The 115,343-nt window shown below is 60.0% G+C and carries 95 protein-coding genes and 4 tRNA genes (2 of these 99 cut by a window edge); 50 read left to right on the top strand and 49 right to left on the bottom strand.

The annotated features are described in order from the left end of the window. The 4 genes in view from J1G33_RS17880 to J1G33_RS17865 are tightly spaced (each overlapping or abutting the next) and all read left to right on the top strand, a layout consistent with a single transcriptional unit that may run on beyond the window. Nucleotides 1-584, top strand: partial view of a monovalent cation/H+ antiporter subunit D gene (locus J1G33_RS17880; RefSeq protein WP_032880595.1) — the end only. The gene continues 1,099 nt to the left of window position 1, outside the view; the window shows 584 of its 1,683 coding nt (coding positions 1,100-1,683); the start codon falls outside the window, past its left edge; it ends in the stop codon at nucleotides 582-584. Continuing rightward, nucleotides 581-1,069, top strand: coding sequence for a Na+/H+ antiporter subunit E (locus tag J1G33_RS17875; protein WP_078821678.1), 489 nt, complete (start codon nucleotides 581-583; stop codon nucleotides 1,067-1,069). Before J1G33_RS17880 ends, J1G33_RS17875 begins: the two co-directional genes overlap by 4 nt. Further along, the gene (locus J1G33_RS17870) at nucleotides 1,066-1,344 is read left to right on the top strand and encodes a K+/H+ antiporter subunit F (protein ID WP_032880591.1); all 279 of its coding nucleotides are present in this window, start codon (nucleotides 1,066-1,068) and stop codon (nucleotides 1,342-1,344) included. The genes J1G33_RS17875 and J1G33_RS17870 overlap by 4 nt, the downstream gene beginning before the upstream one ends. After that, nucleotides 1,341-1,679: a Na+/H+ antiporter subunit G gene (locus J1G33_RS17865; RefSeq protein WP_122733446.1), complete on the top strand. Its 339-nt coding sequence runs from the start codon at nucleotides 1,341-1,343 to the stop codon at nucleotides 1,677-1,679. Before J1G33_RS17870 ends, J1G33_RS17865 begins: the two co-directional genes overlap by 4 nt. 125 nt (nucleotides 1,680-1,804) lie before the next feature. Here the strand turns inward: J1G33_RS17865 and J1G33_RS17860 are convergent, their stop codons facing one another. Then, nucleotides 1,805-2,263: an HIT family protein gene (locus tag J1G33_RS17860; RefSeq protein WP_032881303.1), complete on the bottom strand. Its 459-nt coding sequence runs from the start codon at nucleotides 2,261-2,263 to the stop codon at nucleotides 1,805-1,807. 141 nt (nucleotides 2,264-2,404) lie between these two features. Here J1G33_RS17860 and J1G33_RS17855 point away from each other — a divergent pair, with 141 nt between their 5' ends. After that, a complete protein-coding gene (locus tag J1G33_RS17855; protein ID WP_032880590.1) occupies nucleotides 2,405-3,100 on the top strand; it encodes a peptidase E in 696 nt (231 codons plus the stop codon). 448 nt (nucleotides 3,101-3,548) lie between these two features. Next, the gene (locus J1G33_RS17850; RefSeq protein ID WP_223018491.1) at nucleotides 3,549-4,910 is read left to right on the top strand and encodes a toxin-antitoxin system YwqK family antitoxin; all 1,362 of its coding nucleotides are present in this window, start codon (nucleotides 3,549-3,551) and stop codon (nucleotides 4,908-4,910) included. 111 nt (nucleotides 4,911-5,021) lie between these two features. Here J1G33_RS17850 and cysS read toward each other — a convergent pair whose 3' ends face one another. Continuing rightward, nucleotides 5,022-6,404, bottom strand: a complete 1,383-nt coding sequence (gene cysS, locus J1G33_RS17845; protein ID WP_032880586.1) for a cysteine--tRNA ligase — start codon at nucleotides 6,402-6,404, stop codon at nucleotides 5,022-5,024. Nucleotides 6,405-6,423: 19 nt separating this feature from the next. Beyond that, nucleotides 6,424-8,124 carry a glutamine--tRNA ligase/YqeY domain fusion protein gene (locus J1G33_RS17840; protein ID WP_005789177.1) on the bottom strand — a complete coding sequence of 567 codons (1,701 nt, stop codon included), beginning with the start codon at nucleotides 8,122-8,124 and terminating at the stop codon, nucleotides 6,424-6,426. Nucleotides 8,125-8,385: 261 nt separating this feature from the next. Between J1G33_RS17840 and J1G33_RS17835 the strand changes: the two genes are divergently transcribed. Both J1G33_RS17835 and lpxH read left to right on the top strand, forming a co-directional pair. Next, a complete protein-coding gene (locus tag J1G33_RS17835; protein WP_005789179.1) occupies nucleotides 8,386-8,889 on the top strand; it encodes a peptidylprolyl isomerase in 504 nt (167 codons plus the stop codon). After that, nucleotides 8,886-9,635: a UDP-2,3-diacylglucosamine diphosphatase gene (lpxH, locus tag J1G33_RS17830; protein WP_223018490.1), complete on the top strand. Its 750-nt coding sequence runs from the start codon at nucleotides 8,886-8,888 to the stop codon at nucleotides 9,633-9,635. Before J1G33_RS17835 ends, lpxH begins: the two co-directional genes overlap by 4 nt. Nucleotides 9,636-9,728: 93 nt before the next feature. Here lpxH and J1G33_RS17825 read toward each other — a convergent pair whose 3' ends face one another. The 7 genes from J1G33_RS17825 to J1G33_RS17795 form a co-directional block, all read right to left on the bottom strand. Further along, the gene (locus tag J1G33_RS17825) at nucleotides 9,729-11,258 is read right to left on the bottom strand and encodes a DHA2 family efflux MFS transporter permease subunit (RefSeq protein ID WP_148853523.1); all 1,530 of its coding nucleotides are present in this window, start codon (nucleotides 11,256-11,258) and stop codon (nucleotides 9,729-9,731) included. Further along, entirely contained in the window at nucleotides 11,258-12,457 is a 1,200-nt protein-coding gene (locus J1G33_RS17820) for an HlyD family efflux transporter periplasmic adaptor subunit (protein WP_078821684.1), read from the bottom strand. Before J1G33_RS17820 ends, J1G33_RS17825 begins: the two co-directional genes overlap by 1 nt. Nucleotides 12,458-12,472: 15 nt before the next feature. Then, a complete protein-coding gene (locus J1G33_RS17815; RefSeq protein WP_223018489.1) occupies nucleotides 12,473-13,924 on the bottom strand; it encodes an efflux transporter outer membrane subunit in 1,452 nt (483 codons plus the stop codon). After that, nucleotides 13,921-14,394 (bottom strand): MarR family transcriptional regulator, encoded by a 474-nt coding sequence (locus J1G33_RS17810; RefSeq protein WP_005789189.1) that lies wholly within the window; start codon nucleotides 14,392-14,394, stop codon nucleotides 13,921-13,923. Before J1G33_RS17810 ends, J1G33_RS17815 begins: the two co-directional genes overlap by 4 nt. A gap of 189 nt (nucleotides 14,395-14,583) precedes the next feature. Beyond that, nucleotides 14,584-18,270 (bottom strand): translocation/assembly module TamB domain-containing protein, encoded by a 3,687-nt coding sequence (locus J1G33_RS17805; protein WP_223018488.1) that lies wholly within the window; start codon nucleotides 18,268-18,270, stop codon nucleotides 14,584-14,586. After that, nucleotides 18,270-19,997, bottom strand: coding sequence for an autotransporter assembly complex family protein (locus J1G33_RS17800; RefSeq protein WP_223018487.1), 1,728 nt, complete (start codon nucleotides 19,995-19,997; stop codon nucleotides 18,270-18,272). The genes J1G33_RS17805 and J1G33_RS17800 overlap by 1 nt, the downstream gene beginning before the upstream one ends. A 64-nt stretch (nucleotides 19,998-20,061) precedes the next feature. Continuing rightward, nucleotides 20,062-20,712 (bottom strand): GNAT family N-acetyltransferase, encoded by a 651-nt coding sequence (locus J1G33_RS17795; RefSeq protein ID WP_005789194.1) that lies wholly within the window; start codon nucleotides 20,710-20,712, stop codon nucleotides 20,062-20,064. 168 nt (nucleotides 20,713-20,880) lie between these two features. Between J1G33_RS17795 and xthA the strand changes: the two genes are divergently transcribed. Further along, the gene (gene xthA / locus J1G33_RS17790; protein WP_032880573.1) at nucleotides 20,881-21,693 is read left to right on the top strand and encodes an exodeoxyribonuclease III; all 813 of its coding nucleotides are present in this window, start codon (nucleotides 20,881-20,883) and stop codon (nucleotides 21,691-21,693) included. Nucleotides 21,694-21,846: 153 nt separating this feature from the next. After that, complete coding sequence (locus J1G33_RS17785; RefSeq protein ID WP_223018486.1) at nucleotides 21,847-23,178, top strand: phosphate ABC transporter substrate-binding/OmpA family protein; 1,332 nt, start codon at nucleotides 21,847-21,849, stop codon at nucleotides 23,176-23,178. A gap of 120 nt (nucleotides 23,179-23,298) precedes the next feature. Here the strand turns inward: J1G33_RS17785 and J1G33_RS17780 are convergent, their stop codons facing one another. Further along, nucleotides 23,299-24,528 carry an acyl-CoA dehydrogenase gene (locus tag J1G33_RS17780; protein ID WP_103734472.1) on the bottom strand — a complete coding sequence of 410 codons (1,230 nt, stop codon included), beginning with the start codon at nucleotides 24,526-24,528 and terminating at the stop codon, nucleotides 23,299-23,301. A 150-nt stretch (nucleotides 24,529-24,678) separates the two neighbouring features. On the opposite strand from J1G33_RS17780, the gene J1G33_RS17775 reads away from it, so the two are divergent. The 3 genes from J1G33_RS17775 (at nucleotide 24,679) to J1G33_RS17765 (ending at nucleotide 27,038) form a co-directional block, all read left to right on the top strand. Continuing rightward, nucleotides 24,679-25,614 (top strand): LysR family transcriptional regulator, encoded by a 936-nt coding sequence (locus tag J1G33_RS17775; protein WP_032880570.1) that lies wholly within the window; start codon nucleotides 24,679-24,681, stop codon nucleotides 25,612-25,614. Nucleotides 25,615-25,729: 115 nt separating this feature from the next. Further along, nucleotides 25,730-26,122 carry a MerR family DNA-binding transcriptional regulator gene (locus J1G33_RS17770; RefSeq protein ID WP_005789203.1) on the top strand — a complete coding sequence of 131 codons (393 nt, stop codon included), beginning with the start codon at nucleotides 25,730-25,732 and terminating at the stop codon, nucleotides 26,120-26,122. A 16-nt stretch (nucleotides 26,123-26,138) separates the two neighbouring features. Further along, complete coding sequence (locus tag J1G33_RS17765) at nucleotides 26,139-27,038, top strand: hydroxymethylglutaryl-CoA lyase (RefSeq protein WP_005789205.1); 900 nt, start codon at nucleotides 26,139-26,141, stop codon at nucleotides 27,036-27,038. A 548-nt stretch (nucleotides 27,039-27,586) separates the two neighbouring features. On the opposite strand, the gene J1G33_RS17760 is transcribed toward J1G33_RS17765, so the two are convergent. Together J1G33_RS17760 and J1G33_RS17755 are read right to left on the bottom strand one after the other, a co-directional pair. Continuing rightward, a complete protein-coding gene (locus J1G33_RS17760; RefSeq protein WP_262416858.1) occupies nucleotides 27,587-32,302 on the bottom strand; it encodes a DUF6543 domain-containing protein in 4,716 nt (1,571 codons plus the stop codon). 99 nt (nucleotides 32,303-32,401) lie between these two features. After that, complete coding sequence (locus J1G33_RS17755) at nucleotides 32,402-34,039, bottom strand: AMP-binding protein (protein ID WP_223018485.1); 1,638 nt, start codon at nucleotides 34,037-34,039, stop codon at nucleotides 32,402-32,404. Nucleotides 34,040-34,190: 151 nt separating this feature from the next. Here J1G33_RS17755 and J1G33_RS17750 point away from each other — a divergent pair, with 151 nt between their 5' ends. The 4 genes from J1G33_RS17750 to J1G33_RS17735 are packed head-to-tail and all read left to right on the top strand — an operon-like array spanning nucleotide 34,191 to nucleotide 39,717. Then, nucleotides 34,191-35,354 (top strand): isovaleryl-CoA dehydrogenase, encoded by a 1,164-nt coding sequence (locus J1G33_RS17750; protein ID WP_223018484.1) that lies wholly within the window; start codon nucleotides 34,191-34,193, stop codon nucleotides 35,352-35,354. Between the two features lie 11 nt (nucleotides 35,355-35,365). Then, nucleotides 35,366-36,973, top strand: coding sequence for a carboxyl transferase domain-containing protein (locus J1G33_RS17745; protein WP_005789214.1), 1,608 nt, complete (start codon nucleotides 35,366-35,368; stop codon nucleotides 36,971-36,973). A 15-nt stretch (nucleotides 36,974-36,988) separates the two neighbouring features. After that, nucleotides 36,989-37,795: a gamma-carboxygeranoyl-CoA hydratase gene (locus J1G33_RS17740; RefSeq protein ID WP_032880565.1), complete on the top strand. Its 807-nt coding sequence runs from the start codon at nucleotides 36,989-36,991 to the stop codon at nucleotides 37,793-37,795. Then, nucleotides 37,792-39,717, top strand: coding sequence for an acetyl/propionyl/methylcrotonyl-CoA carboxylase subunit alpha (locus J1G33_RS17735; protein WP_223018483.1), 1,926 nt, complete (start codon nucleotides 37,792-37,794; stop codon nucleotides 39,715-39,717). Before J1G33_RS17740 ends, J1G33_RS17735 begins: the two co-directional genes overlap by 4 nt. Here J1G33_RS17735 and J1G33_RS17730 read toward each other — a convergent pair. After that, entirely contained in the window at nucleotides 39,714-40,349 is a 636-nt protein-coding gene (locus J1G33_RS17730; RefSeq protein WP_032880563.1) for a S24 family peptidase, read from the bottom strand. The genes J1G33_RS17735 and J1G33_RS17730 overlap by 4 nt on opposite strands. Before the next feature lie 130 nt (nucleotides 40,350-40,479). Here J1G33_RS17730 and J1G33_RS17725 point away from each other — a divergent pair, with 130 nt between their 5' ends. After that, nucleotides 40,480-40,830, top strand: a complete 351-nt coding sequence (locus tag J1G33_RS17725; protein WP_177464476.1) for a DUF3077 domain-containing protein — start codon at nucleotides 40,480-40,482, stop codon at nucleotides 40,828-40,830. A gap of 463 nt (nucleotides 40,831-41,293) precedes the next feature. Beyond that, entirely contained in the window at nucleotides 41,294-42,445 is a 1,152-nt protein-coding gene (locus J1G33_RS17720; RefSeq protein ID WP_005789223.1) for a M14-type cytosolic carboxypeptidase, read from the top strand. Between the two features lie 51 nt (nucleotides 42,446-42,496). On the opposite strand, the gene J1G33_RS17715 is transcribed toward J1G33_RS17720, so the two are convergent. From J1G33_RS17715 to J1G33_RS17695, 5 genes are all read right to left on the bottom strand, one after another. Next, entirely contained in the window at nucleotides 42,497-43,036 is a 540-nt protein-coding gene (locus tag J1G33_RS17715; RefSeq protein WP_078821698.1) for a cytochrome b, read from the bottom strand. Continuing rightward, nucleotides 43,033-44,115 carry a catalase family peroxidase gene (locus J1G33_RS17710; RefSeq protein ID WP_216091731.1) on the bottom strand — a complete coding sequence of 361 codons (1,083 nt, stop codon included), beginning with the start codon at nucleotides 44,113-44,115 and terminating at the stop codon, nucleotides 43,033-43,035. The genes J1G33_RS17715 and J1G33_RS17710 overlap by 4 nt, the downstream gene beginning before the upstream one ends. Nucleotides 44,116-44,233: 118 nt before the next feature. Continuing rightward, entirely contained in the window at nucleotides 44,234-44,998 is a 765-nt protein-coding gene (locus J1G33_RS17705; RefSeq protein ID WP_223018482.1) for an enoyl-CoA hydratase-related protein, read from the bottom strand. 42 nt (nucleotides 44,999-45,040) lie between these two features. Further along, on the bottom strand, nucleotides 45,041-46,327 hold the full coding sequence (locus tag J1G33_RS17700; protein ID WP_223018481.1) for a hypothetical protein: 1,287 nt from the start codon (nucleotides 46,325-46,327) through the stop codon (nucleotides 45,041-45,043). Continuing rightward, nucleotides 46,320-47,927, bottom strand: a complete 1,608-nt coding sequence (locus tag J1G33_RS17695) for an amino acid adenylation domain-containing protein (protein ID WP_223018480.1) — start codon at nucleotides 47,925-47,927, stop codon at nucleotides 46,320-46,322. The genes J1G33_RS17700 and J1G33_RS17695 overlap by 8 nt, the downstream gene beginning before the upstream one ends. Before the next feature lie 197 nt (nucleotides 47,928-48,124). Here J1G33_RS17695 and J1G33_RS17690 point away from each other — a divergent pair, with 197 nt between their 5' ends. Continuing rightward, nucleotides 48,125-48,631, top strand: coding sequence for a sigma-70 family RNA polymerase sigma factor (locus tag J1G33_RS17690; RefSeq protein ID WP_032880556.1), 507 nt, complete (start codon nucleotides 48,125-48,127; stop codon nucleotides 48,629-48,631). Continuing rightward, nucleotides 48,628-49,365, top strand: coding sequence for an anti-sigma factor (locus tag J1G33_RS17685; protein WP_032880555.1), 738 nt, complete (start codon nucleotides 48,628-48,630; stop codon nucleotides 49,363-49,365). Before J1G33_RS17690 ends, J1G33_RS17685 begins: the two co-directional genes overlap by 4 nt. Here J1G33_RS17685 and J1G33_RS17680 read toward each other — a convergent pair. The 7 genes from J1G33_RS17680 to J1G33_RS17650 all read right to left on the bottom strand — a co-directional run bounded on the left by J1G33_RS17680 (nucleotide 49,362) and on the right by J1G33_RS17650 (nucleotide 55,678). Next, nucleotides 49,362-50,318 carry a spore coat U domain-containing protein gene (locus J1G33_RS17680; RefSeq protein ID WP_223018517.1) on the bottom strand — a complete coding sequence of 319 codons (957 nt, stop codon included), beginning with the start codon at nucleotides 50,316-50,318 and terminating at the stop codon, nucleotides 49,362-49,364. The two genes, J1G33_RS17685 and J1G33_RS17680, sit on opposite strands and share 4 nt — an antisense overlap. Before the next feature lie 41 nt (nucleotides 50,319-50,359). Continuing rightward, nucleotides 50,360-52,708: a fimbria/pilus outer membrane usher protein gene (locus J1G33_RS17675; RefSeq protein ID WP_223018516.1), complete on the bottom strand. Its 2,349-nt coding sequence runs from the start codon at nucleotides 52,706-52,708 to the stop codon at nucleotides 50,360-50,362. Nucleotides 52,709-52,780: 72 nt separating this feature from the next. Next, on the bottom strand, nucleotides 52,781-53,569 hold the full coding sequence (locus J1G33_RS17670; RefSeq protein ID WP_032880553.1) for a molecular chaperone: 789 nt from the start codon (nucleotides 53,567-53,569) through the stop codon (nucleotides 52,781-52,783). Nucleotides 53,570-53,595: 26 nt separating this feature from the next. After that, the gene (locus tag J1G33_RS17665; protein WP_032880552.1) at nucleotides 53,596-54,084 is read right to left on the bottom strand and encodes a spore coat U domain-containing protein; all 489 of its coding nucleotides are present in this window, start codon (nucleotides 54,082-54,084) and stop codon (nucleotides 53,596-53,598) included. A gap of 2 nt (nucleotides 54,085-54,086) precedes the next feature. Further along, a complete protein-coding gene (locus tag J1G33_RS17660; RefSeq protein ID WP_032881297.1) occupies nucleotides 54,087-54,629 on the bottom strand; it encodes a spore coat protein U domain-containing protein in 543 nt (180 codons plus the stop codon). An 18-nt stretch (nucleotides 54,630-54,647) separates the two neighbouring features. After that, the gene (locus J1G33_RS17655) at nucleotides 54,648-55,193 is read right to left on the bottom strand and encodes a spore coat U domain-containing protein (protein ID WP_223018479.1); all 546 of its coding nucleotides are present in this window, start codon (nucleotides 55,191-55,193) and stop codon (nucleotides 54,648-54,650) included. Then, nucleotides 55,187-55,678, bottom strand: coding sequence for a spore coat U domain-containing protein (locus tag J1G33_RS17650; RefSeq protein ID WP_223018515.1), 492 nt, complete (start codon nucleotides 55,676-55,678; stop codon nucleotides 55,187-55,189). The genes J1G33_RS17655 and J1G33_RS17650 overlap by 7 nt, the downstream gene beginning before the upstream one ends. Before the next feature lie 190 nt (nucleotides 55,679-55,868). Between J1G33_RS17650 and zapE the strand changes: the two genes are divergently transcribed. Further along, on the top strand, nucleotides 55,869-56,963 hold the full coding sequence (zapE, locus tag J1G33_RS17645) for a cell division protein ZapE (protein ID WP_223018478.1): 1,095 nt from the start codon (nucleotides 55,869-55,871) through the stop codon (nucleotides 56,961-56,963). A gap of 37 nt (nucleotides 56,964-57,000) precedes the next feature. Beyond that, the gene (locus J1G33_RS17640; protein WP_223018477.1) at nucleotides 57,001-58,293 is read left to right on the top strand and encodes a protein kinase; all 1,293 of its coding nucleotides are present in this window, start codon (nucleotides 57,001-57,003) and stop codon (nucleotides 58,291-58,293) included. Nucleotides 58,294-58,347: 54 nt separating this feature from the next. Here J1G33_RS17640 and J1G33_RS17635 read toward each other — a convergent pair whose 3' ends face one another. After that, nucleotides 58,348-59,055, bottom strand: coding sequence for a YebC/PmpR family DNA-binding transcriptional regulator (locus tag J1G33_RS17635; RefSeq protein WP_005789254.1), 708 nt, complete (start codon nucleotides 59,053-59,055; stop codon nucleotides 58,348-58,350). A 109-nt stretch (nucleotides 59,056-59,164) separates the two neighbouring features. After that, a complete protein-coding gene (locus tag J1G33_RS17630) occupies nucleotides 59,165-60,490 on the bottom strand; it encodes an MFS transporter (protein WP_078821707.1) in 1,326 nt (441 codons plus the stop codon). Nucleotides 60,491-60,748: 258 nt separating this feature from the next. Between J1G33_RS17630 and J1G33_RS17625 the strand changes: the two genes are divergently transcribed. Then, the gene (locus J1G33_RS17625; RefSeq protein ID WP_103734459.1) at nucleotides 60,749-61,639 is read left to right on the top strand and encodes a LysR substrate-binding domain-containing protein; all 891 of its coding nucleotides are present in this window, start codon (nucleotides 60,749-60,751) and stop codon (nucleotides 61,637-61,639) included. Here J1G33_RS17625 and J1G33_RS17620 read toward each other — a convergent pair. Further along, on the bottom strand, nucleotides 61,615-62,469 hold the full coding sequence (locus J1G33_RS17620) for a LysR substrate-binding domain-containing protein (RefSeq protein ID WP_223018476.1): 855 nt from the start codon (nucleotides 62,467-62,469) through the stop codon (nucleotides 61,615-61,617). The two genes, J1G33_RS17625 and J1G33_RS17620, sit on opposite strands and share 25 nt — an antisense overlap. A 111-nt stretch (nucleotides 62,470-62,580) precedes the next feature. On the opposite strand from J1G33_RS17620, the gene J1G33_RS17615 reads away from it, so the two are divergent. The 3 genes from J1G33_RS17615 to J1G33_RS17605 all read left to right on the top strand — a co-directional run bounded on the left by J1G33_RS17615 (nucleotide 62,581) and on the right by J1G33_RS17605 (nucleotide 65,220). Next, nucleotides 62,581-63,690 carry a 2-aminoethylphosphonate--pyruvate transaminase gene (locus J1G33_RS17615; protein WP_148853540.1) on the top strand — a complete coding sequence of 370 codons (1,110 nt, stop codon included), beginning with the start codon at nucleotides 62,581-62,583 and terminating at the stop codon, nucleotides 63,688-63,690. 27 nt (nucleotides 63,691-63,717) lie between these two features. Further along, a complete protein-coding gene (gene phnX / locus J1G33_RS17610; protein WP_223018475.1) occupies nucleotides 63,718-64,545 on the top strand; it encodes a phosphonoacetaldehyde hydrolase in 828 nt (275 codons plus the stop codon). A 114-nt stretch (nucleotides 64,546-64,659) separates the two neighbouring features. Continuing rightward, a complete protein-coding gene (locus J1G33_RS17605; protein WP_223018474.1) occupies nucleotides 64,660-65,220 on the top strand; it encodes a cytochrome b in 561 nt (186 codons plus the stop codon). Between the two features lie 3 nt (nucleotides 65,221-65,223). Here J1G33_RS17605 and J1G33_RS17600 read toward each other — a convergent pair whose 3' ends face one another. Further along, entirely contained in the window at nucleotides 65,224-66,111 is an 888-nt protein-coding gene (locus J1G33_RS17600) for a pyridoxal-phosphate dependent enzyme (protein ID WP_032880540.1), read from the bottom strand. A 57-nt stretch (nucleotides 66,112-66,168) separates the two neighbouring features. Beyond that, on the bottom strand, nucleotides 66,169-68,208 hold the full coding sequence (locus tag J1G33_RS17595) for an NADPH-dependent 2,4-dienoyl-CoA reductase (protein WP_032880539.1): 2,040 nt from the start codon (nucleotides 68,206-68,208) through the stop codon (nucleotides 66,169-66,171). Nucleotides 68,209-68,419: 211 nt separating this feature from the next. Between J1G33_RS17595 and J1G33_RS17590 the strand changes: the two genes are divergently transcribed. The 3 genes from J1G33_RS17590 (at nucleotide 68,420) to J1G33_RS17580 (ending at nucleotide 71,920) form a co-directional block, all read left to right on the top strand. After that, nucleotides 68,420-69,550 carry a carbon-nitrogen hydrolase family protein gene (locus J1G33_RS17590; protein WP_032880538.1) on the top strand — a complete coding sequence of 377 codons (1,131 nt, stop codon included), beginning with the start codon at nucleotides 68,420-68,422 and terminating at the stop codon, nucleotides 69,548-69,550. Between the two features lie 3 nt (nucleotides 69,551-69,553). After that, nucleotides 69,554-70,588: an AraC family transcriptional regulator gene (locus tag J1G33_RS17585; RefSeq protein WP_103734452.1), complete on the top strand. Its 1,035-nt coding sequence runs from the start codon at nucleotides 69,554-69,556 to the stop codon at nucleotides 70,586-70,588. 327 nt (nucleotides 70,589-70,915) lie between these two features. Next, entirely contained in the window at nucleotides 70,916-71,920 is a 1,005-nt protein-coding gene (locus tag J1G33_RS17580; RefSeq protein WP_032880535.1) for a hypothetical protein, read from the top strand. Nucleotides 71,921-71,973: 53 nt separating this feature from the next. On the opposite strand, the gene J1G33_RS17575 is transcribed toward J1G33_RS17580, so the two are convergent. Beyond that, nucleotides 71,974-72,444, bottom strand: coding sequence for a MarR family transcriptional regulator (locus J1G33_RS17575; protein ID WP_032880533.1), 471 nt, complete (start codon nucleotides 72,442-72,444; stop codon nucleotides 71,974-71,976). Nucleotides 72,445-72,589: 145 nt separating this feature from the next. Between J1G33_RS17575 and aceE the strand changes: the two genes are divergently transcribed. Next, the gene (gene aceE, locus J1G33_RS17570) at nucleotides 72,590-75,250 is read left to right on the top strand and encodes a pyruvate dehydrogenase (acetyl-transferring), homodimeric type (protein ID WP_223018473.1); all 2,661 of its coding nucleotides are present in this window, start codon (nucleotides 72,590-72,592) and stop codon (nucleotides 75,248-75,250) included. A 1-nt stretch (nucleotide 75,251) separates the two neighbouring features. Here aceE and J1G33_RS17565 read toward each other — a convergent pair whose 3' ends face one another. Together J1G33_RS17565 and J1G33_RS17560 are read right to left on the bottom strand one after the other, a co-directional pair. Further along, complete coding sequence (locus J1G33_RS17565) at nucleotides 75,252-76,076, bottom strand: DUF2242 domain-containing protein (RefSeq protein WP_148853545.1); 825 nt, start codon at nucleotides 76,074-76,076, stop codon at nucleotides 75,252-75,254. A gap of 83 nt (nucleotides 76,077-76,159) precedes the next feature. Then, the gene (locus tag J1G33_RS17560) at nucleotides 76,160-77,065 is read right to left on the bottom strand and encodes a LysR family transcriptional regulator (protein ID WP_223018472.1); all 906 of its coding nucleotides are present in this window, start codon (nucleotides 77,063-77,065) and stop codon (nucleotides 76,160-76,162) included. A 115-nt stretch (nucleotides 77,066-77,180) separates the two neighbouring features. On the opposite strand from J1G33_RS17560, the gene J1G33_RS17555 reads away from it, so the two are divergent. Then, the gene (locus tag J1G33_RS17555; RefSeq protein ID WP_223018471.1) at nucleotides 77,181-78,359 is read left to right on the top strand and encodes an MFS transporter; all 1,179 of its coding nucleotides are present in this window, start codon (nucleotides 77,181-77,183) and stop codon (nucleotides 78,357-78,359) included. Between the two features lie 118 nt (nucleotides 78,360-78,477). Next, the gene (nhaA, locus tag J1G33_RS17550; protein ID WP_223018470.1) at nucleotides 78,478-79,821 is read left to right on the top strand and encodes a Na+/H+ antiporter NhaA; all 1,344 of its coding nucleotides are present in this window, start codon (nucleotides 78,478-78,480) and stop codon (nucleotides 79,819-79,821) included. A gap of 82 nt (nucleotides 79,822-79,903) precedes the next feature. Here nhaA and J1G33_RS17545 read toward each other — a convergent pair whose 3' ends face one another. From J1G33_RS17545 to J1G33_RS17500, 10 genes are all read right to left on the bottom strand, one after another. Beyond that, nucleotides 79,904-81,778 carry a SurA N-terminal domain-containing protein gene (locus tag J1G33_RS17545; RefSeq protein WP_032880522.1) on the bottom strand — a complete coding sequence of 625 codons (1,875 nt, stop codon included), beginning with the start codon at nucleotides 81,776-81,778 and terminating at the stop codon, nucleotides 79,904-79,906. 230 nt (nucleotides 81,779-82,008) lie between these two features. Next, nucleotides 82,009-82,281 carry an HU family DNA-binding protein gene (locus tag J1G33_RS17540; RefSeq protein WP_003174819.1) on the bottom strand — a complete coding sequence of 91 codons (273 nt, stop codon included), beginning with the start codon at nucleotides 82,279-82,281 and terminating at the stop codon, nucleotides 82,009-82,011. 148 nt (nucleotides 82,282-82,429) lie between these two features. Further along, on the bottom strand, nucleotides 82,430-84,826 hold the full coding sequence (gene lon / locus J1G33_RS17535; RefSeq protein ID WP_032880520.1) for an endopeptidase La: 2,397 nt from the start codon (nucleotides 84,824-84,826) through the stop codon (nucleotides 82,430-82,432). A gap of 188 nt (nucleotides 84,827-85,014) precedes the next feature. Then, nucleotides 85,015-86,298, bottom strand: coding sequence for an ATP-dependent Clp protease ATP-binding subunit ClpX (gene clpX, locus J1G33_RS17530; RefSeq protein WP_003238279.1), 1,284 nt, complete (start codon nucleotides 86,296-86,298; stop codon nucleotides 85,015-85,017). Between the two features lie 112 nt (nucleotides 86,299-86,410). Beyond that, entirely contained in the window at nucleotides 86,411-87,046 is a 636-nt protein-coding gene (gene clpP / locus J1G33_RS17525) for an ATP-dependent Clp endopeptidase proteolytic subunit ClpP (RefSeq protein ID WP_223018469.1), read from the bottom strand. A gap of 91 nt (nucleotides 87,047-87,137) precedes the next feature. Then, nucleotides 87,138-88,448, bottom strand: a complete 1,311-nt coding sequence (gene tig / locus J1G33_RS17520; RefSeq protein ID WP_032880518.1) for a trigger factor — start codon at nucleotides 88,446-88,448, stop codon at nucleotides 87,138-87,140. Nucleotides 88,449-88,843: 395 nt separating this feature from the next. Next, nucleotides 88,844-88,919: transfer RNA gene (locus J1G33_RS17515), tRNA-His, on the bottom strand. Between the two features lie 77 nt (nucleotides 88,920-88,996). Next, nucleotides 88,997-89,081, bottom strand: a tRNA-Leu gene (locus J1G33_RS17510). A 56-nt stretch (nucleotides 89,082-89,137) separates the two neighbouring features. After that, nucleotides 89,138-89,213 (bottom strand) — tRNA-His (locus tag J1G33_RS17505). A 32-nt stretch (nucleotides 89,214-89,245) separates the two neighbouring features. Further along, nucleotides 89,246-89,322: transfer RNA gene (locus J1G33_RS17500), tRNA-Arg, on the bottom strand. A gap of 274 nt (nucleotides 89,323-89,596) precedes the next feature. Between J1G33_RS17500 and folD the strand changes: the two genes are divergently transcribed. Both folD and pbpG read left to right on the top strand, forming a co-directional pair. After that, nucleotides 89,597-90,451, top strand: coding sequence for a bifunctional methylenetetrahydrofolate dehydrogenase/methenyltetrahydrofolate cyclohydrolase FolD (gene folD, locus J1G33_RS17495; RefSeq protein ID WP_005789300.1), 855 nt, complete (start codon nucleotides 89,597-89,599; stop codon nucleotides 90,449-90,451). 207 nt (nucleotides 90,452-90,658) lie between these two features. Then, entirely contained in the window at nucleotides 90,659-91,582 is a 924-nt protein-coding gene (gene pbpG / locus J1G33_RS17490) for a D-alanyl-D-alanine endopeptidase (RefSeq protein ID WP_078821725.1), read from the top strand. Nucleotides 91,583-91,708: 126 nt separating this feature from the next. Here the strand turns inward: pbpG and J1G33_RS17485 are convergent, their stop codons facing one another. After that, the gene (locus J1G33_RS17485; RefSeq protein ID WP_032880515.1) at nucleotides 91,709-92,371 is read right to left on the bottom strand and encodes a peptidase C39 family protein; all 663 of its coding nucleotides are present in this window, start codon (nucleotides 92,369-92,371) and stop codon (nucleotides 91,709-91,711) included. Between the two features lie 210 nt (nucleotides 92,372-92,581). Between J1G33_RS17485 and J1G33_RS17480 the strand changes: the two genes are divergently transcribed. Further along, nucleotides 92,582-92,743 (top strand): hypothetical protein, encoded by a 162-nt coding sequence (locus tag J1G33_RS17480; protein ID WP_223018468.1) that lies wholly within the window; start codon nucleotides 92,582-92,584, stop codon nucleotides 92,741-92,743. Here the strand turns inward: J1G33_RS17480 and J1G33_RS17475 are convergent. Further along, the gene (locus J1G33_RS17475) at nucleotides 92,740-93,150 is read right to left on the bottom strand and encodes a hypothetical protein (RefSeq protein WP_005789306.1); all 411 of its coding nucleotides are present in this window, start codon (nucleotides 93,148-93,150) and stop codon (nucleotides 92,740-92,742) included. The genes J1G33_RS17480 and J1G33_RS17475 overlap by 4 nt on opposite strands. A 203-nt stretch (nucleotides 93,151-93,353) precedes the next feature. Here J1G33_RS17475 and J1G33_RS17470 point away from each other — a divergent pair, with 203 nt between their 5' ends. From J1G33_RS17470 to J1G33_RS17460, 3 genes are read left to right on the top strand one after another with little or no spacing between them, the layout of a single operon-like run. Beyond that, complete coding sequence (locus tag J1G33_RS17470) at nucleotides 93,354-96,575, top strand: efflux RND transporter permease subunit (protein WP_223018467.1); 3,222 nt, start codon at nucleotides 93,354-93,356, stop codon at nucleotides 96,573-96,575. Further along, nucleotides 96,565-97,734 (top strand): efflux RND transporter periplasmic adaptor subunit, encoded by a 1,170-nt coding sequence (locus J1G33_RS17465; protein WP_223018466.1) that lies wholly within the window; start codon nucleotides 96,565-96,567, stop codon nucleotides 97,732-97,734. Before J1G33_RS17470 ends, J1G33_RS17465 begins: the two co-directional genes overlap by 11 nt. Beyond that, nucleotides 97,718-99,136 (top strand): efflux transporter outer membrane subunit, encoded by a 1,419-nt coding sequence (locus J1G33_RS17460; RefSeq protein WP_223018465.1) that lies wholly within the window; start codon nucleotides 97,718-97,720, stop codon nucleotides 99,134-99,136. Before J1G33_RS17465 ends, J1G33_RS17460 begins: the two co-directional genes overlap by 17 nt. Before the next feature lie 243 nt (nucleotides 99,137-99,379). Here the strand turns inward: J1G33_RS17460 and J1G33_RS17455 are convergent, their stop codons facing one another. Both J1G33_RS17455 and J1G33_RS17450 read right to left on the bottom strand, forming a co-directional pair. Next, nucleotides 99,380-100,651, bottom strand: a complete 1,272-nt coding sequence (locus tag J1G33_RS17455; RefSeq protein ID WP_223018464.1) for a Zn-dependent hydrolase — start codon at nucleotides 100,649-100,651, stop codon at nucleotides 99,380-99,382. Nucleotides 100,652-100,802: 151 nt separating this feature from the next. Further along, the gene (locus J1G33_RS17450; RefSeq protein WP_005789314.1) at nucleotides 100,803-102,290 is read right to left on the bottom strand and encodes an NCS1 family nucleobase:cation symporter-1; all 1,488 of its coding nucleotides are present in this window, start codon (nucleotides 102,288-102,290) and stop codon (nucleotides 100,803-100,805) included. A gap of 594 nt (nucleotides 102,291-102,884) precedes the next feature. Here J1G33_RS17450 and hydA point away from each other — a divergent pair. The 3 genes from hydA (at nucleotide 102,885) to preA (ending at nucleotide 107,124) form a co-directional block, all read left to right on the top strand. Next, nucleotides 102,885-104,324 carry a dihydropyrimidinase gene (hydA, locus tag J1G33_RS17445; protein ID WP_005789316.1) on the top strand — a complete coding sequence of 480 codons (1,440 nt, stop codon included), beginning with the start codon at nucleotides 102,885-102,887 and terminating at the stop codon, nucleotides 104,322-104,324. A gap of 158 nt (nucleotides 104,325-104,482) precedes the next feature. Continuing rightward, nucleotides 104,483-105,850, top strand: coding sequence for an NAD(P)-dependent oxidoreductase (locus J1G33_RS17440; RefSeq protein ID WP_223018463.1), 1,368 nt, complete (start codon nucleotides 104,483-104,485; stop codon nucleotides 105,848-105,850). After that, entirely contained in the window at nucleotides 105,850-107,124 is a 1,275-nt protein-coding gene (gene preA / locus J1G33_RS17435) for an NAD-dependent dihydropyrimidine dehydrogenase subunit PreA (RefSeq protein ID WP_032880504.1), read from the top strand. The genes J1G33_RS17440 and preA overlap by 1 nt, the downstream gene beginning before the upstream one ends. Nucleotides 107,125-107,727: 603 nt before the next feature. Here preA and J1G33_RS17430 read toward each other — a convergent pair. Then, on the bottom strand, nucleotides 107,728-108,348 hold the full coding sequence (locus J1G33_RS17430; protein ID WP_223018462.1) for a TetR/AcrR family transcriptional regulator: 621 nt from the start codon (nucleotides 108,346-108,348) through the stop codon (nucleotides 107,728-107,730). A gap of 116 nt (nucleotides 108,349-108,464) precedes the next feature. Between J1G33_RS17430 and copC the strand changes: the two genes are divergently transcribed. From copC to J1G33_RS17390, 8 genes are all read left to right on the top strand, one after another. Then, complete coding sequence (copC, locus tag J1G33_RS17425; protein WP_032880503.1) at nucleotides 108,465-108,830, top strand: copper homeostasis periplasmic binding protein CopC; 366 nt, start codon at nucleotides 108,465-108,467, stop codon at nucleotides 108,828-108,830. Nucleotides 108,831-108,833: 3 nt separating this feature from the next. Then, a complete protein-coding gene (copD, locus tag J1G33_RS17420; RefSeq protein ID WP_148853552.1) occupies nucleotides 108,834-109,691 on the top strand; it encodes a copper homeostasis membrane protein CopD in 858 nt (285 codons plus the stop codon). 261 nt (nucleotides 109,692-109,952) lie between these two features. After that, nucleotides 109,953-111,215, top strand: a complete 1,263-nt coding sequence (locus J1G33_RS17415; RefSeq protein ID WP_032880499.1) for an OprD family porin — start codon at nucleotides 109,953-109,955, stop codon at nucleotides 111,213-111,215. Nucleotides 111,216-111,385: 170 nt separating this feature from the next. Beyond that, a complete protein-coding gene (locus J1G33_RS17410) occupies nucleotides 111,386-112,204 on the top strand; it encodes an NAD(P)-dependent oxidoreductase (protein WP_032880497.1) in 819 nt (272 codons plus the stop codon). Nucleotides 112,205-112,234: 30 nt separating this feature from the next. Beyond that, complete coding sequence (locus J1G33_RS17405) at nucleotides 112,235-113,110, top strand: SMP-30/gluconolactonase/LRE family protein (RefSeq protein WP_032880494.1); 876 nt, start codon at nucleotides 112,235-112,237, stop codon at nucleotides 113,108-113,110. Between the two features lie 51 nt (nucleotides 113,111-113,161). After that, a complete protein-coding gene (locus tag J1G33_RS17400) occupies nucleotides 113,162-114,124 on the top strand; it encodes a TRAP transporter substrate-binding protein (RefSeq protein WP_223018461.1) in 963 nt (320 codons plus the stop codon). 63 nt (nucleotides 114,125-114,187) lie between these two features. Further along, a complete protein-coding gene (locus tag J1G33_RS17395; RefSeq protein WP_005789330.1) occupies nucleotides 114,188-114,715 on the top strand; it encodes a TRAP transporter small permease in 528 nt (175 codons plus the stop codon). Nucleotide 114,716: 1 nt separating this feature from the next. Next, nucleotides 114,717-115,343: the 5' portion of a TRAP transporter large permease gene (locus J1G33_RS17390; RefSeq protein WP_104503510.1), read on the top strand. 654 nt of this gene lie beyond the right edge of the window; the window shows 627 of its 1,281 coding nt (coding positions 1-627); the start codon lies at nucleotides 114,717-114,719; the stop codon falls past the right edge of the window.

Genomic DNA, 115,343 nt, shown 5'->3' with positions numbered 1-115,343 from the left:
CGCTTGATGAAGAGATTGATGCGCTGCCCAAGGCCATGGAGTCGCTGCATCCGCGTCCGGGTGTGAACCTGGACGATGAGCAGAAAGCCGTGGTCGGCCAGGTCATCCCCTGGACCATGGCCTTCCTCGGTTTGAGCTTTATCGCCTGCGCGCTGCTGATTATCGGCATGCCGCCATTGTCGGGGTTCATCGGCAAGCTCAGCCTGTTGAGTGCGCTGATCAACCCACTGGGCCTGGGCAACGCCGTGGACGAATCGATCCGTCCTGCAGCCTGGGGCCTGGTGGCGCTGCTGATTCTGTCCGGCCTGGCGTCGCTGATCGCCTTCGCCCGCCTTGGCATCCAGCGCTTCTGGACCCCGGAAGAGCGCCCTTCACCGCTGCTGCGACGCTACGAGTGCGTGCCGATCTTCGTGCTGCTGGGCTTGAGCATCGCCTTGACGTTCAAGGCCGAACCCTTGATGCGCTACACCCTGGCCACCGCCAAGAGCCTGAACAACCCGGAAAGCTATGTGATGGCGGTAATGGCCACGCGGCCCGTGCCGAGCCCTGAAGCCAAGGCCGCTGCGCTGGAGGTGCAACCATGAAGCGCCTGTTTCCTGCACCCTGGTTGTCGCTGGCCCTGTGGGTGTTGTGGCTGCTGCTGAACCTGTCGATCAGCCCCGGCAACCTGCTGCTGGGCGCGCTGCTGGGCTTTCTCGCGCCTTTGCTGATGGCGCCGCTGCGCCCGCAGCCGATCAGCCTGCGTCGCCCTGGCGTGATCCTGCGCCTGTTCCTGTTGGTGGGCCGCGACGTGATCGTCTCCAACCTGCAAGTGGCGTGGGGTGTACTGACCTGCGGCACACGCCCGCCGCGCTCGCGCTTCATCAGGATCCCCCTGGACCTGCACAGCCCCAACGGCCTTGCCGCGCTGTCGATGATTACCACGGTGATCCCCGGCACCATTTGGTCGGAACTGGCGCTGGACCGTAGCATCTTGCTGCTGCACGTATTCGACCTTGACGATGAAGCCCTGTTTATCCAGCACTTCAAAGCCACCTACGAGCGGCCCCTGATGGAGATCTTCGAATGAGCGCCCTGCTCTCCAATGCGATCCTGGCCAGCCTGTTCCTGTTCTCGCTGGCGATGGTGCTGACCCTGATCCGCCTGTTCAAAGGCCCGTCCGCCCAGGACCGAGTCCTGGCGCTGGACTACCTGTACATCCTGGCCATGCTGATGATGCTGGTGCTCGGTATTCGCTATGCCAGTGATACCTACTTTGAAGCGGCGCTGTTGATTGCGCTGTTCGGCTTCGTCGGCTCGTTTGCCCTGGCGAAATTCCTGCTGCGTGGGGAGGTGATTGAATGATGCCGTTATGGGTTGAAGTGATAGTGGGGGTGCTGCTGGTGCTCAGCAGTGTGTTTGCGTTGATTGGCGCGATTGGCTTGCTGCGGATGAAGGAGTTTTTCCAACGCATGCACCCGCCGGCACTCGCCTCGACATTGGGCGCATGGTGCGTGGCATTGGCGTCGATTATCTATTTTTCGGTGCTCAAGTCCGGGCCGGTGTTGCATGGTTGGTTGATTCCGGTTTTGCTCGCGATCACCGTGCCGGTCACCACACTGCTGTTGGCGCGAACCGCCCTATTCCGCAAGCGCATGGCCGGTGACGATGTGCCGGCTGAAGTCAGCAGCCGCCGCTGACCTCTCAGGCAGGCACATAAAAATGTGGGAGCTGGCTTGCCTGCGATGAGGTCGGATCAGTCACTGAAGAGGTTGGCTGGCCCACCGCTATCGCAGGCAAGCCAGCTCCCACAGTTGGATGGGTGCTAGGCGAAGGATCGGATTCTTGCCGCCAATTCCGCCAATTCGGCATCATCCGCCCGCACAAAATCGTGGGAAGAGATATAGCCCTCATAAGCCTCAAAAAACTTATCCACCTGCGAGCTCAACGGCTTGAACGTGCTGTCCCGCCCGGTCCCATGCATGGGAAACAACTTCGCATGCAGGTGGTCCACCCCATACCCTTCCAGAATCATCCCCGTACGCGCCACATCGGGAAATGCGCGGTCGATCTGTTGTGCGGTTTTCTTTGCTGCGACCGCGAGCCCTGCCAACACTTCATCCGACTGCGCAAACGCATAGCTGCCGTAATGCTGCTTTGGAATCACCACGCTGAAGCCCGGTGTGTTAGGGAAGATCGACAGGAACGCCATATGCTGATCATCCTCCCACAGGATATGGGCCGGGGAAGTTTTGCGGACAATGCTGCAGAAAATACAATCCATTTGAATCACCGCCAGTTTCGTCTTGGGTTTGGTCGTGGCAACCATCTAAAGCTAGGATGGAATGAGCGTCAAACCCTACGGGCATTTTGGGAAATGTCCTAAGACCTGGGTATGCCCGCTGTGCTGAGACAGGAGTTCACCATGGATAAAAACATCATTGTCATCGGCGGCGAGTCCAGCGAGGACATGACGCGCATGACCCGCATCGACGAATATATCGTCGCTTCGTCGGGCAAAACCCAGCCCACGGTGCTCTATATCTCCACCGCCAATGGCGATGACCGTCCGAAGATTGCCGACTTCACGCTCAAATACCAAAGCGCCGGCTGCACCGTTGTGCCATTGACGTTTTTCATTCCGCCTTTTCCAGCCCCAGCTCATGTTGCCGCGCTGTTTGAGCAGGCTGACATCATCTATGTGGCCGGCGGCAACACCCGAGCCTTACTGGCAATCTGGCGTGAATTTGACGTGACCGCCCTTTTGAAGCAAGCCCAGGAACACGGCAAAGTGCTTTGCGGCGTCAGTGCCGGCGCCATCTGCTGGTTCGACCACGGGCATTCCGACTCAGGGGGCGTATATGCGCTGGTCGACGGACTGGGTTTTCTCCCTGGCGCGCTGTGCCCGCACTTCAGCTCAGAGGTGGGGAGAGAATCTTCGTTTGTTGAACTGGTTCGACTTAAAAACATACACCCCGCCTACGCGCTGGATGACGGAGTTGCCCTGCATTTCAAGAACGGTGAATACCATGCGACTGTTCATAACTACACGACTGGTAGTGCTTATAAACTCAGCAGCACTTCGGAGCCCATTGCAAGGAAACGCCCTACAGCTCTTTAGGGTTGCCGCTCAGAAAATGGCCGCCTAATCTTTGGCGGTCGCTGCAAATTCAGCGACCGGGTTTCGCAGCTCGGTTAAACTCTAGACGCACGGTGTCCACCTAAAGAAGCAGCCCTAAATTGAACGGTGTTCAAAGGTAGAAGTGATGAGGGATGCCGCTATGTTGGTACAAGTAGACCCCCCCTTTTACCGTCAGCTATTGAACACCCGCAAGCACGAACAACGTAAAGCACCGTGACATATTTTCCAAAGAAACATCCTACGTCCGCGCCAGAAACCCTCTCTTCTTTGTAGTCAACGATTGACCCATAGTCTTCTCTTTGGTGCCCGATACTCCATTGAGCGTTTCTAGCGGGCACACCTTCCACTCAAACGTAAATCGAAGTCACGCACAGCCGCCACCCAAAACTTTACCCTCTCTATACAAGTCAATTAATGGACAATCGGGATGCAATTCGAATATAAGAAATTCTTAGTGACACTAGCACTCATCTCGAATGCAATATACGCTCAAGCCGAACAGACTCACTTATCGACAATCCTAAATATAAAAATGAATGCAACCTATCTCGACATGGATACAGAAACCACGGACTCTTTCGGCGTAAAGCTCATGGGGGCAGTTCGTCTGACGCTTTCGACAGAACACAGTTGTGGCACTTCTAAACTGCATATCACACCGGACTCCATCGGCGTTCCTGTCGAAAATTTCCTAGCAGAAGTTAAGAAAATCAAAAAATACGCTGATGATGGAGCCGCACTATTTATCACACATCACGATTGTGATCGAAAAATACCGATGGCAACCAAATTCGCTACCTGCACGGGTGAAATATGCAGATCACTCACAGATGTGCTAATTGATGGAAAAATGTACCTAGACAAGAATTACCGACCCGTTCCAGCTGCGCGCAGTCTTTTTTTCATAGAGCAACCCCAAACTTATGACCAAAAACTAAAAGCCTGGAAAGTATATATCTACGATAAAAAAACCAAGAAGATTGCGGCCGATGGATTCGTCGACAATGAAGACTATGCTGCGAGCAAATTCATCCATAAATTCCGCACCTTTCATAGCAACGGCATGGTTTCGAGTTCTATTGAAATGAGTGCGCAGGGGCAACGTGAAGGAAAAAGCATTGTTCGCCACAAAAACGGAAAAATTGAAAAATCCATAAATTACAATAACGGAATTATCACTGACGGCGAGTACATAACTTACGACCTGACAGGAAAAATCAAGATCCGTGAGCATTATGTAAATGGAGTGCTAAATGGCCCAAGAGTCAAACTGTACGCTAACGGAAATCCTGAATCCATGGAAAAATACTTAGACGGCAGTCGCTCAGGAATATCAAATTATTACTATGAAGACGGCACACTAAAAAATATACAAGATTATGACCGTGGGCAGTTGGATGGCTGGGACGTCAAATATTTCGCAAACGGCGAGACCGAATCACAAACACTCTATAAAAATCAGCGCATTAGAATAAGCCACGAATGGAACATTGACGGCATAAAAGTCAGTCAATGGGAACAAGGCGAAAATCATAACCGCCAAGGCGACGACATAGAATGGTATGACAACGGACAAAAAAGAAAGCACTCAATCTATAAAGATGGAAAACTTCATGGAAAGATGCAAGGTTGGTCTGAGGATGGAACTCAACTTTATTCTACCGAATACGCACACGGCGAGAGAAACGGACAATCACGGCAGTGGGGCCGAGACGGGACGTTGATAGAAGACTGCCAATACCAAGCAGGAAAAATTTCAGAGCCGTGTTCGGTGAGACCTCCGCTCTGACTATGCAGGTCTTGGACACGAATAGAGGTTTAATTCGAAAAACTTAGCAATATGCAAAAAACGCCCCGAACCAGTCGGGGCGTTTTTTATTCAGCATGCAGCTTTCAACGGTCAATCAGCCAACCGCCACGTCGTCCCACCCTTCCCGTCTTCCAACACCACACCCATCGCGGTCAGTTGGTCACGGATACGGTCGGATTCCGCCCAGTCCTTGTTAGCCCGAGCAGCCAGACGCGCCTGAATCAACGCATCCACCTGCGCCGCATCCACACGCCCTTCAGCGCCGGCCTGCAGGAAGTCATCGGCTTCCATCTGCAACACACCCAGTACGCTGGCCAGTTCTTTGAGGCGCGCCGCCAGGCCCGCTGCCGCGTCGAGATCAGTCTCACGCAAGCGGTTGATCTCACGCACCATCTCGAACAGCACCGCGCAGGCTTCCGGCGTGCCGAAGTCGTCGTTCATGACTTCGGTAAAGCGTGCCACGAACGTTTCGCCACCAGCAGGTGCCACCGCTGGCAAGCCTTTCAACGCGTGGTAGAAACGCTCCAGGGCGCCCTTGGCGTCCTTGAGGTTGTCTTCCGAGTAGTTGATGGCGCTGCGGTAGTGGCTGGACACCAGCAGGTAACGCACTACTTCCGGGTGGTACTTTTCCAGCACGTCGCGGATGGTGAAGAAGTTGTTCAAGGACTTGGACATCTTCTCGCCATTGATGCGGATCATGCCGCAGTGCATCCAGGCGTTGGCGTAGGTCTTGCCAGTGGCGGCTTCGCTCTGGGCGATTTCGTTTTCGTGGTGCGGGAACTCCAGGTCGCTGCCGCCGCCATGAATATCGAAGGTCTCGCCCAGGCAGCAGGTGGACATTACCGAGCATTCGATGTGCCAGCCCGGACGCCCCGGGCCCCACGGCGATTCCCAGCTTGGCTCGCCGGGCTTGGTCCCTTTCCAGAGCACGAAGTCGAGCGGGTCCTGCTTGGCTTCGTCGACTTCGATGCGCGCGCCGATGCGCAGGTCTTCGATCTTCTTGCGCGAGAGCTTGCCGTAGCCCATGAACTTGGCGACGCGGTAGTACACGTCACCATTGCCTGGGGCGTAGGCGTAACCCTTGTCGATCAGGGTCTGGATCATCGCGTGCATGCCAGGGATGTGGTCCGTGGCACGCGGTTCCATGTCCGGCTTGAGGATGTTGAGGCGCGCCTCGTCCTCGTGCATGGCGGCGATCATGCGCTCGGTCAGCGCGTCGAACGACTCGCCGTTTTCGTTGGCGCGGTTGATGATCTTGTCGTCGATGTCAGTGATGTTGCGCACATAGGTCAAGTCATAGCCGCTGAAACGCAACCAGCGGGTCACCAGGTCGAAGGCAACCATGCTGCGGCCGTGGCCGATGTGGCAGTAGTCGTACACGGTCATGCCGCACACGTACATGCGCACCTTGTTGCCATCCAGGGGCTTGAAGACTTCTTTGGTCTTGCTGAGTGTGTTGTAGATCGTTAGCACGACAGTTCCTTAAACAGAATCACTGGCCCCACGAATCTCGCAAGGTCACGGTACGGTTGAATACCGGAGCACCAGGTTTGGAGTCCTTGATATCTGCGCAGAAGTAACCTTCGCGCTCGAACTGGAAACGGTCTTCCGGCTGTGCGTCGCCAAGCGATGGCTCGGCACGACAACCAGTGAGCACTTGCAGGGAGTCAGGGTTGATGTTGTCGAGGAAACTCGCGCTGTCTTCGGCCTTCTCGGGGTTCGGCGAGCGGAACAGACGATCGTACAGGCGCACTTCGCATTCGATGCTGGCAGCGGCTGGCACCCAGTGGACCACACCCTTGACCTTGCGGCCTTCAGGGTTCTTGCCCAGGGTGTCCGGATCGTACGAGCAGCGCAGTTCGACGATGTTGCCATCGGCGTCCTTGATCGCTTCGTCCGCACGGATCACGTAGCTGCCGCGCAGGCGCACTTCGCCGTTCGGCTCCAGGCGCTTGTAGCCCTTGGGCGGCTCTTCCATGAAGTCGTCGCGGTCGATGTAGATTTCGCGGGCGAATGGCAATTTGCGCACGCCCAGCTCTTCCTTCTGCGGATGACGCGGCAGTTCGAGGTTCTCGACCTGGCCTTCCGGGTAGTTGGTGATCACTACCTTCAACGGCCGCAGCACGCACATGGCGCGGGGGGCGTTGGCGTCGAGGTCCTGGCGGATGCTGAATTCCAGCATCCCGAAGTCGACCACACCGTCGGAACGGTTGGTGCCGACCATGTCGCAGAAGTTGCGGATCGACGCCGGGGTGTAGCCACGGCGACGGAAGCCCGACAGCGTGGACATGCGCGGGTCATCCCAGCCATGTACGTGCTTTTCATCCACCAGTTGCTTGAGCTTGCGCTTGCTGGTGATGGTGTAGTTCAGGTTCAGGCGGCTGAATTCGTACTGACGCGGGTGCGCCGGTACCGGCAGGCTGTCCAGGAACCACTCGTACAGTGGGCGATGGCTTTCGAACTCCAGGGTGCAGATGGAGTGGGTGATGCCTTCGATGGCGTCCGACTGACCGTGGGTGAAGTCGTAGTTGGGGTAGATGCACCACTTGTCACCGGTCTGGTGGTGGTGGGCATGGCGGATGCGATACATGATCGGGTCGCGCAGGTTCATGTTCGGCGAGGCCATGTCGATCTTGGCACGCAGCACGCGGGCGCCGTCCGGGAACTCGCCGGCGCGCATACGGTTGAACCAGTCCAGGTTCTCTTCCACCGAACGGTCGCGGAACGGGCTGTTCTTGCCCGGCTCGGTCAGCGTGCCACGGTACTCCTTGGCCTGCTCCGGAGTCAGGTCGTCCACATAGGCCTTGCCGGCCTTGATCAGCTCGACAGCCCAGTCGAACAACTGGTCGAAATACTTGGAGGCATAGCGCACTTCACCGGACCATTCGAAGCCCAGCCACTTGATGTCGCTTTCAATGGCGTCGATGTATTCCTGGTCTTCCTTGGCCGGGTTGGTGTCGTCGAAACGCAGGTGCGTGACGCCACCGAACTCCTGGGCCAGGCCGAAGTTCACACAGATCGACTTGGCGTGACCGATGTGCAGGTAGCCGTTGGGCTCTGGCGGGAAGCGGGTGACGATCTGCGTATGCTTGCCCGAATCCAGGTCCGCCTGGATGATCGGGCGCAGGAAATTGACCGGGACGGCAGGTCCGGCCTTGGCATTCGAGGTAGGGTCGACAGTGGGCTTGCTCATAGGATCCTTGAACAGACAGGTTCGTGGCCGGGTCAGGCCAGATAAAACAAAGGGCTTATCATAGCCGAAGCTGTCAACCACCTGACAGAGCGCGGTCGAAAACTGCTGCTTTAATTGCTGCTTTAATGACAGGCGCGGTAAAAAACCACCTCGAAATTCCTGCAAGGCACGCTAAACTGCGCGTCTTGGCCCAAGCTTCGCCAAACCGGTCGTGGCGCCCAGGCGCCCAAACCCACGAATTCCCTGAAAAGAGTAGTGAACATGACTCAAGTCAAACTGACCACCAACCACGGTGACATCGTCATCGAGCTGAACGCCGACAAGGCGCCGATCACCGTCGCCAACTTCATCGAATACGTGAAAGCCGGCCACTACGAAAACACCGTTTTCCACCGTGTCATCGGCAACTTCATGATCCAGGGCGGCGGTTTCGAGCCTGGCATGAAAGAAAAGAAAGACAAGCGCCCAAGCATCCAGAACGAAGCGGACAACGGCCTTTCCAACGACAAGTACACCGTCGCCATGGCCCGTACCATGGAGCCGCATTCGGCCTCCGCGCAGTTCTTCATCAACGTCGCCGACAACGCCTTCCTCAACCACAGCGGCAAGAACGTGCAGGGTTGGGGCTACGCGGTGTTCGGTAAAGTCACCGAAGGCCAGGACGTTGTCGACAAGATCAAAGGCGTGTCCACCACCTCCAAGGCCGGTCACCAGGACGTTCCAGCCGAAGACGTGATCGTCGAGAAAGCCGAGATCGTTGGGTGATATTACTGATTTCAGATTTGCATCTGGAAGAGGAGCGCCCGGACATTACCCGGGCGTTTCTGGATCTGCTCCACGGCCGCGCCCGTGGCGCCCAGGCGTTGTACATTCTGGGGGACTTCTTCGAAGCCTGGATTGGCGACGATGGCATGACTGCCTTCCAGCGTTCCATCTGTACGGCGTTGCGTGAACTGAGCGACAGCGGCACCCCGATTTTCATCATGCATGGCAACCGCGATTTCCTGATCGGCAAGGCGTTCTGCAAAGCGGCAGGCGCCACCTTGCTCAAGGACCCGAGTGTTGTGCAATTGTATGGCGAGCCTGTGCTGCTGATGCACGGCGACAGCCTCTGCACCCGCGACCTTGGCTATATGAAGCTGCGGCGCATCCTGCGTAACCCGATTGTGTTGTTTATCCTGCGCCATCTGCCCCTGGGCACGCGCCACAAACTGGCACGCAAACTACGTAGCGAAAGCTCTGCCCAAGTGCGCATGAAGGCCAACGATATTGTCGATGTCACGCCCGAAGAAGTGCCGCGGTTGATGCAGCAGTTCGGCGTGCACACCCTGGTCCACGGCCATACGCACCGCCCTGCGATCCATAAGTTGCAGATCGGCGACCAGGCGGCCAAGCGCATTGTGCTGGGGGACTGGGACAAGCAAGGGTGGGCATTGCAGGTGGATGAGCAAGGGTTTCAACTGACGGCGTTTGATTTCGTCAACCCGCAGTTGGCACTGCCTGGCGCCTGACTCTCAAACACCACTGGTCAATGTGAACAGAGATTAAACTGTGGGAGGGGGCAAGCCCCCTCCCACAGTTTGATTGCATTTCAGCCTTGGCTATCAGTGGCCCGAGGCTGCTGGCCCTGCCTTTGCGGTAAATGGCGGCTTGGCCAGCCACACCAGCAACATCAAGCCCATGAACATCCACCCCAGCAACGTGAAGTAATCCACGGTGGACATCATGTACGCCTGGCTGGTGAGAATCTGGTCCAGCTGCGTGTACGCCTTCTGCCCTGCCCCGCCCAACGCCTGCAAGGCATCCCGGGTGGCCGAGTCGTAGGTGGTCATGTTCTCGCTCATGTAGGCATGGTGCTGGTCCGCCCGGCGAATCCAGATCCAGGTGGTCAGCGACGCCGCAAAGCTGCCGCCCAGGGTGCGCAGGAACGTCGCAAGCCCTGCGCCGTCGGCGATCTGGTGCGGTGGCAGGTCGGACATCAGGATGCTCAAGGTCGGCATGAAGAACAGCGCCACGCCGATACCCATGAACAGCTGCACCATGGCGATATGGGTAAAGTCCACTTCGTTGGTGAAACCGGCGCGCATAAAGCAGCTCAGGCCAATCGCCAGGAACGCCAGGCCTGCCAGCAAGCGCAGGTCGAACTTGTGCGCGTACTTGCCTACGAACGGCGACATCAGCACCGGCAGGATACCGATCGGTGCCACCGCCAGCCCGGCCCAAGTGGCGGTATAGCCCATCTGGGTTTGCAGCCACTGCGGCAGGATCAGGTTGATGCCGAAAAAGCCCGCATACCCCAGGATCAACACGATGGTGCCGATACGGAAATTACGGTGTGCGAACAGCCGCAGGTTGACCACCGGGTGCTTGTCGGTCATTTCCCAGATGACGAACACCGCCAGGGCGATCACCGAAATGGCCGCACCAATGATGATGAAATTGGATTCGAACCAGTCCAGGTCATTGCCCTTGTCGAGGATGATCTGCAAGGCGCCGACCCCGACGATCAGGCTCAACAAACCAACGTAATCCATCGGCTGATAGCTGGTAACCACCGGACGCTTCTTCAATTGCGAGCGCACCACCATCACCGCGAAGATACCGATGGGCACGTTGATGAAAAAGATCCACGGCCAGCTGTAGCTGTCAGTGATCCAGCCGCCGAGGATAGGGCCTGCAATCGGTGCCACCACCGTGACCATTGCCAGTAACGCCAGGGCCATCCCGCGCCTGGCGGGTGGGTAGACCGCGATCAACAGCGTCTGCGTCATCGGGTACAACGGCCCGGCGACCAAACCTTGCAGCACCCGAAAGCCGATCAACTCGGGCATCGAGGTGGAAATCCCGCACAGGAACGAGGCCAGCACAAACAGGATGGTCGCCCACAGAAACAGCTTCACCTCGCCAAAGCGCCGGCTCAACCAGCCGGTGAGCGGCAACGCGATGGCGTTACTCACCGCAAACGAGGTGATCACCCAGGTGCCCTGCTCCGAACTCACGCCCAGGTTGCCGGAAATGGTCGGCAACGCCACGTTGGCGATGGTGGTGTCGAGCACCTGCATAAAGGTCGCCAGCGACAGGCCAATAGTGGCCATCAACAGGCTGGGTGGCGTGAACGAGGCGTTATTGCTCATCAGCGTTGCGCAGCCTTGGGAGCGGCGACGCTGTTGTCATGAATCAACTGATTGATCATGGCATCCGCTTCGGCCAATTGACGGTCATACACGCTGGTGGTGAACGAGGCCTTTTGCGGCGCCTGTTGCGCCAGCACCGGGCCGCTCTGGTCGTGCAGGTCTACGTTGACCACGGTACTCAAACCCACCCGCAGCGGGTGCTTGGCCAACTCTTCAGCGTTGATATGGATGCGCACCGGTACCCGCTGCACGATCTTGATCCAGTTGCCGGTGGCGTTCTGTGCGGGCAGCAAGGCGAACGCGCTGCCGGTGCCGGCGCCGAGGCTGTCGACGGTGCCGCTGTACTTCACGTCGCTGCCGTAGATGTCCGACTCGATATCCACCGGCTGGCCGATGCGCATATCCCGCAGTTGGGTTTCCTTGAAGTTGGCGTCAATCCACAGCTGGTCCAGCGGAATCACGGCCATCAGCGCGGTGCCCGGTTGAACACGCTGGCCCAGTTGTACGGTGCGCTTGGCTACATAGCCGGTGACCGGCGCAATCAGGGTGCTGCGCGCATTGGTCAGGTAGGCCTGACGCAGTTGTGCAGCGGCGGCTTGCACGTCGGGGTGGGACGAAATCACCGTGTCATCCACCAGGGCATTGGTGGTTTTGAGTTGTTGCTCAAGGTTGGTCAAGGCGTTCTTGGCCGCGGTCAGGCTGTCGCGGGCGTGGGACAGTTCTTCCTGGGAGATCGCTCCGCCCTGGGCCAGGGTCTTACGGCGGTTGTAGTTGTCCTGGGCCGTTTGCACATCGGCCTTCTGCGCATTGACCTGGGCTTTCATGCCGTCGACATTGCTGTACAACCCGCGCACCTGGCGCACGGTGCGCGCCAGGTTGGCCTGGGCACTTTGCAGGCCGACGGCAGCATCGTTGGGGTCGAAATTGATCAGCACCTGGCCTTCATGCACCAGGTCGCCATCGTCGGCGCCGATGCTGACCACGGTGCCGGTGACCAGTGGGGTGATTTCCACCACGTTGCCGTTCACGTAGGCATCGTCGGTGCTCTCGTTGAAGCGCCCGTAGAACTGATACCAGGCCCACACGCCGACCACACCGAGGATGACGATCAGCGCCAGGCCGATGAGCATGACTTTGCGTTTGCGTGGGTTGTTGTCTTTGGGTTGTTCAGTTGCGTTGTTACTGTCGGCAGTGGCCATGACAAATACCTCAAATTATTCCGTGCGTGTGGCGGGGGTGGTCGCGGCCACGTTGCTGGCGTTGTATCCGCCGCCCAGGGCCTGCATCAGTTGAATCGACAGATCGATCTGCGCCGCCTTCAGGGTCGCCAGCTGACGCTGGGCCTGCAGCAGTTGCTGCTCGATGCTGAGCACATCCAGGTAGTTACCGATGCCCGAGCTGTAGCGTTGCACCCCGGTGTCGTAGGACTGCTGGGCGATGTCGGCGGCATGTTGCTGGGCCTGGATCTGGCGGCCGGTGTCGCGCAGCTGCGAAAGGCTGTTGCCGATATCACCCAGGGCTTGCACCAGGGTTTTGTTGTACTGGGCCACGGCCAGGTCGTAGTCGGCGTCGCGGGCGTCAAGGTCGGCGCGCAGGCGGCCGCCATCAAAAATCGGCAGCGAAATCGTCGGCGCAATATTGAAGAAACGGCTGGCCGAACCGAACATCGCATCGCCCAGCAACGACTCGGCGCCTGCGCTCGCGCTCAGGTTGAGGTTGGGGTAGAAGCGGGTTTTGCTGGCGTCGATGTTCTTGCTCGCCGCCTCCACTCGCCAGCGTGCGGCGACCAGGTCCGGGCGACGACCGAGCAGCTCGGCAGGCAACACCGCGGGCACCGCGACGGCGCTGGGTTTGAGCACCGCCGGGCGGGCCAACTCGTCGCCACGGTCCGGGCCTTTGCCGAGCAATACGGCGAGGGCGATCTTGGCGCTTTGCAGTTGTTTTTCCGCGTCGATCAGTTGCGACTGGGAGCTGGCTTCCAGGCTCTCGGTCTGCTGGTACTGGTATTCGCTGTCGATGCCGGAACTCAGGCGGCGCTTGCTCAGGTCGAGCATCTGGCGGGTGCGCTTGAGGTCATCGACGGCCAGGTCACGCACGATATGCGCCTGGCCCAGGTCGCTGTAGGCCTTGGCCACGTTGGCCGCCAGGGTCAGGCGCGCGGCCTGCTGGTCGACTTCGGCGGCGCGGGCCTGGCCCAACGCGGCTTCCCAGGCTGCGCGCTGGCCGCCCCAGAGGTCGAAGTTGTAGTTGAAGCTGGCGCCGATGTTGCGCACCGTCGAATAGGCATCGCCCTGACCACGCGGGTCCTGGTCTTTGGCCAAGCGCGAGCGGCTTACACCGGCGCTGGCATCCACGGTCGGCATACGGGCGGCGTTGGCGGCATAGGCGGCGGCTTCGGCCTGGTGGGCACGGGCGTCGGCGACTTGCATGTCGGGGCTGCTTTGCAGGGCCTCCTGGATCAGGCCGTCAAGCTGTGGGTCGCCGAGGCTTTTCCACCAGTCGGCGGCCGGCCAGGCGGCGCTCGACAGCGTCACGCCGCTTAGGGATTTGCCGGTTTGCAGGGTGTTGGCGTCGAGGCGCTGACCCTGGGTGTCGAGGCCGCTGTAATTGGCGCAACCGGCCAACGTCATCGCCGCCAGCACCAGGCTGAGTGCGCGTGTGTTCATGATCTACCTACCCGCTGGATCGTGATGGGGTCACCCGCAGCGATCAGTATCTTCTTCAGGATCCGCTCCAGGGTTTCCAACTCGCCCGGTTCAAGCGCGCCGGCCAGTTGGTTGAGGGCCTGGGCGCCGATGTGCGGGAGCATGTCCGCCAGGCGCTGGCCCTCGGCGGTCAGCACCAACTGCACCTGGCGGCGATCCAGTTCGGAGCGCTTGCGGCTGAGCAGGTCTTTTTGCTCCAGCCGGTCGAGCATCCGCGTCATCGAACCGCTGTCCAGGGACAGGTTGCGGCACAGCTCGGCCGGGGTGTCGACGCCGAACTGGGCCATGATGATCAACACCTTGAACTGAGCGGCGGTGATGCCGTGAGGTTCCATATGGGTGTCGATGATGCGGTCCTTGAGAATCGCGGCGCGGCCCAGCAACAGGCCGAGGTGGCAGTTGTGGAAGTTATCGGGGGTGAAGTGAGGCATCGAAAGTCACCTTATTACTGCCTAGGCAGTGAATGTGTGACGAGATGTTACTGCTTAGGCAGCGAATGTCAAATGGAATAATTAGGTTGCTTGGTAGTTGACCGAAGGCTGGAGTGAAATGAAAACCAATGTGGGAGGAGCAAGTCGAATCGTCGCACCGCCCCTCCCACATTTTTTACCGCGTACCGATCAGAAATCGCGTTTGTAAAAGATATCCAGGGAACTGGCTACGCCCGTAGCGACTTCCAGGTACACCTTCTTGCTCAGCAGGTAGCGCAACGCAATGGTATTAGCCGGTTCAAACACCCCGACCCCATAACGCAGGCTGAGCTTCTCGTTGATCTTGCCGCTGGCCACCACCGCGGTGCTGTTACCGGTGCCCTGGGTGTCGAGGTCGAAATCCTGGATACCCAGCTTATTGGCGATATCCGAGGTCACACCGGCGCTGCCCATCAAGCCCAGGCCCAGGGCGGCTTCGGCGAGCATGTTGTTGTCTTCGCCAGTGTTGGTGCGCGAACGGCCCAACACCAGGTACGACAGCGCATCCTCTTGAGCCATGGCCGGCTCGGAGAAAATCTGCGTGGCCGGCTGTTCGGCGCTGCCGCTCAGGCGAATACCGGCAGTCACGGTGCGGGACGATTCAACCACTACGCGCACCGCTTCGATATCCAGGAACGGCTGGTCCAGCGGCCCGGCGAACAACAGCCGCGCACGGCGCACATTGAGGCGCTGGCCGTAGGCACGGTAGCGGCCGTCGTTGAGCCACAGCTCGCCACGGGTGTCCATGTTGTCGCCGATATGCACATGGCCCTGGACCTTGGCGGTGAGGCCAAAACCGGCGAAGTTGAGCTGGTCTTCACCCACCTCCACGTCGATATCCATGGCCATCGCCATCGGCGCTTTGCCCTCTTCGGTCTGGCTGCCGATGATTACCGTGTCGTCAGAGACCTTGACCGTCGAAGGCGGCAGCTCGCGCACGGTGATATCGCCACGGGGAATGTGAACCTTGCCGGCAATCGCCAGTTTGTCGTCCTTGAGGCTGATCTTCAGGTCGGGTGCCACTTCCAGCTTGGCATAGGGTTCTACGGTGACCGGCAGTTGCGAGCCCTTCAGGCTGAGGTCGACCACCAGGGCGCGGCCCCAGTCGATCTGGCCCGTGAGGTTACCCTGCCCGGCCTTGCCGCTACGCCAGCCACCGTTGAGCTGCACGCTTTCGCCGGCGATCTGCGCCTGCAGGTTCAAGCCCTCAAGGCTGATGGGCAACTCGGGCCCGGAGACTTCACCGTTCACCAGATTCAGGTTGCCGTTGACCAGAGGCGCAAGCAAACCGCCGGAGATGCGGCCACTGCCGTTGAGCTTGCCGGTGAGCTTTTCCACCATCGGCACAAACGGCCGCGCCACGGCGAGATCCAGGCCGGTGAGGCTGAAATTGCCGGTGATCGGCTTATTGTTCGGCAGCGGATTTATCTGCGCCTGCAACAACAACTCGCCAAGCTTGCCGCCACGAAAATTCAGCTGGGTGTCGATACGCTTGGGGTTGAGGGTGGTTTCCAGCTTCAGGGTGTCGTAGGGGAAATCCAGCCACTGGCCCTTGTCACGCACGCGCAAGGTGCCGCCGCTGGCATCTACCGCCACTACGCCCTTGGGTCCGCTTTCGGGCAAATCGAGCTGTACGTCAGCATTGAGCTTGCCCTGCCAGGCGAAGTCTTTGGGCAAAAATGCCGCAAGGCTGTCGATGGGGAATTGCTTGAGGTGGTAACGCAGCTTCGGTTCGGGCATCAGGCGCTGGTCTTCGCCACACAGGCTGGCGGGCCCGGAGACCCAGCAGTGAGCACCGAAGGTCAGCTTGCCATCGGCCAGGCGCTCGATTTTCGCCGGGGCTTGCAGCCGCCAGTCCTGGCCGCCGGCTTGTACGTCACCGCTGGCCAGGCGCCCGCGCCAGTTGTTTTTATCGAAGTTGCCATCCAATGCCAGGGCCAGCTTGACCAGGGGGCCGGCCAGGTCCAGTTGGACCTTTTGGTTCTTGATATCGCCCTGGGCGCTGGCGGTCAGGTTGCCGACCTGGGTTTCGCCGGCGTAGATGCCGCTGGCCTTGAGGTCGAGCTTGGCGCGTTGGGCGCTATCGAGGCTGGCGTCGAGGTTGAGGGCTTGCAGGCGATTGTCGGCAAATGCGAGTTGCTGGCCCTTGAGGTCGAGTTTGCCTTGCGGCGCCTTCAAGGTGCCGGCCACATCGACACGCCCATTGATTTGCCCGCGCAGTTGCGGCCAGAGCTGGGCCAGGCGCGTCAGCTTGATGTCGATCTGACCGGCCAGGCGTTGTTGCAGGCTGCCACTGCCGTTGATGCGGTTGTCACCCAGGCGGATGTCCAGGTTGGCGAGGGTCCATTGTTCGCCTGCACCTTCGGCCTTGGCCGCCAGCACAGCGGTTTGCCCGCGCAGGCGGCCCTTGAGGTCGAGGTCGGCGTTGAGCTTGAGTTGTTCATTTTTGAACTCGCCTTTGCTGCGCAGCGGTCCGGCCAGGGTGCCGGGTAACTCGGCCACCCAGTACGCCGGGTTCAACGCCGACAGGTCCAGCGCGGTGTCCCAGGCAATACCGTCGGCAAATTGCAGGTTCAGGTGGCCTTCGGCCTTGCCCTGACCGGCCGTCAGTTTCAACTCGGGCAGGAAGACTTGCTTGAGGTCGCCACTGAAGGGGGTGACCACATTGAACTTACCCGCCGGGCCATCAAGGTCGGCCTTGAGGTTGCCCAGGTAATTGCCGTCCTTATAGGAGATTTCACCATTGAAGGTACGCAATGCCACTTGCGGCTCGTCGATGACGGGATAGAGGCGATGCCAGGGGAAGTCCAGCCAGTCGATTTTGGCGTCAGCACTGAAGCCTTGTTGCCAATCCAGGTTGGCACTGAGCTTGAGGCTTTGCTGGTCACCGGCATTCAGGTCCAGCCCGGCGATCTGCGCGCCCTTGGCGTCGACCTTGCCTTGCAGGAGTAAATCCACCGGGCCTTGTTCCGCTGGCAGCACGGCCTTGCCCTGCAACTGGTAGCCATCTTTCAGGTTGCCCTTGGCGCTCAAGTCCAACTGGTTGAGTTGCAAGGTGTCAGGCAGGTCGGCGCTGGGTTTGAACGCCTCGGAGGTGATGTGCAACTGCGCCGGCAGATTTTCGGCCAGGGGTTGCAGCTCGCCTTTGAGCTTGGCCGGCAGGTAGCCGCTGCTGTCGGCGTCGAGCTTGAGGGTCTTGAGCAGGTCGCCGTCGAGCTTGAGCGCGACGCTCCAGGGTGCACCGCCTGGGGCGTAGGGCAGGCTCAGGTTGCCGGTGGCATTCAGCGGCCAATCGCCGGTAGGTTGCAGCAGGCCGGCAAGGTCGAGCACCAGGTCATCGCGCTGCAAATGTACCGAGTCAATCTGCATACCAGCGGTGGTCCAGTGCGCCGCCAGTTGCAGGCCCTTGAGTTCTTCGCTGCCGTTGAACAGCAGGCTACCGATGCGAACGTCGCCCAGTTGGATGGCAACCGGCAGTTTCAGGTCGGGGAGCTGAATCGGCCCGCTGCTGCTCTCTTCGGCACTGGGGGCAAATTCCAGGCTGACCTGTTCCACGTCCAGTCGGTTGATACACAGGGTCATGCGCAACAGACAGCCGGGCGACCAGTCAAACGTCGGCGCATTCAGCTCGACGCGGCTGCCGTCCTGCTGCCACAGCAGATGATCGGCACTCCACCGCCCGCCCAGGCGGCCCTGGAAATTCTCCACGCTCAAACCTGGCACCTGGCCCAAGGCCCAGCGACTGCCCGCCTGGGTGCCAAGCACTGACCACAGCGCCAACAACAGCAACACGAGGATGGCGACCAGCACCAGCCCCGCTATCTTCAAACCACGCATCACAGCTCAGGCCCCATGGAAAAGTGCAAGCGAACGCCGCCCGGATCTTCGAGGGCATGGGCCAGGTCGAGGCGGATCGGCCCCACCGGCGACACCCAGCGCACGCCGACGCCGATGCCGGTTTTCAGGCTCGGCAGGTCCAGGTTGTTGAACGAGTTACCCTGGTCGATGAAGGTCGCGATCCGCCATTTATCGGTGATGGAGTATTGATACTCGGCACTCAAGGCCACCATGTAGCGACCACCGATACGGTCGCCACGATCGTTCTCGGGCGACAGGGTCTGGTACTCGTAGCCGCGCACGCTCTGGTCGCCACCGGCAAAGAAGCGCAACGACGGCGGCACGGATTTGTAGCCGTTGGTGGCACTGCCGCCAAATTGTGCGCGCCCCAGAAAACGGTGGTTGTCCCACAAGGTGGTCAGGCCCTTGATCGTGGCCGTGCCGTAAAGCAGGTTGGTGTCAGACCCCAGGCCCTCTTTGGCGACCTTGGTGTCGAACATCAGGCGATAGCCATGGTGCGGGTCGATACGGTTGTCGCTGCGCAGGTAGGAATAACTAACCCCCGGCATCAACAGGTTACTCAGCCCCGAGTCATTGCCCAGGCGGTATTCCTCACGCTGGTACTTGAGGGAAATCACCCGCGTCCAGCCGCTGGGCAACTTGCTGTGCCATTCGGGACCGACGGTAAGCAGCTTGCTCAAGGTGTCGGTGTTGGCGATCTCTTCATTCTGATAGCCGCCGGCAAAACGCAATTTGTCGGTAAGCGGCGGGTCCAGCGGGATGTCATACCACAGGCCGACGTTCTGCCGCGGTGCCGACAATTCGGCTTCCCAACCGTAGCTGTGGCCCTGGGGGTTGACCCAATGCCGCGTCCAGTTGGCTTTGCCCCGTGGGCCGACGTCGGTGGAGTAACCCAGGCCGAGGCCCATGGTGCGGGGCTTGCGGGTTTCCAATTGTACAGCGACCGGGATCACGTCATCAGTCGCGGCGGTGGGGCTGGCGTCCACGCGCACGCCTTCGAAGAAGCCGCTGGCTTGCAGGTTCTGGTTGAGTTCGGCGACCAGCTCGGAGTCGTACGGCGTGCCACTGTCAAAGGGCACCATGCGTTGCAACAGTTCTTCATCAAACGGCGTGTCGCCGCTGAAGCTGACCTTGCCCATGCTGTAGCGCGGGCCGCTGTCGTAAATGAGTTCGATGTCGGCCACGCCCGCTTGAGGGTCAACCGCGAGCTTCTGGCTAGTGAAGCGCCCGCTGAAAAAGCCGTAGCGTGACGCCTGGTTCTGGATCAGGCGCTTGGCGTCTTCGTAATGACCGTGATTGAGCACGGCGCCGGGTTTGAGGTCGTCGCTGGCGGGTACGCGAAAGGCCTTGAGGCTCGCGGCCTGGCCATCGACCCGAATGGTCACGTCGCGCAAATGCACCGGTTCGCCGGGATCGATGGTGAGGGTCAGGCGCGGATTCTTGCCGCCCTTCACCTCGCTGGCGATCTGTGGCTGATAGAAGCCCAGTGCCTGCGCGGCTTTGCGCGCCTGCTCCTCGGCGCCACGGCTGAACCGCAGCAAGGCTTCTTCGTCACGATCGCCAACCCCGCCGATATAGCCTTCGATGTTGGCTTTCAGCGCGTCGTTTGAGGGTTTGATCCGCACGTCCAGTTCACTTTGCGCCAATGCGCCGCAGCTTGTGAACAGCAGAATCAAGCCGCTGGTAAATCTTCCTGGATACTTCATAGGCGCGGATGCTACACGAGCTAGGGAGGGACTTTGAACTCGGATTTGTCTGAATAATTCTGTCCTAAGACGTTGCAGGATGTAACGCCTGGGGATTGGGATGGAAAAACACATGCTCCAGCACCGGCCCTACGGCGACTTCACCGATCTCCTCATAGCCTTGGCGCTTGTAGAAATCCAGGTAACGGGAGTTGCCGGTGTCGAGCACCACGCCTGAGGAGTGCGGATCGTCGGCGCACCAGTTGTGCACGGCTTCAAGCAGTTGCTCACCATGATGCTGGCCCTGGAACTGCGGGTGAATGCCCAGCAACGGCAGCACATGCACGGCCTCGCTGGGCAGGCACGCCAGGACTGCCTGATGGTATTCCAGGTAACGCCGGGTACCGCGCACGCCGGTACTCAGCCACATGCGGATCTGCCAGGCCCAGCTCTCGGTGATGCCCAGGCGTCGTTGCGGCGGCGCAATCAGGGCGATACCGATCAGCCGGTCGTTGACGAACAGGCCGATGGCGGGAAGCTTCTGAAAAAAGTGCTGTTTGACCAATTCGCGCACGGTGGCGCGCACCCGTTGTTCATAACCCGGCCGTTCGGCTTCGAAGATATAGGCGAAGGTCGGTTCATGGCGATACGCCTGGTAAAGCAGGGATCGCGCTTCACGGGAATAACCGCTATTGAGCAGGCGGATTTCGGCAGTGGCCGTCGAAGTGTCTGGCATAACAGTCAATCTCCCTGGGCGCCACTCAAACATGGCGTTCTTATGGGTACGAACCTGTGCAGCTCCAGTCGTTCCCAGACATTAGCAGCGCATTCACCCTGCCGCCACGCTGGCCCCCGTCCGACTTGTCGGCTAGCATCGCCCTTTTGCCAGACTGGACTGCCGACCATGAAAATCGTCTCCTTCAATATCAACGGGCTGCGTGCTCGCCCTCATCAGCTGGCGGCGCTGATTGAAAAGCATCAACCTGACGTGATCGGCCTGCAGGAAACCAAGGTTCACGATGATCAGTTCCCGCTGGCCGAAGTGCAGGCTTTGGGTTATCACGTGTACTACCACGGGCAGAAAGGCCACTACGGCGTGGCCCTGCTCTCGCGCCAGCCGGCCTTGAGCCTGCACAAAGGTTTTGCCAGCGATGAAGAAGACGCCCAGCGTCGTTTTATCTGGGGCACCTTCGCCGATGAAAACGGCCACCCGGTGACCATCATGAACGGCTACTTCCCCCAGGGCGAAAGCCGCGATCACCCCACCAAGTTCCCGGCCAAGCAGCGCTTCTATGAAGACTTGCAGCACCTGCTGGAAAGCCAGTTCAGCAATGACCAGGCGCTGGTGGTGATGGGCGACGTGAACATTTCCCCGCAAGACTGCGACATCGGTATCGGCGCCGATAACGCCAAGCGCTGGCTGAAAACCGGCAAGTGCAGCTTCCTGCCGGAGGAGCGCGAGTGGATGGAGCGCCTGAAGAACTGGGGCCTGGTGGACAGCTTCCGCCACCTCAACCCGGACGTGACCGACCGTTTCAGCTGGTTCGACTATCGCAGCCGTGGGTTTGAGGATGAGCCCAAGCGCGGGCTGCGCATTGACGTGATCATGGCGTCCACCGGGCTGGTGCCACGGGTCAAGGATGCCGGGGTGGATTACGATTTGCGTGGCTTGGAGAAGCCGTCGGACCATGCACCGATCTGGTTGGAACTGAGCTGATAGCAAGCCTGGTGAAGATCTAAATGTGGGAGGGGCGGTGCGACGATTCGACTTGCCCCCTCCCACATTTAGCCTTGCGATGCATCAGTCACATTGCTGCAACCCAACTGACTTAATCTCGCGGCACTTCCTTTGGCTTGAGAAGGTGCCGGCATGATGCTGCGCGTTCTGTTCCTGTGTATTGCGATCGCCCTCCCCGCCGTGGCAGCCCCTCTTCCCGTCCCCGGCCAAGGTCCCGCCCTGCGCATCCAGGGCTCCAACACCATTGGCGCGGCACTCGGCCCAGCGTTGGTCATGGGTTTGATGGAGCATCAAGGCTTACGGGATGTGCGCAGCGAACCGGGCGCCGGGGCAAATGAACAGAGCGTGGTCGGCACGACGCACCAAGGCAAGACGGTGACCATCGAAGTCGCGGCCCACGGTTCCAGCACCGGCTTTGCCGCGCTGAAAAATACCCGCGCGGACCTCGCCGCCGCGTCCCGCCCGATCAAGGACGGCGAACTGGTGGACCTTGAACCTCTGGGCGACCTGAAAAGCCCCGATGCCGAACAGGTCATCGCCATTGATGGCCTGGCGATCATTGTTAACCCACGCAACCCACTCAATACTCTTGACACCGAGCAGTTGGCCCAGATCTTCAACGGCGAAGTCAGCACCTGGGAGGCGTTGGGCGGGAGTGGCGGTGCCATTCATTTATATGCCCGTGATGATCAGTCCGGCACCTACGACACCTTCAGGGAACTGGTGTTGAGCCGACGTCAGCAGCCGCTCGCGCTGTCAGCCAAACGTTTCGAATCCAGCGAACAGCTGTCCGATGCCGTCAGCCAGGATCCCCAAGGTATCGGCTTTATCGGCCTGCCCTATGTGCGTCAGGCTAAAGCAGTGGCGATTGCCGATGGTGACTCGCAACCGATGTTGCCGCTGACCAGCCTCATCGCCACCGAAGATTACCCGCTGTCGCGACGGCTGTTCTTTTATCTGCCGCCCTCCTCCCGCAATCCGTGGGCCAAGGCGTTGGTGGACTTTACCCAATCCAGTAAAGGCCAGGCGATTGTGGCGGCCAATGGGTTTATCGCCCAGCAGGTGCAGGCGATCGGCGTGACACCTCGCCCGTCAATGCCTGACGACTACCAGGCCATCGCCCGCGACGCTCAGCGCCTGACGGTAAATTTTCGCTTCGAAGAGGGTAGCGCCAGCCTCGACAACAAGGCACGCCAGGATTTGCAGCGGGTGGTGGCCTATATCAAAAGCCACGGCAAGCTGAACAAGCAGGTCACGCTGGTGGGCTTTGGCGATACCAAGAACGATCCGCAACGTGCGGCGTTGCTGTCGAAGTTACGGGCGATGGCGGTGCGCCGCGAGCTGGCAAAGAGCGGCGTGGTGCTCAAGGATATTCGCGGGTTTGGCGCGCAAATGCCGGTGGCGGCGAATACCGCGGACGAAGGTAGGATCAAGAATCGGCGGGTGGAGGTTTGGGTGTACTGAGCCTTGGAGTTTGAGGTGCTTGGACTGGCCTCATCGGGGGCAAGCCCCCTCCCACACTTGGATTTGTGAATACCGTCAAAATGTGGGAGGGGGCTTGCTCCCGATAGAGGTGACGCGGTGTTACTGCCCGCCGCGCATCAACTCACGCGGCACATACTTGCCAATCTCGAACTTGCCGATCGCCGCGCGGTGCACTTCGTCCGGGCCATCCGCCAGGCGCAGGGTACGTTGCATGGCGTACATATAGGCCAGCGGGAAATCATTGGAAACCCCGGCGCCGCCATGGATCTGGATCGCACGGTCGATCACCTTCAAGGCCACATTCGGCGCCACCACCTTGATCTGGGCGATTTCGCTTTTCGCCACTTTATTGCCCACGGTGTCCATCATGTACGCCGCTTTCAGGGTCAGCAGGCGCGCCATGTCGATTTCCATGCGTGAGTCGGCAATCTTGTCGATATTGCCGCCCAGACGGGCCAGCGGCTTGCCGAACGCGGTGCGGCTCACCGAGCGTTTGCACATCAATTCCAGGGCACGCTCAGCCATGCCGATGGAGCGCATGCAGTGGTGGATACGGCCCGGGCCAAGGCGGCCCTGGGCGATTTCGAAACCACGACCTTCCCCCAGCAAGACGTTCTCATACGGCACGCGCACGTTGTCGAACAGCACCTCGGCGTGGCCATGGGGGGCATCGTCGTATCCGAACACCGGCAACGGGCGCACGATTTTCACGCCGGGGGTGTCTACCGGCACCAGAATCATCGAGTGCTGCTGATGGCGCGGCGCATCCGGGTTGCTCAAGCCCATGAAGATCAGGATTTTGCAACGCGGGTCACAGGCGCCGGAGGTCCACCATTTCTTGCCGTTGATCACCCACTCATCGCCCTGGCGTTCGGCGCGGGCGGCCATGTTGGTGGCATCCGAAGAAGCGACATCGGGCTCGGTCATGGCGAAGGCGGAGCGAATCTCTCCCCGCAACAGTGGTTCAAGCCAGCGTTGTTTCTGCTCTTCGTTGGCGTAGCGCACCAGCACTTCCATATTGCCGGTGTCGGGAGCGGAGCAGTTGAACGGCTCCGGGCCCAATAACGAACGCCCCATGATTTCCGCGAGCGGCGCGTACTCAAGGTTAGTCAAGCCAGCGCCCAGCTCGGATTCCGGCAGGAACAGGTTCCACAAGCCCTCCGCTTTAGCCTTGGCCTTGAGCTCTTCCATGATGGCCGTGGGCTGCCAGCGATCACCTTCGCTGACTTGGCGCTCAAACACCGGCTCGGCCGGATAGACGTATGCGTCCATGAACGCAGTGACGCGCTCACGCAGTTCCTGAACCTTGGGCGAATAGGCGAAATCCATGAGCAGCTCCCTTCTTTGAGAGGTTGTTTAGGTCATGTATTCGATGCTAGAACAGCGCTGATAATTTACCTAGCCTATTCTCGGCGTGTATTAACATTCATCACCGATATATGATCGGCGCATGGACACTCACAATAAGAGCGCAACGAAATGAATTTGAGCAAGGTCGACCTCAACCTCTTCATCGTCTTTGATGCGATCTATACCGAAGCCAACCTGACCCGCGCCGGGCAGATCGTCGGCATCACCCAGCCGGCAGTGTCCAACGCCCTGGCACGTCTGCGCGAAACCTTCAACGACCCGCTGTTTGTGCGCACCGCCCAAGGCATGGTGCCCACACCGATGGCGCAGAACATCATCGGCCCGGTGCGCAATGCGCTGTCGTTGCTGCGCGTGTCGGTGCAGGAAAGCCGGATTTTCAATCCCCAGCAGGCCGCCAAGACCTACCGCATCAGCATGACCGACCTCACTGAAGCGGTGATTCTGCCGTTATTGTTCCAGCGCCTGCGCCGCCTGGCGCCGACCGTGGTGATCGAGAGTTTCCTGTCCAAGCGCCGTGAGACCACCAAGGAACTGGCCGCCGGGCGCCTGGATTTTGCCGTGGATGCGCCGCTCAACACCGACCCGCAGGTGCGCCATGTCAAATTGATGGAAGACCGCTACGTGTGCGCCATGCGCAAGGGTCACCCCATGGCAGGCAAGGACAAATTCAGCCTGGATGACTACCTGTCATTGACCCACATCCATATCTCCAGCCGTCGCAATGGCTTGGGCCATGTGGACCTGGCGCTGGGCAAAATGGGCATCCAGCGCAAGATCGCCCTGCGCTCGCAGCACTACCTGATGGCTTCGCAAGTGTTGCAGCAGACCGACATGGTCATGACCGTGCCCGAACGCTTCGCTCGTCGCCATGAACTGCACTGGTTCAACCTGCCGGTCAACGACGTGCCCCCGGTGGAAACCCACCTGTACTGGCATGAAAGCACCGACCAGGACCCGGCAAACCGCTGGATGCGTGAGCAGATGATCGAGTTGTGCCAGCAAGTCACCGCCCACGAAAAGAAGCTCGACAAACAGCAATCCTAAGGTTCAAGAATACCCATTGTGGGAGGGGGCTTGCCCCCGATGGCACGCGCAGCGCCCCTTGACGTTCACGTCAACCTGCAATTAGCTTAGCGCCAAGCCTTTCTTGAGCATCGCTATGAGCACCACCTACAGCATCTCCGACCTCGCCCGCGAGCTCGACATCACCACCCGCGCCATTCGCTTCTATGAAGAACAAGGCCTACTGGCCCCGGAACGTCGGGGCCAGGAGCGTATCTACTCGGCGCGGGACAAAGTCAGCCTCAAGCTGATCCTGCGGGGCAAGCGCATCGGCTTTTCCCTGGCCGAATGCCGCGAACTGATCGAACTCTACGACCCCAGCGGCGGCAACCAGATCCAGCTCAACAGCATGTTGGCGAAGATCGCCGAACGCCGCGAACAGTTGGAACAGCAACTGCTGGATATCGAACAAATGAAGCTGGAACTGGACACCGCCGAAGAGCGTTGCACCCAGGCCCTTGCGCACACCATGAGCCAAGCCGGCCATTAACCAGAAGGTAACTGCCATGTCCCTCCCCTCTTACGTGCGCCTGGTGGAAGTCGGCCCACGCGACGGTTTGCAGAACGAAGCCCAGCCCATCAGCGTGGCGGACAAAGTCCAGTTGGTAGACGCGTTGAGCGAAGCCGGCTTGAGCTATATCGAAGTCGGCAGTTTTGTCTCGCCAAAATGGGTGCCGCAGATGGCCGGTTCGGCTGAAGTATTCGCGCAGATCCAGCGCAAGCCCGGCGTGACCTACGGTGCACTGGCGCCGAACCTGCGCGGGTTTGAAGATGCGCTGGCGGCCGGGGTCAAGGAAGTTGCGGTGTTTGCCGCGGCGTCCGAGGCTTTTTCCCAGCGCAATATCAACTGCTCCATCAGCGAAAGCCTGGAGCGATTCGCGCCGATCATGGCCGCGGCCAAACAGCACGGCATCAGCGTGCGCGGGTATGTGTCGTGTGTGTTGGGCTGCCCTTACGAAGGCGATATCGCCCCGGAGCAAGTGGCCGCGGTCGCCCGTGAGCTGTACGCCATGGGCTGCTATGAAGTGTCCCTGGGTGACACCATCGGCACGGGCACCGCGGGCGCAACTCGGCGCCTGTTCGAAGTGGTCGGGGCGCAAGTGCCAAGGGACAAGCTGGCCGGGCATTTCCATGACACCTACGGCCAGGCCATCGCCAATATCTATGCCAGCCTGCTGGAAGGCATAAATGTATTCGACAGCTCTATCGCGGGCCTCGGCGGCTGCCCTTACGCCAAGGGCGCCAGCGGTAACGTGGCCACCGAAGACGTGTTGTACCTGCTCAACGGTTTGGGGATCGAAACGGGGATCGACCTGGAACGCTTGATTGGCGCAGGCCGGCAGATCAGCCACGTCCTTGGTCGACCTAGCGGGTCCCGTGTTGCGAAGGTGCGTAACGCCAGTTGAGTAGCACAGCTGTGACAATGTGTTACCGCACACCTGCACAACGGGTAACGCGGGAACAGAATTCGTCATGCCTAGGCAAAACTATTTGCCAGAAAAATACTAAATACATGATTTTAAACGAATTTAAAAAGTTGGCACGGCTCCTGCTATCTCTATGGCATAACAAGAATAAAAAGCGCCAAACCTAATAAAAACAAGACGAAACGACTCTGACATAACAAAAACAACACGGCAGAGACGCAGCTAACAGATTTTTTTGGAGAAGATGTGCTTCGCAGGGTACGGCATGCCGCAACCCGCAACCGGATAGAGAAAAATAAAACTACCTCAGGTAGCTACCACTGGTTGGATCGTTTACGAAGAAGCAGGTCAGCGCTCAAAAAAATACGTTTGCTCTTGACCCCGGATGGGGGTCGCCAAAAATAGCGGTACGGGCCACGGCTACCAAAAACAACAACAGGCCGCCCCTCAATAATAAGAAAAGAGCACGCAACGACAAATTAAAGGGGACCTTCGGGTCCCCTTTGTGCTGCTTGCACTTATGTGACTTAGGCGGACGCCACCTTCTTCGTCGAAAATTGGTTAAGCACAGTAACCGTCAAAGCCCGCAGCGCAGCTGTTTCCTTGGCTTGTCGCTGCGCTCTCAGTTGTTTCATTTCCTGGTTATAGAAACCACTGGTCATTGCCCCATCGGCCAGAATTTGATCCCGGCTCTTACCCAGCAGGCTGGCAACTCTGTTAACCGCTGTCTCGTACTCTAGCTGCCAAGCCTTCTTTGCATCCTGCTCTACAAGGTCATCCTGTGTGTTCTGCAGATCTACCACCTTTTCCAACGCCTCTTGCTTCTCGGTTATTACCTCAAAATCGGCCATCGTCAGGGTGCTGAGGTCCTGTGGGTATTGGGCGCGAAGTTGGTTTCTCCAAAATTCCATGTCCACAAAAAAATGACTTTTTTCACTGATGTTTTTTTCGCCCTCAAGCACTTGTACATAGGCAGCATCAAGAGTCTCCGGGGCCACACCCGCGATAGGGCGATGGAGCATTTCAAGGGATTTGATCGGCAAATCCAGTCGCTGCGCCAAGCCGGAGCGATAAGCAAAGATGACTTCGGCCTGCTCGGTGAAGGCCGGCCCGCGCGACTCGACGTCACGCTCAGCGATGATATCTACCAACTTCAGGCGAAATAGTCGCTCTGCGGTGCCAATCAGGGTCGCCTCAACGTCATGCTCTCCGACCCTCTCAAGCGATTTTTCCACCAGCAGATCAGTTTCCATGTTCATGAACTCCAGCACACTCCCGTCACCACAGGTAACGCGATCATCAGCTGATTTAAACAATACATCGCGAGTGTGTTGGTTCTCATGGACGGCCCCAATCATGTCCCAAACGCGCTCCGCCAGTTGCGGCCGGGTAACCCCGGATTTGTACTCTGCACAACGGGTTGTGTCCGCCACCACGGTAAAAAATGCCGCCGCCTCAGGGCTGGAACTGAGCTGGTCCCACATTTCGCCGCGACCGGCCTGCATGGCTGGGGGGGAATCGTGCAGCCACAACCTGCGCGCCTCAGCCAGGGTGACGTGGTCATCGGTAAGGACTACTTGCGACACAGGATTTTCATGCACGTTGATTCGGTCCGGATTCTCAACGGCGTACTCGGGCAGCTGAGTAATCGCGTTTGTGTGCAGATCGATCCGGTTCAGGTTATGCAGGCGTTCGGCGCCTCTGGGGAACGTTGTCGTTCCGGTATTCGCCAGATTCAGCCTGTTCAAGTCACGCATGTTGCTCAGATCGGCGGCCCATCCCAACTGACGGTTATGGGAGAGGTTAAGTACGGTCAAACGCTGCATGCCTTCGAGATGCGCCTGGCTATGCCTCGTCAACCGAATGTCGTTACTGCTCATATCGAGCCAGGTCAAACCGGCTCCACCGTTGGCAAACTCCGGCAGCTGCGTGAAGTTGCTAGAGCTGATATCCAACCAGCGCAAACCGCCGAATGCGCGCAAGAAGGGCAAGGACGCATCCGAAAGGTACATTCTGGATAAATCCAAACAGTCCACATGGTCCATGTTCGCCGTAATCGCCGGTAACTCACCGGGTTGCTCATCAGCCAAGCGCAGGATGTACGCCATGTGCTCTTGCTCGGCGGCCATGGCCTGTTGCGGCGACCGACGCTGCCATGCATCTTTGATGGCAACGACGACCCGGCCACGGGTCCTGCGTTGCTGGCTATCACCGTCGGCCCGCCAGGCGTCCAAGTCTGTATTGAGTTGCTTGAACTCGTCTTTGAGCAAATCCATTTTTGCCATAAATTCAATATCGTTGACGCCCTCTAGCCCCAGTATCTGATCCACCTGCGCGATGGACATTGACGGATAAAGGTCTAACGCTGCCCTTTCACATGCATAAGGTCGACGACCCGCACCGCCTACCGGGCTCAATGGATAACCAAAGCGTCCATCGGCAAGGCGCATTGGCGGTTTGTAGCGTGGTTTGGCAGGCTGCATGCGCAGCAACGCACGCAGTTCATCGCGAGGCATCAGCGGCATTTGCTCCAGTGCCTGTTTCAGACTCGCGCCGCGATCAGAGGCCGTCAGGTTCATCGCCCTCCAATCCTCAGGCGAAACTGCTGACTGTACAGCCCCATAGATGTCCGCCTGATGGTTCAATACCGCGATTTTTTCGTCCTGTACCTCATAAAGGTTCTTGGGACCGAACTTGATGAAACGACGCTTGACCGCCGCATTCTCTGGCCCCACCGAATCCAGTAGGCGCTCTCCACCCGGCAGCCGTTCGACAACATCAATGCGCAGGTCTGATGGCCAACCAGGAAGTTTATCCAGACTGTGCAGCACCATGCGTTGCGTGTCGTCATTGGCCAGGGTTTTTCGGTATAACCCTTCATACGTTCGCGCCAAACGCACCTGCTGCTGATAATGACGGGCCTCTTCAGCCAAGTTCTGCGGCATACGTTGGCGCTCGGTGAGCGCTTGCATTTCGGAGGAGTTGGCACCGTTCAACAGTTCCTCGACAACCGCCGAGGGTAGAGAAGGGAATAAGCGTTTGATAAACCTTACTGTCGCGCTTTCTCCACCCTCGGCGGCGGCGTAGCGCTGGCTGAAAAGGTCAGATTGATACGCCGCTCTCTGTGAGGCCCTGACAGTGGAAACTTCCTCTGCCACGACATTATCCATTTCAAGTCGCTTCAAGGTATCGGTCAGTAGCGCGGGCAGTGCTGCCTGGTCTGTATGTATCTTACGTAGAGTGTCCACTTCCGTTGCAGTCATTTGCACTATGCGTTCGAGCTTAAGAGGCTCATTGGCAAAACGCTCTGCCATCGGGCCCAACCGCTGCATCAACTGCGGCCCGGTCAATGTCATCGGGTTCTCGTGCTCATGTGCCCACGCCCCGGCGCCCGTACGGCTTACCTTTGGGGTATAAGCCGCCGGGTTGTCCGGATGCAGGATTTTAAAGTCATTGCTGGCACCCATCCGCTCCACCAAGTAATGCGTGTTATTTTTTTCCCGCAGGTATAACCCCCCTTCATGTTCAAACAATCCGTCTTCATTGGCCGTGAGACCATCAGGCATTGTGACCTGGCGCTGATAAGGCGTCAGGTCAGGAGAATACAGACGGATATTGCCATCGGGGCAACGAACGTGGGCCAGGCTTTCAACAAATGCCGTCTTGACCAGCGGAAACAACTTGGCCCCCACCGCCGCCGTAGTTACATTAAAGGCAATGGCCGAAACGTGGGCCCATGCCGCTTTTGTATCCCCTTCGTCCCACGCCGCTATTCCCGATGCGACTTCCCATAACATTTGCGCTGCCCCAATTGCGAGCATCACGGGAGCCAGCTCGGGGAAAATAAAAACTGCAACATTCAATACATTCAAAGCCATGCTGCCCATTTTCACCAACCAGGCGTTACGTGCACGCTGATCCGCCGCATCATTGGAAACGGCCATCGCTTGCGCATTCCTCAGTATTAGATTGGCTTTTTGCCAAGCGTGTTCGCGCCACAACACCGAAAAACGCCCCCCATAAGAAGCGGTGACGCCCCTGAGATCCTTTTTGTCAGAATCATAATCTTCACGTTCAGAAAATTTACCGGAGGGATCAAGATGCCGCTTGACCTTTGTAAAAAATACACCTTGTTGCTCGTAGGGTATGAACTGACTAAAAAACCTTCGATAACTTACCAGGCACAATCGCTCAACCAAATCAAGTTTGAAGCTTGTCAAACTCGAGTATTCCTTCAACATACAAACAGGATCTCCTGGAATGAACACCACACAAGGCTCATTCATGAACACCAGGCTGCGATGAGCAACTTGCACATTGACATTACCTATAACAACAATTTGCGCCAGGGGCTGCCCAAGCAACTTAAGTCCCGAATAAGTGAGTGTTTTCTCTCGCCACTTTAATTCCTGATGGTTATCCGCTGTTTTCCGCATCACCTGGTAGGTGTCTTCTTGAATATCCCCGCACCCAAGCGCTACCTCGGCGGCGAACAGGAACTGATACCTGGCCGAATTCAACATGCGATTACGCATGGTCTTGGTGGCGGTGCCCGCTGCAAAGTTGGGTGTGTCTTCGGGACAGATAAACGACTCGACATGCCTCAAGTATTGCGTACCCAAATCCAATTCTCGGCACAGGCTGGCAAACAAATGAGGTTGTATCGAGACTCTACCGCCGAGCGTTTGTGTATGATTGAACGTATAAGAGGGCGATTGTCGATGAAAATCATACTGAGTGATAAGCCTGGCGTTCTGATCGGCCACCTCAAGGGTATCTTCTATCGCAAAGTTCTTTAATGCCGCCTCAAGCAGACTAACACCTTCGTAATAGCAATAACATGATGCCTCTCGCCCAAAGACTTTAGAGCGATCAGCCGGCATCAACTTTTCAGTGGCAAAAAATAGCTGCCTTACATTGTGACGCCCACCGAATTTTTCTTTCATGGCCGCCACTAAAAGTGGTTCGGCAAAATCCACAACCCCTTTAAGCCCATTAAAACTGTGATCCAGTCTATTCAGCGAATTAAAGCTGCGGATGTAAGCATCACTCAGCTTCAACTTTTTCCCCGACGACAAGTTTTTATACCATTCGGGCATCGCGAACTGCGTTTCAGAAAACTCCTTTTTGCGCTTAAGGTCGGCGGCGCCGTACCAGGACGGCAACCGGTCCTGTATCACCCGTGCATGAACGCTCTGCACCGCCGTTGATTGACTGCTGCCAGGTTGATCAAGCTCACTCATTTACCAAACTCCATTTGAAGGAACAAACGATCAATGTGCGATCGTTCGCGCTTCAAACGGTGGTATTCAGCTAGCCCGCGCTACAAAGCGCCCCACGGCTCATTCTCGGGCAGACGCCAACTCCTCAATGCTGATCTCGCGCATGCGAAATTTCTGGATCTTGCCCGTCACCGTCATCGGAAACTCGTCCACAAACTTGAAGTACCTGGGCGTCTTGAAGTGGGCGATGCGGTCCTTGCACCAGCTCGACAGTTCCAGCTCGTTGGCCACATGGCCGGGATGAAACTTGATCCAGGCGACGATTTCTTCACCGTAACGCTCATCCGGAATACCGATGATCTGCACATCGGCCACTGCCGGGTGGGTGAAGAAAAACTCTTCCAGCTCACGCGGGTACACGTTCTCGCCCCCGCGAATAATCATGTCCTTGTTACGCCCGGCAATGCAGACGTAGCCGTGCTCGTCCATGGTTGCCAGGTCGCCGGTGTGCATCCAGCCGGCCTCATCGATTGCCTCGCGGGTGCCGTCGGGGTTGTTCCAGTAACCGAGCATCACGCTGTAGCCGCGCGTACATAGTTCACCGATCACGCCGCGCACCACGGTGTTGCCGGCATCATCGACAATCTTGGTCTCCAGTTGCGGTTGGGTGCGGCCCACCGTGGTGACGCGCCGTTCTATATCGTCATCCGCCCCGGTTTGCAGCGACACGGGGCTGGTTTCGGTCATGCCGTAGGCAATTTGCACTTCGCGCATGTGCAGTTCGTTGATGACCCGACGCATGACTTCGATCGGGCATGTCGCCCCGGCCATGATACCGGTGCGCAGGCTGGCCAAGTCGAACCCGGCCCGGCCTGGGTGATCAAGCATGGCGATAAACATGGTCGGCACGCCATACAGGCCGGTGGCTCGTTCTTCGGCGACGGCAGTCAATGTCAGCAGCGGGTCGAAACCGTCATTGGGATAGATCATGGTGGTGCCGTGGGTGATGCAACCGAGGTTACCCATCACCATGCCGAAGCAGTGATACAGCGGCACCGGGATGACCAGGCGGTCCTGCGCGGTCAAGCCCAGGCTTTCGCCGACCATGTAACCGTTATTGAGGATATTGTGGTGACTGAGGGTGGCACCCTTGGGGAAACCGGTGGTGCCGGAGGTGTATTGGATATTCACGGGTTGGTCGAAGTGCAGGCTGGTCTGCCGGCTTTGCAGTTGCTCGGGGCTAACTCCGGCGCCCAGGGCCGACAGTTGCGACCAAGGCATGAATTCAGGCGGCGGGCTGGGATCGAGACTGATGAGGCCGCGCAGCTCCGGCTTCAATGCCTGGAGCATGGCGTGGTAATCGGAGCTCTTGAACGAACCGGCGCACACCAGCCATTGGCAGCCGGATTGCTTGAGCACGTAATCCAGCTCACTGCTGCGATAGGCCGGGTTGATATTGACGAGGATCACACCGAGCTTAGCGCTTGCCACTTGGCAGATCAGCCATTCGGCGCAATTGGGTGCCCAGATACCCAGGCGGTCACCGATCTGCATACCCAAGGCGAGGAACGCCCGTGCATGCAGATCAACCGTCTCGGCCAGTTGCCGCCAGGTGTAGCGCCGCTGCTGATGGCGAACCACCAAGGCTTCGCCACCGGGATACTGCGCGACGGTTTGATCGAATGCCTGGCCTATGGTCATGGCCAGCAAGCGCTTGTCCTGAGAGCCACGGCTGTAGCTCTGATTCGGTTGATCCATAACGACCCCTTGTTGTCTTTTTTGTAGGTTGACGTAAACGTAAACTACGATTGACAGCACCGCAACGCAAGCTTACGTTAACGTAAAGGTGAGCGCCCTCCTCCTGCGCCCAATCCACACAACAACAAAGCTGACATTAAGGTGCCTGCCCATGAGTTACCCGTCCCTGAACTTCGCCCTCGGCGAAACCATCGACATGCTGCGCGACCAGGTGCAGTCCTTTGTGGCCAAGGAAGTCGCACCGCGTGCGGCGCAGATCGACATCGATAACCTGTTCCCCGCCGACCTGTGGCGCAAGTTCGGGGACATGGGCCTGCTGGGCATCACCGTGCCGGAAGAATACGGCGGTGCCGGCCTGGGTTACCTGGCCCATGTAGTGAGCATAGAAGAAATCAGCCGCGGCTCGGCCTCGGTGGCGCTGTCGTACGGTGCGCACTCCAACCTGTGCGTCAACCAGATCAATCGCAACGGCAACCACGAACAGAAACTCAAGTACCTGCCCAAGCTGATCAGCGGCGAGCACATCGGCGCCCTGGCCATGAGCGAGCCGAATGCCGGCTCCGATGTGGTCTCGATGAAACTGCGCGCCGACAAACGCGGCGACCACTACGTACTCAACGGCAGCAAGACCTGGATCACCAACGGCCCCGACGCCAATACCTATGTGATCTACGCCAAGACCGACCTGGAAAAAGGCCCCCACGGCATCACAGCCTTCATCGTCGAGCGCGACTGGAAAGGCTTCAGTCGCAGCAACAAGTTCGACAAGCTGGGCATGCGCGGCTCCAATACCTGCGAGCTGTTTTTTGATGACGTGCAAGTACCGGAAGAAAACATCCTCGGCGTGCTCAATGGCGGCGTGAAAGTACTGATGAGCGGCCTGGATTACGAGCGCGTGGTGCTCTCCGGCGGCCCTACCGGGATCATGCAGGCGTGCATGGATTTGATCGTGCCCTACATCCACGACCGCAAGCAGTTCGGCCAGAGCATTGGCGAATTCCAGCTGATCCAGGGCAAGGTTGCCGACATGTACACCCAGCTCAACGCCAGCCGCGCCTACCTCTACGCCGTGGCCCAAGCCTGCGAGCGCGGCGAGACTACGCGCAAGGATGCCGCCGGTGTGATCCTGTACAGCGCCGAGCGCGCCACGCAGATGGCTCTGGATGCGATCCAGATCCTGGGCGGCAACGGCTATATCAACGAATTCCCCGCCGGGCGCCTGTTGCGTGACGCCAAGCTGTATGAAATCGGCGCTGGCACTAGTGAGATTCGGCGGATGTTGATCGGTCGCGAACTGTTCAACGAAACCCGCTGAAGGAGCGCGTCATGGCCACCCTGCATACCCAACTCAACCCGCGCTCGGCGGAATTTGCCGCCAATAGCGCGGCGATGCTTGCACAGGTCGACGCCCTGCATACCCTGCTTGCCCACGTGCAACAGGGTGGCGGTGCCAAGGCCCAGGAACGCCACACCTCGCGCGGCAAGCTGCTGCCCCGGGAGCGCATCAATCGCTTGCTCGACCCGGGTTCGCCGTTTCTTGAACTCAGCCAACTGGCGGCTCATCAGGTGTATGGCGAAGACGTACCGGCGGCTGGCGTGATTGCCGGAATCGGCCGTGTGGAAGGCGTGGAGTGCATGATCGTCGCCAACGATGCCACGGTCAAAGGCGGTTCCTACTACCCACTGACAGTGAAAAAGCACCTGCGCGCCCAAACCATCGCCGAGCAGAATCGTCTGCCGTGCATCTACCTGGTGGATTCCGGCGGCGCCAACCTGCCACGCCAGGACGAGGTATTCCCCGACCGCGAACACTTCGGGCGGATCTTCTTCAACCAGGCCAACATGAGCGCCCAGGGCATCCCGCAGATCGCCGTGGTGATGGGTTCATGTACCGCCGGCGGCGCCTATGTGCCGGCGATGGCCGATGAAGCAATCATGGTGCGCCAGCAAGCCACCATTTTCCTTGCGGGCCCGCCGCTGGTGAAGGCGGCCACCGGTGAGGTGGTCAGCGCCGAAGACCTCGGCGGCGCCGATGTGCACTGCAAGATCTCCGGCGTGGCCGACCACTACGCCGACAGCGACGAACACGCCCTGGCGCTGGCCCGGCGCAGCGTGGCCAACCTCAATTGGCGCAAACAAGGTGAGTTGCTGCAGCGCCCGCCCGTGGCACCGCTGTACAGCAGCGAAGAGCTGTACGGCGTGATTCCGGCGGATGCCAAGCAGCCGTTCGATGTGCGCGAAGTCATCGCGCGGTTGGTGGACGCTTCGGTGTTCGACGAGTTCAAGGCGTTGTTCGGGACAACGTTGGTCTGCGGCTTTGCGCACTTGCATGGCTACCCGATTGCGATCCTGGCCAACAACGGCATCCTGTTCGCCGAGGCCGCGCAGAAAGGCGCGCACTTTATCGAACTGGCTTGCCAGCGTGGGATCCCCCTGCTGTTCCTGCAAAACATCACAGGCTTTATGGTCGGCCAGAAATACGAAGCCGGCGGCATCGCCAAACATGGTGCCAAGCTGGTTACGGCGGTGGCGTGCGCCAGGGTGCCGAAGTTCACCGTGATCATCGGTGGCAGTTTTGGCGCCGGTAACTATGGGATGTGCGGCCGCGCCTATGACCCGCGCTTCTTGTGGATGTGGCCCAACGCACGCATTGGCGTGATGGGCGCCGAACAGGCCGCCGGGGTGCTGGTACAAGTCAAGCGCGAGCAGGCTGAGCGCGCAGGCAACGGTTTCAGTGCGCAGGAGGAAGCCGCCATCAAGCAGCCGATCCTCGACCAGTATGAAACCCAGGGCCACCCCTACTACTCCAGCGCGCGCTTGTGGGATGACGGTGTCATCGACCCGTTGCAGACCCGCGACGTGCTGGCCCTGGCCTTGTCCGCCGCACTGAACGCCCGCATCGAGCCGAGCCGCTTCGGCGTGTTCCGCATGTAAATGGAGCTGCACCCCATGAACGATTTCAACACCCTCGAACTGATCACCGACAGCCGTGGCTTTGCCACGCTGTGGCTCAGTCGTGAAGCCAAGAACAACGCGTTCAATGCCGAAATGATCCGCGAACTGATCATCGCCCTGGACCGGGTGCAAGCCGACCCGTCCCTGCGATTTCTGATACTGCGCGGGCGCGGCAAGCATTTCAGTGCCGGCGCCGACCTGGCCTGGATGCAGCAGTCGGCAGAGCTGGACTACCACACCAACCTGGACGACGCTCGCGAACTGGCGGAGCTGATGTACAACCTGTCCAAGCTGAAAATCCCCACACTGGCCGTGGTGCAAGGTGCGGCCTATGGTGGCGCGCTGGGGTTGATCAGTTGCTGCGACATGGCCATCGGCGCCGATGACGCGCAATTCTGCCTGTCGGAAGTGCGCATCGGCCTGGCGCCCGCAGTGATCAGCCCATTCGTGGTGCAGGCCATCGGCCAACGCGCGGCCCGCCGCTATGCTCTGACGGCTGAGCGATTTGGCGGCCAGCGGGCGCAGGAGATCGGCTTGCTGGCAGAGAGTTATCCGGCCGAGAGCCTGGATCACCAGGTGGACCAGTGGGTGGCCAACCTGCTGCAAAACAGTCCGGCGGCGATGCGCGCCAGTAAGGATTTACTGCGTGAAGTGGGCAACGGTGCCCTCACCCCGGCGCTGCGACGTTATTGCGAAAACGCCATTGCGCGCATTCGCGTAAGCGCCGAGGGCCAGGAAGGGTTGCGGGCCTTCCTGCAAAAACGTGCGCCGAGCTGGCAAGCCCAGGAGCCGCGCTCATGAGCACACTGACCACCGTACTGGTAGCCAACCGTGGCGAGATTGCCTGCCGGGTCATGCGCACCGCCAAGGCCATGGGGCTGACGACCGTGGCCGTGCACAGCGCCATCGACCGTGATGCGCGCCATAGCCGCGAGGCGGATATTCGTGTCGATCTGGGAGGCAGCAAAGCCACCGACAGTTACTTGCAAATCGACAAACTGATTGCCGCCGCCCACGCCAGTGGCGCCCAGGCGATTCACCCCGGCTACGGCTTCCTCTCGGAAAACGCTGGCTTTGCCCGGGCCATCGAGGCGGCAGGCTTGATCTTCCTCGGCCCGCCCGCTGCCGCCATCGACGCCATGGGCAGCAAATCGGCGGCCAAGGCATTGATGGAAACCGCCGGTGTGCCCCTGGTGCCGGGCTATCACGGCGAGGCCCAGGACCTGGAGACCTTCCGCGCCGCCTGTGAGCGTATTGGCTACCCGGTATTGCTTAAGGCTACGGCCGGTGGCGGCGGCAAGGGCATGAAGGTGGTCGAGGATGTCAGCCAATTGGCCGATGCCCTGGCCTCCGCCCAGCGCGAGGCGCTGTCGTCCTTCGGCAATGGGCAGATGCTGGTGGAGAAGTACCTGCTCAAGCCGCGCCATGTCGAGATTCAAGTGTTTGCCGACCAGCATGGCCATTGCCTGTACCTCAATGAGCGCGACTGCTCGATCCAGCGGCGCCATCAAAAGGTTGTCGAAGAAGCGCCGGCGCCAGGGCTCAGCGTTGAGCAACGCAAGGCCATGGGCGAAGCGGCCGTGCGGGCGGCCCAGGCCATCGGCTACGTTGGTGCCGGTACGGTGGAGTTTCTGCTGGATGCCCGTGGCGAGTTTTTCTTTATGGAGATGAACACGCGACTGCAGGTGGAGCATCCGGTCACCGAAGCGATTACCGGTCTGGACCTGGTGGCGTGGCAGATCCGGGTCGCCCAGGGCGAGGCGCTGCCGATCACACAGGAGCAGGTACCCTTGATCGGTCATGCGATTGAAGTGCGGCTGTATGCCGAAGATCCGGCCAACGAGTTCCTGCCGGCCACCGGTCACCTGGCGCTGTACCGCGAATCCAGCCCAGGCCCGGGCCGTCGGGCAGACAGCGGTGTCGAGCAAGGGGACAGCGTGTCGCCCTTCTACGACCCGATGCTCGGCAAACTGATTGCCTGGGGTGAAGACCGCGAACAGGCACGCCTGCGACTTTTAAGTATGCTCGATGAGTTCGCGGTGGGTGGGCTCAAGACCAACCTGGGTTTTCTGCGGCGCATCATCGGCCATCCCGCGTTCGCGGCGGCCGAATTGGACACCGGGTTTATCCCGCGTTATCAGGATGAACTGTTACCGGCGCCCGGTGCGTTGAGCGATGCATTCTGGCAGGCAGCAGGTTCGGCGTTTATGCAGAGCCTGCCGGTAGGTGATGGGCCTTGGGCCAATAACCAGGGCTTTCGTGCGGGCCTGCCCGCCGAAGTGTCGCTGCATCTGAGCTGCAACGGGCAGGATCGGCTGGTGACATTGGCCGGGCACACGTCGCAGTTGTGCGGCGAGCAGCTGCTGATCGAACACCAGGGTGTACGCCGTGCCCATCTGGCGGTCCGCAACGAAGGCAGCCTGTACCTGCGCTGGAATGGCGAGATGCATGCCGTCAGGCTGTTCGACCCGATTGCGGCGGTCGAGGCCGGCCAATCTCATCAGGGCGGTCTCAGCGCACCGATGAACGGCAGCATCGTTCGCGTGCTGGTAGAGGTAGGCCAAACCGTTGAGGCTGGCACACAGCTGGTGGTACTCGAAGCCATGAAGATGGAACACAGCATCCGTGCGCCCCATGCCGGGGTGGTCAAGGCGCTGTTCTGCCAGGAAGGTGAAATGGTTGCCGAAGGCAGCGCGCTGGTGGAGCTTGAAACCGCCGCCTAGAACTTCGCGGTGGCTTGCACCACGACGCCAAGGATGTGGCAGTCGTCGGTGAGCAGCGCCTTGGGGTACGTCGGATTGAGCGGCACCAGATAGCGCTGGCCGCTCTCTTCCTGCAATTGGCGAAAAGTGGCCTGGGAACTGCCAGACCATTGGGCGACAACCAGTTTGCCGGGTACAGGATCGATGGCCGGGTCCACCAGGATCATCGTCCCGGCACCGATGCTCATGCCCGTGGGCGCGGTCATGGCGTCGCCCATTACAGGCAGCCAGAACGCCTCGCCACGCGCGTGGTAATCGGTCAATTCGTAGCGGCCAGGCCCATAGAGTGCACGCTCTTCGCGCAGCTCGCACGCCTGCTGCCAGTCGCTGACCGGATAGCGAAAATACGGGTTGTAGTGCTGTTGCAACGCAGGCTCTTGCGCGGCCCGTTCGCGAATCTCCAGCGCCACCTCCAGGTAGCCCAGCCCGAGCTCGGCCAGCACCCGGTTCATGTCCGCAAGGCTCGGCACTCGGCGCTTGTTGAGCCAATGGCCGACGCCGCCCTGGGACATACCCAGGCGCTCTGCCAGTTGCTCCTGCGTGACCTTGCGGTCTTTCATGTTGGCTTTGACCAACGCTATCCAGTTATCCATGGCGCCTGACAATACGGTGCGTATTTTTCGGGGCAATAAACAGTTTGTAGTAATCCATAAAACGACATAAATACGATACGTACTATCATCAAGCCTAAGGATTTCGACACCCACCGGAGTACTGCCGCTTATGACGAATAGCCCGCTTTCATTGCCCGAAATACCCGAACAGGTTGAATTACAGAACATGTGCCACAGCGGCGCGGCCCAGCGCGCGCTGGACTATTACTTGAAAGAAGATATGTCGGCACCAGCCGTGGAGGGTGCCTTGTTCGCGATCAAGCCGGGCGTCAGCCAAGAGGAGGCTCTGGTTCACGCGTCTGACCTGCTGCGCAGTGCTGCGGCAACCGCCTACGAATCAGCGTGCAGCCATCAAGGCAATCAGCGCGACCTGGCGTTTTCCGTGGTGTATTTGATCGATATGGCGAAGGCGATGGTGGAGCGCTCGTTGCAAGCGCCGGGGGCCCAGGCAAACGCGTAACAGACACGAAAGAAAAATATTTCTATCCAAGGGATAAAAACATTTGACTTGCAAATGATAATGATTATTATTGGACCCAGCTGATCGCGAGATCAGTCGATAGACCAAGGGACCTTAGGTCGGACTCTTGGAATATCTCCTCATCAGGCTAATCACGGTTTTTGACCCGGCTCTTTGGCCGGGTCTTTTTTTTGCCAGTTTCCCTGGCATGGCTTCAGGCTAATGAAGACTGTGTGTTGCTCGATGGCGCGCATGGTAGCAAAAGACCATCGTCGAAAGAAAGCCACACGACAGCTCTAGCCCGGATCTTTGCGAAATAGCGCTTGAGAATCAATCTCATAGCCCCTAAGCTGCCGCAGCGTCAGGGATGACGCCCCCCCCCGTGCAACAATTTTGCATCCAGGTTTTACCTGACCTCTGTGTAATATAGCCGCCACATCACTCATATTCAGGCAACCAGACTATGACCGTGGCCTTGACCTCAATCAAGATCAGCACCGACTTCGACAGCGGCAATATCCAGGTCCTGGATGCCAGCGATGCCTATCAGTTGTTACTGGCAATCAAACCCGACACCCGCAGCAAACATTTTCAATGGTTCCACTTCAAGGCCGAAGGCATGCATGTGGGGCACACCCACACTTTTCGATTGAGCAACGCCGGTGGCTCATCCTATAAACACGCCTGGAGCGGCTACAATGCCGTGGCATCCTATGACCATATCAACTGGTTCCGGGTGCCAACGCGCTTTGATGGCGAGATCCTGCATATCACGCTCCAGACCCGCGAAAAGCACGTATGGTTCGCCTACTTCGAACCCTACAGCCGTGAACGTCACGACTGGCTGATCGAACAAGCCCTGAAGTACGCCGGCGTCAAGCTGCTGGCCACCGGCAAGAGTGTCGAGGGCCGCGATATACAACTGTTGCGCCGTGGCAAAGGGGCTGAAGGTCGCCGTAAGGTGTGGATCATTGCCCAACAGCACCCCGGCGAACACATGGCCGAATGGTTTATGGAGGGCGTGATTGAACGCCTGCAAAAGGACGGTGACGCGGAGTTGAAAAAACTCTTGAAAGTGGCCGACCTGTACCTGGTGCCCAACATGAACCCCGATGGCGCTTTTCACGGTCACCTGCGTACCAACGCCATGGGCCAGGATCTGAACCGCGCCTGGCAGAGCGCCAATCAGGAAACCAGCCCGGAAGTACTGTTTGTGCAGCAGCAAATGGAAAAGTACGGCGTGGACCTGTTCCTCGATATCCATGGCGACGAAGAAATCCCCTACATCTTCACCGCCGGCTGCGAAGGCAATCCAGGCTACACCCCACGCATCGAAGCCCTGGAAAAACACTTTCGCAACCACCTGAGCCATCTGACCCGGGACTTCCAAACCACCTACGGCTACACCCGCGACCTGCCGGGCGAAGCTAACATGACCCTGGCCTGCAACGCAGTCGGTGAGAAGTACGACTGCCTGTCCCTGACCCTGGAGATGCCCTTCAAGGACAACGACGATGCGCCCAACCCGCGTACCGGCTGGTCGGGCGATCGATCGAAACAGCTGGGCAAGGACGTATTGAGCAGCGTCGCCGATATCGTCGGGCTTTTGCGTTAACCCTTGTGGCAAGCTTTTTGTGGCGAGCGAGCTTGCTCGCCACAGAAGCGATCAATCCCGGGTGCCGGTCATGCTCTGCAATACCCCATCGCGGCGGATCAACCCGTGGAACAGCGCCGCCGCCAAGTGCACAAGCACTGTCAGGAACAACAGATAGGCAAGGTAGCCGTGAGCCTTACGCAACAGCGCAAACAACGGCGCATTCGCCCCTACCAGCGCTGGCAGTTGCACAGAACTGCTGAGCATCACCGGGTCACCGGCGGCCGAAATCATCGCCCAGCCCAGCAGCGGCAACACCAGCATCAACGCATACAGCAGCACATGGGAAGCCTTGGCCGCCAGCACTTGCCACATCGGCAAATCGGCTGGCAGCGGCGGTTGCCGGGTGGTAAAGCGCACGGCCAAACGCACGAGCACCAGGGCCAGGATCGCAATACCCAGCGGTTTGTGCAGGTGGATCAGCCATTCATGGCGTTCCGACACCGACGCCGCCAATCCCGCACCGATAAACAGCATGGCAATGATCATCAGCGCCATCAGCCAGTGCAACAGACGCGCCAGCGGTGCAAAAAAACGCGGTTGAGCATTCATGGCTTCGACTCCTGAGGGGTGCTGTGCAACGGGCTGACTTCACCCGCACGGCGCAGATACGAACTGGCATACGCGGCGGAGCGTGCGGCCAGCAACGGGTCGTTGGAGGCCTCGATACCGCTGGGCAAAATCAGCGGGTCAAAGTTGATATCACGGCAATCACCGTCTGCCTGCGGCTGGCTGCTTTGCAGTACCAGAGTGCCGGCGTTGAGCTGCGTATGCGGGCCGGTCCAGGTCTTGCTCGCGTCATCCAAGGGGTCGCCGGGGTTGGCCAGGGTCATGTTCAACTGCCAACGCAAAGGCCCGGCGGCCAGGCGCTGCACCAAATCCTGTTCCAGGAAGTCACTGCCCGACGGCGCAGCATCACCCGCCGCGTCCTGGCTTTGCGGCACCACGCTCCACCGCACGGCCTGACGCTTGCCACCTTCGCCCACCAGGTAAAACGCATTGATGCCGTTGTAGGTTTGCGTCGCATAACTGGCCGATGGCTTGGCAGTCTTGACCCAGGCCAGGAACGGCGCCGTCTCCGGGTGTGCGGCAAAAAACGCCGGCATGTTCGCAGGGTTCGGCTTGCCGGTGGCCGGGTCTGGCGCACCCGCCTTGAGCAGCTGGTAGAACGCCTCGGGCGTGCCCACCGGAAACACCGGCATACTGTTCATTCCCGTTCGCCACTGTTGGCCGTTTGCCTGGCTGAATTGCACGGCAAAACTGCGAATCGGCACACTGCTGTCCGGTGCATAGGGATTGCCGCTGGGCAAGGCAAACCGGCCAATCACCGGGGTCTTGGCCTCGCTGAACACCTGGGCGCTGGAGTAAGCACGCGCCTCTGTGCTCGCCTCGAAGTAACCCGCCACACACACACCTTTGGCATGATTGCGGCGAAAGCCCGGGTGTACGCCGTTATTGGTTTCCAGGGCATTGACCAAGGTCTTTGGCCGCAGACGCTGTGGGTCGAGGGTGCCGTTGACGTAGGCAAATGCAACCACCAACACTGCCACCACGCCCCCTATACACGCCAGCCTTACGAGCAGACTTGTAGTACCAAGAGGCGGACGCGGCGGTAAAGAGTGATCAACCATAGAAGCTCCAGGGCCCGAGGCCGCAGGGGGAAAGTGTTATGAGACGAATCCCACGTAGGCTTATTCCCCCTTCACTGTAGTTTCTTTGTAGTCAACACGTGGCCAGATCGAGTGCCGGCTAGGGCTGATTAAACAAGGCCTGCCGCTTGTGAAGAAATGCCTGCATTCCTTCTTGCTGATCAGGCGTGGCAAACAGTCCATGAAACAACCTTCGCTCTTGACGCACACCTTCGTGCAACCCGACCTCCAGAGAATGCTCCACCGCCTGCCGCGCTGCACGGATGGCCGTTCGCGAGAAGGAGGCAATTTGTGCCGCCACCGCCATCACCTCGTCCAGCAAGTTCGCAGCCGGGTAAACCCGCGACACCAACCCCGCCTGCTCTGCTTCCGTGGCGGTCATTGACCGGCCAGTCAACACCAGGTCCATGGTCTTGGCCTTGCCGATCAGCCCGGTCAACCGCTGGGTCGCGCCCATGCCCGGGATGACGCCTAGCTTAATTTCCGGCTGTGCAAAGGTGGCGGTATCAGCAGCGAAAATCATGTCGCACATCATCGCCAGCTCACAGCCTCCGCCAAACGCATAGCCCGCCACTGCGGCAATCGTCGGGGTGCGCAAACGGGTGAAGCCCTCCCAACCGACGAAGTAGTCTTCGTTGAGCACGTCCAGATAGGACTTGCCGCTCATCTCTTTGATATCGGCCCCTGCCGCGAAGAACTCTGCGGTGCCGGTAATGACAAAACACCCAATCCGAGGGTCTCGATCCATTGCTTCCAGATGACTGATCAACTCAGTCATCAGCGCCGAACTCAGCGCATTCTTGACTTCAGGACGGTTGAGCTTGACCAGGACCACTCGATCATGACGTTCCACAAACACGTTCATAGGCATCTCCACTGATTGATGTTGTTCACACTTGGGGCTGTCTCAGGAATCCCAGATCGCGCCATGGGCGGGTATTCCCCGAGCTTCCAACTCTTGCACCAGACGCTGGGTCACCGTTTGGTTGGCAATACAGATCACGGCTTCTGCACCAAAGGCTTGCACTGCACCGTAAGCCAACTTCACTAGGTCTGGCTTGCCGCGCTCATCGGTGTCCCAGATCAATGCGCAAGGCTGGGCGCGCAGAATTTCCTCCACCAGTTCATCGCCATAGGTCGTCCTCGGGCTACGGGCAGACCAGATCAACTGAATCGGTACCTGAGCCGCCAGCAGATGCGGCATGACAGGCCCTATGCCGCTGCCAGTGGCGATGTACACCACCGACTTGAACAGGGTTTCTACATTGGCAACACCCGCTGTGGTGATGCCCTTAACCCACACATGTCGCGGCAAGTCCTCGATAAATCGCCCGGTCCAATCCCCTGCGCGGGAAATTATCAGGCGGAAACCCGCCTCGTGTGGCGTGGGAATATTGGCAAAGGAATGCCACTCCAGCAGTGGGTTGCGGCTGATCGCGGTGGATGAACCGGCGAACGGTGTGGTGTGGCTCAAACGCGTAATCACCGCATGCCCGGAAGGCCGTGCGTGTTCAACAGCCACCTTGCGCAGCCGCAGCCAGGGCAGCAGGACGCTCAGGGTCAGCACTGCCAGCATCCAAAACGTAACGCTGTGCAGCAGGCTCGACGTGGTCAGTAACGTTTGCCACCAGAACAACAGCAACGCACTCCAACCGCCAAACCGATGAACGCGTTCAAACCCATTGTGGAACCGGCCTCGAATACGTGGTTGAGCCATGACCACTATGAGCAGCAATAAGCCGAGCAGCATAACGCTGACCCATAACCCGGTCACCGAAACACTGTCAGGTTGTTGCAGGTAACGCGTAACCTGCACGCCAACCAGGGCGGCAAACCACCCAGTGGCCGCAAAGGCTGCGCCACTGTGCAGCCCACCGAAGTGGTACACCTTGGCTGCGCTACGCCGCACCTGTAAGGGCCATGTAGACGGTACTCGCGTTGCCAGCCAGAACAGCCCATTGATCACGTATTGCTGGCGAACGAGAATGGCAACCGACAGGTTGATCAGCACCATGTCCGACAGCGTCTGAACCGGGATGGCGTGCAGGTCCACAGCCAACAGCAAAAACACCAGGTTGCCCATCAGCGCGGCGGCTGCCAGGCGGTTGTAACAGGAAAACATCGGCAGTGACGTCCAGCGACGCCAAAGCGCCGGCTTGGGCGGTACAACGGTACGGATCAGCGTATCAATCATGGCCGGGCTCCCCGGTCGCGAACGCCAGCACCGCCAACTGATTCTCCCGGGCCGTTTGCAGTAACAATGCCTTATCGATCTTGCCCCTCGCTGTCAGTGGAAAATGCTCCACTGCGTAGATGGACTGAGGCACGCAGTAATAGGCCAGGCGCTGTTGGCACGCGGTTTGGCAAGCCTCGATGTCAGTGCTGGCAGGCGAAACAAAGGCCACCAACGTGCGGCTGTCCAGCTTCAAAGTGACGGCGCGCATGCATCCAGCGCCGGCCTCCAGAGCCGCCGACACCGCATCCAGCTCCACACGAAAGCCGCGGACTTTCACTTGGTCATCCACGCGCCCTAAGTGTTCGAGCTGGCCGTCTCCCACCCAGCGCCCCAAATCTCGTGTGCGGAACATCATGGCGTCGCCACCGAGAAAGGGATCCGGACGGTATCGCTGCTGGGTCAATGCCGTATTGTTCAGGTAGCCTGCTGTCACACCCGCGCCACCGGCCCACATCTCTCCCGTTTCACCCAAGGCACAGGCACGCCCCTGCTCATCGAGCACATAGACAGTGTTATTGGGTGTTGGCCGGCCAATAGTCAGTAGCGTGCCTGGTACATGCCGGTGCAGCGTGTTGACGATGGTCGTCTCGGTAGGACCGCAGCCGTTGTAGAACGTACAGTGCTCGGCCCACCGATCCGCCAGAGCCTGGGAGCAGGCTTCTCCAGCCACCGCAACGACGTTGAGGTGGGGACACTGTCGAGGCTCAAGGGTGGCCAGTATCGAAGGCGTTGCGATCAACACATTGCACTGTGCGGCCGTCTGTGCGATGTCTTTGCCGCGAATCAGCAAGGTCGCACCATGAGCCAGGCAACCGAGTATTTCCCAAGCCGCCATGTCAAAGCCGATATTGAGAATCTGCCCTACGGTACGACCCGGTGCCATCCCCATCCGCCCAGGTTCAGTGAGCAGAATGTTGCATACGTTACGGTGGCTGACACACACGCCGTTAGGGCGCCCTGTGGTTCCAGATGTAAACAGTACAAAGCACAGATCATCCGGGCCAGCACCGACACGCACGCAATCATTGTCTTCAGCCAGCCATGGCGTTTGAGCAATGAACGTATCCAAATTGAGGCAGCGGTGGGACGCGTCTGCCGGAATGCGCTCCACCAGGCTCGATAAGGTCAGAATCACCGGGCTGGTCAATGATTCGAGGACCATGCCCAATTGCAGGGTGGGTACGATTCTGGCGTCCTGAGGGACATACGCGGCGCCAATCTTTAACACCGCCAGGAGCCCGACCAGCATGGGAATCGAGCGTTCGACGAACAATCCCACCGTGTCCCCACGCTTAACACCCTGCCCAAGCAGATGCTCAGCCAATCGATTGGCTTGTCGGTTGAGTTGTTCATAGCTGATACGTTGGCCCGCGCATACCGCAGCGGTCGCCTGGGGTGCCAGCCTCGCTTGCGCTTCGAAGGCGTGGTGCACGTTGGCGTAGGTGGCTCGGGTTGAGAGACTACAACCCCATTGCTCAAATAAAACCCGCTGCGCGGCAGGCAAATGAGCCAGCGAGATGCAGGAAGAAAACTGTTTATCACTCGGCAAACACGTCATAAGCACCCTCTCACTATTCAACTGCCGGCTGAATGCCGACAGATGCAAGGGTGGATAGAGGGCTGCGCACGAGATTACAGACTCTCAAGGTATACAGACGCTTCCCACGTATTAGCCGGGAAGTTTCTTTGCGCGAAGCGTGGAATAACCTACAGGGACCAACGTCTATTTCAACACACGTGAGTAGACTCATCCCCATGCATGAACTCGACGAACAGTTACACGAACTCATCCCCAGGTTGCGGCGTTTTGCCGTGTCGCTGACGCGCAACAGCAGCAGCGCCGATGACCTGGTGCAGGCGACCCTGGAGCGGGCGATCATCGCCTGGGCTGATAAGCGTGTCGAAGGCGACCTGCGCGCCTGGCTGTTCGCGATCCTCTATCGGCAGTTCCTCGACGCCCATCGCCGCAGCCGACGCTATGCACGTATGCTCGAATTCTTCACCGGGCGCGATGATGCGCAACCGTCGGTGGAGCGCACAGTGATGGCCCAATCCACCCTGCAAGCCTTCGACCAACTCAGCACCGAACAACGCGCCCTTTTGCTGTGGGTGTCCGTGGAGGGTTTGAGCTACAAGGAAGTCGCCGAGATCCTTCAGGTACCCATCGGCACCGTGATGTCGCGCCTGTCCCGTGCGCGCCAAGCGTTGCGTCAGCTCAGCGATGGCGAAATTACCGGCCCTGCCCTGCGGAGACTCAAATGATCAGCCTGCCCCCCAGCGAACGCGATTTGCATGCCTACGTCGATCACCAACTGCCGGACAGTGACCGCCGCGTGCTTGAAACCTGGCTGGCCAACCACCCCGAAGCGGCCGCCCAGGTCCACGCCTGGCAACAGGACGCGCAATTATTGCGGGCATCCTTGAGCGGCACCCTGCAACAGCCGAGTAATCCGGCACTGGACCCGGCGTTGATCCGTCAGCGTATCAAGCGTCAGTCCCGCCGCCACTTCGCCAGCGCGGCGGTGTTGCTGATTGCCGTGAGCCTTGGCGGGCTTGGCGGCTGGCACGCCCGCGAAGCCACCCAACCACAGCCGCTGCCGATGACCGATGCCATGCAGGCTTACCGTCTGTTTGCCCAGGACGGCGTCATGCCCGCCGACTACAACGACGACGGCAGCGGCACTATGCAAGCCTGGCTCGACCGCTATTTCGATCAAGCCCATCGCCTGCCCGACCTGAGCCAGGCAGGCTTCAAACCGGTCAGCGGGCGCCTGCTCACTACCGATCAGGGTGCAGCCGCCATGGTGCTGTACCAAGACCCCCAAGGCCGACGCATCAGCTTTTATATCCGCCCGCCGGGACCGAACAACGGCTTCCTGCCTCGTGGCAGCCGCAGCGCCGATGGTTTGCAGGCCGAGTACTGGTCGGGCGGCGGCTATAACTACGCAATGGTCAGCCCGGCAGACCAGCCCACCCCGGCGCTGATGAAGTTCTAGAAACCCACGTCCAGCACCACGTTGTCCAGGTAGGTGCCGCCGGGTGGTGTGGGCTGGTCGGTGTAGATGCGAGCGTTGTAGTTAAATACCTGGCTGCCTATGCCCAACCCATTGCCGGGGTTGACCTCCGCTGTGGAACTGGCCCGCCGCGCCGCGCCGACGCTGCCCCAACGTGTGGTGCCGGCGCTTTTGAAGAGGTCATAGGCCAGGTAGTTGCTGCCGGAAACCATGCGTCGGCGCCCGCCGACACTGATCGGGTTCTGGCCGTCGCTCAAGCCCACGGTGTAGGCACTGCCCTTGGTGCAGGCGATATTGATGGTCTGGCCGGTCACTGCGGTAAACCCACTGACCACCGGCGCGCTGCCAAAGCTGATATCCGGCGCGGTGATCTGGCAGTCATTGGTTACGGTCATGCTGACGGTCAGGCTTGCCGTGCCGCTGCCCGTGTCACGCCCCAGGCAAATGCCGCCAACGCCGATTCCCGAGCAATAATTCCACACCCAGGCGATGTTCAATGTCTCGGTGTACAGCCCCGCTGCGATATTGCTGCCGGTAATGCTGCTCAGGTACAACGGCACGGTTTTCGCCCCGGGCCCGGCGATCAGGCCAATGCTCTGGGCAATGCCGCCCGCGCCCCCAAAATCGAATTGAGTGCCGCGGGTGATGGGATAACTGGTGCTGTTGTTGCCATAAATCGTGTAGCCAATCACATCACCGGTCGGCCCGACCATGCCGGCGGTGGACGAGGTGATCGTGGCGTAGAAGTGGTCGGTGGACACCAGCAGCGAAATCAACGCCTGGGTGCAACTCAATCCGGAGTTGGTGGTAGAGCTGGTTTGCGCGGCAGTGCGCACCGTCATCGAGCTGATCGAACCGAAACTGGCCGGCACCGTGGAAACCACCGAACACACCGCCATAACCTGCCCGGAAAATAACAGCCCTGCCCCATACATCCATGCCTTGCCCCTCACCCGCAGTCTCCTTGCTCAAGCACTCACTGGCACACCAACGGCCCGATCAGGGGCACGTCCTGTTGCTGCTCATCGATAGCGAATGTCGCCTGGCAGGTGCGCCCCTCACTGAGGGTGACCTGCAAAGTATTGTGGGCGCTGAGGTTTTCCAGATAGACCAGCCCATCCCACCCCACCACCGCCTGGGTGTTGCTTTGCTCGTGCACCACCAGGCTGCCCAGCGGTAGCTCCTGATGCTGGCGATCCACCAGGGTGATACTGGCGGCGAGCACCCGGCGCAGCGGGAACTCCAACAGATAGCCGCTGCCCCGGCGTACCGACACGCGCTGCTCCACATTGGGGCTCTGCACGTTCGCCGGCAGGTTCAACGGGTCAATTTCATATTTGCCGCGGTAATACGCGCTGCTCCATGGCACCAGCAAATGACCGTTGCGGTCGGTCTGGCCCACCAGCTGGTTTTCGTAGCGCACTGGAATCCCGGCGAACCCCTGGGTACTCACCACCACAAACGCGTCATTGATACGGTTGGCAGCAAAGGTTTCGCCGCCCATCCACACCAGCGAGCCGCTGGCATCCGCCCAGCGCGTTTGGGCGTCACTGCTGCCGTACACGCCGGCCTGCAACTGCACTGACTGCAAGCGCCAGGTCAGGTCGGCCTGCCGATAGCTTGGCGCATCGCCCTGGGCATAGCCGAGGTTGTAGCCCACGCCGCCTTCGCTGGGCACCGCGCGGCTGTAGTTGATGCGCTGGCGACTGGTGCCGTCCTTGCTGCGCTCGGTGCTCAAGGCCAGGCTGCCGTTGAGGTCGAACGGGATCACCAGTTGCGCCTGCATGGCCCAGTTGCTGTCGCCGATTTCGCGGTTGGCCGACAGGTAGAAGCTGGTGTTGCGCCACAGCGGTTTGCTCCAGCTGAGGTTGAGCAGGCGCGTGCGCGAATCGTCTGCCGCCTGCACGTCGAAATACCCCAGGCCCAGGCTGCCGAAACGTTGAAGGTTGAGGCTCAGCGTCACCTGCTCGCTGCGCTTGCTGAGGCTGGCGTAAGGGGTGTCGACCAGGGTCAGGTCGGCGTAGTCATCGCGCCGTTCAACGCGCTGGTACATCAGGCTGTAGCGCGTGCTGTTGTACTGGTAGCCAAGGCTGAGTTGCTGGCCGCTGCGGCTGTCGAACTGGCTCTGGCTGAGGGCGGTATTGAGCACGCCGAAGTTGCCCAGGCGCAGGTTGGCGCCAAGCCCGCCGAGGGTCAGGTCGCTGGATGCTTCGGCATGGCTTTCCAGGGTCAGGCTGTCGCAATAGCCATAGCGAAAGGTGCCACTGGTTATGCCCGGCCCGTAACCGAAATCGCGCAGGGTGTAGTCACGGCGCAAGGTACCGGCAGCCACGGAAAAATCCGTCAAGCCTTGTTGCAGCAAGGTGCTGGTGACGTAGAACGGCACCGTGGTCGACACCTGGCGCCCGAGGGCGTCGGTGGTCACCACGACAGCCTCCCCGGCGCCGTTGATAAATGGCACGTTGGTTAGGGTATAAGGCCCGGGTTTCAGCTGCGCGGTGTCGGATTTATAGCCGTTGATAAACAGGTCCACCGACGAGGGCACCGCCGCCTCACCGGCGAACTGCGGCAAAGGGTAAGTGACCAGGTCCGGGCGCACGGCAAAGTCCCGGGACACTTGCACCCCGCCCAGACGCACCGAGCTGCTCCAGGGCAGCGAGCCGCTGATCACGTCGCCCGCCTCGTAGGTGAGCAGGCGCTCATCATCGGAAAATCGCCAGGTGGTGTCGTAGCGCCGGTAACCGTTGCCGAGGGTACTGTCGGTGATGCCATCAGCCAGGGTCTGGCGCACCTGCCCGGTGTTGGACAAGGTGCCCCAGGTGTCGAACAGCCGCACTTCGTTCCAGGCGGCGAGGTAGCTGCCGCCGTCATCGGTGTCGTTGAAATACACGTCATAGTTGAGCAAGGCGCCGAAGCTGCTCATGGCCTGGGTGCGCGGATAGGTATTGCGATTGCCGATAAACTGCGCCTGCAACCAGGATGGCGGTACATCCAGCAACAGGCGCTGGCCATTGCTGTCGTAGTCGCTGTGCAGCCCAGGCACCTGGTCCAGGGCCACGCTGCCGACAGGCTCGCCGGGCAATTTCATACCCACGTCCTGCAACGCGCTGGCGGGCACAAACAGCTGGCCGGCGCGCTGGTCGACCGCAATGACGCGGCCGGTGTCCATCTGGTTGACCACCAGTTCCAGAAACAGCTGTGCATCGGCGACTGCCTCCAAGCTGCCCGGCGGCGGCGGCAAGTCGCCTGCCATCGCAGCGCCCCACAACCCGCTTGCCACTGCCACCGATGGCCATAAACCCCGAGCCCAACCACGACTCACCATGGCGTTGTGTCCTTCAATGGACATCTCCATCCTGTTAAAACCCGGGCGTATGCCCGTAGCGCTACCTGACGGTTATCGCTTGGGCGCCAGGCTTTCCAATTGCGGCGCACCGTTGACCCTGACCTGCAACGGCTGGTCGGCCGATACGGCATCCGGCACCGGCCAGCGCATACTCGCGCCCGGCAGCACATAGCCGAGCAAACCTTCTACCAGCGGCCGGGCCTGCCCGCCTTGTTTGAACGACGCATCGGTGAGCCGCGCATGCACGGCGCCCTGGTTGCGCACCTCGATGTAACTGCGCCCGCCTACGTTGACCTTTTGCCAGCTCAAGTCCGGCTTGCCGGCACCCTTGGGGTCGCGTTGACGTGTGGCGTCGTCCTTGCTCCACAACCCGGCGCCGTAGGCAAACAAGGGCACCGAATAGCGCATCTGGAAGCGAATCGCTGCCGCTGTGTTCTTGCCTTCCGGCGGCGCCGGCACCTGCAGCGCCGAGGGGATTTCATCGATGATGATGCGATAGGCCAGCTCCTGTCCCGGCGGTACTTCGCGGGTTCGGGTCAGGCGCACCAGTTGCTTCTGGCCGGGCTCGATTTTGGCCACCGGCGGGCTGCCGATCACGTCGCGCTGGTTTTGGTACTGCTCGTCGAAACCGTTCTGGCTCCAGGCAAATACGCGGATCTGCAGGTTGGCCGTTTCCGTGCCACGGTTCTCCAACCACAGCGCGCTGGCCTGTTGATCGGCCTCCAGCACCGGGTCGATGGGCCAGATCAGCACCGAACTGGCCGCCTGCACCAGCCCTGCGCCACACAAAAGCCCCAAGGCAATACCCGCGGCCCACCACCGCCGGGAAGTTGAATGCATAAATCCACTCCTCAATACCGTTAGCCCTACCACGACAGCTGCACCTGCAGCGTGTCGCTGTACGTCCCCCCAGGCTGATTGCCGGGTAATACCACCCGCCCGTAAATCGGCAGGCTGATGTTGTTGGCATCGCTGTAAGTCACGCTGACGCTCTGGCTGACGCCCAGGCTCTGGCTGAACGCCGCATCGCGAAACAGTTGATAGGCCACCCGCGCGCTGCCGCTGTTGAGCTGCAAATTGCGCCCGGCGCTGTTGTAAAGGCCGCCATCCACACTCATGGTCAGCGCCACCCCCGGAGTGCATTGCAAGGTCACACCGCCAGTAAGGGCTGCCGTGACCGTACCGGTGGCCAATGCCGAATAGCTGCCATAGGCCAACGCGCCGTAGTTGGAGCCGCCGCCCACGATCAGGCAACCGGGAGTAATGGTCGCGCTGACCTGGAAGCTCTGGCTGGTCGCTGCCGACAACGGCAACGGCAGCGCCAATCCACAGGCCACCCCCAGCCTGAGCCACAGGGTCAGAACGTCAGCTCCACGGCCACGGTATCGGTGTAAGTACCTGCCGGCAGGCCCGCCTTGCCCACCGCGCGACCGTAGAGGTTGACGGTTTGTGCCACGCCGGTACTGGTGGCGAGCGTCACCACGCCATCGATCGCCAACAGCGCGGAACGCCCGCTGTCAGTGTAGAAATCGTAAGGCACGAAGTTACCCGCCCCATCGGCCAGCGCACGGGTGCCCCCCGGCGAGGCGCCATCATGGGCGCCGGCACGCACCGTCACCGTTGGCGTGGTACCGGCTGAACACAGAATCGACAGCGCCCCGCCGGTGCCGGTGCCGCCCAGCAACTGGGCGTCGGCATTGGTAAACAGGCTGTTGGTGGTGCCGAAGTTCAAGCTACCGAAATTCAGCCCGGTAGCCGCCCCGGAGCCGTTGACCTGGCAACTGGCGATCAAGGTCAGGCTCGAACTGATCTGCCCGGTAACCGTGGTCGCCGCATTCAGGCTGGAGGCCAGCGCCAGGCCCAGGGCACACACGCCCATTCGCGATACGAGTACATGCATGATATCCATCCTCATGGTTTACCAATCCAGAGTCACCGTCAGGGTGTCTGTGTAGATGCCGGCCGGTAGGGCCCTGGTATTCGCCACCACGGAGCCGAATACCGGGATGGGTACCTGCGCGCCCTGGGTCACGACGAAATTGCGTTGCTGGCCGATGCGGTAGGCACTCTGGCCCAACGCATCGGCCGATAGCCGATAGGGAATGGTTTGGCGCCCGTTGCTCAAGCGGCGCGTGGTGCCGTCGCCATGGGCGCCACCGTCGATGGACACGGTAAAACTGCTGACCAACGACGGGTTGCAGGACACCGACAGCGGCGCTTTATCGCCATCGGAAATGGTCGCGCCTAAGGTGTCGTTCCAGGTCGGTCCCTGGCTGCCGAAATCCAACAGCGCAGTGCCACCGTCCGGCGTCACTGGCGCGCGTTCCACGCCTTTGCTGACTTCGCAACTGGCGGTAATCACCAACCGCGCGTGAATCTGCCCGTTGACCACAGCCGCCTGCGCGTCCTCGGCCAGCAACAGCAGGCTGCCCAAGGCCGCGATGGCCAGATAGCGGCTTACCATGTGACCGTGACCTTGAGCAGGTCGGAATAACGCCCCACCGCGGGGATGTCTTTGAGCGGTTCAATGCGGCCATACAACGGCAAATCAACCGAGCCGGTGTCCGGTACGCGGCCGCTGACCGGCACGTCCACCGGCAAGGGGATCAACCGGGCTGCGTCGGCATAAATGCGATAAGGAATGGGCTTGCTTGAGGGCATCGCATTACTGAGGTAACGCACTTCGCCCACGCCACCGTGCAGGCCGCCGTCAACGCGCATTTGGTAAGGCGTGTCGGGGTTGCACTCCAGGCGCGGCTGGCGCTGGCTGATCAGGGCCGCACTCAGGGGGCCGGCCGGGTCATCCAGACGCGGGCCGCTGCCGAAATCCAATACGCCAAGTTGCTCGATGCCCGCATTGCGAGTGGTGCCCACCAACTGGCAACCCCGCTGCACGTCGAGGCGCACCTCCACCTGGAGTTGCGCAGCAGAAGCCGTGTTGCAGAGCATCGCGCCCATGACAGCCAATACCGCCAATCCCTTCACTGCCCCAATTCCTTATACAGGGGTAACAACCTTGTATGAGGTTAGCCAGTTAACGCGAAAGTGCCAGTTTGCAAGGCTCGGCGCCCTTCACTGTTGGTCAAATGGCATCAAGCGTCCTACAGTAAGCGACCACCGCAATACAGAGTGATTATTCTTGGCCGTGCTTGCCCTGTTCCAGCGCCTGCTGGGTAAAAAAACCGACGTCTGGGGTGCCTCGCCCATTCCTGCCTATTTTCAGAAAAAGGCCGAACAACAGGGCTACACCCTCAGTGACGGCCAAATCCGGGCGATTACCGCCCTGAATCGGGAGGCCCAGCACCTGCTTTATGGCCAGGCCACGCGCAGCCTGTACCTGCACGGCCCGGTAGGTCGCGGCAAGAGCTGGCTGCTGGACGGGTTTTTCCAGGCGCTGCCCATCGCCGAGAAGCAACGCGTGCATTTCCACGACTTCTTTGCCCGGCTGCACCAGGGCATGTTTGTGCACCGCGAGCATGAGGATGCCTTGGGCGTCACTCTGGATCAGTTGCTGGCTGATTGCCGTGTGCTGTGTTTTGACGAGTTCCATGTGCACGATATCGGCGATGCAATGCTCATCAGCCGCTTGTTCAAGGCCCTGTTCCAACGCGGCGTGCTGGTATTGGTAACGTCCAACTACCCGCCCGAAGGGTTGCTGCCCAACCCGCTGTATCACGAACGATTCAAACCGGTGATCGACCTGATCGCCGCACGCATGGACGTGCTGGAAGTCAGCGCGCCCCAGGACTTCCGCAGCCTGCCCCAGGCCCACGCCCAACAACGTTTCACCCGCGGCCACTATGTGTGGCCGGGTACACCGGCACAGCGGGAAAGCCTGGGTGTGCCTGCCACCAATGGCCCGGCGCAAACCCTGACGGTTGGCAATCGGCAGTTGCTGTGCCGAGACCATCAGGCACGGACCATCCTGTTCACCTTCAACGACCTGTGTGAACAGCTCACCGCCGTGATGGATTACCTGCTGCTGTGCCAGGACTTCGACCACTGGATCATCGACGGCCTGCCGCAGTTGGCCGAATGCCCTATCGCCGTGCAACAGCGTTTTATCAACCTGGTGGACGTGCTCTACGATCAGGACAAACACCTGACCCTCATGGGTCACCAGCCGCTGGATAAAGCCCTGGAAGGCCAGGCCATCGACCTCGCCCGCACCGCCAGCCGCTTGCAGCAGTTGCACATGCTCTGCCCGCAAACCGCACCCGAGCCGCTATCATGAGCGCCTTTTACGCCCCCTTCCGAGTGCCGCGCTGTTCATGAATACCCTCGCCCAACTCAAGGCCGGCCAATTGGCCGGCGCCAAGCGCCTGGACCTGGCCTGCGGGCTGACCGAGTTCCCCCGGGAAATCTTCGACCTGGCCGACTCCCTGGAAATCCTCAATCTCACCGGCAATGCCTTGAGTAGCCTGCCCGAGGACCTGCACCGCCTGACACACCTGCGTGTGCTGTTTTGTTCGGACAACGCGTTTACCGAGCTGCCGGCGTGCCTGGGGCAGTGCGCGAAGTTGAGCATGATCGGCTTCAAGGCCAACCAGATCGGCCATGTGCCCGCCGCCGCCCTGCCGCCGAAGTTGCGCTGGCTGATCCTCACCGACAACTGCATCAGCCAATTGCCCGATGAACTGGGTCAGCGCCCGTTGCTGCAAAAGTTGATGCTGGCCGGTAACCAACTGACGCAATTGCCGCAAAGCCTGGCCCACTGCCAAAACCTGGAACTGATCCGCATCGCCTCCAACCGCTTGACCCACCTGCCGCAGTGGCTGCTGACCTTGCCAAGCCTGACCTGGCTGGCCTACGCCGGCAACCCGGTGGAAATGGCCGTGACAGTGACGGGCGAAGATGGGACGCCGAACATTCCCTGGGCTGAACTGGAACTGGGAGAAGTATTGGGCGAAGGCGCTTCCGGGATCATTCACAAAGCAATCTGGAAACCCCAGGCGCTGCCGGTCGCGGTCAAGCTATACAAAGGCACCATCACCAGCGACGGGTCACCGCTGCATGAAATGCAAGCCTGCATTGCCGCCGGGCTGCATCCCAACCTGATCAAGGTGCAAGGCCGTGTCATCGGGCACCCGCAAGATCAGGCAGCATTGGTCATGAGCCTGATCGACCCGAGCTACCGCAACCTCGCGGCGCTGCCTAGCCTGGCGTCCTGCACCCGGGACATCTACGAAGCCGATACCCGTTTCAGCCTCGACGTGGCGCTGCGCATGGCACGAGGCATCGCTTCGGTGGCGGCGCACTTGCACCGTCAGGGGATTACCCACGGTGACCTGTATGGCCACAACATCCTGTGGAATGTGACGGGTGATTGTTTGCTCGGAGACTTCGGCGCGGCGTCATTCCATGCCACGGCCGACACCTTGGAAACCAGGGCGTTGCAGCGTATTGAAGTGCGCGCGTTCGGGGTGTTGCTGGGGGAGTTGTTGGATCGGGGTGAAGGGGCAGTAAATGAGGATCTGGTTGAACTGCAAAAAAGCTGTTGCCAGCCCGATGTGTTGGCGCGGCCAAGCTTTGAAGAAATCGACGGCGTACTGAGCGCTATCTAACACCGCTGGAACAATGTGGGAGGGGGCAAGCCCCCTCCCACTATGCAGTGATGGCTAGCCAGCCAGGCCGACAAACATATCCTGCACATCATCGTGGTTATCCAGGCCTTCCAGGAACGCCTCGACTTCGGCCATCTGCTCATCGGTCAAACCACTGACCGGGTTCTTCGACAGGTAACCCAGCTTGGCCGACAGCACGGTGAAACCCTGCTCTGGCAAAGCTTTCTGCACGGCATCCAGGTCGGTGGTTTCGGTGATGAACAGGGTGGTGCCCTCTTCTTCACCGTCTTCAAAATCCTGGGCGCCAGCTTCGATGGCGGCCATTTCCGGATCAGCATCAGGGGTGTCCGGCGATGCTTCAATCAGGCCGACGTGGTTGAAATCCCACGCCACCGAACCGGAAGCGCCCAGCTGGCCCTTGCGGAACGCCACGCGGATTTCCGCCACGGTGCGGTTGATGTTGTCGGTTACGCACTCAACGATCAGGGGCACCTGGTGCGGGGCAAACCCTTCGTAGGTCACGCGGTGGTACTGCACGGTTTCACCGAGCAGACCGGCGCCCTTCTTGATCGCACGATCCAGGGTTTCCTTGGGCATCGAGGCTTTCTTGGCCTGCTCGACCACCAGGCGCAGGTGCGCGTTGGTCGCGGTATCGGCGCCGTTGCGGGCGGCAATGGTGATCTCTTTCACCAGCTTGCCGAAAATCTTGCCCTTGGCATTGGCTGCCGCTTCTTTATGTTTGACTTTCCACTGTGCGCCCATGACTCACTCTCTACTTTCCATGGCGCCGAAACGTCTACTGGCCGGCGCTTTGGGGGCAGAGTTTATAGCGCAAGAACACGCTAATCCACCAAAAAACCGGCCAGGTGCCTCAGGTGCGCAGGGGTTTGATGGTGGCACTGCGATCCGGTATGAAGTCCCCCACCTGCGCCAGAACAGCCGGCCTGGCGTTCCAGTAGGGCATCAATACCAGTGAAGAAAACAGCGCCGCGCCGGCAAACACGATAAACACCGTGACGGTATCGAAGTAGCCCGGCAGCAAGCCGCCGAGGATCGCGCCCACCGAACCGCAACCATTCACAAACCCTGCCGCCGTGGCGCCGGCTTTGGCAGTGCCGAAGTCAATGGCAGCGGTGCTGCTGATCATCGAGTCCGGACCGTACAGAGTCAGGCCCATGACAAACAGCAAGGCCATCACCAGCACCACACTGCCGGTGTGCAGCGCGCCCATGAACAACGCCAGGGCCACGGTCAACGCCAGCAGGCTCAGCACACAGGCCGGCATACGCCGGGCGCCGAACAGTTTGTCGGAAGCCAGGCCGATCAGTACCGGCCCGAGCAAACCGGCCAGCTCAAACGCGGTGGGCACGATGGCCGCGCCGACCTTGCCCACCGACGGCATCTGTTCGTAGACGATTACCGGGCCCCACAGCAAAATCGCGTAGCGCGCCGGCTTGAGCAGGAAATACGCCAGCCCCAGCGTCAACACCGTGCGGTTGCGCAAGATAGCGCGCAACGGTTCAAGCACACTGATGCGCTGTTCGGCGGCTCTGTTCTCGGCACTCATGACCGGCTCGGGCTCCACCGCTGGCAAACCCACATCCTGGGGGGTATTGCGCTGGAACATAAAGAACAGCACGGCCACCACCGCCACCACCGCAGCACTGGAGATAAACGCCGCGTGCCAACTACCGATCAGGGTGTAGGCCCACCAGCCGGCGAACGGTGAAGCCACCAAGCCGCCGAAGGCATAGCACGAACTCCACAGCCCCAACACCCGCCCACGCTGCTGGGCCGGGAAGAAACTACCGAGGTTCTTGCACAACCCCGACCAGCCGGTGGACTGCGCCAACCCCTGGATCAACATGCAGGTGACAAAGATCGGCAAGGTCGCAAACGTGCCCATCACCAGTGCGGCGGCGGCGGAAACCAGCAAGCCGCCAAGCACCACCACCCGTGGCCCGAAGCGGTCGGCGAGCATGCCCCAGGTGAACTGGCCCACGGCGTACGCGGCGAGATACAAGCCATCGAGGTTGGCCATCATCATTTTATCGAGGGGGAAGCTTGGGTCGTCGCCGATCCCCAGTTTTGCCACCGAGAAGGCTTTGCGGGTGAAATAGAACGCGGCGTACGCCAGCCAGGTGATGGCGAAAATCTGCACGCGCCAACGCTTGATGCTACCCATAGGGATATTCATGGTGGTTCTGACCTCAGGTGTGAGTGTGCCGGCAGAATCGAAAGAAAACGCCTGTTTTTTTTATGGTTGAGCACTGCAATGCCGGGCCTTGGAGGGCGCGGTATTGGTCAGATGAACGCGGTGTGCCTGCGCCCATGGCCGTCGAGGTTGTAGGACTCAACCTACGGCGGCTGAGGTGCATCAAAGCAATGGCTGACTAATAGGTAAAATCGATTTATCGTATTTCAAATATAAGCTCAGCTTGTAAGAGGACGTGCCATGTCGGTTTCCCATGCCCAACTCAAAGCCTTCCATGCGGTGGCCGTGCACGGCAGTTTTACCGGCGCCGCCGAGCGCCTGTTCCTGACCCAGCCCGCGATTTCCGACCAGGTGCGCAAACTCGAAGAGCGCTTCGGCGTGTTGCTGTTTCACCGCAACAAACGTTCGGTACGCCTGACCGACCTGGGCGAACGCCTGCTGGGCATTACTCAGCGCCTGTTTGTGATCGAGGCGCAAGCCGAAGAATTGCTGCAAGACTCCCGCGCCCTGCTCACTGGCACCCTCACCCTGGCGGTGGATGCGCCCGTACATGTACTGCCACAGATTGCCCGCTTCTGCCGGCTGTACCCGGGAATCAGCGTGAAGATCGAAACCGGCAACACCGATGAGTCGTTGTTGCGCCTGTACAACTACCAGGCCGACCTGGCGCTGTTGGGTCGCGATGTCGACGATGCGCGCCTGCTGTCGCTGCCATTGCCCGACGATCAACTGCTGGCGTTTGTCGCCTGCAACCATCCCTGGGCCGGGCGCGAATCCATCTGCCTGGCCGACCTGGATGACACGCCCTTGGTGCTGCGGGAAATCGGCTCAGTGACCCGTCAGACCCTGGAGCAGGAAATGCGCCAGGCCGGCCTGCGCATTCGCCCGGCGATTCAAGTTGAAGGCCGCGAAGCCGCGCGTGAAGCAGTGGTGGTGGGCATTGGCGTGGGCGTGGTATCGGCGGCAGAGTTCGGCGCCGACGCTCGGGTGTACGCCATGCCGATCCGCGACTGCACTCAGCGCATGAAGGAAACCCTCGTCTGCCTGAAAGAACAGAGCTCACGCCGCGTGGTGGCGAGCTTTTTGGAGATCGTGCGTGACAGCCTTCACGCCAACTCGAAAAAAGCCTGAATCAAGCGCAGCGAACGGCGCCGCTCCATGCAGCCGAGCGTATGTCGGTTCAGCAGGCCATCGCCCAGGATCGGCACAGCGTGTACCCGCGGGTCCGGGCTGACCTCCATCGACGACACCACCCCTACCCCCAGTTCGGCCGCGACGGCTTCGGTCACGGCTTCACGGCTGTCCAGTTCCAGCAGCACCTTGGGCTGCACATTCGCCGCCAGGCACGCGTCGTCGAACGTGCGCCGGGTAATGGAACTGGGTTCACGCAGCACCATGATCACCTCATGCAGCTGCGCCAGTTCAATCCCGTCGGGCAGCTTTGCCCACGGATGCGCTGCCGGCACCAGCGCGCAAATCCGTGACTCGTCCAGAGGTTGCAGGTGCAAGCCATTGCGCGTCTCCACCTCGGTGAGCACTGCCACATCGGCATGTTCGGACAGTAGCGCCGCCAGGGTTTCCTGGGCGTTGCCCAGGCGCAGGTTCACGGTAATGCCCGGGTAGCGCGAGCGCAGGCTGGCGATCATCGGCATTACCAGGTGCGGACCATCCGCCGCTACTTCCAGGCGCCCAGTGAGCAACTGCCGGTTGGCCTCCAGCATGGTCTGCGCCTCATCCACCAAACCGAAGATTGCCCGGGTGATGGCCGCCAGGCGTGCGCCCTCTTCGGTCAACTCCACCCGGCGGGCGGTACGGCGCAACAGCGCAATCTGGTAATGCTCTTCAAGCGCCTTGATATGCCCGGTTACCGCCGGCTGGCTGATGAACAGCCGCGCCGCAGCACGGGTAAAACTGCCCTCGCGGGCCACGGCATCGAATGCACGTAGTTGGAACAGATTCATAGCTATCGGCCTCACTGATAGCTCGCATAACAACAAACAATTTGATTGATAACAAGCCAAACTGCAATTTAGGCGCCGTAGCTTCAACCCCGACCCTTGCGAGGATTTGAGATGACCACTGCCGCGCCGATCCTGTTGACCCCTGGCCCCCTGACCACTTCGACCCGCACCCGTCAGGCGATGATGGTGGATTGGGGGTCATGGGATGATCGCTTCAACCAGCTCACCGCCAGCGTCTGCACGCAGCTGCTGGCGATCCTCAATGCTGCCGACAGCCACCATTGCGTGCCGTTGCAGGGCAGCGGCACCTTCGCCGTCGAAGCCGCCATCGGCACGCTGGTCCCGCGCAATGGCAAGGTGTTGGTGCTGATCAACGGCGCCTACGGCAAGCGCCTGGCGAAGATTTGCGAAGTGCTCGGTCGCTCGTTCAGCACCTTTGAAACCGCTGAGGACGAGCCCACCACCGCTGCCGATGTAGATCGCCTACTGCAGGCTGACGCGGCCATCACCCACGTCGCGTTGATCCATTGCGAAACCAGTACCGGCATTCTCAACCCGCTGGCGGAGATCGCCCAGGTCGTCAAACGCCACGACAAGCGCCTGATCATCGATGCCATGAGTTCTTTCGGCGCGCTGCCGATCGATGCTCGCGAAGTGCCGTTCGAGGCGCTGATCGCCGCTTCGGGCAAATGCCTGGAAGGCGTACCGGGCATGGGCTTTGTCTTTGCCGAAAAAGCTGCGCTGGCCGCCTCCCAGGGCAACTGCCATTCCCTGGCAATGGACCTGTTCGACCAGCACACCTATATGGCCAAGACCGGACAATGGCGTTTCACCCCACCGACCCACGTCGTCGCGGCCCTGCATGAAGCGTTGCTGCAATACGCCGAAGAAGGCGGCCTGCCCGCCCGTCATCAACGCTACGCCGACAACTGTCAGGCACTGCTGGACGGCATGGCTGCGCTGGGCCTGCGCAGTTTCCTGCCGGCGGCGATCCAGGCGCCGATTATCGTCACCTTCCACGCACCAAAAGACCCGCGCTACCAGTTCAAGGACTTCTACGAACGGGTCAAGGCCAAGGGTTTCATCCTTTACCCCGGCAAGCTGACCCAGGTGGAAACCTTTCGCGTGGGCTGCATCGGCCATGTTGACGCGACCGGTATGCGCGCAGCGGTCAAGGCAATCGGCGATGTGCTGCAAGAAATGGAAGTGTTGGACATTTGACTCCCCCATTACCACAGGATCTGAACCATGAACTATCAAAACCCCAACACCCTCCAGGCCGTTATCCTCGACTGGGCCGGCACCGTGGTCGACTTCGGCTCCTTCGCCCCCACGCAGATCTTTGTCGAGGCGTTTGCCGAGTTCGACGTGCAAGTCTCTATCGAAGAAGCCCGTGGCCCGATGGGCATGGGCAAGTGGGACCATATCCGCACTCTCTGCGACCAGCCGCAAGTTGCCGAGCGCTACCGCAAGGCCTTCGGCCGCACCCCGACCGATGATGACGTGACCGCCATCTACCGGCGTTTCATGCCGCTGCAAATCGAGAAGATCGCCGAACATTCAGCCCTGATCCCCGGCGCCCTCGACACCCTGGCCGGCGTGCGCGCCCAAGGTATCAAGATCGGCTCCTGCTCCGGCTATCCCAAGCAGGTGATGGACAAGGTCGTCGCCCTGGCCGCCACCAACGGCTATGTCGCTGACCACGTGGTCGCGACCGACGAAGTCCCCAACGGCCGCCCGTGGCCGGCCCAGGCCCTGGCCAACGTGATTGCCCTGGGCATTGATGATGTGGCCGCGTGCGTGAAGGTCGACGACACCGTGCCGGGTATTCTCGAAGGCCGTCGTGCCGGGATGTGGACCGTAGCGCTGACCTGTTCGGGCAATGCCCTGGGCCTGACCTACGAGCAATTTCGCGCCCTGGACAGCGCCACACTGGCCAGCGAGCGTCAGCGCATCGAAACGATGTTCGAAGGCTCGCGCCCGCACTACCTGATCGACACTATCAACGACCTGCCGAATGTCATCGCCGACATCAACGCACGCCTGGCACGCGGGGAAATGCCGCAAAGTTACTGACCAGGATCAAGGCAACGGCATTGGCAACGAGCGAAGCGCTCAAAACGGGCATACAGTTAACGTACTCCGTCGCTAAAGAGCGGAGGTATGCCCTGATGAGTGAGGAAAAAAGCAATGCCGTGGAAAAACTCCGATACGCGCTACAGCACCATGTCGATTGCGTTGCACTGGTTGATGGTGGTGCTGCTGGCGGTGGTCTACGCCTGCATTGAGTTACGCGGCCAGTTCCCCAAAGGCAGCGGTGCGCGCACGCTGATTGTGGAAATGCACTTTATGTTCGGACTTACCGTGTTTGTGCTGGTGTGGCTGCGCCTGTTCGCACGCAGCCTGGGGGTGGCGCCGAAGATCGTGCCGGCACCGCCGCAATGGCAGAACCTGCTGGCGAAGCTGATGCATTGGGCGCTGTATGCGTTGATGATCGGGTTGCCGATTGCCGGCTGGTTGATCGTCAGTGCCAAGGGGCATTCGGTGATGTTCTATGGGATGGAGTTACCGCCGCTGATTGCAGAAAACAAGGCGTTGGCCGAGGAGATTGAAGGCTGGCACGTGCTGTTCGCCCAGATCGGTTACTGGCTGATCGGGCTGCATGCGCTGGCGGGGATCTTTCACCATTATGTGATGCGCGATAACACTGCCTTGCGAATGATGCCGGGCGGGCACAATCCCACCCGTTGACACCTACAGGAAACCTCGGCGGCCTTGCAGGCCGCCAGTGTGGATGAAGATCAGCCGCGCGCCGGGGGCAAAGCGTCCGGCCTCGATCTGTTGCTTCAATGCCAGCAGCGCCTTGCCGGTGTAGAGCGGCTCCAGTGGCACACCGCAGGCCCGTTCGGTGCGCTCGATAAAGTCGAGCAGCAGCGGATCGACCTTGGCAAAGCCGCCACGGCAGGCGTCCAGCAACTCATAACCGGTCTGCACAATCGCACTCACATTCTGCGCCACACCATGATCATCCGGCACAGCCATTGCGCCGTACACCGGATGCGCGCCGACCTCCGCCAACACCAGCCCGGCCAGGGTAGTGCCGGTGCCCGCCGCCAGCCACCATGCGTCGTAATCCGTCCAACCGAGGTGGCTCAACTGCACCCGCGCCTGCTCCACCAACACCCCACAGCCCAGCGCGCCGTCCAGACCACCACCGCCTTCGGGTATCGGATAAAGGTCGGGATACTGCTCGCGCCAGGGCAGCCAGAAACCCGGCTCATGCCGCGCCCGATAACCGCCGTAGCCCAGCCAATGCAGTTGCATGCCGAAGGTCTTGAGGTCGAGCACCGTGGGAGTGTCTTGGGGATGGCCGCGCAACAGGCCGACCGTGGGAAAATCAAAGCGCTTGCCCGCCGCTGCCAGTGCGTGCAGATGGTTGGAGTGAGCCCCGCCAAGGCTGATAACCCCTTTGGCGCCGGTAGCGCGGGCCTGAGCCAAGTGTTCGGTAAGTTTGAACCACTTGTTGCCGCTGATCAGCGGGTCGATGCGGTCCAGGCGCAGCACGGCCAACTCGATGCCGTTCAGCCAATCAAGCTGCACAGGTTCAAGGGGCGCATAAGGCAGCCAATCGAAAGGGCCCATCGGCAGGTATCTGAATGAGAAAGGGGCGGCAAGTCTAACACCGCCCCTGTTGTCGCCTTACAACTCGGCCGCCAGGCGCGAGCCCTGATTGATGGCGCGCTTGGCGTCCAGCTCGGCCGCCACATCGGCGCCACCGATCAGGTGCACGTTCTGGCCGGCAGCGACCAGGCCGTCATGCAGTTCGCGCAGCGGGTCCTGGCCGGCGCAGATGACAATGTTGTCCACCGCCAGCACCTGCGGTTCACCCTCGGCGCCGATGCGGATATGCAAGCCTGCGTCATCGATCTTCAAGTACTCGACACTGTTGAGCATCTGCACCTGTTTGTTCTTCAAGCCGGTACGGTGGATCCAGCCAGTGGTCTTGCCCAGGCCGTCGCCAACCTTGGAAGCCTTGCGTTGCAGCAGGAACACCTCGCGGGCCGGCGCATGGCGCTCGGGCTTGATCCCGGCCACCCCGCCACGTGCTTCCAGTTGGGTATCGATGCCCCACTCTTTCCAGAACGCCTCGCGATCCAGGCTGGTAGACACGCCTTGGTGTACGAGGAATTCCGATACATCGAAACCGATGCCGCCGGCACCGATAACCGCCACACGCTTGCCCACCGGCTTGCGCTCCAGGATCACATCCAGGTAACTCAACACCTTGGCGTTCTCGACGCCCGGGATCGCCGGGGTGCGCGGCGCGATACCGGTGGCCAGGATCACCTCGTCATAACCACCCGCCACCAGCTGCTCGACGCCCACACGAGTGTTGAGGCACAGCTCTACGTGAGTGGTCTGCAATTTGCGTTTGAAGTAACGCAGGGTTTCGAAAAACTCTTCCTTACCCGGCACACGCTTGGCGATATTGAACTGGCCGCCAATCTCGCTGGCGGAATCGAACAAGGTCACCTGATGCCCACGCTCAGCGGCAACAGTGGCAGCGGCCAGACCGGCAGGGCCGGCGCCGACCACCGCGATTTTCTTGATCTGCTTGACGGGCAGGTAATTGAGTTCGGTTTCATAGCAGGCGCGCGGGTTGACCAAACAGGTGGTCAGCTTGCCGCCGAAGGTGTGGTCCAGGCACGCCTGGTTGCAGCCGATGCAGGTGTTGATTTCATCGGCGCGCCCAGCGGCGGCCTTGTTGACGAACTCCGGGTCGGCCAGAAACGGGCGCGCCATCGAGACCATGTCGGCATCGCCTTCGGCCAGGATCTGCTCGGCGATTTCCGGGGTGTTGATGCGGTTGGTGGTGATCAGCGGAATCTGCACCGCACCGCGCAATTTGGCGGTGACTTTGCTGAAGGCGCCACGCGGGACCTTGGTGGCAATGGTAGGGATACGCGCTTCGTGCCAGCCGATACCGGTGTTGATGATCGTCGCGCCAGCCTGCTCGATAGCCTTGGCCAACTGCACGATTTCCTTCCAGACGCTGCCGCCTTCCACCAGATCAAGCATCGACAGGCGGAAGATAATGATGAAGTTCGGGCCGACGGCCTCGCGCACGCGACGCACGATCTCCACCGCCAGGCGCATACGGTTTTCAAAGCTGCCGCCCCAACGGTCGGTGCGATGGTTGGTCTGGGCGGCGAGGAACTGGTTAATGAAGTAGCCCTCCGAACCCATGATCTCCACACCGTCGTATTCGGCGGCCTGGGCCAGCAACGAGCAGGTGACGAAATCCTGAATCTGCTTCTCGATGCCCTCCTCATCCAATTCCTTGGGCTTGAACGGGTTGATCGGCGCCTGGATCGCACTCGGCGCCACCTGCTTGGGGCTGTAGGCATAACGCCCGGCGTGAAGGATCTGCATGCAGATCTTGCCGCCCGCCTCGTGCACCGCCTGGGTGACGATCTTGTGCTTGCGCGCCTCTTCTTCAGTGGTCAGCTTGGCTGCCCCGGCGTATACCCCGCCTTCATCATTCGGACCAATGCCGCCGGTGACCATCAGGCCCACGCCACCACGGGCGCGCTCGGCAAAGTAGGCTGCCATGCGCTCGAAACCGCCGGGCTTTTCTTCCAGGCCGGTGTGCATCGAGCCCATCAGGGTACGGTTGCGCAAGGTGGTAAAACCCAGGTCCAACGGGGCCAGCAGGTGCGGGTAGGCAGCAGCGGTCATGGTACAGCTCCACAACGGATCATCACGGGACGTGGCGCACTCGAACGGTGTGCCATCGGTTTATGTCCCACAGACTAAGAGGCGGTGGACCACGGCTCAATGACTGAAACTGACAAGTTATTGATCCAAATGCACAGCGCCCCTTGGCAAGCCGCGCCATGGGCCCTACCCTAGTCGCGAACCCTGCACCTGGTCTGTTGTCTGTTGCCCCATGCGTAAACTTCTAGCGTTCACCGTCACCATGGCCCTGGTTGCCGCCCTCGCCGCGTATCTGGTCTGGACCCAGGAGCGCCCCGTGGCGCATTACCTGTCGGACCTGCGTATCACCCTCGCCGTCAATGAGGGCGAACCAGCCGACCGTGGCAATCTGCTCGGCATTCAGCCAGAGCTGTTCCCTGCCGACTACCAAAGCCTGGAACGCCTGCATTTGAAGCTGTCGAGCTACCTGCAAAAAGCGCGCGACCAAGGCCTGATCAACGCCAAGACCATCGTGGTGCTGCCCGAACATATCGGCACCTGGCTGATGCTCAAGGGCGAAAAAAACGAGCTGTACCAGGCCACGCATTTGAAGGATGCGATGAACTGGCTGTCGATCAGCAACCCACTGCAGTTTGCGAAAGCCTGGATCAGCGCCACCGGCGACAACCGCATGGATGACGCCTACCTGCGCATGAAGGCCCCTGCCATGGCGCGCGACTATCAAGTGGTGTTCGGCGGGCTGGCAAAAGAATTTGGCGTAACCCTGGTGGCAGGCTCCATCGCCCTGCCCAACCCGAGCGTGATCCAGGGGCAGTTGGAAGTCGGCCATGGCGCGCTGTACAACGCCAGCGTGGTGTTTGCCGCCGACGGTTTGCCACTGGGCCAACCGCAGCGTCAGCTCTACCCGATCTACGATGAGCGTGGCTTTATCGAGCCAGGCGATGAGAATGTCGTCAGCGTGGTGGATACGCCTGCCGGGCGCCTGGGCACCCTGGTCGGCAGCGACAGCTGGTACCCGGACAACTATCGCAAGCTCAACGAGCAAGGTGCGCAACTGATCGCAGTACCGGCCTTCGTCACTGGCCGCGACACCTGGGACCGTCCATGGCGCGGCTTCAAGAGCGTGTCGACGCCTTCCGAGGTCAGCCTCAAACCCGAAGAAACCAGCGAAGGCGCCGCCTGGCGCCGCCTCACGCTGATCAGCCAGCAGCCTGTCAGCCAGGCCATGGCGGGCATGAGCGTGTTTTTACGTGGGCAGTTCTGGGACCTGGGCAGCGCCGGCCAGAGTTTTCTGAGCAGCAACGGGCAAGTGTTCGCCGACGGCGAGGCCCGTGGCGCGCGCCTGCTGAATATCTGGCTGTAGCCCTTGAAGCCGGTGCGCCTGGGGGATCTGTCGGTGGGCTTCGTGCACACCCTGGCCGATGCCATCCAGAGCCACGGCCTGGACCCGCAACCGCTGTTGCTGCAATACGGCCTGGACCCTGCACGCCTGGCTGAAGCCGGCGCACGCCTGTCGATCCCGCGCTATATGCGCCTGGGCCACGCGGCCATCCAACTGACCGGCGACCCGGGCCTGGGCCTGCGCATGGGCCAACTCAGCCGCTTGAGCCAGGCCGGCCTGGCCGGTGTCACCGCCGCCCAGGCCCCCAATGTGCGCGAAGCGGCGCGCACGCTCACACGCTTTGAAGCGCTGTACGGCTCCAACTATCGCGGGCAATCGAGCTTTCATGAAGATGCCGAAGGCGCCTGGCTGCGGTTCTACTCCATCAGCCCCTACAACGCCTATAACCGCTTTGTGGTGGACTCGATCATCGCCGGTTGGCTGCAACAATTATCCAGCCTGGCGCAACAGCCGGTGCAGGCACAACGGATAGAAATCGAATTCGACGCGCCGGACTATCACGAACACTACAACAGGCTGGGAAGCGGCCTGGTGCACTTCGGCGCCGATGCCAATCAACTGCGTCTGAGCCAACCCACCTTGGCGCTGCGCAACCCACAGCACTGCCCAAGCACCTGGCACCTGCTGCTGCAGCTGTGTGAAAGGGAGTTGGAGCAGCTGACTCGCACCCGCAGCCTGCGCGAGCGCATCACGCGGTTGCTCGGGCCGATGCTCAATGGCGGCCGGGAACCCGACCTGGAAGAGGTGGCGGCACGCTTGAAACTGCCGACCTGGACACTGCGGCGCAAACTGGCCGAGGAAGGCACACAGTTTCGCGCAATTCTCAACGACACCCGCCGCGACCTGGCCATGACCTATATTCGCGATACCGAGCTGGCATTTGGCGAGATCGCCTACTTGCTTGGCTTTGCTTCAGCCCAAGCCTTCCAGCGGGCCTTCAGGCGCTGGAATAACCAGACCCCTGGGGAATTTCGCCGCAGTCAGCGGCATTCCGCCTGAAGCCAGCGTTACAGCTCGGTGGCATCGTCAACCGGATCCAGCGGGTCCAACTCGAATGCCTGGTACTCCAGCAGTTCTTCCTGGTAATCGTCCATGGTGGACTCCTTCTTCAAATGAGAGCGGTGGCAGGTAAATGACCTGCGAACCCAGCCTAAAGTGCCGTCATGACGAAAAAATGTCGACGTTGTGACATTCCTGCGCTTGAAAAGTTAAACGCGACAGGCGCCGGATAATTTAATCCCATGACTTGAAGTGCGATTGCAATCATTGCAAATGCAATCATATTTCCAGTAGGGTACAAATATCCGTTGGAAGGAGCTTGGACCCATGCCTGCCTCTATCGCGCATTCTGCGCAGAGCTGCATCGACGCACTCAGCACCGCCGTTTGCCCGGCCAACTCGCCGCTGTATACGGTGATGAGCATGGCCAATACCCTGGAATCCAGCCGGCACGCCTGGGTGATCCGTGGCCAGTCATGCAGCCGCCGCGTGGGCAACTGGCCTATCTGGTTTGCGCGCAATCGCGGCGAAAAACCCCTGCTCTATCTGCACAGCGCAGTATCGTCTGCACAGTTGTGCGCACTGTCGGAGCAGACCGCCCAACGTGGCATCTTTTGCAATGACATCGAGAACCAGCCTTCCCCGTGGCCCAAGGGCACGCACCCGTCATTGCCAGTATGGCTGGCGGCTCATCCACGCTGCACACCCTACGATCCCGCCTCGGGAGACGAAGCTCGAGCGATTGTGCTGGCAGGACTACGCACGCTGTACATCGACGGCCAGCCAGGTTTTTATTATTTGACGCTGCATGACCAGGATGCCCACACGACACTGACTGCCCAGGACCGAGAGGATGCCCACAAAGGCATGTATCCGATCCGGCGTGGACAAGCAGCAGATGTGCGCCTGCTCGGGGCTGGCCGGGCGCTGGAAGAGGTGATGTACGCCGCAGAGTTGCTGGAACAGGACTGGAATATTACGGCGCAGGTGTGGAGCAGCCCCAGCTACACACGGTTGGCCCGTGAGGCGGCGACCGCGGAGCGCTGGAACCGCTTGCACCCCTTGGCCCCCAGGCGCAGCTGCCATTTACGTGATTGCCTGGCAGGCAGTAGCGCACCCGTCATTGCCGTCACCGGTTATCCGCAGGTGATTGTCGATCAATTAGCCGCGCATGTAGATGCACGATTTATCGCCTTGGGCGCAGGCTCGATGCAGGCCTCTGCGCCGAGCCGCTATTGGATTGTGGCGTCAGCGTTAAGAGCGCTGGCCGATGAAGGGCGTACCGAGGTGCAGCAGGTGGAAAACGCACTGCAGCGCTATCACCTGAAGTGAGGGGGAATGCAATTGCGCAAGCAAGGTCCCCCGCACTGAGTCTGTTTTCGAACCTACGATTTACGTCGGCTGCGCACTTGCACACCCGCATCCATCGCCAAGCCCGCCGTGCGCTCCAGGGCATCGGCAAATGCCTGGCGCTGCTCGGGTTCGATTTGTGAAATGAACAGCTCGTCCACGGTGCTTTCGTAGATTTTCCACATGCTCTTGCGCAGCGCTCGACCCGTGTCCGTGATCGAGGCAAACGCCGCACGACCGTCGCCATCGGAGCGGGAACGCACTACCAGGCCGTCCTTTTCCAGGCGGTCCACCAGGCGCGTGAGGTTATAGCGCTCAATGGCCAGCACATCGGCCAGTTCGTGCATACGCCGGGTGCCGCCGGGCCCGCTTTCCAGGCCCCACAACGCATCGTACCAGGCGTACGGCGGCAGGCCCGCCGCAGCCAGGCGCCGCTCGATTTCACGGATGACCGTCCTGTGAGCCCTGACAAAACGGAACCATACATCCGGCTCTTTCGACGACATGCAACACCATCCGGGGAATTTCAAGAAGGTTGCAATAGTAGCTCATCCCGCGCTAGATTCTGGCATGTCGTTGCAATTGCAACTACATTTTGCATCACTCCCGCGAGGAGCTCGCTGCTTGAATCCGCCTACCCTGGAGCCTCACATGACCCCGAATGACCCAGTAAGACTCGACGATGATCCGCAGGAAACCCGCGAATGGCTGGACTCCATCGAATCGGTGCTGTCCACCGAGGGCCGTCCCCGCGCTCATTACCTGATCGATCAGTTGCTGGATTTCGACGTTGCACGGCATGGCGACTTCTACGGGCGGGTGACCACCCCCTACGTCAATACCATCCCGGTTGAGCGCCAGTTGCCCTACCCCGGTAACCAGGCCATCGAGCGGCGCACCAATGCGTTCATCCGCTGGAATGCCATGGCGATGGTATTGCGCGCAGGCAAACACTCAGGCGTGGGTGGGCATATCGCCACCTATGCGTCAGCCGCCGTGCTGTATGACGTAGGCTTCGATCATTTTTTCCGTGGCCGAACCGACACATTCGACGGCGACCTGGTGTACATCCAGGGCCATTCCTCACCAGGCATTTATGGCCGTGCCTACCTGGAGGGCCGTATCAGCGAAGCGCAGCTGGATAACTTTCGGCGCGAGGCCGGTGGCGAGGGTTTGTCTTCCTACCCTCACCCACGGTTGATGCCGGACTTCTGGCAATTCCCTACGGTCTCCATGGGCCTGGGGCCGATCACCGCCGCGTACCAGGCGCGTTTTATGCGGTACCTGGAGTTTCGAGACCTCAAGCAGCATCAGGGCCGCAAGGTTTGGGCATTCCTCGGCGATGGCGAAATGGACCAGCCCGAATCCCTGGCGGCCATCTCCCTGGCGGGCCGCGAAAAACTCGACAACCTGATCTTCGTGGTCAACTGCAACCTGCAACGCCTGGATGGTCCGGTGCGCGGCAATGCCAAGGTGATCCAGGAGTTCGAGAGCCTGTACCGTGCCGCCGGCTGGAATGTGATCAAGGTGATCTGGGGCGGCGGCTGGGACGCGCTGCTGGAAAAGGACCAGAGCGGCCTGCTGCGCCAACGCATGATGGAATGCGTGGACGGCAACTACCAGAATTACAAATCCCAGGATGGCGCTTATGTGCGTGAACACTTCTTTGGCAAATACCCGCAGTTGCTGGCGCTGGTTGCGGACATGTCCGACGACGACATCTGGAAACTCTCACGGGGCGGGCATGACCCGGACAAGGTCTACAACGCCTACGCCGCCGCCGTGCGCCACAAGGGCCAGCCCACGGTGATACTGGCCAAGACGGTCAAGGGCTTCGGCATGGGTGAAGCTGGCGAAGGCCAAAACATCAACCATCAGCTGAAGAAGATGGGGGCCGAAGCGGTAAAAGCTTTCCGCGACCGCTTCGGCCTGGAGGTCGACGATGACCGGCTCGAAGAAATCCCCTACCTCAAACCCGCCGTCGACAGCGAAGAGGCCCACTACTTTGCCGCACGACGGCAGGCGCTGGGAGGCTATGTGCCAGCGCGCCACACGAGCGTTGCGCCGCTGCAAATCCCCGAGCTGAGCGCCTTCGCCACCCAACTCAAAGACACCGGTGAGCGCGCCATCTCCACCACCATGGCCTTTGTGCGCATCCTCGGCACGCTGCTCAAGGACCCGCATTTGGGCAAGCTGATCGTGCCTATTGTGCCGGATGAGTCGGGCACCTTTGGCATGGAAAGCCTGTTCCGCCAGATCGGTATCCACTCAGCCGTCGGCCAGCTCTATACCCCACAGGACGCCGGGCAATTGAGCTACTACAAAGAAAGCAAAGACGGACAGATCATGCAGGAAGGGCTGAATGAATCCGGCGCCATTTCTTCCTGGATTGCGGCAAGCACGTCCTATAGCAACCATGGCCTGATGACCGTGCCGTTCTATATTTTCTACTCGATGTTCGGCTTCCAGCGCGTCGGCGACCTGGCCTGGGCGGCGGGCGATGCGCGAGCGCGGGGCTTCCTGCTGGGCGCCACGGCCGGGCGCACCACGCTGATGGGTGAAGGCTTGCAGCACGACGACGGGCACAGCCATATCCTGGCGTCGGTGATTCCCTGCTGCGTGGCCTATGACCCGACTTTTGCCTACGAACTGGCGGTGATTATTCGCGAGGGTATGCGGCGCATGTATGTCGAACAGGAGGACATCTATTACTACATCACCCTGCTCAACGAAAACTATCCGCACCCGGCGATGCCGGAAGGCGTTGAAGAAGGCATTCTCAAGGGCATGTATCCGCTGAGCAGCCACCCGCAGGCAAAGGTGCAGCTCATGGGCAGCGGTTCAATCTTGCGCGAAGTGATCGCCGCAGCCGAGTTGCTCGCCAAGGATTTCGCCGTGCATAGCGATGTCTGGAGCGTCACCAGCCTGACCGAATTGCGCCGTGATGGGCACGCCGCCGAACGCTGGAACCTCCTGCACCCGCAAAGCGAGCCGCGCCAAAGCTACGTCGAAACCTGCCTTGCCGGGAGAACCGGCGCTGTGGTGGTGGCCACGGACTACATGAAGTTGTTCGCCGACCAGATTCGCCCCTTCGTGCATAACCGCCGTTTTGTCGCACTGGGTACCGACGGTTTCGGGCAATCGGACACCCGCGAGACATTGCGCGAGTTCTTCGAGGTAGACCGGCACTTTATCGCTTTAGCAGCCTTGAAGGCGTTGGCTGATGACGGTGTGATTGGTCGTGACAACGTCGCCCTGGCCATCAGCCGCTACGGGATCAACGTCGACAAGGCCGATCCCGTAGCCATCTGAGTTACTGCGCAGGCGCTGGCAAGGGCGGTATTGCCTCTGTCGGCGCAGGCAGGCTGGGATTGGTCGGCGCCGGCGCGGGCTCGGTTGCTGGCGCCGAGGCAGGCGCAGGTTCCGGGGTCGGTGCGATCGGCGCGGCCTCAGGTGGCGGTGCCAGGGGTTGCGAAGCGGCAGGCGCTACAGGGGCATCCTTCGGCGCCTCGACCTTCTCGGCTACTGGAGCGGCTACCGGAGCGGCCTTGGGTTCAGGCACACCCAGGTCAGCCTTGGGCTGCTCGGGTATATGCTCGGCCTGCTTGACCTCCTGCGGCAGGAACACATCCACCAGCGCAAAGTAACGCTCGTAGAACTTCGGCGCCGAGACGGTCTCGCTCGCGACTTTCACCATCGAGTCGTCAGTGGAGCCGATCGGCATCGACACCGAACCCAGCACACCCACGCCGAGGCTGGCGGAGTTGTTGACCTTCTTCAGCGCATAGCGATCCTGCAAGGCGTTGGCAAACATCGTCGAGTGATTGCTGCCTTTGCCATCAGCAGCGCACACCACGTTGAAACTGATCTGCAGATGGGTCTCGCCGGTCTGCTGAAAACTCTTGTTGCCCGCCACCAGCTTTGGATCGCTGCTGGTAATGATGTAACCCTGGCTCAGCAGGGCACGACGCGCCGCTTCACACGCCGCTACATCGCTGACCGGGTAATCGCGGGAAAACGTACCGGAATCGTCGAAATTCTCATGTTCATAGATAGCGGTCTTGGGTGAGGAGCAGCCCGCGGCGCCCGCCAGCACCAGCGCCAACCCGAGGCTACGCAAGTGAAATGATGTCGACATTGAAAATCCTGTGGAAAACGGTCCGGACGGTATTGTGCAACAGAACGCGGCCTTGAAGCGCGCATTCCTGTCGGTTAAACATCTCAGCCTTGTGAAGCCGCGTCAGTAGGAAAAAGCCCGGCACACATATGGTCGATAAACACGCGCAATTTGGCCGAGGCATGGCGACTGGCCGGCCACAGCAACCAGAAACTGCCACGGTGTTCAAGGTGTTCATCCAGCACGCGCTGCAAAGCCCCTTGCGCAACCGCCTCGTTGACCATGTAGTCCGGCAGACACGCAATACCGAGACCTTCCTGAGCCACATGCTTGAGAGACTCAATGGTGCTGCTGACCAGCGGCGCACGCAAGCTCGGCTCCGCCGCGCCCGGCACCCGTCGCAGCGGCCAGGGCTCGAGTTTGCCGGAGGCGCAGAATTTATGCCGAAGGCAGGCGTGATGACTCAAGTCCAGGGGCAGGAGTGGCGTGCCGTATTGGTCGAAATAGCCGGGCGTACCGACAAGTACCAATTGGTAATGCCCCAGATGGCGCGCCATCAAGCGCGAGTCTTCCGGCTTGCCGGTGCGGATCACCGCGTCGAAGCCTTCATCGATGACATCCACCATACGGTCGGAAAAATCCACGTCCAACTCGATATCCGGATAGGCACGCATAAAGCCACTGATCACCGGCATCAACAACCCGCGCACTTGGGGCACGCTGATACGCAGTTTGCCCCGCGGGGTGGCACTGGCCTCGCTCAACTCCAGCTCAGCCGCTTCCACTTCCGCCAGGATACGCCGCGAGCGTTCCAGCAACAGCGCGCCCTCACTGGTCAGGGTGATACTGCGGGTACTTCGATGAAACAGCCTGACGCCCAGGCGCTCCTCCATGCGTGCGATGCTTTTGCCTACCGCTGAGGATGACACGCCCAATACCCGCCCGGCGGTGGTGAAGCTACGGGTTTGCGCGACCTGTACGAATACCGAGAGCCCGCTCAGACTGTCCATGCTGATGCCTTGGTCGATTGCGGACAAAAATGTCCGATAAGTTCGGCACCTTAGCCTGTTTTTCCGCGCATCGCAGCCCCCTACCCTGCCTCCTTGCCCCTTCAAGGAGACTCCCATGAACAACACTTCAGTGACCGCTACGGCGCCCGTGCATGAACCCTTGCCATTGGCAGGGTTGCTGGCCCTGGCCTCGGCCGGCTTTATCACCATCCTCACCGAGGCCATGCCCGCCGGGCTGCTGCCGCAAATGAGCGTCGGGCTGGAAGTGTCACAGGCGCTGGTGGGGCAGTTGGTGACGCTCTACGCCCTGGGCTCATTGCTCGCGGCCATCCCGCTGACCTTGCTGACCCGTGGCTGGCGTCGCAGGCCTCTGCTGTTGATCGCCATAGGCGGCTTTGCCTTGGTCAACAGTGTCACCGCGTTTTCCAACCACTACGGCGTGACCTTGATCGCTCGCTTCTTTGCGGGTGTATTCGCCGGGCTGCTGTGGGCGCTGTTGGCAGGCTACGCCAGCCGCATGGTTGCCCCTCATCTGCAGGGCCGGGCGATCGCCGTGGCCATGCTCGGTGCGCCGCTGGCCTTGTCCCTCGGCGTACCTGCTGGCACCCTGCTTGGCACGCTGGTCGGTTGGCGCAGCAGCTTTGCCATCATGACCGGCCTGACCCTGTTACTGCTGGTGTGGGCGCGCTGGCAATTGCCGGATTTTGCCGGCGAAGCAGCCAGCAAACGTCTGGGCCTGAATCGCGTGCTGGCCCTGCCGGGAATCCGCCCAGTGCTGTGGGTGACCTTCACCTATGTGTTGGCTCATAACATCCTCTACACCTACATCGCTCCCTTGCTGGTGCCCGCCGGCATCGGCAGCGAGATCGACCAGGTATTACTGGTGTTCGGCTTGATGGCGTTGGTAAGCATCTGGTTGGTGGGCATATGGATTGATCAACACCTGCGGTTGCTGACCCTCATCAGTTGCGCGACGTTCGCCGCAGCTGCCCTGCTCCTGGGTTTCTGGACCAGCTCTGCGATCTGCATCTACATCAGCGTGGCGGCCTGGGGCCTGGCTTTCGGAGGCCTGCCGGCCCTGCTGCAAACCGCACTCGCGAAGTCGGCCGGCAACTCGGCTGATGCCGCGCAATCCATGCTGGTCACCGCATGGAACCTTGGCATTGCCGGGGGTGGGCTGGCTGGCGGTTTGATGCTCCAACACTGGGGCGTCATCGCATTTCCATGGGCCGTGCTGGGGTTGATAGCGCTGGCGCTGGGTGCAATGACGGGCAAGGCCTGGCACGGCCGATGACAAGTTTGTTTACAACTTATTCCTCAACTTCCTATCATCGCCTCTGGGTGCGTTGCTGCATAAGGCACGGCGCAGGTTAAAAGCCAAGCATTGGTCGGGCCGCCAATGGAGATTTGTCGTGCCTGATAAACACCCTGCCATCCCCCGCCCTCAGCGCCTGACTGAGGGCGCGCTGTCTGCCCTTGAGCGTTTTTCCCATATCGAAGCCGTGAGCGGTATCGTCCTGCTGTTGGCAGCGATCGTTGCGCTGATCTGGGCCAACAGCCCCGCCGCAGCGACCTACGAGCACTTCTGGAATACGCCTGTTACCCTGGGACTTGGCGATTACAGCGTGTCGCGCTCCCTGCACTTTCTGGTCAATGACGGGCTGATGACCATCTTCTTTCTGGTAGTCGGCGCCGAGATCCGTCAGGAAATCAAAGATGGCGCCCTGGCCAACCTGAAACTGGCCACGCTGCCCTTGGGCGCTGCGCTGGGCGGTGTGCTGATGCCTGCACTCATCTACACCCTGCTCAACCACGGCACCGTCGCCGCCAGTGGCTGGGCGGTACCCACCGCGACCGACATCGCCTTTGCTGTGGGCGTGCTGGCGCTGCTGGGCAAGTCGATTCCCAGTGGCGTGCGTATCCTGTTGCTGGCCCTGGCGATCATCGATGACATCGTGGCGATCCTGATCATCGCGATCTTCTTCACTGCCAGTCTCGATTACATGGGCTTGGTGATTGCCGCAGGCGGGCTGGCGCTGGTGCTGGTGTTCCAACGCATGGGCATCGGCAAGGCCGCGATCTATCTGTTACCTGGCGCGGTTGTATGGTTCGGGCTGCTCAAGACCGGCGTGCACCCGACCCTCGCCGGGGTGATCCTGGGCTTGATGACGCCGGTCAACTCCAAGCCCACCACGGAGCGCCCGCTGGAGACCATTGAACGCACGTTCAACGAGCTGATGGAGCGCTTCTCGCATTCGGCAGAAGGCCCCCAACAGGTCGCCCAGCCCCTCAAGCAACTGCGCCAAGCCCAGCGGGAGATATTGCCGCCGGTGCAACGGGTGCAATCGGCACTGCATCCGTGGGTGGCATTCGGCGTGATGCCGCTTTTCGCCCTGGCCAATGCTGGCGTGAGCCTGCACGGCTTCAACCTGGATGATCCGATGGCTCACGGGGTGTTCATGGGGGTCATCTTTGCGCTGGTACTCGGCAAACCCCTGGGCGTGATGCTGGCGAGCCTGATGCTGGTCAAGCTCAATATCTGCAAGCTGCCGGACGGTGTGACCTGGACAGGCGTCGGCCTGGTTGGCCTGCTGGCCGGGATCGGGTTCACCATGTCGATCTTTATCTCCTCTCTGGCCTTCTCGGACCCTGCCTTGCTCTCGGCCGCCAAGCTCAGTGTATTGGCCGCTTCGACCCTGGCAGCGGTGATCGGCCTGACCTGGGGCAAGCTCAAGTTTTCAGGCAAGCACCCATAAGGCGAGTTAAGCACCCACTTTATCAAGGGCAAAAAAAGACCCCGGCCTTTTCAGGACGGGGTCTTTTTTATTCAAGCCGGCATCAGTACTTCTTGATGTCTGCCTGGGTTTCCAGCTGCTTGCGGAACGCCGCGAAGTCCTGCTGGCCGATACGGGAAGCGAGGAAGCGGCGGTATTGCGCCTTTTCTTCATCCGTAGGGGCTGCCGCTTCGTTGACGCCGTTCAAGCGCACAATCACCAGGCTGCCATCACGCAGCGTCACCGTGGTGAAAGTAGGCTTGTCCTTGGCCGCAGGCTTGGGCATGCGGAACAGGGCTTGAAGCACGGCTGGATCGATGGATTCCTGACCGCGGGTCGCCGCTTCAGTCACCTTCCAGGCCTGACCGTCAATCGGCTGGTCCAGCGCGGTTTTGCCGTCACGCAGGCTGGCGATCAACTCGTCGGCATGGGCTTTGGCGGCAGCGCTCGCACGCTCCTTGGTCATCTGGGTGCGAATCGCCGCAGCAACGCTCTCAAGCGGCAGTTGAGCCGGCTTGAGATGCTCTTTGGCACGCAACACGATGATGGTTTCCGGGTCCAGCTCGATGGCACTGCTGTTGGCACCTTCATCCAGCACTTCCGGGCTGAATGCCGCAGTCACCACAGCACGGTTGGCTGCAACGCCTTCGCCACCTTCACGGCCAAACGGCGCCGAGGTGTGGACGGTCAGCTTCAGGTCAGATGCCGGCTGAGCCAGGTCGGACGCTTCGAATGCCGCATCTTCCAATTGCTTGGTCGCTTCGACAAACCGCTGTTCAACCTGTTGGGTCTTGAGCTCGCGGGTCAGCTTGTCTTTCAGGCTGGCAAACGATGGCACCTCAGGTGCTTCAACGCCCAGCAACTTGATCAAGTGCCAACCGAAGGCACTGCGCACCGGCGCCGATACCTGGTCTTGCTTCAAGCCGTACAGGGCCGTTTCGAAGTCCGGATCGTAGACGCCCGGGCCGGCAAAGCCCAGGTCACCGCCATTGTTGGCCGAACCTGGATCCTGGGAGAACTCCTTGGCCAGGGCTTCAAACTTCTCGCCTTTGGCCAGGCGTGCCTGGACTTCTTCGATCTTGGCCTTGGCTTGCGCCTCGGTGACCTTATCGTTGACTTCGATCAGGATGTGCGCGGCACGACGCTGTTCAGCGAGGTTGGCGGTTTCCTTCTCGTAGGCAGCCTGCAGTTCATCGTCCTTGACGGTGACCTGGTCGAAGAAGGAGGACTTCTTCAATTCCAGATAGTCGATGACCACCTGGTCCGGGGTCATGAACTCTTTGGCGTGCTGATCGTAGTAAGCCTTGACCTCATCATCGGTGAGCTTCACCGCTGCCGGGTCTGCCTTGATGTTGACGGTGGCGAAATCGCGGGTCTGTTTTTCCAGTCGGGCGAACGCCAGCACCTCGGCATCGGTGACGAAACCGCTGCCGGCGATACCTGCGCGAACCTGGCCGATCAGCATTTCCTGGGTCAGCATCTGACGGAATTGCATACGGCTATAGCCCAGTTGACGGATCACCTGGTCAAAACGTTCGGCATTGAACTTGCCATCCACCTGGAATTCCGGCGTCTGCAGGATCACCTGGTCCAAAGCGGCTTCCGAAAAGCCGAACTTGGCATCAGCAGCGCCTTGCAGCAGCAGCTTGCGGTCGATCAGGCCCTTGAGGGCCGCGTCGCGCAGCAGTTTTTCGTCCAGCAGCGAAGCATCGAAATCCTTGCCCAGCTGTTGCATCAGCTGGCGACGTTGCATGTCGACAGCCTGGCTCAGTTCGGTCTGGGTGATCTGTTCACCGTTGACCTTGGCCACGTCCTGCGCGTTATTACCCGAAGCCTGGAAAATGGCTTCGATACCGGTGAACGCCATCAATGCGACGATGATCCCGATAATGGTCTTGGCAATCCAGCCTTGTGAATTGTCCCTGATATTTTGCAGCATGCGTCCCCCAGAAACGGTTGAACTTCAAAAATAGGCAACCGTGGAGCGTGGGTAGAGTCCGGATAGAAGAAAGGCGCATCCGAGGATGCGCCTTCTCGTAACTGGCGGAGCGGACGGGGGTTTGAACTCTCACCCCCGGCGTGGCGACCCGATGGATACGTGGGTCGCTACCGCTCCGCTGCCAGGTCGGACGTGCGTCCGACCCGGGTAAGCAAAGGCTTGATCGAAGCTTAGTTAACGGCTTCTTTCAGGGCTTTACCGGCTTTGAAACCTGGTTTCTTGGCAGCAGCGATTTGCAGTGCTTTGCCAGTCTGTGGGTTACGGCCAGTGCGAGCTGGGCGGTCAGTCACAGAGAAAGTACCGAAGCCTACCAGTACCACGGAGTCGCCGGCCTTCAGAGCGCCAGTGACGGATTCGATTACTGCGTCCAGCGCACGGCCAGCAGCAGCTTTCGGGATATCAGCGGATGCGGCGATAGCATCAATCAGTTCCGACTTGTTCACTCTAAGTCCCCTTATATATCTATTGAGTATGATTCTAAGTTTTTTGGTAAAAGCAAAAACCAGTGCTGGGTGGCCTACAGACACTTAAGAGCCGCTTTATAACAAGGGCTCTAAAAAGCTGTCAAGGAAGCCCCCAGGCTTTAACACATTAATGCGTGCTAATTCTTTCCTTGGAATCTGACTCGCGTTTTTCGTCCTTCGCGACTATCTCCGGAGCTACATCCGGCAAGGGTTCCGGCGCGTATTGCAGCGCAATTTGCAGGACCTCGTCAATCCATTTAACCGGTTTAATCTGAAGATCCTGCTTGATGTTGTCAGGAATTTCCTTCAAGTCGCGAACATTCTCTTCCGGAATGATCACCGTCTTGATTCCGCCCCGGTGAGCCGCCAGCAATTTCTCTTTCAGACCACCGATGGCCAATACCTGACCACGCAGGGTAATTTCCCCGGTCATTGCGACGTCAGCTCGCACAGGGATGCCAGTCAATGCCGACACCAGGGCCGTGCACATGCCTACGCCCGCGCTAGGGCCGTCTTTCGGGGTCGCCCCTTCCGGCATATGGATATGGGTGTCGTGCTTCTCATGGAAGTCCAGCGGGATGCCCAGGCTGCGGGCGCGACTGCGCACCACGGTCTGCGCGGCCGTGATGGATTCGACCATCACGTCACCCAGGGAGCCTGTCTTGATCAACTGGCCTTTGCCGGGAATCACCGCAGCTTCAATGGTGAGTAATTCGCCACCCACCTGAGTCCACGCCAGGCCAGTCACCTGCCCGACCTGGTCCTGCTGCTCGGCCAGGCCGTAGCGGAATTTCTTCACGCCCAGGAAGTGTTCCAGGGAGTCGGCAACTACCTTCACAGAGAAACGTTTTTCCAGTGCGTGTTCTTTCACCGCCTTGCGGCAGATCTTCGCGATCTGGCGCTCAAGGCCCCGTACACCGGCCTCGCGGGTGTAGTAACGCACGATGTCGCGGATCGCCTCGACCTCAAACTCGATCTCGCCCTTCTTCAGGCCGTTGGCCGAAATCTGCTTGGGTGCGAGGTATTTGACGGCGATATTGATCTTCTCGTCTTCGGTGTAACCCGGCAGACGAATCACCTCCATCCGGTCCAGCAAGGCTGGCGGAATGTTCATGGAGTTGGAGGTGCACAGGAACATTACGTCAGACAAGTCGTAGTCGACTTCCAGGTAATGGTCGTTGAAGTTGTGATTCTGCTCCGGATCGAGCACCTCAAGCAGCGCGGAGGCAGGATCGCCACGCATATCGCTGCCCATTTTGTCGATTTCATCGAGCAGGAACAGCGGGTTGCGCACGCCCACTTTTGTCATCTTTTGAATCAATCTTCCTGGCATCGAACCGATGTAGGTACGGCGATGACCACGGATTTCCGCCTCGTCACGCACACCGCCCAGGGCCATGCGCACAAACTTGCGGTTGGTGGCACTGGCAATCGACTCGGCCAGGGAGGTTTTACCCACACCCGGAGGGCCGACCAGGCACAACACCGGACCACGAATCTTTTTCACGCGCTTTTGCACGGCAAGGTATTCGAGGATGCGCTCTTTGACTTCCTCAAGACCATAATGGTCGGCATCGAGGATTTCTTCGGCGCGAGCCAGATCCAGGCGCACCTTGGTCTGGGCCTTCCACGGCACCTGCACCAGCCAATCGATGTAGGAGCGCACCACGGTGGCTTCGGCCGACATTGGCGACATCTGCTTGAGCTTGTTCAGCTCGGCGGTAGCCTTGGTCAAGGCATCTTTGGGCAGGCCAGCGGCATCAATGCGCTTTTTCAGCTCTTCGATTTCGTTGTGGCCTTCCTCGCCGTCGCCGAGTTCCTTCTGAATGGCCTTCATCTGCTCATTCAGATAGTACTCGCGCTGGCTGCGCTCCATTTGCTTCTTCACCCGACCGCGGATGCGTTTTTCTACCTGCAACAGGTCGATTTCGCCGTCCAGCAGCGCCAACACGTGCTCGACACGGGCCGACAGGTCGATGATTTCGAGGATGTCCTGCTTCTGCTCGATTTTCAGCGCCATGTGCGCGGCCATGGTATCAACCAGGCGGCTTGGTTCATCAATGCTGCTGAGGGAAGACAGCACTTCAGCGGGGACTTTCTTGCCCAACTGCACATACTGCTCGAACTGCGAGAGCAGGCTGCGCACAAACACTTCGGATTCGCGCTCTGCAGCTTCGACTTCTTCGATCAGTGCCACTTCGGCGCGCAGGTGCCCGTCCACTTCCATGAAACGCTCTACGGCACCGCGCTGCTCGCCTTCCACCAGCACCTTGACGGTGCCATCAGGCAGCTTGAGCAATTGCAGCACAGTGGCAATGGTGCCGACGCGATACAGGGCATCTTCACCCGGATCATCATCAGCAGGATTCTTCTGGGCCAACAGCAGGATCTGCTTGTCGCCCGTCATCGCAGCCTCGAGGGCTTCGATAGACTTCTCGCGCCCCACGAACAGCGGGATAACCATGTGCGGATAGACGACGACATCACGCAACGGCAGGAGAGGCAATTCGATGGTTGTCTTCATGATTTCGCCTCTATGACAGTTGATAAGTAAGCATGAAACCAAGATGGGGGTTACATGCAAAAAAAACAAGCTCAATGCCAGTAGTTAAACGCATGAATACACGCGAATTTAACCACCGCACCAAGAAAACGCCCCAAAAAACAAGGGGCCCCTAGAGGCCCCTTGCTTGTACCGCAACTGCTGAACGCTTACGCGTCTGGCGCAGCCTTGGCCGTCGGCTCACTGTTTTCGTAGATATACAGTGGCTTGGACTTGCCTTCGATAACGCTTTCGTCGATCACCACTTTGCTCACCTCAGACTGCGAGGGGATTTCGTACATGGTGTCGAGCAACACGCCTTCGAGGATCGAACGCAGGCCACGTGCACCGGTCTTGCGCTCCAGTGCCCGCTTGGCCACCGATTTGAGCGCGTCGGTACGGAACTCGAGGTCCACGCCTTCCATCTCGAACAACTTGGCGTATTGCTTGGTCAGGGCGTTCTTAGGCTCGGTGAGGATCTGAATCAAAGCCGCCTCATCCAATTCGTCCAATGTCGCCAGGACCGGCAAGCGGCCAACGAACTCCGGGATCAGACCAAACTTGACCAGATCGTCAGGCTCGACTTCACGCAGGGACTCGCCCACCTTCTTGCCTTCTTCCTTGCTGCGCACTTCCGCACTGAAACCAATGCCGCCACGGGTGGAGCGCTGCTGGATAACCTTCTCCAGGCCGGAGAATGCGCCACCACAAATGAACAGGATGTTGCGCGTATCAACCTGAAGGAATTCCTGCTGCGGGTGCTTGCGGCCGCCTTGTGGCGGTACGGAAGCAACCGTGCCTTCGATCAGTTTCAACAGTGCCTGCTGCACGCCTTCACCGGAAACGTCCCGAGTGATCGACGGGTTGTCGGACTTGCGCGAAATCTTGTCGATTTCATCGATGTAGACAATACCCATCTGGGCCTTCTCTACGTCGTAGTCGCACTTCTGCAGCAGTTTCTGAATGATGTTCTCGACATCTTCGCCCACATAGCCAGCCTCGGTGAGGGTGGTGGCGTCGGCAATGGTGAACGGAACGTTCAGCAGGCGAGCGAGGGTTTCCGCAAGCAAGGTTTTACCCGAGCCTGTAGGACCGATCAGCAGGATGTTGCTCTTGCCGAGTTCGACCTCGTCGCCTTTCTTGTCACGCTGGTTCAGGCGCTTGTAGTGGTTGTACACCGCTACGGCCAGAACCTTCTTTGCACGCTCCTGGCCAATAACGTATTGGTCCAGGATGCCGCTGATTTCTTTAGGCGATGGGAGTTTGTGCGCACTGCTCTCGGCCTGGGCTTCCTGCACCTCCTCGCGGATGATGTCATTGCACAGGTCGACGCATTCGTCGCAGATAAACACCGAGGGGCCGGCAATCAATTTGCGTACTTCATGCTGGCTTTTGCCACAGAAGGAGCAATAGAGCAGCTTGCCGTTGTCCTCGCCGTTGCGGGTGTCAGTCATTCGTTCGATCCAAATCCGATAGGCTTGCAACACAAGATGAAGGCTTATGCGGGCTTTTTCAAGCCCGCCAGTGGTCGGACATGCCGACCAGCCCTATTTTGAGCGGCTTATATTAAGCGGGGCGCTTTTCGATCACTGCGTCGATCAACCCGTATTCACGGGCGGCTTCTGCGCTCATGAAATTGTCACGGTTGGTATCGCGCTCGATTTCTTCCAGTGTGTGCCCGCTGTGCTTGGCCATCAGCGTGTTCAGACTCTCACGAATGAAAAGGATTTCCTTGGCATGGATTTCAATGTCCGATGCCTGGCCCTGGAAACCGCCCAGTGGCTGGTGAATCATCACACGTGAGTTCGGCAGGCAGAAACGCTTGCCTTCGGCACCCGCCGTCAGCAGGAACGCGCCCATGCTGCAAGCCTGGCCGATGCAGGTAGTCGACACGTTTGGCTTGATGAATTGCATGGTGTCGTAGATCGACATCCCTGCGGTCACCGAACCACCTGGCGAGTTGATGTAGAGATGGATGTCCTTGTCCGGGTTTTCCGCTTCAAGGAACAGCAATTGCGCACAGATCAGGTTAGCCATGTAGTCCTCTACCGGGCCAACCAGAAAGATCACTCGCTCCTTGAGCAGGCGCGAGTAGATGTCGTAGGCGCGTTCGCCACGAGCGGACTGCTCGACAACCATCGGGACCAGGCCGCCGGCGGCCTGGATATCAGAGTTCTGCTGAATATAGGAATTACGGAACATGCTCTGCAGTTACTCCCAAATAGTCATGTCTTGAAAACGCATAAGCCAGCGCGAGGCTGGCTTATGGTTGAATTTCCAACGAGTTGGACAATCAGTCGGCTTGTGCTGCTTCCGCCGGTTTGACTGCTTCTTCGTAAGAGACCGCTTTATCGGTCACCTTAGCCTTCTGCAGAACAGTATCCACAACTTGTTCTTCAAGCACAACCGAACGTACTTCGTTCAGCTGCTGGTCATTCTTGTAGTACCAAGCCACGACCTGCTCAGGCTCCTGGTAGGCCGAAGCCATTTCCTGGATCATTTCGCGAACGCGGTCTTCGTCAGGCTTGAGGTCGAACTGCTTGACCACTTCAGCCACGATCAGGCCCAGCACAACGCGGCGCTTGGCTTGCTCTTCGAACAGCTCGGCTGGCAGTTGGTCAGGCTTGATGTTGCCACCAAACTGCTGAACAGCTTGTACGCGCAGGCGATCCACTTCGTTGGACAGCAGGGCCTTGGGCACTTCGATCGGGTTGGCGGCCAGCAGACCGTCCATGACCTGGTTCTTGACCTTGGACTTGATGGCCTGGCGCAGTTCACGCTCCATGTTCTTGCGAACTTCGGTGCGGAAACCTTCGATGCCGGTTTCCTTGATACCGAATTGAGCGAAGAACTCTTCGTTCAGCTCTGGCAGCTTAGGCTCGGAAACGCTGTTGACGGTAACGGTGAACTCGGCAGCTTTGCCGGCCAGGTCCAGGTTCTGGTAGTCCGCTGGAAATTCCAGGTTCAGAACGCGCTCTTCGCCGGCTTTGGCGCCAACCAGACCGTCTTCGAAGCCAGGGATCATGCGGTTGGAACCCAGCACCAGCTGAGTGCCCTTGGCGGAGCCGCCAGCGAACACTTCGCCGTCAACCTTGCCAACGAAATCGATGTTCAACTGGTCTTCGTTCTGGGCAGCACGCTCGGCCACTTCAAAACGGGTGTTCTGCTTGCGCAGGATTTCCAGCATGTTGTCCAGGTCCGAATCAGCCACTTCGGCGCTCAGACGCTCGATTTCGATACCTTCGAAACCAGCCACTTCGAATTCCGGGAACACTTCGAATACGGCAACGTATTCCAGGTCCTTGCCAGCTTCCAGGGACTTGGGTTCGATCGAAGGCGAGCCAGCCGGGTTCAGCTTTTGCTCGACAACGGCTTCGTAGAAGGAAGCCTGGATCACGTCACCTACAGCTTCCTGGCGCGCATCGGCACCAAAACGACGCTTGATTTCGCTCATCGGCACTTTGCCTGGACGGAAACCAGCGATCTTGGCCTTCTGGGCAGTCTGCTGCAGACGCTTGTTGACCGCAGTCTCGATACGCTCTGCCGGCACGGTGATGCTCAGGCGGCGCTCGAGAGCAGTAGTATTTTCAACAGAAACTTGCATGGATATTCCTCGTTGCACAGACGTTAGCCGGCCATTTCCGACCCCAATCAAGGGCATGCATTCTAGTGGGTCAAACTCAAGAAGTCACCCTACTGAAAATACAGCGGAAAACAGCCGGCAATTTATCGGTACGAAGGCACGGATGCACCTCGCCCCGGTGACAAATACAGCCAACTGCGCCAGGGCTCTGCGCCGCCTCTTCTATATAGAAGAAACCAGTCATTTCCCTGACGCCCGACCCCGCGCACAGGGCCTGCGGGCAGCGCGGCATCATCGAGACACACAAATACGATGAAACACCCCACCCTTTCGACCTTGCACCTGCAGCTGCCGGATATACGAACCGCTAAAACCAAAAAAGGCGCCAGACTGTTAAATCTGGCGCCTTTCGAATATGGGGTGGACGAAGGGGATCGAACCCTCGACAACGGGAGTCACAATCCCGTGCTCTACCAACTGAGCTACGCCCACCATATTGCGTTAACAAAGAAACCAAACTACTTCTTTGTTGAGCCCTGCCCCGCCTGACGGCACAGCAAAGCTTTAATTGGTGCGGATGAAGAGACTCGAACTCTTACGCCTCGCGGCGCTGGAACCTAAATCCAGTGTGTCTACCAATTCCACCACATCCGCGCTTGAAGCTCTTAAAGCAAAGGCGCCAGACGATTAATCTGGCGCCTTTCAAAATATGGGGTGGACGAAGGGGATCGAACCCTCGACAACGGGAGTCACAATCCCGTGCTCTACCAACTGAGCTACGCCCACCATATAGCGCTACTTGTGCCAAAGCTGCCTAATGGCGCACCCGGCAGGACTCGAACCTGCGACCATCCGCTTAGAAGGCGGATGCTCTATCCAGCTGAGCTACGGGCGCCTGATTAATCTGTACTCTTGGAGGATTACAAACTAAGTGTTTCCAGCCTTGCAGGACAACAATTCTGCTCGACCTTCTAACCAGTGCTAGGCTGTGCCCGACAAGTGCGACGAATAGTATAGAGCGTCCTGATACCCGTCAAATCTTTTTTGAAAAAAACTGATTTTATTTAAGGGCTTAGGGCAATTTGCAGACCAAGCGCCTTTGCCCTCGCGCCCTGGCGTGCGAGAATGCGCGCACTTTTCTTCCCCCTCTCGATGGTTAATCACGCGTAATGACTGCACAACTTATCGACGGCAAATCAATCGCCGCCAGCCTGCGCCAGCAGATCGCCAAACGCGTCACCGAGCGTCGCCAGCAAGGCCTGCGCACGCCTGGCCTCGCGGTGATCCTGGTCGGCAGCGATCCTGCCTCTCAGGTTTATGTCTCGCACAAGCGTAAAGACTGTGAAGAGGTCGGCTTTATTTCCAAAGCCTACGACTTGCCTTCTGACACCACTCAACAGGCCCTGACCGACCTGATTGACCGCCTCAACGATGATCCGGAAATGGACGGCATCCTGCTGCAGCTGCCGCTGCCCGAGCACCTGGACGCCTCCAAGTTGCTGGAACGCATCCGCCCGGACAAAGACGTCGACGGTTTCCACCCTTATAACGTCGGCCGCCTGGCCCAACGTATCCCGCTGCTGCGCCCATGCACACCCAAAGGCATCATGACCTTGCTGGAAAGCACCGGGGTCGATCTCTATGGTCTGGACGCAGTCGTGGTAGGCGCATCCAATATCGTCGGTCGCCCGATGGCCATGGAGCTGCTGCTGGCCGGCTGCACCGTGACCGTCACCCACCGCTTCACCAAGGACCTGGCTGGCCACGTTGGCCGCGCCGACCTGGTGGTGGTCGCTGCTGGCAAGCCGGGGTTGGTCAAAGGTGAATGGATCAAGGAAGGCGCCATCGTCATCGACGTGGGCATCAACCGCCAGGATGACGGCAAGCTGGTCGGCGACGTCGTCTACGACACTGCCCTGCCCCGCGCCGGCTGGATCACGCCAGTGCCAGGTGGTGTCGGACCGATGACCCGCGCCTGCCTGTTGGAAAATACCTTGTACGCAGCAGAAACCCTGCACGGTTAATAACCAGGCGTAATGAAAAAGCCCTGCCTTAGCGCGGGGCTTTTTATTGCCTGAGAAAAAACTGTTTTTTCTTAGTTTTTAAGCACTTTCATCCGGTTCTGGAAGAACATTCGACAGTTTCTGATCCATACTCCTAGAATGTAACGTCATTTTTCATAAAGCCCGTTCCCGAACGGTATTTCCTTACTTTTTAGCGAGTTCATCCGCGTGAAAATTCGTCTCTCTATTGTCGGCCTGTTTTTCGCTTTGACAGGCACCTTCGCCCACGCCGCCGAATCCACCCTGGCCCCGCGTGACGCCTCCAAACTGCAAATCGCCTCCGGCAGCGCCATGCTGGTGGACTTGCAAACCAACAAAGTCATTTATTCCAGCAATCCCGACGTGGTGGTCCCCATCGCTTCAGTGAGCAAACTGATGACCGGCCTGATCGTGCTGGAAGCCAAGCAGAACATGGATGAGTACATCGACATCAACATCACCGACACGCCAGAGATGAAAGGCGTGTTCTCCCGGGTAAAAATCGGCAGCCAGATGCCGCGCAAGGAAATGCTGCTGATTGCGCTGATGTCCTCGGAAAACCGCGCCGCGGCGAGCCTGGCCCACCACTATCCGGGTGGCTATGCGGCATTCATTGCGGCGATGAACGCCAAGGCCAAGTCCCTGGGGATGACCAGCACCCACTATGTGGAGCCTACCGGCCTGTCGATCCATAACGTCTCGACCGCTCGCGACCTGAGCAAGCTGCTGGCGTACGCGCGTAAATTCCCGATGCTGAGCCAGTTGAGCACCACCAAGGAAAAGACCGTGGCGTTCCGCAAGCCCAACTACACCTTGGGTTTCTCCAACACCGACCACCTGATCAACCGCGCCAACTGGGACATTAAGCTGACCAAGACCGGCTTTACCAACCAGGCCGGCCATTGCCTGGTATTGGTGACCAGCATGGGCAACCGCCCGGTGTCGCTGGTGATCCTGGATGCCTTTGGCAAATTCACCCATTTTGCCGACGCCAGCCGGATTCGCAGCTGGGTTGAGACCGGCAAAGGCGGCGCGGTGCCGGACGTTGCGTTGCGCTACAAGGCTGACAAGAATCTGAAGAACCGGGGGAATGCGGTAGAAGTTCGCCGCTAACTAACCACCATCTTATTGAAATAAGCAGGCCCAATGTGGGAGGGGGCTTGCTCCCGATGGCGGTGTGCCAGGCTATAAAACTTATCCTGATCAACCGCTATCGGGAGCAAGCCCCCTCCCACATTTTTATTTGCGTTCTGCCAACACTTTGAGCGCTTGGGCCGCTGCCCCTTCCTGCCCCGCCTGGCCTGTTGCATTCGCCGCATCACGCCAGCGCTGCGCATCCACATTGGCCGGTAATTGGCTCGGCCGCTGGGTGAGGATAGCCCAGTGCCCCGCGCTCTTCCACGCCGACTCGAAGTCGCTGAATTCCATAATCAATCGGCGCTCGTTTCCAGAGCGCAACAACACCGTGCTCTTCTGCTGGTTGAACCCCACCACCACGACATAACGCGCTCCGGACCAGAAGCTGGAATTGATTCGCGCCATCACCGGGTAACCCGCCGCCACCTGCGCCAGCACCGCGGTCAGCTTGGCGTCCAGTGGGTACACCATCAGCCCGTATTCGCGCGCCAGCACCTGCATGTTGCGTTCGAGGTTCGCCTCAGCACCCGGCAGGCGCAGCGGCTTGTCCAGCAACCCCGGTGTCATGACAATGCCTTGTTGCGACAGCATACTGGCAAGTGCCGTAGGACCGCTCTGATAAGCCTCGCTGCGAAAGGTCGGCACGCCGTTGAGTTCAACGCGCTCCGGCAGGCCGGACAGCTTCGACGGTTGGCTGGAACAAGCCGTTAACCCCAGGGCACAAGCCAGCAAGATGGATGTTTTAAGGTTCGAGCGTAAGCGCAATGTTTTACTCTCTTGATCAACGGGCAGTGAGGGCCCTGATCATAGGATGCTCTTGAGCGCGGGTATAGCCTGGCACATCAGTAAAGCACCCTCGATAGAGCAAACAAGTTGGACAGACACGACCATTGGTCAATAGCAGGCAACCGCCAGGTAGCTAGACTGTCCATTGAGAAGACTGTGTGTGCCCCAAGTGGGCGAAAGGAGGCCCGAATGAGCCTTGCGACGACAATTTTTCTGTTGATCTGTGGTTGGTTGGCAGTGGCCGCGGCCATGTTGTGGGGGGTCATGCGCGTGACTCGCCGGCATCATCACCCCCACGTCAAACCTACCGCGCCCGCCAAGCCTCCCAAGGCGACGGCCCATCACGCCTAGCCAGGCATGCAATTGAAGTCTTGGGTGGCGGCGATTTCCTTGCCGTGCCCGTCCTTGAGGGATGCACGCACGGTGGTGCCCAGGCTCGACTCTTCCAGTGTGTAATGCTCACCCGCCTTGAAGTGTTTGTATTCCACCCGGCCCTGGCAGTCTTGCTGGTTGTCGTCGCCGGGTTCGTCTTCAAACAAGGTCACGTCCAGCCGATGGTCACCGGGGCTGACTTCAAAGTAGCGCCCGTCATCGACGCGTTTACCGTCCACCCGCTCGGCCATCAGGTCATTTGGCGCTTCCTCTTTCAGGCCGATCCAGGCTTGGCTCGGGTCGGCCTTGGGCAGCGGGCCGGCGCAGGCCGAGAGCAACACAACTACGCTCAGCATAGGTATCAACAACAGGGTTTTCAGTGACATGGCAGGGCTCCAAAGAACATCAAAAAAGACGTATCCGATGGCTGGCAAGCTTGAAGAGCCGGCGTTTGCAGAACAAATGAATACCAATGAAACGATCTTCAGCCATTACCTAAATCTTCCTTCACCTGGCTGAAAGGTGCGTGTTAGGTGGGTCGGGCAAGACTGCCGGGGTTTGCAATCCTGCTCTTCTCGGAGACTCACGCATGCTCGGGCTGGTAAAGACCGCACTGCAAAAGCCGTACACGTTTATCGTGTTGGCCATATTCATCTGCATCATCGGGCCCATGGCGGCCCTGCGTACGCCCACTGATGTGTTTCCCGATATCGGCATACCCGTGGTCGCGGTGGTCTGGCAGTACAACGGCCTGTCCCCGGACGCCATGGCCGGGCGGGTGATCTACACCTATGAACGCTCCTTGAGCACCACCGTCAACGACATCGAACATATCGAATCGCAATCACTGCCCGGCATGGGTATCGTCAAGATCTTCTTCCAGCCCGGCGTCGATATCCGCACCGCCAACGCCCAGGTCACAGCGGTGTCGCAAACCGTGCTCAAGCAGATGCCACCGGGCATCACGCCGCCGCTGATCCTCAACTACAGCGCCTCCACGGTGCCGATCCTGCAAATGGCGTTCTCCAGCCCGAGCCTTTCGGAAGCCAGGATCCGCGACCTGGTGCAGAACAACATCCGCCTGCCCCTGAGCGCGCTGCCCGGCCTGGCCATGCCCACGCCGATGGGCGGCAAGCAGCGTCAGATCACCCTCGACCTCGACCCCCAGGCCCTGGCTGCCAAGGGCTTGTCGGCCCAGGACGTCGGCAATGCCCTGGCTTTGCAGAACCAGATCATCCCGGTGGGCACCGCCAAGCTGGGTTCCGACGAATACACGATCCTGCTCAACAACAGCCCCAAGGCCATCGATGAACTCAATGACCTGCCGATCAAGACAGTCGACGGCGCAATCATCACCATCGGCCAGGTCGCCCATGTGCGCGACGGTTCGCCGCCGCAAACCAACATCGTGCGCGTCGACGGCCATCGCGCGGTGCTGATGCCGGCGTTGAAGAACGGCAGCATCTCTACCCTGTCGATCATCGACGGCATCCGCCAGATGCTGCCACGCATCAACGAAACCCTGCCGCCTTCACTGAAAACCTCACTGCTGGGTGATGCCTCGGTGTTCGTCAAGCAATCGGTGGGCAGCGTAACCCAGGAAGGCATCATTGCCGCGCTGCTCACCAGTGCGATGATCCTGTTGTTTCTCGGCAGTTGGCGCTCGACCTTGATCATCGCCGCGTCGATTCCGCTGGCGGTGCTCTCGGCCATCGCGCTGCTGGCGGTCAGCGGGCAAACCCTCAACGTGATGACTCTCGGCGGGCTGGCGTTGGCGGTGGGGATTCTGGTGGACGACGCCACAGTGACCATCGAAAACATCAACTGGCACCTGGAACAAGGCAAGGCGGTGAACACTGCGATCCTCGACGGTGCCGCGCAAATCGTCGGCCCGGCGTTTGTCTCGCTGCTGTGCATCTGCATCGTGTTTGTGCCGATGTTTTTGCTGCAAGGCATCGCCGGTTATCTGTTCCGGCCAATGGCGCTGGCGGTGATCTTTGCCATGGCCAGTTCGTTCATCCTCTCGCGCACCCTGGTGCCGACGCTGGCGATGTTCCTGCTCAAGCCGCATACGCCGGAGCAAGGCGTGGGGCATCATCCCGAAGATCAATTCATCAACCATCATGAGGGTGAGCAACACGCGAAACCGCGCAATGCGTTGCTGCAATCGGTGCTGAATTTCCAACAGGGCTTTGAGCGTCACTTCTCCAATATCCGTGACACTTACCATGGCTTGCTGACGTTGGCGCTGGGGGCGCGAAAGCGCTTCATTGTCGGCTTCCTGGCCTGCGTAATCGCCTCATTCGCGTTGCTGCCGAGCCTGGGCCAGGACTTTTTCCCGGCCACCGATGCCGGTGCCCTCGCGCTGCATGTGCGCTTGCCGCTGGGCACGCGAATCGAGGAAAGCGCCGCTGCGTTCGATCGCATCGAAGCACGCATTCGCGAGGTCATCCCCGCCGACGAACTCGACACCATCGTCGACAATATCGGCATCCCGCTCAGCGGTATCGACATGGCCTACAGCAGCAGCGGCACCATCGGCCCTCAGGATGGCGATATCCAGGTCACCCTGAATAAGCACCACGCCCCCACCGCCGACTACGTGAAAAAACTGCGTGAAGCCCTGCCGCAAAGTTTCCCCGGCAGCCACTTTGCGTTCCTGCCGGCAGACATCAGCAGCCAGATTCTCAACTTCGGCGCGCCGGCCCCGCTGGATGTGAAAATCTCCGGGCGCAGCGATGCAGAAAACCGCGCTTACGCCGTAGAACTCGAACGACGCTTGCAACACGTACCAGGCATTGCAGACCTGCATATCCAGCAGTCCACCGGTTACCCCTCCTTGCAGGTCAATGTCGACCGCCTGCGCGCCAACGGCTTGGGCATTACCGAAAAAGACGTCACCAACAGCATGGTCGCCTCCCTGGCCGGCAGCTCCCAGGTGGCACCGACCTTCTGGCTCAACCCGGCCAATGGCGTGTCCTATTCCATCGTCGCCGCCACCCCGCAGTACCGTCTCGACAGCCTGCCATCACTGGAGGCCCTACCGGTGACCGGTGCCAATGGCCAATCGCAAATCCTCGGGGGCGTGGCGACCATCTCCCGCGTACAAAGCCCGGCGGTGGTCACCCACTACAACATCGAACCGACCCTGGACCTGTATGCCAACGTACAAGGTCGCGACCTGGGCGGCGTGGCCCGTGATGTGCAAAAAGTGCTGGACGACACTGCATCCATGCGTCCCAAAGGCGCGACCATCAGCCTGCACGGGCAAATCGATGCGCTGCATGAGGCGTTCAGTGGTTTGAGCTTGGGGCTGCTCGGCGCCGTGGTGCTGATCTACTTGCTGATCGTGGTCAACTTCCAGTCCTGGGCCGACCCCTTTGTGATCATCACGGCGTTACCGGCCGCACTGGCGGGGATCGTGTGGATGCTGTTCCTCAGCGGCACCTCGTTATCGGTCCCGGCGCTCACCGGCGCCATCCTGTGCATGGGCGTGGCCACCGCCAACTCGATCCTGGTGGTGAGCTTCTGCCGTGAACGCCTGGCCGAACATGGCGACGCGTTGAAAGCCGCCATGGAAGCCGGTTACACGCGCTTTCGCCCAGTGTGCATGACCGCCCTGGCAATGATCATCGGCATGTTGCCCCTGGCGCTGTCCGAGGAGCAAAACGCGCCGCTGGGTCGCGCCGTTATCGGCGGTTTGATCTTCGCCACCATCGCCACTCTGTTGTTTGTACCCGTGGTCTTCAGCCTGGTCCACGGCCGTCACCCTACTCGCGCAATTGCTGGAGAAACGCCCCATGTCGTCTGATCAAAAACCCTCGCGCAAGCGTCTGATGCTGATGGGTGTCGGCGGCCTGACCCTCGCTGCCCTGCTGGTCGCCAGCGGCTTGCACGCCCGCACGCTGCACGAGCGATCTGTCGCTGCCTGGACCGAAACGGCGGCCATTCCCCAAGTGATGGTGTTCCAACCCCAACAGAACACTGCCGGCGATACGCTGCGCTTGCCGGCGCACCTGGAAGCCTGGAGCACAGCGCCGATCCATGCGCGGGTCAGCGGCTATCTGAAAGACTGGAAAGTGGATATGGGCACGCAGGTCAAGGCCGGGCAAATCCTCGCCGAAATCGACAGCCCTGACCTCGACCAGCAACTGGCGCAGACTCACGCACGGCTGATTCAGGAACAGGCCAATGCACGTCTGGCAGCCACCACTGCCACGCGCTGGCAACACCTGTTGGCGAGCCATTCGGTGTCGCGCCAGGAAGCCGATGAAAAAACCTCGAACGCCGCCGCGACCACAGCCAATGCCGAGGCTGGCGCAGCGGACTACGCTCGCTTGTCAGCATTGGAGGGCTACAAAACCCTGCGTGCGCCATTCGCTGGCACCATCACTGCGCGGCATACCGATATCGGTCAGTTGATCAAAGCCGATACCGACAGCGATCTGGCGCTGTTCACCCTGGCCGACACCCACCAACTGCGCCTGTATGTGCCGGTGCCGCAGAACTACGCGGCAGTGATCCATCCGGGCCTGGAAGCCGAGTTGACGGTGCCTGAGCACCCAGGCGAACACTTCAAGGCGCGCCTGATCGGTGACTCCACCGCCATCGACCGCCGCTCCGGCACCCTGCTCGCCCAGTTCGTCGTCGACAACCCCAGCGGTGAATTGCTACCGGGCGACTACGCCGAAGCCAGCCTGCCGATTCCGGCCGATACTCACGGCGTGAGCATCCCGGCCAGCGCCTTGATCTTCCGCGCCCAGGGTACGCAAGTGGCGGTGTTGGATGGGCAGAATCATGTGCACCTGCAAGACATCCACATCGGTCTGGACCTGGGCGAGCGCCTGGTGATCGACCAGGGTTTGAAAGCCACCGACCACATCATCGACAACCCGCCCGATGCCTTGCGCGAAGGCGACCCGGTGCAACTGGCCGACGCCGCCGGAGGTGCCCATGCGCCCAAGGCTTAAACCGCTCGCGGCGTTGATACTGCTGGCGTTGCAGGGTTGCTCAATGGCACCGACCTATACCGCGCCATCGATTGACCTGCCCGCCCACTACCGCGAACAGACCAGCGACGGCCCATGGCACAGCGCGCAACCGTCCGATCAGTTGGTGACCCAGTGGTGGCAACTCTATAACGATCCAACGTTGAACAAGCTGCAGCAGCAATTGCTCAACAGCAACCCGGACCTGGCTGCGGCACTGGCGCACTTCGATGCCTCCCAGGCGTATGCCAGCCAGTTGCACGCCGGGCTGTTCCCGCAAATCAGCGCCAGCGCACAGCCGCAGCGCCAACGGCAATCGGACGCGAGACCGTTGCGCGGCACAACGCAGCCGTCGGTGTACAACAGCAACATTGCCGGGTTTTCGTTGAGCTACGACCTGGACCTGTGGGGCAAGATCCGCAATCAGGTCGCGGCCGGCGACGCTCAGGCGCAAGCGTCAGGCGATGACTTGGCGGTGGCTCGCCTGAGCCTGCAACGGCAGTTGACGACGTTATATGTGCAACTCAATGGCCTGGATGCACAGAGCCGAATACTCGACAGCTCGCTGGAGGATTTCAGCCAGGCACTGCAACTGACGCGCAGTCGCTACGAAGGCCAGATTGCCTCGGAACTGGACCTGACTCGCGCGCAAAATCAACTGGCCGAGGCCAAGGCGCAGCGGGATGAGGTGCGTGGCCAACGCAACCTGACCGAGCATGCAATCGGCGAGTTGGTGGGCGTGGCGGCCAGTGACTTTTCATTGCCGCACAGCCCGCCGTTGATGGCCTTGCCAAGGATTCCATCGCAGTTGCCAAGCCACTTGCTGCAACGTCGCCCGGACATTGCCGCGGCTGAACGCCGGGTGTTTGCGGCCAACGCAAATATCGGCGTAGCCAAGGCAGCGTGGTATCCGGATTTCAGCCTGACCGGGTTGATAGGCGGGCAGACGCAAGGCGTCGGGAATCTGCTGTCAGCTGGCAATCGATATTGGGCGTTGGGGCCGTTGGTGAGCCTGCCGATCTTTGATGGCGGGCGGTTGAGTGCCAATGAGCGCCAGGCCAAGGCCGAGTTTGAAGAGGCGTCGGCGCAATACCGTAGCCATGTGTTGCAAGCCGTACGAGAGGTAGAGGACAACCTGGGGCAACTGAGGGACTTGCAGCAGCAAGCCCAGGATGAACAGGCGGCGGCGCGGGCGGCGCAACATACCCAGGCGTTGGCGATGAACAGCTATCAGGCGGGGGCGGTGAGTTATCTGGATGTGGTCACCGCACAAACTGCGGCGCTACAGGCGCAGCGCACATTACAGGCCGTACAGACGCGGCAGCTGGTGGCAAGTGTGGGGCTTTTGACCGCACTCGGCGGTGGCTGGCAACCTGGCGCCTGACGTCAATACCGCAATCGGGAGCAAGCCCCCTCCCACACTGGTCCTGCGCCAGACACAACCTGTATGAACATGCCCCCTCTGTGGGAGGAGCTGCCCACCTTCCCACACTGGTTCCGCGCCAGACACACTATGTATGAACACCGCGGCCCCCTGTGGGAGGGGGTTTGCTCCCGATAGCGGCGGGTCAGCGACGGACAAATTGACTGACACACCGTCATCGGGAGCAAGCCCCCTCCCACATTTTCAACCGCTGGCGATAGCTGCTGAAGCTGCCACCATGGCGCGCAACAACACCGCACACCCCGCCGCCAGATCATCCGGCGCGGCATTTTCGATTTCGTTATGGCTGATGCCACCTTCACACGGCACGAAGATCATCCCCGCCGGGCCAAGCTCGGCGACGAAGATTGCGTCGTGCCCTGCCCCGCTGACAATGTCCATATTCGACAGGCCCAACCCATTGGCCGCATCGCGCACGGCGTCGACGCAGCCTTTGTCGAAGTACAGCGGCGGGAAGTCGGCGGTGGGTTCCATCTCGTAACTCAGCCCATGTTTGGCACAAGTGTCCTCAATCACCTGGCGCACCTGGGCAATCATCGAGTCCAGCCGTGCTGGCTCTAAATGACGAAAATCCAGGGTCATGCGTACCTCCCCCGGAATCACGTTGCGCGACCCTGGATACGCTTGCAGGCAACCCACCGTGCCACAGGCGTGCGGCTGATGCTCCAGCGCCGCCGCATTCACCGCCGCCACCACCACCGCCGCGCCCACCAGGGCATCCTTGCGCAGGTGCATCGGGGTCGGGCCGGCGTGGGCTTCGACACCGCGCAGTTTGAGGTCGAACCATTTTTGCCCAAGGGCGCCGAGTACCACGCCGATGGTTTTCTTTTCATCCTCAAGAATCGGCCCTTGCTCGATGTGCGCCTCGAAATAGGCGCCAACCTTATGCCCACTCTCGGGGCGCGTCCCGGCATAGCCGATGGCATTCAACGCATCGCCGACGCTGACGCCGTCCGCATCGACCTTGGCCAGGGTATCGGCCAGGCTGAACTTTTCGGCGAACACGCCGGAGCCCATCATGCACGGTGGAAACCGCGAGCCTTCCTCGTTGGTCCACACCACCACTTCCAACGGCGCCTCGGTTTCAATCTTGAGATCGTTAAGGGTGCGCAACACTTCCACCCCCGCCAGTACACCGAAGCAACCGTCGAACTTGCCGCCGGTTGGCTGGGTATCGATATGGCTGCCGGTCATCACCGGCGGCAGGTCCGCGTTGCGCCCTGGACGGCGGGCGAAGATATTGCCGATACCGTCGATGCTCACGGTACAGCCGGCCTCTTCGCACCACTGCACGAAGAGATCGCGGGCCTTGCGGTCAAGGTCGGTAAGGGCCAGGCGACACACCCCGCCCTTGGGGGTGGCGCCGAGCCTGGCCAGGTCCATCAGCGACTGCCACAGGCGGTCGCGGTTGATGTGCTGATGGGTCGATTGCAGAACGTCGAGGGCAGCGTTCATGGGGATCTCCTCAGGCTGTATTTCTTATGATTGGAACAGGTGGCACGCGGTCCAATGTGGGAGGGGGCTTGCTCCCGATAGCAGTGGCCGACTCGATATATGCGTGACTGATACATCGCCATCGGGGGCAAGCCCCCCACATTGACCGCGTTCACAAGGATGATTTGGCTACGGCCGGGTTGATACCGCGCTTGGCATTGAGCCCGTAATACAACACCCCGCCCAACGCCGAACCGGTAAACCAGCCATAGCTGTAAAACCAACTGAACGCATCGCTGCCCAGCGACAACAGGGTCAGCACCACCGGCACGCCAAAGGCGATGAAACCACTCCAGTTCCACGCCGGGTACACGTCATCACGGTAAAGTCCTGCCAGGTCCAGTTGCTGTTTGCGGGTGATGAAGTAGTCCACCACCATGATCCCGGCAATCGGGCCCAGCAGGCTCGAATAGCCGAGCAACCAATTGGAGTAAACGGTCTCCAGGCTGACATCGGAAACGATCAACCCAAGCTTTTTCAGCAGCTCATGGGCCATCAGCGCCAGCCCTACCAGCCCGGTCAGGATCACCGCGGTGGTGCGGTTGATCAGCTTGGGCGCGATGTTCTGGAAGTCGTTGGTGGGCGAAACGATGTTCGCCGCCGTGTTGGTGGACAAGGTGGCGACGATGATCAGCGCCATCGCCACTGCCACCCACACCGGGCTCTGGATATGGCCGATCAGGGTCACCGGGTCGGAGACGCTGACGCCCACCAGTTTCACCGAGGCGGCGGTCATGATCACGCCGAGGGCGGCGAACAGGAACATGGTCAGCGGCAGGCCGAAGATCTGCCCGAGGATCTGGTCTTTCTGGCTCTTGGCGTAGCGGCTGAAGTCGGGAATGTTCAGCGACAAGGTGGCCCAGAAGCCTACCATCGCGGTCAGACCCGCCATGAAATAGCCGGTGAGGCTTGCGCCTTCAGGGCGCTTGGGTGGGATCGCCATCAGCTCGCTGAGGGACACATTCGGCATCGCCCACACCAGCAGGCCGATACCTACCGCCACCAGCAACGGCGCCGACAGGGTTTCCAGGCGCTTGATCGACTCGGCACCGCGCAACACCACCCACAGGTTCAGGCACCAGAAAATCATGAAGCCAATCACTTCACCGGTGCCACCCAGCGACTTCCAACCCTCGAAAATCGAACCGAGAAACAGGTGAATCGCCAACCCGCCAAACATCGTCTGGATCCCGAACCAGCCGCAGGCCACCAACGCGCGAATCAGGCACGGCACGTTGGAACCGAGAATGCCGAATGACGAGCGCAACAACACCGGAAACGGGATGCCGTACTTGGTGCCGGGAAATGCGTTGAGCGTCAGCGGGATCAACACCACGATATTGGCCAGCAGGATCGCTATCAGCGCCTCGCCCACCGACAAGCCGAAATACGCGGTGAGTACCCCGCCCAGGGTGTAGGTCGGCACGCAAATCGACATACCGACCCACAATGCGGTGATGTGCCATTTGTTCCAGGTGCGCTCATGCACCTTGGTGGGTGCCATGTCATGGTTGTAGCGAGGGCTGTCGAGGACGTCGGGGCCGGCGTCGAGTTCGTACAGGCCGTTGCGCTCGATGACTTGCGATCTGTTCTGTTGCATGGCCGCTCCACGGTTTTTTTTAAAGTTATTTTTGCTCACCTGCACGCTGTGTACAGGAGGCCGGAGTACCGCATAAACAACATGACATCTCGGGCCCCGACCAATTGCCTTTGCACTCAATTACCGTGCCGACAACGGCTGCTGAACCCGCACCGCTTATATAACGTGCTGATGTTTATCAGCTTTCCGAGTGAGCCTGGGTTACTTGTCGCGCTATTGGGGCCAGCCATTGCGCAAGTTGTTCGAACCGTCAGGTCTCAATCTGGTGCAACACAATTATTTTTATTTTTCAGTGCCGTCAAGAGGCATATCTCAAGCGTCTGATTTGCAATAAGAAATGTTGCTCAAAAACAGAAGCTGTCAAGTGCGTCAAAATGGTGAGCGCTCGCTACATTTTGGTGATTTTGTTATTTTTCTCTTTTAATTCAGCCACTTAATTTAATTATAAGCTTAAGAAAAATCTTCTTGCCCAATCGAAAAACTCGGGCTAGTTTCTATTCCTGTCACCGATGACAGGAATTAATCCTCCATCGACCGGCAGTATTACAACACTTAGAACTGGCATAAGCCGGTCAAGCCTGTGAGGAACTCGACATGTCGCTGTTGATCCGTGGCGCAACCGTTATTACCCATGATGAAAGTTACCGCGCCGATGTGTTATGCGCAGGCGGTCTAATTCGGGCCATTGGCACCGATCTGGATATTCCCGCCGGCACTGAAATACTCGATGGCAGCGGCCAATACTTGATGCCGGGCGGCATCGATCCCCACACCCATATGCAACTGCCCTTCATGGGCACCGTGGCCAGCGAAGACTTTTTCAGTGGTACGGCCGCAGGCTTGGCCGGTGGTACCACGTCGATCATCGACTTTGTGATTCCCAACCCGCAGCAATCGTTGATGGAAGCCTTCCACCAGTGGCGCGGCTGGGCAGAAAAGTCCGCATCCGACTATGGCTTCCATGTAGCGATCACCTGGTGGAGCGAGCAGGTACGCGAGGAAATGGCCGAACTGGTCAGCCATCACGGCATCAACAGCTTCAAGCATTTCATGGCTTACAAGAACGCAATCATGGCCGCCGACGATACCTTGGTAGCCAGCTTCGAACGCTGCCTGGAGCTGGGCGCGGTGCCTACCGTTCATGCGGAAAACGGCGAGCTGGTGTATCACCTGCAACGCAAGCTGATGGCCCAGGGCATCACCGGACCGGAAGCCCATCCGCTGTCGCGCCCGTCCCAGGTGGAAGGCGAAGCGGCCAGCCGCGCAATACGAATTGCCGAGACCATCGGCACGCCGCTGTACCTGGTACATGTGTCGACCAAAGAGGCGCTGGATGAAATCACCTACGCTCGGGGCAAGGGCCAGGCGGTGTACGGTGAAGTACTCGCCGGCCACTTGCTGCTGGACGACAGCGTCTACCAGCACCCGGATTGGCAGACCGCCGCCGGCTATGTCATGAGCCCACCGTTCCGTCCGCGCGGGCATCAGGAGGCCCTGTGGCACGGCCTGCAATCGGGCAACCTGCACACCACCGCGACTGACCACTGCTGCTTCTGCGCCGAGCAAAAAGCCGCCGGGCGTGACGACTTCAGCAAGATCCCCAACGGCACCGCCGGTATCGAAGACCGCATGGCGCTGCTGTGGCACGAAGGCGTCAACACGGGGCGCCTGTCGATGCAGGCGTTCGTCGCGCTGACCTCCACCAACACGGCGAAAATCTTCAACCTCTACCCCCGTAAAGGCGCGATTCGCGTCGGGGCGGATGCCGACCTGGTGCTCTGGGACCCTGAAGGCACGCGAACCATTTCGGCCAAGACCCACCACCAGCAGGTCGACTTCAACATCTTCGAAGGCAAGACCGTGCGCGGCGTGCCGAGCCACACCATCAGCCAGGGCAAGCTGGTCTGGGCCGATGGCGACCTGCGCGCAGAACGGGGTGCCGGGCGCTATGTGGAGCGGCCGGCGTATCCGTCGGTGTTCGAGCAGTTGAGCAAGCGGGCAGCGCTTTCCAAACCAGTGGCTGTGAACCGCTGAACCCGCTATCGGGAGCAAGCCCCCTCCCACAGTGGAACGCATTCCAATGTGGGAGGGGCGGTGCGACGATTCGACTTGCTCCCGATCAGGCCCGAACAATCAACACAAAAACCAATGCCCATCAGAGGCAGCACCTCAATAACCGTGAGGCCAATACCGTGATCCAGACCCTGACCCACCTTCCCCACCCCCGCGATGACGCGGCCACCCTCGCCAGCCAGTTCAGCGACCTGGCACCGCCGCTCAACGCCCGGCAAGCGCATCTGGAAGCCTCGCGCTGCCTGTACTGTTACGACGCACCGTGCGTGAACGCATGCCCCAGCGAGATCGACATCCCGTCGTTCATCCGCAATATCCACACCGAGAACGTGCAAGGCGCTGCGCAGAAAATCCTCTCGGCCAACATCCTCGGCGGCAGTTGCGCTCGGGTTTGCCCCACGGAGATCCTGTGCCAGCAAGCCTGCGTGCGTAACAACGCCCAAGAATGCGCGCCGGTGCTGATCGGTTTGTTACAACGCTACGCCATCGACAACGCGCACTTCAGCGAACACCCGTTCCAGCGCGCCGCGCCCACCGGTAAGCGCATCGCCGTGGTCGGCGCCGGGCCGGCGGGGTTGGCCTGCGCCCACCGCGCCGCGTTGCACGGCCATGACGTGGTGGTTTTCGAAACGCAGGAGAAAGCCGGCGGCCTGAATGAATACGGGATCGCCAAGTACAAGCTGGTGGATGATTTTGCTCAGAAAGAACTGGATTTCCTTCTGCAAGTAGGCGGCATCGAAATCCGCCATGGCCAGCGCCTGGGCGACAATCTGACCTTGAGCGAACTGCATCAGCAATTCGATTCGGTGTTCCTCGGCCTCGGCCTGGCGGCCAGCAAACAGCTCGGCTTGGCCCACGAAGACGCCCCCGGCCTGCTCGCCGCCACCGACTACATCCGCGAGCTGCGCCAGGCCGATGACCTCACCCAACTGCCCCTGGCCGATCGCTGCATCGTGCTCGGCGCGGGCAATACCGCCATCGACATGGCCGTGCAAATGGCCCGCCTCGGTGCCCGCGAGGTAAACCTTGTATACCGCCGTGGCCTGGCGGACATGGGCGCGACCCAACACGAACAAGACATTGCCAAGGCCAATCAAGTGCGGCTGCTGACCTGGGCCCAACCCGACGAAGTGTTGCTCGACGACCAGGGCCGCGTACGCGGTATGCGCCTGGCCCGCACCCACCTGGAAAATGGTCGCTTGCTACCGACGGGGGAAACCTTCGAACTGGCCGCCGATGCGATCTTCAAGGCCATCGGCCAAGGCTTTGACAACGACGCACTGCACGACCCGCTGGCCCAGCAACTGCACCGCGTGGGCGAGCGCATCTTTGTCGATGAACAGCTGCGTACCAGTATCCCCGGCGTGTATGCCGGCGGCGATTGCGTCAGCCTTGGCCAGGACCTTACCGTGCAGGCCGTGCAACACGGCAAGCTGGCCGCCGAGGCCATGCACGCCCAACTCATGCTGAATGTGGAGGCTGCGTAATGGCCGATCTCTCGATTGTATTCGCCGGTATCAAAGCCCCCAATCCGTTCTGGCTGGCCTCCGCGCCGCCCACCGACAAAGCCTACAACGTGGTCCGTGCGTTCGAAGCCGGCTGGGGTGGCGTGGTGTGGAAAACCCTGGGCGAAGACCCGGCGGCGGTGAACGTGTCGTCACGCTACTCGGCGCATTTCGGGGCGAATCGTGAAGTGCTGGGCATCAACAATATCGAACTGATCACCGACCGCTCACTGGAGATCAACCTGCGGGAAATCACCCAGGTGAAAAAGGACTGGCCTGACCGTGCACTGATCGTATCGCTGATGGTGCCATGTGTTGAGGAGTCCTGGAAAAACATCCTGCCTCTGGTGGAGGCGACCGGCTGCGACGGCATCGAGTTGAATTTCGGCTGCCCCCACGGGATGCCCGAACGTGGCATGGGCGCAGCGGTCGGCCAGGTGCCGGAGTATGTGGAACAGGTGACACGCTGGTGCAAGACATATTGCTCGCTGCCGGTGATCGTCAAGCTCACGCCCAACATCACCGACATCCGCGTGGCGGCGCGGGCAGCGTATCGCGGCGGCGCGGACGCGGTGTCGTTGATCAACACCATCAATTCCATCACCAGCGTGGATCTGGAGCGCATGGTCGCCCTGCCGGTGGTCGGCACCCAGAGTACCCACGGCGGTTACTGCGGTTCGGCGGTCAAGCCGATCGCCCTGAACATGGTCGCCGAAATCGCTCGTGACCCGCAGACCCAGGGCTTGCCGATCTGCGGCATCGGCGGTATCGGCAACTGGCGCGATGCAGCGGAATTCGTCGCCCTGGGCTGTGGCGCAGTGCAGGTGTGCACGGCGGCGATGCTGCATGGCTTCAGGATTGTGGACGAGATGAAGGACGGCCTGTCGCGGTGGATGGACAGCCAGGGTTACACCAGCCTGCAGGACTTTTCCGGGCGGGCCGTGGGTAACACCACGGATTGGAAGTACCTGGATATCAACTACCAGGTGATCGCCAGGATCGACCAGGCGGCCTGTATCGGTTGTGGGCGTTGCCACATTGCCTGTGAGGACACTTCACACCAGGCGATCGCCAGTTTGAAACAGGCGGACGGCACGCATAAGTATGAAGTGATTGATGATGAGTGCGTGGGCTGCAACCTGTGCCAGATCACCTGCCCGGTGGCGGACTGCATCGAGATGGTGCCGATGGACACCGGCAAGCCATTTTTGAATTGGACGCAGGATCCGCGTAATCCGTATCGGGAAGCTGTGTAGCCTTTAGACCGCTATCGCAGGCAAGCCAGCTCCCACAGTTGACCGCATTTTGTCTGAAGGAATGCAGTCGAATGTGGGAGCTGGCTTGCCTGCGATGGGCATGGGTATCTACACAACTTCTGGTATGGCGCTGTCCCTGTGGGAGGGGCGGTGCGACGATTCGACTTGCTCCCGATGGCGGCCTTAGGGCCGACCAGGATGCCGGATCAAACCGAGTACATATCCGTTATTTAGGTAACGGCCACTATTGGTTCCGCTCTTACAGCGGGTCACTTTTGAAAAAAGCGCAAAAGTAACCAAAACGCTCTTGCCCCACCACTCGGCACCTCGCCCAGGCTCGGTGTGCCCGTAATCCGCCATGGATTTGGGGGGCCGCCGCCCCGCGCCATCCATGGCGCGGGGCAGCTAAACCGGCATCCCTGCCGGTTTACCCCCCAAATCCCTGTCGAATTCCGGCCAGCGTGGTTTAACGGGGCGCCTAAGATCAAAAGCAGATCAAGAGCAGATCAAGAGCGCCTCGCTTCGCATCGTGGTTACTGGTGACTGCTACGAAGTTGTGTAGATACCCATGCTGCGATGGGCCCCTCAGCCTCACCACAGGGCTCAAGGCTCCAACCCGATCCCCCGCAAGATCACACTGGTCACCGTCTGAATCGCCTTTTCGAACTGCATATCCGACAACGGCTGGTGATCATTCAAAATCTTCACCTGGTGATCAAAGTCGGCATAGTGCTGGGTCGAGGCCCAGATCATGTAGAGCAGGCTCGACGGTTCCACCGGCAGGATGCGTTTGTCTTGCACCCACTGGCGAATCTTCGCTTCCTTCATCTTGGCCCAGTCGTACAGGCTTTCATCCAGGGCCTCACCGAGCGTGGGCGCGCCGTGGATGATTTCATTGGCCCAGACCTTGGAGCCATACGGCCGCGTACGCGAGCGCATCATCTTGGCGCGGATGTAGCTGCTGAGCACCACCCGCGGATCATCGAAGGTTTCGAAGCTCAGGGCATCCTGCTTCCACAGCTCCAGCAGGTCGAACAGCACCGCGCTGTACAGCTCGCTCTTGGTGGTGAAGTAATAATGCAGGTTGGAACGCGGCAGTTGCACCTCTTCGGCGATGTCGGCCATGGCGGTGCTGCCGTAGCCTTTTTCAGCGAAGACTTTTTCCGCCGCCAGCAGGATTTTCTCGACGTTGACCCGACGGATTCCGATCTTGTGATTGCCCATAAGGGCTCCCTGACAACAACACGGGTTAAAGACTACCACCAGCTCTAGATCGGGGCGACAGGCCAAGCCGAAACTTCGTACACTGCCCGCTCCTACCCATTGATTGGTATTGAACAATGTTGATCAAGAAAGCCCTGACCACCCTCGCCCTGCTCACCTCCCTGCTGGGCGCCTCGGCGGCATTTGCCCATGCCCACCTCAAGAGCGCAGAACCTGCGGCCAACAGCAGCGTCGCCGCGCCGAAAGACCTGCGCCTGACCTTCACCGAAGGCGTCGAAGCCACCTTCACCAAGGTGTCCCTGAGCAAGGACGGCACTGAAATCGCCATCAAGGGCCTGGAAACCCCGGACGCGGACAAGAAAGTCCTGGTCGTGACCCCTGCCGCCCCGCTCGCGAGCGGCAATTACAAAGTGGTGTGGAATGCAGTGTCGGTCGACACCCACAAGAGCAGCGGTAAATACAGCTTCAAGGTCGGCCAGTAACCCATGGCAACCCTGCTGGTGCTGTGCCGTTTCCTGCATTTTATCGTCGTGCTGCTGATGTTCGGGGCTTGCGTACTCCGGCCCTGGCTGCTCGGCGCCCAGGTACAGCCGACTCTGGACCGGCAACTGCTATGCATCACCCGTGGCCTGGCCTGGCTGGGGCTTGGCTCCGGCGTGGCGTGGCTACTGCTGATCACCGCCAGCATGGCCGGCAGTTGGGACGCGGCGCTGCAACCGGCCACCGTGCAATTGGTGCTGGGCAAGACCTTTTTCGGCCAGGTATGGACCTGGCATCTGCTGCTGAATGTTCTGCTGGTAATCGTGCTGATCAAACCCTGGCCAGCCTTGCGTTTGCCATTGATCACCCTGCTGCTGGCGACCCTCGCGCCGGTGGGCCATGGCGCCATGCTCGACGGGCTGAGTGGGCAATTGCTGATCCTCAACCAAGTGGTGCATCTGCTCTGCGTGGGGGCCTGGCTGGGTGGGTTGCTGGTGCTGGTGCTGATCCTCAGGCACGCGCAAGAGCACCGGCTGGAGCCGATTTTGCGGCGCTTCAGCGGCGTGGGTTACGGCCTCGTCGCCGGCTTGCTGGTAACCGGTTTGATCAATGTGCGCGTGCTCACCGGGCAACTGTGGCCCACGCCACTGTTCAATGGGTTTGCCTTGATCCTGCTGATCAAGGTGGGGTTGGTGGCGGGGATGTTGGGGTTGGCGCTGCTGAACCGGTTGCGTATCGAACGCTGCGAACAGCGCTTGGGCAGTTTGAAAGCCAGCGTGATGATGGAATGGCTGCTGGGGGTCTGCGCAGTAGCCGCCGTTTCACTGCTTGGCACCCTGCCTCCGATGGTTTTAGCGGTATAAAAAACCAGGTTTAACTCAATCAAATGTGGGAGGGGGCTTGCTCCCGATAGCGGTGTATCAGTCAGATCATCTGTGACTGACACACTGCTATCGGGAGCAAGCCCCCTCCCACATTGACCCTGCCCGCTTTAGATCAGGTCATACACAGTCATCGTATAACTTCCGCTTGACACACCCCGAAAACCCCGCAAATATCCCGCTCAATGTTGTACGACGACGTATAACAAATAATAAAAACAACAAAAGAAAGGGAGCCTCACTGTGAGTCAATTCGCCCGCAATTGCTCTGCACGCCTGGGCCTTATCAGCCTCGCTAGCCTGGCCGTCACCCTGCCCCTGTGCGTTCAAGCCGAAGGTTTTATCGACGACGCCAAGGCCACGCTCAACCTGCGCAACGCCTACTTCAACCGCAACTTCACCAACCCCGGCAACCCTCAGGGCAAGGCCGAAGAGTGGACGCAAAACTTCATTCTCGACGCCAAATCCGGCTTTACCCAAGGCACTGTCGGGTTCGGGATTGATGTATTGGGCCTGTATTCGCAAAAGCTCGATGGCGGCAAAGGCACTGCCGGTACTCAACTGCTGCCGGTGCATGACGATGGCCGCCCTGCCGACAATTTCGGACGCCTTGGGGTCGCGCTGAAAACCAGGCTGTCCAAGACCGAGCTCAAACTTGGCGAGTGGATGCCAGTGCTGCCGATCCTGCGTTCCGATGATGGCCGCTCTCTGCCCCAGACCTTTCGCGGCGGCCAGGTCACGTCCAATGAGATCGCCGGTCTGACCCTCTACGGCGGCCAGTTTCGCGGCAACAGCCCACGCAACGACGCGAGCATGGAAGACATGTTCATGAACGGCAAAGCTGCGTTCACCTCGGACCGCTTCAACTTCGGCGGGGGCGAATATACCTTCAACGACAAGCGCACCCAGGTCGGCCTGTGGTACGCCGAACTCACTGATATCTACCAGCAACAGTATCTGAACCTCACCCACAGCCAGCCGGTGGGCGACTGGACCCTGGGCGCCAACCTTGGCTTCTTCAACGGCAAGGAAGACGGCAGCGCCTTGGCCGGCGACCTCGACAACAAGACCGTGTTCGCCCTGCTCTCGGCCAAATACAACGGCCACACCTTCTACGTCGGCCTGCAAAAACTCACCGGCGACAGTGTATGGATGCGCATCAACGGCACCAGCGGCGGCACGCTGGCCAACGACAGCTACAACTCCAGCTATGACAATGCCAGGGAAAAATCCTGGCAGGTGCGCCATGACTTCAACTTTGTCGTACTCGGCGTGCCAGGGCTGACCCTGATGAACCGCTATATCAGCGGCAGTAACGTACACACCGCAGCGATCACCGATGGCAAGGAATGGGGACGTGAGTCGGAACTGGCGTATACGGTGCAAAGTGGTGCACTGAAAAACCTCAATGTGAAGTGGCGCAATTCGACAATGCGGCGCGACTTCAGCAATAACGAGTTTGATGAGAACCGGATTTTCATCAGCTATCCGATTTCGTTGTTGTAAGTTCCAGGGTCGAACTCGATCTCAAAGGTGCCACACATCCATGTGGAAGCTGGCTTGCCAGCTCCCACCTTTGATCTCATGCGCCTGGAAGGACGTTGACAACACCAAGAATCCCTAACACTATTTCCATATAGTCATACGACAACCTACAACAAAAATCTGGAACGCCCATGACCACCACAACCCCTGCTCCGTTTAACCGCCTGCTGCTCACCGGCGCCGCCGGTGGCCTCGGTAAAGTTTTGCGCGAACGTATGCGCCCTTACGCCAAGGTCCTGCGCCTGTCGGATATCGCCGACATGGCTCCCGCCATCGATGCCCGCGAAGAAGTGCAAACCTGCGACCTGTCCGACAAGCAAGCCGTGCACCAATTGGTAGAAGGCGTCGACGCCATCCTGCATTTTGGTGGCGTATCGGTAGAGCGCTCGTTCGAAGAAGTGCTCGGCGCCAATATCAGCGGCATCTTCCATATCTACGAGGCCGCACGTCGCCATGGCGTAAAGCGTGTGATCTTCGCCAGCTCCAACCATGTGATCGGTTTCTATAAACAGGGTGAACAACTCGACGCCCACTCCCCACGCCGCCCGGACAGCTACTACGGCCTGTCCAAGTCCTACGGCGAAGACATGGCCAGTTTCTACTTTGACCGTTATGGCATCCAGACGGTGAGCATCCGCATCGGCTCCTCGTTCCCGCAGCCGCAGAACCGCCGGATGATGCACACGTGGCTGAGCTTCGACGACCTGACCCAACTACTCGAACGCGCGCTGTACACGCCCGATGTCGGCCATACCGTGGTCTACGGCATGTCGGCCAACCTCGACACCTGGTGGGACAACCGCTACGCCGCACACCTGGGCTTTGCGCCCAAGGACAGCTCCGAAGTGTTCCGCGCCCAGGTCGAGGCCCAGCCGCCGGTCGCAGATGATGACCCGGCAAGGATTTATCAGGGCGGCGCGTTCTGCGCGGCAGGCCCGTTCGGTGACTGAGTGCACAGCAACCCAAAGGAATGAGTGGCCATGACTGCAGAATTGATTGTCGATGCCCGCAACGCCGTGGGGGAATGCCCGATATGGGTGCCTGAAGAAAACGCCCTCTATTGGGTGGACATCCCCAACGGTGGCTTGCACCGTTGGGACGCCTCTGCCGGGCACCTGCGTGCCTGGAAGGCCCCGCAGATGCTAGCCTGCATCGCCCGTACCCAAGCGGGCAACTGGGTGGCAGGCATGGAAACCGGCTTCTTTGAACTGACCCCGCACAACGACGGCAGCCTCGACACTACGCTCTTGGCTGGTGTCGAACATCCGCGCCCGGACATGCGCTTGAACGACGGCCGCTGTGATCGCCAAGGCCGCTTCTGGGCCGGCAGCATGGTGCTGAACATGGGGTTGAACGCCGCTGAGGGCACCCTTTATCGCTATGCGTCTGGCACGGCGCCCCATGCGCAGCTCGATGGTTTCATCACCCTCAACGGTCTGGCCTTCAGCCCCGATGGCCGCACAATGTATGCCTCTGATTCACACCCGCTAGTGCAGCAGATCTGGGCATTCGACTACGACATCGACACCGGTGCGCCGTCCAACCGCCGGGTGTTTGTGGACATGCATGACTTTCTCGGCAGGCCCGATGGTGCAGCTGTCGACGCGGATGGCTGCTACTGGATCTGCGCCAACGATGCCGGCCTGGTCCACCGTTTCACCCCCGACGGTCGCCTCGACCAGTCCCTCACCGTACCGGTAAAAAAACCCACCATGTGCGCCTTCGGCGGCAGTCGCCTGGACACCCTGTACGTCACCTCCATTCGTGACGATCAGCGTGACAGTTCGCTGTCCGGCGGCGTGTTTGCCCTCAACCCCGGCGTCAAGGGATTGCCCGAACCCCAGTTCATCCTCTAGCTGCATCGCTGTGCCTTGAATACAACAATAACAAGACAGGAATCACCGCCCATGGACTTCAAACGCACCTTGCTCGCTGCCACACTCGTGGCCCTCAGCAGCGCCGCCCACGCGCTGGAAATCAAGTTTGCCGATATCCACCCCGCTGGCTACCCCACCGTGGTCGCCGAAGAAAACATGGGCAAGGCCCTGACCCAGCAAAGCAAGGGCGAATTGACCTTCAAGTACTTCCCGGGCGGTGTGCTCGGCTCCGAGAAGGAAGTCGTCGAACAGGCCCAGGTCGGCGCCGTGCAAATGACCCGCGTCAGCCTTGGCATCGTCGGCCCGGTGGTGCCGGACGTGAATGTGTTCAACCTGCCGTTCGTGTTCCGCGACCAGGCGCATATGCGCAAAGTGATTGACGGCGAAATCGGCGATGAGATCCTCGCCAAGATCACCGATTCCGAGTTCGGCCTGGTCGCCCTCGCCTGGATGGACGGCGGCACGCGCAACCTCTACACCAAGAAACCAGTGCGCAAGATCGAAGACCTCAAGGGCATGAAGATTCGCGTGCAAGGCAACCCGATTTTCATCGAAGCCTTCAATGCAATGGGCGCCAACGGTATCGCCATGGACACCGGCGAGATCTTCAGCGCCTTGCAGACCGGGGTGATCGACGGCGCAGAAAACAACCCGCCGACGCTTCTGGAACACAACCACTTCCAGAACGCCAAGTACTACACCCTCACCGAACACCTGATCCTGCCCGAGCCCATCGTGATGTCGAAAATCACCTGGAACAAGCTCACCGCCGCACAGCAGGACATGGTCAAGGAAGCCGCCAAGGCCGCCCAGGCTGACGAGCGTGTGTTGTGGGATGCCAAGTCGGCCAGCAGTGAAGATAAACTCAAAAAGGCCGGGGTCGAGTTCATCACCGTCGACAAAAAGCCCTTCTATGACGCCACCGCGCAGGTTCGCGCGAAGTACGGTGCGCCTTACGCCGACATCATCAAGCGTATCGACGCCGTTCAGTAACGCCCTCCTCCCTGACAAGGCCCGGCGCGGTCGGTATCGACGCGCCCGGTCACGGTGAACGCCATGAAGAATCTACTGCTGCGCATCAACGACCGTATCTACATGACCTGCATCTGGGTCGCCGGCCTCTCGGTCCTGGGGGTCGCGCTGATCATTCCCTGGGGCATCTTCGCCCGCTATATTCTCGGCACCGGCTCCAGTTGGCCGGAACCCTCTGCGATCCTGCTGATGCTGGTGTTCACCTTTATCGGCGCGGCTGCCAGCTACCGCGCCGGGGCGCATATGTCGGTGGCGATGATCACTGATCGCCTGCCTGATGCTCAGCGCCGCGTTGTCGGCATCGTCTCGCAACTGTTGATGGCGACCATCTGCCTGTTCATGACCATTTGGGGCGCCAAGCTGTGCCTGTCCACCTGGAACCAGTTCATGAGCGCCATCCCTACCCTGCGTGTGGGTATCACCTATATGCCGATCCCGATTGGCGGCTTGCTGACCCTGATATTCGTGCTGGAAAAACTTCTACTGGGCGACCAGAGCCACCGGCGCGTAGTGCGTTTCGACCTGGTTGAAGAAAGCGAAGGGGCTGCCTGATATGGACGCATTGATTCTGCTGGGCAGCTTTATCGCCTTGATCCTGATCGGTATGCCGGTGGCCTACGCCCTGGGCTTGTCGGCGCTGATCGGCGCGTGGTGGATCGACATTCCGTTCCAGGCCCTGATGATCCAGGTGGCGGGCGGGGTGAACAAGTTTTCACTGATGGCGATTCCATTCTTCGTATTGGCCGGAGCGATCATGGCCGAGGGCGGCATGTCGCGGCGGCTGGTGGCGTTTGCCGGGGTGCTGGTGGGCTTTGTGCGCGGCGGGCTGTCGCTGGTCAACATCATGGCGTCGACGTTTTTCGGTGCGATCTCAGGCTCGTCGGTGGCCGATACCGCGTCGGTCGGTTCGGTGCTGATCCCGGAGATGGAACGCCGTGGCTACCCACGGGAGTTCGCCACGGCGGTGACCGTGAGTGGCTCGGTACAGGCGCTGCTGACCCCGCCCAGCCACAACTCGGTGCTCTACTCCCTGGCCGCCGGCGGCACGGTATCAATCGCCTCGCTGTTCATGGCCGGCGTGGTGCCGGGCCTTTTAATGAGCGCGTGCCTGATGGTGCTGTGCCTGATCTTCGCGAAAAAGCGCGACTACCCCAAGGGCGAAGTCATCCCCTTGAAGCAG

The organism is Pseudomonas sp. P867, from assembly GCF_019891455.1.
In the GTDB taxonomy this organism is placed as follows: Bacteria; Pseudomonadota; Gammaproteobacteria; order Pseudomonadales; family Pseudomonadaceae; genus Aquipseudomonas; species Aquipseudomonas synxantha_A.
This window is presented reverse-complemented; position numbering and strand designations above follow the sequence as displayed.

Coding starts and splice junctions, on each gene's coding strand:
- J1G33_RS17875 (WP_078821678.1), top strand. CDS start 581: ATGAAGCGCCTGTTTCCTGCACCCTGGTTGTCGCTGGCCCTGTGGGTG.
- J1G33_RS17870 (WP_032880591.1), top strand. CDS start 1,066: ATGAGCGCCCTGCTCTCCAATGCGATCCTGGCCAGCCTGTTCCTGTTC.
- J1G33_RS17865 (WP_122733446.1), top strand. CDS start 1,341: ATGATGCCGTTATGGGTTGAAGTGATAGTGGGGGTGCTGCTGGTGCTC.
- J1G33_RS17860 (WP_032881303.1), bottom strand. CDS start 2,263: ATGGATTGTATTTTCTGCAGCATTGTCCGCAAAACTTCCCCGGCCCAT.
- J1G33_RS17855 (WP_032880590.1), top strand. CDS start 2,405: ATGGATAAAAACATCATTGTCATCGGCGGCGAGTCCAGCGAGGACATG.
- J1G33_RS17850 (WP_223018491.1), top strand. CDS start 3,549: ATGCAATTCGAATATAAGAAATTCTTAGTGACACTAGCACTCATCTCG.
- J1G33_RS17840 (WP_005789177.1), bottom strand. CDS start 8,124: ATGAGCAAGCCCACTGTCGACCCTACCTCGAATGCCAAGGCCGGACCT.
- J1G33_RS17835 (WP_005789179.1), top strand. CDS start 8,386: ATGACTCAAGTCAAACTGACCACCAACCACGGTGACATCGTCATCGAG.
- J1G33_RS17825 (WP_148853523.1), bottom strand. CDS start 11,258: ATGAGCAATAACGCCTCGTTCACGCCACCCAGCCTGTTGATGGCCACT.
- J1G33_RS17820 (WP_078821684.1), bottom strand. CDS start 12,457: ATGGCCACTGCCGACAGTAACAACGCAACTGAACAACCCAAAGACAAC.
- J1G33_RS17815 (WP_223018489.1), bottom strand. CDS start 13,924: ATGAACACACGCGCACTCAGCCTGGTGCTGGCGGCGATGACGTTGGCC.
- J1G33_RS17810 (WP_005789189.1), bottom strand. CDS start 14,394: ATGCCTCACTTCACCCCCGATAACTTCCACAACTGCCACCTCGGCCTG.
- J1G33_RS17805 (WP_223018488.1), bottom strand. CDS start 18,270: ATGCGTGGTTTGAAGATAGCGGGGCTGGTGCTGGTCGCCATCCTCGTG.
- J1G33_RS17800 (WP_223018487.1), bottom strand. CDS start 19,997: ATGAAGTATCCAGGAAGATTTACCAGCGGCTTGATTCTGCTGTTCACA.
- J1G33_RS17795 (WP_005789194.1), bottom strand. CDS start 20,712: ATGCCAGACACTTCGACGGCCACTGCCGAAATCCGCCTGCTCAATAGC.
- xthA (WP_032880573.1), top strand. CDS start 20,881: ATGAAAATCGTCTCCTTCAATATCAACGGGCTGCGTGCTCGCCCTCAT.
- J1G33_RS17785 (WP_223018486.1), top strand. CDS start 21,847: ATGATGCTGCGCGTTCTGTTCCTGTGTATTGCGATCGCCCTCCCCGCC.
- J1G33_RS17780 (WP_103734472.1), bottom strand. CDS start 24,528: ATGGATTTCGCCTATTCGCCCAAGGTTCAGGAACTGCGTGAGCGCGTC.
- J1G33_RS17775 (WP_032880570.1), top strand. CDS start 24,679: ATGAATTTGAGCAAGGTCGACCTCAACCTCTTCATCGTCTTTGATGCG.
- J1G33_RS17770 (WP_005789203.1), top strand. CDS start 25,730: ATGAGCACCACCTACAGCATCTCCGACCTCGCCCGCGAGCTCGACATC.
- J1G33_RS17765 (WP_005789205.1), top strand. CDS start 26,139: ATGTCCCTCCCCTCTTACGTGCGCCTGGTGGAAGTCGGCCCACGCGAC.
- J1G33_RS17760 (WP_262416858.1), bottom strand. CDS start 32,302: ATGAGTGAGCTTGATCAACCTGGCAGCAGTCAATCAACGGCGGTGCAG.
- J1G33_RS17755 (WP_223018485.1), bottom strand. CDS start 34,039: ATGGATCAACCGAATCAGAGCTACAGCCGTGGCTCTCAGGACAAGCGC.
- J1G33_RS17750 (WP_223018484.1), top strand. CDS start 34,191: ATGAGTTACCCGTCCCTGAACTTCGCCCTCGGCGAAACCATCGACATG.
- J1G33_RS17745 (WP_005789214.1), top strand. CDS start 35,366: ATGGCCACCCTGCATACCCAACTCAACCCGCGCTCGGCGGAATTTGCC.
- J1G33_RS17740 (WP_032880565.1), top strand. CDS start 36,989: ATGAACGATTTCAACACCCTCGAACTGATCACCGACAGCCGTGGCTTT.
- J1G33_RS17735 (WP_223018483.1), top strand. CDS start 37,792: ATGAGCACACTGACCACCGTACTGGTAGCCAACCGTGGCGAGATTGCC.
- J1G33_RS17730 (WP_032880563.1), bottom strand. CDS start 40,349: ATGGATAACTGGATAGCGTTGGTCAAAGCCAACATGAAAGACCGCAAG.
- J1G33_RS17725 (WP_177464476.1), top strand. CDS start 40,480: ATGACGAATAGCCCGCTTTCATTGCCCGAAATACCCGAACAGGTTGAA.
- J1G33_RS17720 (WP_005789223.1), top strand. CDS start 41,294: ATGACCGTGGCCTTGACCTCAATCAAGATCAGCACCGACTTCGACAGC.
- J1G33_RS17715 (WP_078821698.1), bottom strand. CDS start 43,036: ATGAATGCTCAACCGCGTTTTTTTGCACCGCTGGCGCGTCTGTTGCAC.
- J1G33_RS17710 (WP_216091731.1), bottom strand. CDS start 44,115: ATGGTTGATCACTCTTTACCGCCGCGTCCGCCTCTTGGTACTACAAGT.
- J1G33_RS17705 (WP_223018482.1), bottom strand. CDS start 44,998: ATGAACGTGTTTGTGGAACGTCATGATCGAGTGGTCCTGGTCAAGCTC.
- J1G33_RS17700 (WP_223018481.1), bottom strand. CDS start 46,327: ATGATTGATACGCTGATCCGTACCGTTGTACCGCCCAAGCCGGCGCTT.
- J1G33_RS17695 (WP_223018480.1), bottom strand. CDS start 47,927: ATGACGTGTTTGCCGAGTGATAAACAGTTTTCTTCCTGCATCTCGCTG.
- J1G33_RS17690 (WP_032880556.1), top strand. CDS start 48,125: ATGCATGAACTCGACGAACAGTTACACGAACTCATCCCCAGGTTGCGG.
- J1G33_RS17685 (WP_032880555.1), top strand. CDS start 48,628: ATGATCAGCCTGCCCCCCAGCGAACGCGATTTGCATGCCTACGTCGAT.
- J1G33_RS17680 (WP_223018517.1), bottom strand. CDS start 50,318: ATGTATGGGGCAGGGCTGTTATTTTCCGGGCAGGTTATGGCGGTGTGT.
- J1G33_RS17675 (WP_223018516.1), bottom strand. CDS start 52,708: ATGGTGAGTCGTGGTTGGGCTCGGGGTTTATGGCCATCGGTGGCAGTG.
- J1G33_RS17670 (WP_032880553.1), bottom strand. CDS start 53,569: ATGCATTCAACTTCCCGGCGGTGGTGGGCCGCGGGTATTGCCTTGGGG.
- J1G33_RS17660 (WP_032881297.1), bottom strand. CDS start 54,629: ATGCATGTACTCGTATCGCGAATGGGCGTGTGTGCCCTGGGCCTGGCG.
- J1G33_RS17655 (WP_223018479.1), bottom strand. CDS start 55,193: ATGGTAAGCCGCTATCTGGCCATCGCGGCCTTGGGCAGCCTGCTGTTG.
- J1G33_RS17650 (WP_223018515.1), bottom strand. CDS start 55,678: ATGCTCTGCAACACGGCTTCTGCTGCGCAACTCCAGGTGGAGGTGCGC.
- J1G33_RS17640 (WP_223018477.1), top strand. CDS start 57,001: ATGAATACCCTCGCCCAACTCAAGGCCGGCCAATTGGCCGGCGCCAAG.
- J1G33_RS17635 (WP_005789254.1), bottom strand. CDS start 59,055: ATGGGCGCACAGTGGAAAGTCAAACATAAAGAAGCGGCAGCCAATGCC.
- J1G33_RS17630 (WP_078821707.1), bottom strand. CDS start 60,490: ATGAATATCCCTATGGGTAGCATCAAGCGTTGGCGCGTGCAGATTTTC.
- J1G33_RS17625 (WP_103734459.1), top strand. CDS start 60,749: ATGTCGGTTTCCCATGCCCAACTCAAAGCCTTCCATGCGGTGGCCGTG.
- J1G33_RS17620 (WP_223018476.1), bottom strand. CDS start 62,469: ATGAATCTGTTCCAACTACGTGCATTCGATGCCGTGGCCCGCGAGGGC.
- J1G33_RS17615 (WP_148853540.1), top strand. CDS start 62,581: ATGACCACTGCCGCGCCGATCCTGTTGACCCCTGGCCCCCTGACCACT.
- phnX (WP_223018475.1), top strand. CDS start 63,718: ATGAACTATCAAAACCCCAACACCCTCCAGGCCGTTATCCTCGACTGG.
- J1G33_RS17605 (WP_223018474.1), top strand. CDS start 64,660: ATGCCGTGGAAAAACTCCGATACGCGCTACAGCACCATGTCGATTGCG.
- J1G33_RS17600 (WP_032880540.1), bottom strand. CDS start 66,111: ATGGGCCCTTTCGATTGGCTGCCTTATGCGCCCCTTGAACCTGTGCAG.
- J1G33_RS17595 (WP_032880539.1), bottom strand. CDS start 68,208: ATGACCGCTGCTGCCTACCCGCACCTGCTGGCCCCGTTGGACCTGGGT.
- J1G33_RS17590 (WP_032880538.1), top strand. CDS start 68,420: ATGCGTAAACTTCTAGCGTTCACCGTCACCATGGCCCTGGTTGCCGCC.
- J1G33_RS17580 (WP_032880535.1), top strand. CDS start 70,916: ATGCCTGCCTCTATCGCGCATTCTGCGCAGAGCTGCATCGACGCACTC.
- J1G33_RS17575 (WP_032880533.1), bottom strand. CDS start 72,444: ATGTCGTCGAAAGAGCCGGATGTATGGTTCCGTTTTGTCAGGGCTCAC.
- aceE (WP_223018473.1), top strand. CDS start 72,590: ATGACCCCGAATGACCCAGTAAGACTCGACGATGATCCGCAGGAAACC.
- J1G33_RS17565 (WP_148853545.1), bottom strand. CDS start 76,076: ATGTCGACATCATTTCACTTGCGTAGCCTCGGGTTGGCGCTGGTGCTG.
- J1G33_RS17560 (WP_223018472.1), bottom strand. CDS start 77,065: ATGGACAGTCTGAGCGGGCTCTCGGTATTCGTACAGGTCGCGCAAACC.
- J1G33_RS17555 (WP_223018471.1), top strand. CDS start 77,181: ATGAACAACACTTCAGTGACCGCTACGGCGCCCGTGCATGAACCCTTG.
- J1G33_RS17545 (WP_032880522.1), bottom strand. CDS start 81,778: ATGCTGCAAAATATCAGGGACAATTCACAAGGCTGGATTGCCAAGACC.
- lon (WP_032880520.1), bottom strand. CDS start 84,826: ATGAAGACAACCATCGAATTGCCTCTCCTGCCGTTGCGTGATGTCGTC.
- clpX (WP_003238279.1), bottom strand. CDS start 86,298: ATGACTGACACCCGCAACGGCGAGGACAACGGCAAGCTGCTCTATTGC.
- clpP (WP_223018469.1), bottom strand. CDS start 87,046: ATGTTCCGTAATTCCTATATTCAGCAGAACTCTGATATCCAGGCCGCC.
- tig (WP_032880518.1), bottom strand. CDS start 88,448: ATGCAAGTTTCTGTTGAAAATACTACTGCTCTCGAGCGCCGCCTGAGC.
- folD (WP_005789300.1), top strand. CDS start 89,597: ATGACTGCACAACTTATCGACGGCAAATCAATCGCCGCCAGCCTGCGC.
- J1G33_RS17480 (WP_223018468.1), top strand. CDS start 92,582: ATGAGCCTTGCGACGACAATTTTTCTGTTGATCTGTGGTTGGTTGGCA.
- J1G33_RS17475 (WP_005789306.1), bottom strand. CDS start 93,150: ATGTCACTGAAAACCCTGTTGTTGATACCTATGCTGAGCGTAGTTGTG.
- J1G33_RS17470 (WP_223018467.1), top strand. CDS start 93,354: ATGCTCGGGCTGGTAAAGACCGCACTGCAAAAGCCGTACACGTTTATC.
- J1G33_RS17465 (WP_223018466.1), top strand. CDS start 96,565: ATGTCGTCTGATCAAAAACCCTCGCGCAAGCGTCTGATGCTGATGGGT.
- J1G33_RS17460 (WP_223018465.1), top strand. CDS start 97,718: ATGCGCCCAAGGCTTAAACCGCTCGCGGCGTTGATACTGCTGGCGTTG.
- J1G33_RS17455 (WP_223018464.1), bottom strand. CDS start 100,651: ATGAACGCTGCCCTCGACGTTCTGCAATCGACCCATCAGCACATCAAC.
- J1G33_RS17450 (WP_005789314.1), bottom strand. CDS start 102,290: ATGCAACAGAACAGATCGCAAGTCATCGAGCGCAACGGCCTGTACGAA.
- hydA (WP_005789316.1), top strand. CDS start 102,885: ATGTCGCTGTTGATCCGTGGCGCAACCGTTATTACCCATGATGAAAGT.
- preA (WP_032880504.1), top strand. CDS start 105,850: ATGGCCGATCTCTCGATTGTATTCGCCGGTATCAAAGCCCCCAATCCG.
- J1G33_RS17430 (WP_223018462.1), bottom strand. CDS start 108,348: ATGGGCAATCACAAGATCGGAATCCGTCGGGTCAACGTCGAGAAAATC.
- copC (WP_032880503.1), top strand. CDS start 108,465: ATGTTGATCAAGAAAGCCCTGACCACCCTCGCCCTGCTCACCTCCCTG.
- copD (WP_148853552.1), top strand. CDS start 108,834: ATGGCAACCCTGCTGGTGCTGTGCCGTTTCCTGCATTTTATCGTCGTG.
- J1G33_RS17410 (WP_032880497.1), top strand. CDS start 111,386: ATGACCACCACAACCCCTGCTCCGTTTAACCGCCTGCTGCTCACCGGC.
- J1G33_RS17405 (WP_032880494.1), top strand. CDS start 112,235: ATGACTGCAGAATTGATTGTCGATGCCCGCAACGCCGTGGGGGAATGC.
- J1G33_RS17400 (WP_223018461.1), top strand. CDS start 113,162: ATGGACTTCAAACGCACCTTGCTCGCTGCCACACTCGTGGCCCTCAGC.
- J1G33_RS17395 (WP_005789330.1), top strand. CDS start 114,188: ATGAAGAATCTACTGCTGCGCATCAACGACCGTATCTACATGACCTGC.